The sequence below is a fragment of the Micromonospora sp. CNB394 genome, from assembly GCF_000374985.1.
Classification (GTDB): Bacteria; Actinomycetota; Actinomycetes; order Mycobacteriales; family Micromonosporaceae; genus Micromonospora; species Micromonospora marina.
This window is the reverse complement of record NZ_KB895834.1, coordinates 1-112,245: the sequence shown is the minus strand read 5'-3', so window position 1 is coordinate 112,245 and position 112,245 is coordinate 1. Positions and strand designations below refer to the sequence as shown.

Sequence of the window (112,245 nt, the reverse complement as noted above, 5' to 3'; positions counted from 1 at the left end):
CTGCGACGGTGGCGGGGCGGACCCGTCCTCAGCCGTCGACCGGCAACTCCACCTCGGGCAGGTGCCCGAGCGCCCGGACCGCGGTCACCGCCGCGTACCCGTCGGCCAGCCAGGCGATGTCGGTGCCGGGGACCGCGCGGACCGCGTTCTCCTCCACCGCCGTACGCACGAAGCCCTCACCGCGCTCGGCGACCGACACCTGTACCTGACCGAACGGCGCCAGGGTCGCCTGGCGCAGCCCGGCCACCTGATCGGCCGGCAGGTCGGGCACGTTGAGGTTGAGCACCGTTCCCGGGTCCGCGCCGGCCAGCCAGGGCAGCAGCGTCCCGGCCAGCTCGGCGGCCGTCGACCAGTGGCGGGACTCGTCGTCCACGCTGTCGAGCACCGCGATCGCCGCGCCACCGCTACCGACGCTCGCCTGCGCCGGGGTGAGCACGTCGAGCGACACGGCGAGCGCGCGGATGCCGTTGTTGCCGGCGGTCAGCGCCGCGCCGACGGTGCCGGAGTGCAGGACCGCGTGGCCCGCGTTGGCACCCCGGTTGATGCCGGACAGCAGCAGGTCCGGTACCGGCCCGAACACCCCGAGCCCGGCCAGGATCGCGATGTACGCCGGGGAGGCGGCCACCGCGTACGCGGGCACGCCGGGCAGCCCGTCCAGCTCGGTCCCGCGGAACACCAGCCGGCCGTCCTCGGTCACCGCGGACAGCGCCGCGCTCATCCCGCTCGCCTCGGCCTCCGGCGCCGCGACCACCACGTCCATGCCACGCTCGTACGCGGCCCGGGCCAGCGCGCGGATGCCGGGAGCGTGCACGCCGTCGTCGTTCGTCACCAGGATCCGGGGCGGCCGGTCAGCTGTCATCGTCGCCACCGTCCAGTCGGGTCAGCCGGACCCGGGCGGCCAGTTCCCGCACCGCCTCCGCCCGGCCGGTGCCCAGCCCGTGCCGGGTCACGTTCAGCGCGCCGGCGGCAGCGCCGATGTGCAGCGCCTCCCGCAGGTCACCGCCCCGGGCCAGCACCGCTGCCACCCCGGCGGTCATCGAGTCACCGGCGCCCCGATGGTCGGCCAGCTCCAGCGGCGGGGCGTGCACGAGCAACGGCTCGCCGTCCTCCGGCAGCGCCAGCGCGGGCTCCCCGGCGCGGCTGATCAGCACCGTGCGCGCGCCGCGTTCCTGGCATCGGCGGCCGGCGTCGCGCAGCGCCGCCACGCTGTCGTCCTTGGCCAGGCCGTCGTCGAGCAGCTCCTCGTGGCTGACCTTCAGCACTGCCACACCGCCGTCGAGTACCGCCTCCAGGTACGGCCCGGACAGGTCGGCCACCACCGTCCCGTCGTTGGCGCTCAGGTCGGCGGCGAGGCGGCGGTAGATATCCGGGTCCACCACGCACGGGTCGGCCGGCCCGCTGAGCACGCTGACCGGGGCGCGCAGCCCTTCGGTGAGCGCGACCGTGTACAGCTCGTCGATGTCGTGCCGCACCATCGGCGCGCCCGGGTGCTCGGCGATCTCGGTCCGCTCGCCGTCGCGCCGGTCGTGCACGTACCAGCCGGTGCCGGATTCCCGACGCACCACCCGGACCGTGACGTCCTCGTCATCGAGCAGCTTGCGGACCGCGTCGCCCACCTCGCCCCCGAGGCCCACGCACAGGGTCACCGGTACGCCGAGCGCGGCGATCATCCGGGTCTGCCACACCCCCTGCCCGCCCGGGTGCAGATGCAACTCGGTCGCCTCGCCCTGCTGCTCGATGGTCACCGTCAGCAGCGGGGCCGGGGCGAACACCATCACCTTGTGGTCCATTCGTCGGTGATGCCCGCTGACCGGCCCCGGTAATCCCCAGCTCAGCGCGGCCGCGCGGCGGTACGGCGGCGCCGCAGGTACGGCAGCGCGAACAGGTAGAGGCCGCTGATCAGGAGCAGGGCGAGCGGAAGCAGCGGCACGTAGGAGACCCACACGATCGGGTCCTTCCGGGCCAGCGCGACGAAGGTGATCACGACAGTCACGGTGAAGGCGACGGAGAACCAGCGGTGCAGCTGGCGGATGCGCGTGTCCATGGGTCGACGACCTTTCCCCGGTGGCCTCCCCGGCGGGGAGGCCCGTGCCGGAAACGCTAGGTCCGGGCGCCCGCCCGAGGCTTCTCGATTCCTGACCGGTCCGCGGGACGGTTTGCCGGGCAGCCCTACCCTGCCGATAACAGCAGCCGATGCCACGGGGGCAGGCATGCAGATCATCGAACACAGCATCGTCGGCACCCGCTCCGCCGTGCTCCGCCTACGCCGGCCCGGCAACCGGGTGGAGTTCCTGGTGTTCCCGATGCTCCACGTGGCGAGCCCGGGGTTCTACGCGGCGGTCACGAAACGGCTCCGCGAATGCGACCTGCTCGTCGTCGAGGGCGTCAGCGGCCGGTCGGCGGTCGGCTCGGCGTTGACACTCACCTACCGGATCATGCCGGCCAACCGGCGCTCCGGCCTGGTGACAGACCCCATTCCGTACGCGTCTCTCGGCGTCGAGGCGCTCAACCCGGACGTGTCGGCGCAGGAGTTCGCCCAGGGCTGGCGGGCGATGCCGCTGCGGTACCGCCTCCAGATGCGGCTGGTAATCCCGTTCGTGACGGTGATGCAGTTCTTCGGCGGCACCCAGCGCCTGCTCTCGCCCGAGGTCGAGGTGAACGACCTGCCGTCGGCCACCGACGAGCGGTACGCCGACCACGAGTTCACCGAGCACACCGAGCGCGCGCTCGGCGGCGAACGCGACGAGCGGCTGCTCGCCGCGTTGTCCGAGCTGATCCGTTCCCGGTCGGCGGAACGCATCGACGTGGCTGTCGTGTACGGCGCCGGGCACGTGCCGGCGATCGTGCGCGGGCTCTTCGAACTGCACGGATACCGTCCACGCGCCGCCGAATGGCTCACCGTGCTGGAGCGGTGACCGCGGCGCACAGGCGGAGTGCCCGCGCATGCGAACCTGATCAGTCAGCCGCCAGCTCGGGCCGGTGCTCCTTGATCCATTTCTGCACGTCCGACTTCAGCCAGACCTTGCCCTGCACCAGGTCAGCCACCGGCTCCGGGAAGTTGCGGTGACTGGTGATCACGTAGACGCGCTGCTTGCTGATGCCACCCAGCATCACGCGGATCTCGGCTGCGCCCACCAGCTCCATAGGTCGGACGCTAGACAGTTGCCCTGGCTCCTTGACTCAAGTCAACGCCTCGGTCACCGTATGGGTATGCCGACTCCCTCGCCGACCCAGGGCCGCCCACCCAGAGCGATCCGGCCGCACGTGGCGATCCGGCCGCTGTGGCTGTGCCGGGTCTGCGCCGGCCCGTGGCCGTGTCAGCCCGCGCGCCTGCTGTTGCTGCTGGAGTACCGCCGCGACCGGGTGGCGCTGTCGATCTACATGGCTGGCTGCCTGTTCGACGCCACCGCCGACCTGCTGAGACTCAACCTCGATCCGGGCCCTCGCCCCGACGAACTGTTCCACCGGTTCGTCGCGTGGACGAGACACCTCTGAGCGAGCAGGTCACTCCCGTCCCGCCGCGTCCGCGGACCAGTCGTCCACCCGCACCCGCCGGGACGCCGGGCTCACCGTGTCGGAGCGCCGGACGAACCCGGCGACGGCGAGCGCGCCGATCGTGGTGGCCGCCGCCGCGGCGAGCACCAGCAGGGTGGTCTCCACCTGCACCGTACGCATGTGTTCGCCGCCCCCGGCCGTGGCGGACGCGTAGCGGACGGCCGCGAGCGGGTTGAGCACCACCGCGGCGATGCCGGCGGTCCACGCCGCCGCCGGTAGCCGCTCGTCGCCTGGGCGCACGATCCGCCGGGCGGCCCACCGGCCGAGGGCCGCGAACGTGACGAGCAACGTGACCGGCAGCAGCCAGAGCACGGCGGGCAGCAGGTCACGCAGGGGCACCACGGCGTCGAGCAACTCCACCAGGAAACCGGAGCCGTCGTGGGTCACCAGGCCGATCCGGTGGCTGTAGGCCGCGAGCGCGACCACCGTGCAGCCGATGTGGACGAAGATCAGGGCGACCAGAGCGGACAGTGCGGCACGGCGGGCGGACACCGGCCCGAGGTTACCGCCCGCGCGCTCCGGCGGTGGGCCGACAGCGCCGGGACGGTCAGACGCTCAGGGCCAGTTCGGCCACCTCGGCGGCGCAACCCCAGGACAGCGTCACCCCGGCCCCGCCGTGTCCGTACGCGTGCACGAGCCGCCGGTCCGCCGGGTCCACCTCGACCCGGGGGCCGCCGTGCCGGGCGGGCCGCAGCCCGATCCGCTCCCCCAGCAGCGGCGCGTCCGCGAGCTGCGGCACCAGCGCCACACACCGGCGCCGGATCGCCGCCGCCTCCTCCAGGTCGGGGCGGGTGTGCCCGACTCCCGCCTGGTAGGTGCCGCCGAGCACGACGTCGTGCCGGCGCGGGTGCACATACGTGACGCCGGCCGGGTCGTCCTCGTCGCGCACCGACACGGTCAGGCCCGGGTTCGCCACCAGCAGGACGTGCCCGCGCGCCGGGAACACGGCCGGGTCGGCGGCGAGGCGGCCGGCGGCCAGTCCGGTCGCGTTCACCACGACCGGCGCGACCTCGTACGCCTCGGCGAGCGCGGCCAGCGCACGGCGCACGATCCGGCCCCCGCCCGCCTTTAGGCGCTGCCGCAGCCAGGCGAGGTAGCTGGACATCTCCACCGACGGGGCGGTGAACCGCAGCAGCGCGGTGTACGGCGGCTGGGCCGGCTCCGCCGTCAGGTCGCCGCAGGCGTCGGCCCACCAGGGCGGCCCGGCGTAGCGGTGGCGCAACCACATCCGGGTGGGCCGGTCGACCACCCCCGGCACGCCGTCGGCGGCCTGGCGGCGCAGCTCGGCGTGGGTGTCCCGGGCCCAGCGCAGCACCCGGGGATCCGCCTCGGTGTGGCTCGGGTACCAGACTGCGGCGGCCACCGTCGACACCGTGTCCGCCGGGTCGTGGGCGGTCAGCACTGTGACGTGTGCGCCCCGCCGCTGGAGCGTGAGCGCCGTCGTCAGGCCGACCACGCCGCCGCCGACCACCACCACGTCCGCCTTCGTCATGATCCGCTCCCGTCGCCCGTACCGTCGTCGTCCCGCCGATCGTCGCCGCCCGGCGTAGCCGTTGTCCAAGACGGGGCAGCACACGGGCTAGCCACGGCTGATGCGGCTCGGCTCCGAGGAGCTGACCGCGCACATCGTCACCGCCGTCAACGCGGCGATCGGCGGGCTGCGGGCTGCGGGCTGCGGGCTGCGGACCGACCCTGCCCCGCAGGTCGCGGACATGTCGCAGTTGCGGAACAGTTGCAGGAGGTACTCCCGCCGAGACGGACGCGTCATTCGGCCACCGACGCGGGCACCGCCGGTGCGGCGCGGTCCGCGCCGGTCAGGCCCGCGACGAGCAGCAGGTACGCGGCCAGCTCCACCACCGCCGTGAGGGCAGGTACGGGCTGCGGCAGCATCCGGGTGGGTGTGACTGCGTACCAGGCGAACAGGGCGGTGCTGTCGACCGGATAGGGCAGCGGCACCGCCCCGATGCCGGCGTCCAGCAGCGGCAGGGCGAGCACCGCCAGCAGTGCCGCGCCGGTCGCGGCGAGCCGCCGGCCCCGCCCGGCGAGCAGCACGGCGAGTGCCAGTGCGGCGAGTGCGAGCGCCAGCGGCGGCAGCACCGCGAGGACGAGCGCGGGCACGACATCGGCCTGGTCGTGCCCCGGGCCGCCCACCCGGGTCAGCGTGGTCCCGGTGCGGACCTCCACGACCCGGGTGCTCGCGGCGACGGCGGTGCCGATGTCGGTGACCCGGACTGCCGCGTACCCGACGACGGGGGCGGCGGCGACCGCCGCGGCGATCAGGTGCCGGCGCCGTCCGCGGCCACGGAACGCGACCAGCAGCACCGCCACCGCGGCCAGCGTCGCCCAGCTCCCGTCGAGCGCCGCGTCGAAGCCGGCCGTACGGTCGAAGGCGCTGTCGCCGCCGCCGTACACCACCCAGCCGAAATCCCCGGCGCCCGGCTCGGCCGGCATGGTGCGGACCGCGTCCACGATCAGCGGTACGAACCCCACCGGCACCGCCCAGCGCGGAGCCGGCAGTCCGGCGGCGACGGCGTACGCGAGCAGCAGCGCCAGGCTCAGCACCTCGGCACCGCGCCAGAGCGGGGCGGCCACCAGGACGCCGACGACGTGGGCGACGGCGGACACCGCCGCGAGGATCAGCAGCAGCGGAGCCCGACGCACCGGCGGATTCTTGCACGACACACCGGCCCGCCGCCGCCCCGTGATCGTCAGCTGCCGGCCGGCACCTGGTCCTTGACGTCGTCGTAGCCGACCGCACCCGGCGCCGGCGCCGGGGTGTAGATCACCCGGAGCACACCGCTCGGGTACGCCTCCGTCGCGGCCACCCGCAGGTGGTAGGGCGCGTCGCCCTCGTCGAACAGCCGGCGGCCCTTGCGGGCGGCCACCGGGTGCACCAGCAGCCGCAGCTCGTCCACCAGACCCGCGGCGAGCAGCTGCTGCACCACCGAGATCGAGCCGGGGATGAGGATGCCCTTGACGCCGCTGTCGGCCTTGAGCGCGCGCACGGCGTCCACCAGGTCGCCCTGGATCAGCTCCGAGTTGCGCCAGGAGAACTCCAGCGGCTGGCGCGAGACGACGACCTTGCGCATGTCGCCGAGCTGCTTGGCGAACGGCGCGTCCTCACCACCGGCGGCCTCCCGGTCCGGCCAGGCACCGGCGAAGCTGTCGTACGTCTCGCGCCCGATCAGCAGCACGTCCGAGGTGTCGTAGTCCTCGCCGACGGCGCGGCCCATGTTGTCGTCGAAGTACGGGAAGTGCCAGTCGGGGTCGATCTCGGCGACACCGTCGGCCGAGATGAACAGTGTGGAGATGACAGTGGCCATCGCGGTGCTCCTTCTGCGGTGAGGTTCGACGGGTTGACCGCCGTACCGGGTCGAACTCATCGGCCCGCTACGACGTCACCGGCTCCAGTCGGGCTCGGCGTCGACGTCGACGCCCTCCCACGGCGGCCCGTAACCCTCACCGGCCGTCGTCACGGCCAGCCAGTCCGCCTCGACCAGGGCCATGTGCGCGATCAGGCCGCCGGGTGTCATGGTGCTCGCGGCGGTCACCGTGCGCAGGTCCGTCGTCGAGCCCGTCGGTCTTCCAGGCGAAGGTCCGCCGGTTCCGTTCGAGAACGGCCAGCGGCGCCCCGGCCTCGGTCTCGGCGCTCGCGTCACCCATCGCCGAAGCATAGGCAGCCGGCGAGATCCGTGGGGGCGCGGCGGCCGGCGTCAGCCCGGGGTGAGGACGCAGAACTCGTTGCCCTCCGGGTCGGCGAGGACCGTCCACGGCACGTCGTCCTGACCCACGTCGGCGGGGGTGGCGCCGAGCGCGGTCAGGCGCGCGACCACCTCCGCGTGGTGCGCGGCCGAGGTGGTCGCGAGGTCGACGTGGACGCGATTCTTCGCCGTCTTCGGCTCGGAGGAGACGACGAGGTCGATGCAGACGGCGCGGGGGTCCGGGTACGTGAAGCCCTCGGGTTCGAGGTTCGTCACACCGGGTTCCTCGCTGGAGATCTCCCAGCCGAGCACCTTCGCCCAGAAGCCGCCGAGCGCCACCTCGTCGTGGGCCTTCATGTTGATCTGTACGAGCCGGGTCGCCATGGCGGCGATGGTAGGTGCCGCGCCGGATCGCCGTGGTCCCGGCAGGTGATCAGGAATCGAGAAGCGCACCGTCACCGCCGCGCCATAGCGTTGTCGTCAGGCGGTCGGCACCACGCGGACCGCGAGCCACGAGGGGGGATCGAGATGTCCGACGGTTTCAGCGCCGAGGAACGCGCCGCGATGAAGGAGCGTGCGGCCGAGCTGCGCTCCGAGGGCAGGAAGGGCACGAAGAAGGCCGACGACCTCCAGGCGGTCCTCGACCGGATCGCGCAGATGGCGCCGGAGGACCGGAATCTGGCCGAGCGCGTGCACGCCACGATCACCACCGCCGCGCCGGACCTGTCGGCGAAGACCTGGTACGGCATGCCCGCGTACGCCAACACGGCCGGCAAGATCGTCGTCTTCTTCCAGGACGCGGGGAAGTTCAAGTACCGCTACTCGACGCTGGGCTTCCAGGACGCGGCCAACCTCGACGACGGCGACATGTGGCCGGCGTCGTTCGCGCTGGTGAAGTGGAGCCCGGAGGTGGAGAAGAGGATCACCGAGCTGGTGCGCGCCGCCGTGTCCTGACCTCGTGCCGTCAGGCAGCGGCGTCAGGCGGCGTCGTCAGGCGCTCGGAGGGCGGGCGCCGCGGCGTCGCGGGCGCAGGACGACGACGTCCGGGCGTACGGTCATGGCGGGCTCCCGTCATGGGCCGGCTGTGGTCCGCCCATTTTGCCCGGTGGTCCCGCTTTCGTCTGCCCTAGCGCTGCCAGGATTCGAGGCCGCGGACCGCGGCCCGCGCGACGTCGTCGGCCAGGCCAGGGTCGTTGCTGCTGCCCTCCCAGCCCTGGTCGTGCACGACCGTGACGGCGTCCGCGACCCGGATCACGAGGATCTGGCTGGTGGCCCGCCCCTCGGCCGGGCTGCCGTCCAGGTTGGCCGCCGGTCGGCTCACCGTCACCAGCAGGGCCTCGTCACCGGTCCCGGCCATCGGCTCGGACCGGACGGTGACGGTGCCGCCCGAGGCCTGGAACGACCGGCAGTCCGCCACCGCACCGCTCACCCGGCGCAGGTAGTCGGCGGCGCCGGTGCCCTCGAAGGCGAAGACGGTCTGGTGCAGCGTGCCGTAGGGGACGTTCTCCGGCGGGTCCTTGGGCTGCTTGTAGGCGCTCGTCATCGCGGCGCTCGCGGTGACCGACCGCCCGCCGCTGCGGAACTCCTGGTCGCACAACCCGGGCAGCGCGTCGGTGACCTCCATCGGCTGCGCCTCGATCTTGCGCAACTCCGGCGGCAGGTCGGCGAAGGCCGACGTCGGAATCGTCACGCGCCCGCCGGACGAGGCCGACGCCGACGGCGTCGCGGCCGTCGAGCCGGCGGCCGGCGGCGAGGCGGTGCCCGCGGCGCCCCCGTCGTTCTCACCGCCGCCGCCACACGCGCCGGCCAGCAGCGCGGTGACGAGCAGGGGTACGCCAAGCATCCGCCTACCGCGGCTCGGTGTACTCACGTCGACCTCCGTCCGGTGCCCGTCCCGAGGACGTTCCCGATGCCACGTCCCGCGAAACGGCGCCTGCCTTCCCAACGCCCGCACCCCCTGCCGCGTTCCGGGGCGGAGGCTCCCCCGTTAATCAGCAGGCCATCTCGCACCACGTCGGCGTGCTGCGCCGCTGCGGCCTGGTCGAGCAGCGACGGGAGGGCACTCGGTGGCCGTGCCGGCTGCGCGTCGACCGGCTCACCGGGCTGCGCACGTGGATCGACGATGGGCCGTTCCGCTTCGCCTTCGACGACCTGTTCACGTTCCGGGACGGGCTGATCGCCCGCGTGGACTCCTACGTCGTACCTCTGCCTGGCGCGTGAGCACCGCCTGACGCCCCGGTGAAGGCCCGGCGGTACGCCGACGGCGAGGTCCGCATCGCGGCGGCGAAGTGGTGCCGGAACGTCACCGCCGTCTCGAACCCCACAGTCGCGGCGACCTCCCCGATCGGCGCCGTGGTGGTCTCCAGCAGCGGCAGGCTGGCCTGGACGCGCCGGTCGATCAGCCAGCGGATCGGGGTGGTGCCGGTGGCCCGCGCGAAGTGGCGCAGGTAGGTGCGGGCCGACATGTGCGCCCGCCGTGCCAGCCGGTCGACGGTGATCGGGGCGTCGAGGTTCGCCAGCGCCCAGGACATGCTGGCGGCGAGCCGGTCGTCCTCGGGGTCGCCGGGCACCGGCGCCTCGACGAACTGCGCCTGGCCGCCCGCGCGGTGCGGCGGCACGACCAGCCGGCGGGCGACCGCGTTGGCGATCGTCGGGCCGTGGTCGCGGCGGACCAGGTGGACGCAGAGGTCGAGACCGGCCGCGCTGCCGGCGCTGGTGAGGATGTCCCCGTCGTCGACGTAGAGCACGCCCGGGTCGACGCGTACCGCCGGGTGGCGCCGGGCGAGCAGGTCGGCGTACCGCCAGTGGGTGGTGGCGCGACGGCCGTCGAGCAGTCCCGCGCCGGCCAGCGCGAACGCGCCCGAGCAGATCGACACGATCCGGGCGCCGCGCCGGTGGGCCGCGCGGAGCGCGCCGGTGAGCGCCGGTGACGGGTCGGCGTGCACGTCGGCGACACCTGGCACGATCAGCGTGCCGGCGGCGGCGAACGCGTCGAGGCCGTGGCCGGTGTGCAGCGCCGCGCCGCCGACCAGCCGCACCGCGCCGGGGGTCTCCGCGCAGACGGTCAGCTCGTACCACTGCACGTCGAACTCGGGGCGGGGCAGGCCGAAGACCTCCGTGACGATCCCGGTCTCGAACACCGACATGCCCTCGTACGCGAGCACCGACACGGTGGCACGGTTCATGGCGAGATCTTAGCGAACGGTGTCGCTCACGCCACTGGAGCGGCCGGACGGCGGCCGACACGATGAGTGCCATGTCGAACGTCCTGCGCATCCCCGCCGCCCGCCCCGCCGACGCCCTCGCCCACTTCGCTGCCCGGCTCGCCTTCGAGGCCGACGCCAGCGATGTGCACGCCGATCTGGAGAAGGGCGTCCCGGGCCTGGTCGTGGTCGACTCGCGGTCCCTTCCGGCGTGGCGGCAGGGGCACATCCCCGGCGCCGTGCACCTGCCCACCGCCCAGATCGCCGGCCGGGCGAGCGAGCTGATCCCGGCGGACGCCACTGTGGTCACCTACTGCTGGGGCCCGGGCTGCAACGGCGCCACCCGCGCGGCGCTGGAGTTCGCCCGGCTCGGCCGGCCGGTCAAGGAGATGATCGGCGGGTACGAGTACTGGGTGCGGGAGGGCTTCCCGGTCCGGACCCGGGCAGGGCTGGTCCGGCGGCCCGCCGACGACCTCACCGCTCCGGCGGGCGCGTCGTGCGGCTGCTGAGGCGTGTCGGTTCCGTACAAGACAGCAGGCCGCGGCCGTTCCTAGCATGGCCGCATGCGTGATCTTGTCTACACCGGATTCATGTCGCTCGACGGCGTGGTGGACTCCCCCGGCGGCGGCCCGGGCGAGGAGCACCGCAGCGGCGGCTGGGTCGTCAAGGACGTCGAGTTCCTGCCGGAGGCGTTCTCGCTCAAGGGCGAGGAGCTGGCGCAGACCACGGCGCTGATGTTCGGGCGGCGCAGCTACGAGGCGTTCGCGCCGACCTGGCGCGACTCCGAGGACCACGCCGCCTACCGGGACCTGCCGAAGTACGTGGTGTCGTCCAGCCTGTCCGAGGACGCGCTGATCGACGGCTGGGGGCCGCTGACCGTCCTGCGGAGCACCGCCGACGTCGCCGCGCTCAAGCAGGGCGAGGGCGGTGACATCTTCGTCCACGGCAGCGCGGAACTCGCCCGTCGTCTCGCCGAGGCGGACCTGATCGACAGGTACCACCTGCTCGTCTTCCCGGTGCTGCTCGGCGCCGGCAAGGGCCTGTTCAGCCAGGCGGACCGGGACCGGCAGACGCTGCGGCTGCGCGACTGCGCCGCCTATCCCAACGGCGTCGTCAAGATGATCTACGACGTGACCCGCTGAGCCGGGTCCAGCGCTATCGCACCACCGGCGCCCGCGCGCAGCTCACCGGCCGTCCGCCCGACGTACCGGCGCAGCGCGCGGGCCAGGTGCGGTTCGTCCACGTACCCGAAGGTGGTGACCGCGTCGGCGGGCGGGCCGCCCGCGGCCAGCAGCACGGCGGCGCGGCGCGCACGGTCGATCTGCCGCACCGCGCCCCGGGTCAGCCCGGTCGCCGCCCGGAACCGGCGTTCGAGGGTACGCGGTGACGCCGATGGACGGCCGCCGCGCAACGTCTCGGTGACGAGCGGGTCGCGGACCACCACACCGGCCCGGACCAGCCGGTCCACCAGGGCCTCGGCGTCGTCCGGGCCAGGCGTCGCCCACCGGCCGCCGTCGAGGCGGAACGTCCGGCGGCTCACGTCGGGCAGCTCGGCGCCGCTGTCCACCAGCGCGGGCGTGGGTACGAGCCGCAGCGAGGTGCCCACCGCGAACTCGATGCCGACGAATGTCGCGCCCTCGGGCACCGGCGCGGTGCCGGTGGCGGTCTCCGGCCCGGAGACGGCCGCGTACGAGTGCCCGTCGCGCTGCCAGAACACGAGTCCCCAGCACGGCGTCGCCACCGAGGTCATCTCGTCGACCCGGTCGCTGGTGCACGTCCACACGGTGTCGATCCAGGCCGAGTCGGACGCCCGCGTGGTGAACCGCAGCTCCACGGCAGGAGCATACGGCGGTCCAGCTGGAGACCATTCGCTCACCGCCTCGCACGATCCTTCGCATCCCGGGAAGGATGGTCGAGATACGGAGGTGGAATAGACCGGTTGGGTAAGCGTTGCGCGCAGTGTGCCGAATCGCTAGCGTCGCGGGATGACCGACGAGCCACCGGTACGGGTCGCGCTGCGGGTCAGTGACGTAACGGCGGCCTCGACCTTGTATCAGAGTTTCGGTTTTGTCCCGGTGGGCACCGTGCCTGGCGCTGATGGCGGTCTCGCCATGGCAATCCTCCGGCGGGGTCCGTTGCAGTTGCTGGTCGACGCGCTGGTTGGCATCCCGTTCCCGGACAGCGCCCGGGAACGTCAGACGAAAACCGGCCCGCGCGGGCTCGGCGTTGTCATCGGGCTCGAGGTGGACGACATCGACGAGGCGGCCCTGCGGTGTGAAGCTGCTGGCTGCGTCATCAGTGCCGGTCCGGCGAACGCACCGTGGGGAGAGAGGTACGTCGAGTTCGAGGACCCGTTCGGCTATGCGTGGAAGTTCTTCCGGGTGACCGACTCGACGCACGACGGCTTGCAGTCTGTCCACGATCTGTGGTTCGGGCAGGCGGGCTCGTGATGCGCCCTCTTCCGTGCAGTACGAACACCGTACCGCCGTCACCGCTCTACCGGGCGCCGGACTCCTGCCCGTTCCGCTCGTCGTCCCGGGCGGGGTAGCCGAGGATCTCGGCGAGGTCACCGGCCGCCTTCGTGTACGCGGCGTAGATGTCGTCGTCGAAGTGGTTGCGCCAGTCGCCGGACGCGCCCTTGCGGTAGTGGGAGATCCGCCCGGGGGTCTCCTTCGACTTCTTCATCTTGGTGAAGCTGTAGCGCCCCAGCAGGGCCTCCAGCTCGGCCGGTGGCAGCGTGATGCCGCAGTGGCGCATGAGCTGGTCGACCTCGTCGGCCTGCCGCTCTCCGGTCAGGTCCTCGTAGCGGAACAGCCGGAACGTCTCGTCGCTCGGCGCGGCCGCCCAGGACCGCATCTGCCCGAACTGCTTCTTGTCGCGCAGGCGGTCGATGACATAGAGCATGCCCTCCTTCTTCGGCAGTTCCTGGAGGGCCTTGCGCGCCTGCGGGATGTCGCCCATCGGGGCGTGCGAGTTGCGCAGCGAGAAGTAGCTGGACACGACCACGTCGCGCGGATCGCGGATCACGAAGAACGCGCGGTAGCTGCCGGCCTTGGGCACCGCCTCGAACCGCCTGTGGGAGAGGAAGATCGCCAGGCCGATGCGGCCGGCCGGCACCGGCGCGGTCACGCCGCCGGAGTAGAAGCGCGGGTCGTAGGGCAGCAGCCCGCAGTGGCGGTAGACGGCCGGGTCGCTGAACAGCGCCTTGATCCACTGGCTGCCGGTCTTGCGGACGGTGCAGTGGAAGATGTTGGCGAACTCGCTGCGGGCCACCACCGGGACGGTGAGCCGCATGCGGGCGTTGCGCGCTTCCATCTGCGCCCGCCGGGCCTTGACGCGCAGAGAATTCGGCGAATTGTGCTTGGCGAATTCGACGGCCCGATTAATCATTTCCCAACCTCATCCGGACCCCGCGGAGCAGGGGCAGCACGAACATCTTCCCGCACGACACGGAGGTGAAGTCCGCAGACCTGGCCTGCTCCGCCCCGCGCCCCGACGCGCCGCTAGGAATATCCCCGACGGTCCGATTAATGTCAATCCCGGCCCCTGGGAGCCGGCTCTCGACCCGAGTTGACGCCTACCCGGCGTCGACCTCGGCCAGCACTGTCATCGCCTCGCGTTCGCGGACGGCCAGGTCGGCCAGGACCGCCGACGCGCGAGTCAGGTGGGTGGCGTCGCCGCTCCGCCCGGCGGTCGCGATGTGGTCGGCGACGGCGGTCCACAGCGGCACGATGCCGGCGTACATCAGCTCCGCCCGGCGCAGCCGCGCGTCCCCGGTGACGGTGGCGGCCTCGGCGAGGAAATCGCGGTACATGGCACGGAACAGCGCGCCGCCGGTGCCGCCGCGTTCCATCAGCGTCGCGGCGAGCGGAAGGTCACGTGCCGGGTCGGCGGCCCGCTCCAGCCAGTGCGTGACGCGGCGAGCCGCGGTGGCGATCCCCCGGTGACCGAGGTTGGCGATCGGCGGGTCGAGGAACGCCCCGGCGTTGGCGCGTACCGCCGCGCGGACGGCGGCGTCCAGGTCCGGCGGGCCGCCGGACACGGTGAGCGTGTACGACAGGTGGCGCGCGGTCATCGGCCCACGCGCGGCGCGGGCCCGAGCCAGGCTCTCCAGCGTGGTGGTCACCGCGCCGCCCTGCTGGGCGGTGTCGACCAGGTAGGCGCATGTGTCGTCGTAGCCGTACATCGCGACGGTGTGCCCGCCGAAGTGGACCTTGGTGGTGAAGTAGTCCAGGTGATACGAGTCCAGTTGCAGGCCGACCGGCTGCCCGGCGTCCAGCGCGTCGGTGACGTTCCGCCACGCCTTGGCCGCCGACGTCGTCTCCCGGACACGCAGGTCCAGGCCCAGGCGGCCGGCGGCGGCCCGGGTGACGCACAGCGGCTTGGTACGCCCGCCGAGGAACGGCACGTCCATGCTCTTGGCGTCCCAGTAGACGAAGCCGAGCCCTTCGCCGAGGCCGAACAGCATCGGCTCGGACAGGTCCAGCCCGGCGTGCCGCGTCAGCACGCCGAGCGTGGTGGTCTCGCAGTGCGCCCCGCCGGTCGGCGTCACGTCGTCGAGGATCACGTCGGCTCCTGTTCCGCCGTCACGGCGTTCGGGTCATGCGTCGCGACGACGGCGCTCGGGTCGTGGTCGGGGACCGGGGACAGCAGTGGGCGCAGCGGTCCGTCGCCGGGGACGCCGGGCATCCGGCGGGCCACCCCGGCGAGCAGGTCGGCGGCCTGGACGCGCGGGTCGTCGCGCGAATCGGTCATCACCAGCCCGGCCAGCGGTGACGGCCCGGCCGGGTCGCCCGGGGCCAGCGCCACCTGGAGCCGGCGCAGCCGGTCCTCGGTGAGCGCGCTCTGCTCGTCGTGGATGACCAGCACCCGTCGCCCGTCGCCGCTCCAGTGCAGGACGGTCTCGGCCAGCGCCGGCAGCAGTGGCTCCAACGGCGGCGGGATCGTCCGGTCGCCCGCGTACAACCGGGCCTGCACGGCGGCCACCCGGGCCGGGTCGAGCGCGTCGAGGACCGCGCCGGCCTGCGCGTCGCCGACGTGGCGTCGCAACTCGTCCCGGGCGGCGAAGAACCGTGCCACGCTCCGGTCGTCCGCCCGGTCCCGCCGCTTGGTGCGCAGCATCTCGACCACGGCGGCGAGGAAGACCGCAAAGCCGGGCCCGGCCGCCCGCCCGGCCCGGTGCAGCGCCGCCGCGGCCGGACGCCGGTCACCGGCGAGGCGGGTGCCCGCCGCGTACGACGGCTCGGCCAGCAGCAGGTCGACGACCCGGGTGGCGAGGAAGAACTCCTTGTCCACCAGGTGCACGTGCGCCCGGCCGCGCAGCGCCGACAGGAACCACTCCACCACCTCGGCGGCCTCGCGGCGGCGCAGGAACTGCCGGGACTTGACCTCGTCGGGCGAGAACCGGAACCCGGACCGCAGCGTACGGATCAGTTCGGCCGCCTCGTCGCGGCTCAGGTCGACGCTGGCGTGGACGATCACCGGGGTGGCCGGGTCGAGCAGGTTGGTGCCGGAGAAACCCGACTCGTCGCAGGCGATCTCCCGCACCGCGCCGGTCGTCACCTCGCCGGCTGGCAACCCGCCCTGGAGCGGCAGCCTCGCACCCGTCGACCCGGCCATGCCGACCATGCTCGCCCACCCGGCCCGCGGCGGACCAGCGGTCAACCCGGATCGGGCGGCGGTGACCGTCTCGCGTCCCGCGGCGCGACGCGCCCGCTCCACGATCACCCGGAACGTCTCCCGATCCACGGCAGGACCGTACGCCCACCCACCGACAAGCTGTCAGCGGCCGTGTCAGCGCCGTGTCAGGACCGTGGCGGTGCGGCCGCCCATGGTGGTCGCATGACGAGTTCAGCGATCGCGGTCTCCGGACTGCGCAAGGCGTACAAGGACCGGGTGGTGCTCGACGGCATCGACCTGGACGTCCCCGCCGGGACGATCTTCTCGCTGCTCGGCCCGAACGGGGCCGGCAAGACCACCACCGTCAACATCCTGACCACCCTGATCCGTGCGGACGCCGGGTCGGTGCGGGTGGCCGGGCACGACGCCGTCACCGAGGCCGAGGCGGTCCGCGCGGCGATCGGCGTGACCGGGCAGTTCGCGGCGGTGGACGAACTGCTCACCGGGCGGGAGAACCTGCAACTGATGGTCGACCTCGGCCCGCGCAACCGCGTGACCGGCAAGCGGGTCGTCGCCGAACTGCTGGAGCGGTTCGACCTGGTCGAGGCCGCCGACAAGCTGGTGGCGACGTACTCCGGGGGTATGCGCCGCAAGCTGGACCTGGCGATGACGCTGGTCGGCGAGCCGCGGATCATCTTCCTGGACGAGCCGACGACCGGGCTGGACCCGCGCAGCCGCCGCACCATGTGGTCGATCATCAGGGAACTGGTGGCCGGCGGCGTGACCGTCTTCCTCACCACCCAGTACCTCGACGAGGCCGACCGCCTCGCCGACCGGATCGCGGTGCTCGACCAGGGCCGGCTGGTCGCCCAGGGCACGCCGGAGGAACTCAAGCGCCGGATCCCCGGCACGCACGTGCGGTTGCGGTTCGGCACCGCCGCCGAACTCGACGCGGCGGCGCTGGTGCTGCCCGACGCCGTACGCGACGAGGAGGCGATGGCGCTGCGCGTGCCCTCCGGCGGCGGAACCGAGGCGCTGCGCGCCCTGCTCGACCGGCTCGACGCCCACGCGATCAGCGCCGACGACCTGTCCGTCCAGACCCCCGACCTCGACGACGTCTTCCTGGCCCTGACGGGCCGCGCCCCGGAGGTGACCGCCAAATGAGCAGGAACCACTCGGTCGTCATGCTGCGACGCAACCTGACGCACCTGCGCCGCAACCCGACCTCGGTGTTCAACGCGGTACTGATGCCGATCATCGTCATGCTGATGTTCGTGTACATGTTCGGCGACGCGTTCTCCGTCGGCGTCGACTACGTCGACTACGCGACGCCGGGCCTGATGCTGCTGGCCGTCTGCTACGGCCTCGGCGGCACCGCGACGTCGGTGAGCTCCGACATGACCAAGGGCATCATCAACCGGTTCAAGGTCATGCACGTCTCCCGGGGCGCGGTGCTGACCGGCCACGTCGTCGCCACCGTACTGACGAACGTCCTCGCGGTCGCGGCCCTGGTCGGGGTGGCGTTCCTGCTCGGCTTCCGGCCGGCCGCCGAGCCCCTGCACTGGCTCGGCACGGCCGGCATGGTGGTGCTGCTCAGCGTCGCCGTCAGCTGGTTCACAGTCGCGCTGGGCCTGTTCGCCAAGTCACCGGAATCGGCGGGCATGGCCGCCGTGCCGCTGGTCCTGCTGCCGTTCTTCAGCAGCGCGATCGTGCCCGCTGACAAGATGGGGCCGGGACTGCGGCAGTTCGCCGAGTACCAGCCGTTCACGCCGATCATCGAGACCCTGCGCGGCCTGCTGGGCGGCGCGCCGTCGGCCGGCGACGTCATTCCCGCGATCGCCTGGTGCGCCGGCATCGCCGTGGTCGGCTACCTGTGGGCGCGGTCCACGTTCACGAAGCGAGCGTGATCTCCACCAGCCGCTCCCAGCCGGTCTCCCGGCCCGCTGCGACCGCCTCGGCGAACCCCGCGTCGCCGAGGCGGTCGCGCGCCGCCGCCTCGATCCGGGGCACGTCCGGATGGGAGCGGTCGGGCAGCCCGCGTACCGCGGTGGCGGCGCCGAGCAGCCGCGCCGCCTGGTCGGGCCGGTCCAGCCGCACCGCCAGGTCCGCGACGCCGACGAGCACCTGCGCGATCAGCGGCGCGTAGCCGCCCTCGCGCGCCGCCCGGCACGCCGCCGCCCGATGGGCACGCGACTGCTCGACGTCCTCGGCCAGGTGACCCAGCAGGTCCTGGATCCCGGCCCGGACGCCGGCCAGGTCCGCCTCGTCGCCGAGCAACGCCGACACGGACCGCAGTTGCGCGTACGCCTCGCCCGCGTCGCCGTCGTGGCGGGCCAGGTACGCCTTCGTCAGCGCCAGCTCGGCCAGCGCACCGGGCCACGCGACCCCTGCGGCGAGCCGCTGCGCCTCGGCCACGGCGGCGGCACTCGCCGCCTCGTCGCCGGCCAGCCGGTACAGCCAGGCCAGCCGCGCCCGGATCCGGATCACGTCCTCGACCGCGCCGACCTCGGTGACCGCCGTGACGGCCTGCTCGTAGTAGTCGCAGGCGGCGCCGACATCACCGCGTACGGCGATCAGCTCGGCCAGCTCGCTGAGCGCGAACGAGATCCCGAACCGTTCGCCCACCGTGCGGAACTCGGCGAGCGCCTGCCGCAGACACGCTTCCGCCTGCGCCGCCTCGATGCCGAGGATGACCCGCAGCTTGCCCAGGTGCAGCCGGGCCAGCGCGCGTACCCACGGGTCCGTGTGGTCGAGCAGCGACTCCCAGGCGGGCAGCAGCCGGTCCGGTTCCCGGAGCATCCGCTCCAACGGCACGACCAGCGCCAGCTCCGGGTGACGGCCCCGGCCGTCCCCGCCCAACCGGTACGCCTTGTGGATCCACTCCGCCGCGTGCTGCGCGTCGCCCGGCCCGGAACTGAGGAACAGCACCACGAGCCCGTACACCACGGCGCGGATGTCGTCGGGTACCTCACCCGGCGCCTCGGCGGCCGCGATGATCAGTTCCATCCCCTCGGCCCGGTGGCCGCCGAGCCACCAGTACCAGCCGGCGCCGGCCGCCAGCCGCATCGCCTCGCACCCCTCACCCGCAGCGAGCGCGCCGCGCATCGCAGCGGTGACGTTGTCGTGCTCGGCTTCCAGCCGGGCGAGCCAGGTGAGCTGATCGGCGCGGCGCAGCCGCGGAGCCGCCGCCTCGGCGAGCCCGGTGAAGTACGCCAGGTGCGCGTGGCGCGCGCGGTCCGCCTCCCCCGCCTCGGCGAGCCGCTGCGCGGCGTACTCCTTGATCGTGCCGAGCATGCGGTAACGCGGCACGACGTCGCCGGCGGCGACCAGCAGCGACTTCTCGGTCAGCGTGGTGAGCAGGTCGAGCACTTCGCCCGGCTCGACGGCACCGCCGGCACAGACCCGCTCGGCCGCGTCCAGGCTCGCCCCGCCGGAGAACACCGACAGCCGGCGCAGGGTCGCGCGTTCGGCGTCGGTGAGCAGTTCCCAGCTCCAGTCGACCATCGCGCGCAGCGTCCGGTGCCGGGGCAGGGCGGTCCGGCTGCCGCCGGTGAGCAGCCGGAACCGGTCGTCGAGGCGGGTGGCGAGCTGGTCGGCGGACATGGTGCGCAGCCGCGCCGCGGCCAGCTCGATCGCCAGCGGCATACCGTCGAGCGCGCGGCAGATCCGCGCCATCGTCGCCGCCGTGCGGGCGTCCGGCGCGAGGTCCCGGCGGACCGCGGCGGCCCGGTCCCGCAGCAGGCGCACGGCGGGCGACGACTCGACGTCGGCGACAGCGGCGTCGCCGTCCGGCAGGCCCAGCGGCGCGACCGGCCACAACGCCTCCCCGGTGATGCCGAGCGGTTCCCGGCTCGTGGCCAGGATCCGCAGCCGCCGGCACTCGCCGAGCAGCCGGTGCGCCAGCGCCGCCGCCGGTTCGACGACGTGTTCGCAGTTGTCCAGGATCAGCAGCATCTCCCGGTCCCGGATCGCCGCGACGAGCCGGTCGGCCGGTTCCGCGCTGCCCGCGTCACCGAGCAGCGCGTCGCGCAGGCCGAGCCCGGAGACCGTCGCCTGCACCACGTCGCCGTCGGCGCTGACGGCGGCGAACTCCACCAGCCACACGCCGTCCGGCAGGTCGCCGGTCAGCCGGCGTCCGGCCTCCGTGGCCAGTCTGGTCTTCCCGGAGCCGCCCGGACCGGTGAGCGTGGTGAGCCGGTGCTCGGCCACCAGCGCGCCGACCGCGGCGAGGTCGGTGTCGCGGCCGACGAAGCTGGTCAGCTCGGCGCGCAGGTTGGTCCGGCGGGTGTCCTCCCGGCGTACCGTCTCGCCGCGCAGCAGGGCGACGTGCAGCGCCGACAGCTCCGGCGACGGATCGGCGCCCAGCGCGTCGGCGAGCGCGTCGGCCGTACGCTGGTAGACCAGCAGCGCCTCGGTGTCCCGGCCGGCGGCGACGAGCGCGCGCATCAGCGTCATGGCCAGCCGCTCGCGCACCGGATGGGCGGCCACCAGGTCGGTCAGCTCCGGGATCAGGTCCGCTTCCCGGCCGAGCCCGATCTCGGCGTCGAACCGGTCCTCCGTCGCGGTCAGGCGCAGCCGTTCCAGCCGGGTGGCCGCCGCGTCGAGCGCCGGACTGTCCGGCAGGCCGATGTCGCGCAGCGCGTCGCCGCGCCACAGGCCCAGCGCCTCGCGCAGCAGCCGTACCCGCTGCGGCCCGTCGCCGTCGCGGGCCCGGCGGACGAGACGTTCGAACCGTACGGCGTCGACGGCGTCGGGCTCGGCGGCGAGGCGGTAGCCGTCCGGCAGCCCGTCGACGGCGCCTGCCGGCAGCGCCTTGCGCAGCCGCGACACCAGCCGTTGCAGCGCGTTCGCGGCGTCGGCGGGCGGCTGTTCACCCCAGATCCAGTCGACGAGCGTCGCCTTGGGGACCACGCGGCCGGGCGCGAGGGCGAGGGCGGCCAGGAGTCCGCGCAGCCGCGCGCCCGGCACGTCGGCCGGTACGCCACCGTCCGTGATGACCTGGAACGGCCCGAGCAACCCGATCTGCACGCGCCGATCCTGCCACGCCCGGCGCCCCGGTCCGGTCCGCCGCCCCCGCCGGTCAGGTGGCCAGGCGCAGGTGCCGGCGCTGCCGCAGCCGCACCGCGGCGGCCGCCACGACCAGCACCGTGAGCGCGACACCGAAGACCAGCCCGTGGATGAGGCCGCGGGTGAGGTAGCCGCCGTCGGTGTGGTCGACGGCGTACGTGGCGAGCTCGCGGCTGAACCAGAACGGCAACGCCCGGGTGGCGCTGCCCGCGGGGTTCATCACCATCTGGAGACCGACCACCGTCAGCAGCACCAGCGTGCCCTCCAGCTCGCGCGGCAGCACGGCGCTCAGCAGCAGGCCGAACGGCACCGACACGAACACGGTCAGCACCATGATCAGGGCGATCGCGCCGTACCGGACGTCGCGCTGGTCGGCCAGGACGAGCAGGAAGTACGGGGTGGAGAGCAGCACGCCGACGGTCCACAGCGCGAGCAGCCGGCCGAGCACCAGGTGCCGGCTGCCGTAGCCGGACAGCCGCAGGCGCGGCTCGATGCCGCGCGCCGCGCTGCCCGCGAACAGCGCGGCGGTGCTGAGTGCCCAGGCCAGGCCGAGGCAGACGAAGCGGATCGACTGCCCGAGGTGGTCGCCGCGGCGGCTCAGGTAGAACGCCAGCGGCATCAGCAGCAGGATGACCAGCACGGTACGGCGGCGCAGCAGCTCGCGCAGGGCCGCCTCGGCCACCACGAGGGTCCGGCTCATGCCGCACGCTCCCCGGAAAGGTCGAGCACGACGTCGACGCGGTCGAGCTGGTTGAGCAGGTGGGTGACGACCACGACGGCCTTGCCGGCGTCGCGCCAGCGCCACACCTCGTGCCAGAAGTCGAGGTAGGTGCCCCTGTCGAACCCCTGGTAGGGCTCGTCGAGGAGCAGCACGTCCGGCTCGCCGAGCCGGGCCAGCACCAGGTTGAGCTTCTGCCGCGTGCCGCCGGAGAGGTGCCGGGCCTGGGTGCGTCGCGGCGGCGTCCACGCCAGCCCGGACGCCTCCGCGCGCCCGGTCCGGCGCGCCTCCGCGCGGCCCAGCCCTCGGCCGGCCCCGATCAGCACGAAGTGTTCGTCGGCGCTGAGGAACTCGGCGGTGCCGCCGTCCTGGGGGCAGTAGCCGAGCGTGCCGTGCACCTCGACGGTGCCCGCGTCCGGGCTCAGCAGGCCGGCGCAGATCCGCAGGAACGTGCTCTTGCCGGCGCCGTTGGCACCGACCACCGCCGCGATCTGACCCGCCCGGACGGTGAGGTCGACCCGGTCCAGGACGGTCCGCCCCCGGTAGCGCTTGGTGATGCCCCGCGCGGCGAGCCGTACCGGGCCGGGCCGGCGGCGCGGCGGCCGCACGTCGGGACCGCCGAGGCTGTCGACCACCGCCCGGGCGTACGTCTCCGGCGCGCCGAAGACCCGCAGCGGCGACTCCCCGCTGTCGAGCAGGTGGGTGGCCGCCTCGGCGACGACGTGACCGGTCAGGTCGGGCCCCACCCCGTGCCGGCGCAGCTCGCCGGTCAGGGCGGCGAGCCAGGGTTCGTGGTTCACCGCTTCGGCTCCTCGCGCAGTATCGTGCCCACGCTCGATGCGAAGGCGCTCCAGTCGACCGCGGCCGCCCGCAACGCCGCGCTGCCGGCCGGGCTGATCCGGTAGTACTTCCTCGCGGGCCCGGTCCCGCCCTCCCGCCAGTGCGCGGTGAGCAGGCCGGAGCGTTGCAACCGCAGCAGCACCGGGTAGAGGGTCCCGCCCTGCACCGCGCCCAGCCCGTGGGCGCGTAGCGCCTGGGACAGCTCGTAGCCGTAGGACTCGCCGCGGCTCAGCAGCGCGAGCACGCAGAGGTCGAGCACCCCGCGCAGCCACTGCGCCCGCCGTTCCTGGTTCATCCCGCTCCGCACTGTCCCGACCGGACGACATCCGGCGATGACGGTAGCGCCGCTATCTAGATAGCGCAACCACCTAGATACGGGCATCTCCGGCCCGTCGATCCTGATAATTGCGCGCTCCGCACGGGTTCGACGGGGGAGTGCGCATGTCCGACACGGGGGCCGGATCCGATCAGGGAGCGGCGGGGGACGCGGAACAGCGGAACGAGACCGCCTGGATGCCGCCGACCGGCGGGCCGTCCGGGGTTCCCGGGCCGCCACCAGCACCCGTCGCCGGGCCGGGTCACGGGCCGCCCGTTCCGGGTCACGGGCCGCCCACCGCTGGTCCGCCGTACGGTCCGGCCACGCCGCCTCCGCCGTACGGTCCGTACGCTCCGCCGGGCCGCCGTCGACCGGCCGCAACCGCGGTCTGGTCATCGCCGTCGCGGTGCTGAGCGTGCTGCTGCTGGGCGTGCTCGGGCCTGATCGGCGGCGCGTTCCTGCTGGGTTCCTCGCCGCGCGGGGCGGCCGAGCGGGAGCCGGCCGCCCCGCCGGTGGCGCCCTGGCGGTCGTCCGGCGCGACGCCCACGCCGGGAGCGACGGCGAGCGCGGAGCCCCCGACGCGCGGGCCGCAGCCGAGCGACTTCCCGGCGGCGCAGATCTCCGATCTCAACGACGTGTGCGACAGGGTCCTCTACTTGCCGCAGTCGCCGAAGCGCACCGGAGCGGCACCGCACCCGGTGGCGCTGCTCATCGGCACCGACCTGGGCGCGGGCAGCCGCCGCCACGACCGGGTCGACTACTACGACGAGGGCCTGTCGAAGCAGGTGGAGCGGACCTGGGCGTCGGAGAATCCAGAAGACCGTGCAGATGGTCGCCTGTCTGGACCGCACGAGCACCGGGTCGACCATCCGCAAGTGCAGGTACGACGACCCGAAGCCGGACACGCTGACGCTGCTGAAGGCGACCTACCGCCTGCGGGTGTACGAGGTGGCGACCGGTCGCAGACTGCTGGACAGGACCATGGGCGGGGACGGCCAGCAGTGCCCGTACGTGGTCCTGTACGGCTCGGACAAGAAGTTCTACGCCGAGGTCAGCCACCGGTCGCTGCTCTCCGCGCTGCGCAACCTCGTCAAGCGGTAGGCCACGCGCCCGGCCCGGATCGTCCGATCGCGGGCCGGGCACACGGTCAGCGGAAGGCCGGGTGACCGGTGAGCGTCTGCCCGATGATGAGCTGGTGCACCTCGGACGTGCCCTCGTAGGTGAGCACCGACTCCAGGTTGTTCGCGTGCCGCAGCACCGGATAGTCGAGGGTGATGCCGGCCGCGCCGAGGATCGTCCGGCACTCGCGGGCGATGGCAATGGCCTCTCGCACGCTGTTGAGCTTGCCCAGGCTGATCTGCCGGTGGTCGAGCGTGCCCGCGTCCTTCATCGCGCCGATCTGGATCGCCAGCAGCATTCCCTTGCCCAGTTCCAGCGCCATGTCGGCGAGCTTGAGCTGGGTGGCCTGGTACGCGGCGAGCGGCTTGTCGAAGATCTGCCGGCTGCGGGCGTACGCGACAGTGGTCTCCAGGCAGTCGTGCGCGGCGCCGAGCGCGCCGAAGACGATGCCGAAGCGGGCCTCGTTGAGGCAGTTCAGCGGCCCGGACAGCCCGGCCGCCTCGGGCAGCATCGCGTCGGCCGGCAGCCGCACGTCGTCGAGGACCAGCTCGGAGGTCACCGAGGCGCGCAGGGACAGCTTGCGGGTGATCTCCGGCGCGGTGAACCCGGGTGTGCCGGCCGGTACGACGAAGCCCCGGATGCCCTCGCCGGTGCGGGCCCACACCACGGCGACATCGGCGACCGAGCCGTTCGTGATCCACATCTTGGTGCCGTTGAGCACCCAGTCTCCGCCGTCGCGGCGGGCTCGGGTGCGCATGCCCGCCGGGTCGGAGCCGAAGTCCGGTTCGGTCAGACCGAAGCAGCCGATCGCCTCACCCGCGGCCATCCGGGGCAGCCACTCGCGCTTCTGCTCCTCGGAGCCGAACCGCCAGATGGCGTACATGGCCAGCGAGCCCTGTACCGAGACCAGGGAACGCAGGCCCGAGTCGCCCGCCTCCAGCTCGAAGCAGGCAAGGCCGTATGCGACGGCAGAGGTGCCGGCGCAGCCGTACCCCTGCAGGTGCATCCCGAGCACGCCGAGGTCGCCCAGCTCCCGGGCCAGTTCCCGCACGGGCAGCCGGCCCGTCTCGTACCAGCCGGCGACCTCCGGCCGGATCCGGCGGTCCACGAAGCCACGCACGGCGGCCTGCAGTTCCCGGGTGTCGTCGTCGACGAGCGTGTCCACACCGAAGTAGTCGAGGGCGGACGCGGGGACGGTCAGTGTCACGTGCGGGTTCCTTCCAGGTGGGCGAGGACGCCGCGCGCCACGGCGACGGCCATCGCGTCGAGCGCGTCGGTGGTCATCGCCGCCATGTGCGGAGTGGCGAGGACGCGGGGGTGGTGCAGCATCGCGTCGTCGGCGGCGGGGGGTTCGGGCGCGAAGACGTCCACCGCGTAGCCACGCAGCCGGCCGGCGTCGAGTGCGGCGAGGACCGCCGGGCCATCCACCACCCCGGCCCGCGCGGTGTTGACGAGCAGCGCGTGCGGACGCATCCGGGCCAGCGCGGCGGCGCCGATCAGGCCGGTGGTCTGCGGGGTCTGGGGCACGTGCAGGCTCACCACGTCCGATTCGGCGAGCAGCCGGTCCAGGTTGACCAGGTGGACGCCGTCCGGCGGCTCGGTGACCGCGACGTCGTACCCGAGGATCGTCATGCCCATCCCTCGGGCACGGGCGGCGACGCCCCGGCCGATCGCGCCGAGGCCGACCAGGCCGAGCGTGCGGCCGGTGAGCATGGTGCCGGTCAGTCCGGCGGCGACGACCGAGCCGGGCAGCGAACGTCCGGCCGGGAAGCCACCGGCGGCCAGCGTGACCACGGCGGCGCTGAGCTGCCGGGCGAGCGCGAGCGCGGCCAGGACGACGAACTCGGCCACCGACTCGGCGTTCGCGCCGGGCGTGCCGACCACGGAGATGCCCAGCCGCTTCGCGGCGGCCAGGTCGATGCCGTCGAGCCCGGCGCCGTGCCGGCCGATGACCCTGAGCCGGGGCGCGGCGTCGAGCATCATGGCGGTTACCGGGGAGGAGCGCACCACGAGCGCGTCTGCGGTGGCCAGCGGTCCGGCGGCGAGCGCCGCGGGGTCGGTGACGTTGGCGACGAGCACCTCACCGGCGGCGTGCAGCAGCCGCATCCCGGCGTCCGCGATGGGCTCGGTGAGCAGGATCTGAGGGGACATTGCCGTCCTTACCAGCCGGTGTAGCAGGTCACCGGCACGCTGTAGAAGTCGCGGGCGTAGCCGCCCTGCTCGCGTGGGCCGTGGTTGGAGGCCCCCGTGCCGCCGAACGGCAGGTGCAGCTCGGTGCCGGCGGTGGGCAGGTTGACGGTGACGATTCCGGCGCGGGCGTCGCGTTTGAACCGTTCGGCCGCCGACAGGGAAGTGGTGACGATTCCGGCGGACAATCCGAAGTCGGTGTCGTTGGCCAGGGCGATCGCCTCGTCGAGGTCGTCGGCGCGGATCACGCAGGACACCGGGCCGAAGATCTCCTCGCGGGCCACCCGCATGTCGTTGCGCGCGCCGACGAGCAGTGTGGCCCGCATGAACTGCCCGTCGTGCGTCCCGCCGGCCGCCACGATCGTCCCCTCGTCCCGGCCGATCCGGACGTAGGCGAGGTTCTGGTCGAGCTGGCCGGCGCTGACCACCGGGCCGAGCTGGCTGTCCGGGTCGAGCGGGTCACCGACCCGGAGTGCCCGCGTCGCCTCGGACAGCGCGGCCACGAACCGGTCGTGGATGCCGGCCGCCACGATCAGCCGGCTCGACGCGGTGCAACGCTGGCCGGTGCTGAAGAAGCTGCCGTCCAGAGCGCAGCGCACCGCCACGTCCAGGTCGGCGTCGTCGCAGACCACGAGCGGGTTCTTGCCGCCCATCTCCAGCTGGAATCGCTTGTTGCCGTGAGCGATGCAGCGCTGGGCGACGTGTGCGCCGGTGCGGGTGCCGCCGGTGAAGGAGATGCCGTCGAGGCCGTCGCTGGTGAGCAGTTCCTCCCCGACCACCGAGCCGGCTCCCATGACCAGGTTGAACACGCCGGGCGGGACATCTGCTCCGGCGATGATCCGGGCCAGTTCCCCGGCACTGGCGGGCACCAGCTCGGCGGGCTTGAGCACGACCGTGTTGCCGTACGCGAGTGCCGGCGCGACCTTCCACGCCGGGATCGCCAGCGGGTAGTTCCAGGGCGTGATGATCCCGACCGCCCCCAGCGGACGGCGGCGGACCTCGGCGTGCACGTCGGGCCGGGTGGAGGCGTAGACCTCGCCGGTGGGTTGCAGCAGCTGGTGGGCGTAGTAACGGAACGTCTGGCCGGCCCGGACTACCTCGCCGCGGGCCTCGGCGAGCAGCTTGCCCTCCTCGCGGCTGAGCAGCATGGCGAGTTCGTCGGCACGGTCCAGGATCGTGCCGCCGATCCGGTCCAGCATTCGCATCCGGTCGCCGACGGGCAGCTTCGCCCATCCCGGACCGGCCCGGCGGGCCGCCTCGATCGCCGCGCGGGTGGTGTCCCGGTCGGCGGCGGCGTACTCGCTGACGACCTCGCCAGGGCGGGCCGGGTTCAGGTTCGGCCGCCGTTCCCCGTCGATCCACTCACCGTCGACGAGATTGCGGTGGTACGGCACCGGCACGGCTACCGCCCCGCGCCGACGGCGGCGACCGGGTCGTCCTGCGGGCCGGCGTTCTCCGGGAAGTGGCAGGCGACCTGGTGACCGGCGCCGGTGAGCTTGGGGGTCTCGGCCGCGCAGATGTCCTGTGCCTTCCAGCAGCGGGTCCGGAACCGGCAGCCGGACGGCGGGTTCAGCGGGCTCGGCACGTCGCCGCTGAGGATCACCCGCCGGCGCTCGGTCTCGACGAGCGGGTCGGGAATCGGCACCGCCGACAGCAGGGCCTGGGTGTACGGGTGGCGCGGCCGGTCGTACATGTCCTCGCACTCCCCCACCTCCACGACGGAGCCGAGGTACATCACCGCGATGCGGTCGCAGAGGTGCCGCACGACTGCCAGGTCGTGGGCGATGAACATCATGGTCAGGCCCAGTTCCTCCTGGAGTTCCTCGAGCAGGTTGACGATCTGCGCCTGCACCGAGACGTCGAGCGCGGAGACCGGCTCGTCGGCGACGATGAACTGCGGGTTGCTGACCAGGGCGCGGGCGATGCCCACACGCTGGCGCTGGCCGCCGGAGAACTCGTGCGGATACCTGTCGTGCCACTTCTCGCTGAGCCCGACCAGTTGCATGGTCTGCAGCGCCTTGGCCCGGCGACCCGCCGCCGGCAGGTCGGAGTGCACGAGCAGCGGCTCCTCGATCAGCTCGCCGATGGTCATCCGGGGATTCAGCGAGGCGAACGGGTCCTGAAAGATCATCTGCATCTGCCGGCGCATGGCCCGCATCCGCCTGCGGTCCAGTGTGGTCAACTCGATACCGTCGAAGGTGACGGTGCCCTGGCTGGGCTTGAGCAGTTGGAGGATGGCCCGGCCGGTGGTGGACTTGCCGCAGCCGGACTCGCCGACCACGCCGATGATCTCGCCGGGCCGGATGTCCAGGTCCACGCCGGAGACCGCGCGCAGCCGGGCCGGCAGCAGCGAGCCGCGGACCGGAACCTTGAAGTCGACAACGAGGTCACGGACCCGCAGCAGGGGTTCGGGGACGGTCTCCGGGGTGGGCGGCATCAGCGCACCTCCGCGCTCTGGTCGGCGTAGCGGTCCTCGGTGGTCAGCCAGCCGCCCTGCTCTGCCGGGCGCATGCCCCAGCAGCGGGTGAGCTGGTCGCGGTCCGGCGCGCGCCGGACGGTGGTCAGGCCGGGCGCCTCGTCTCGGCAGACGCCACGGGCGTGGACGCAGCGCGGCGCGAACCGGCAGCCGGGCGGGATCTCCGACAGTTCCGGCGGGCGGCCGGCGATGGGGCGCAGCTTGCCGCCCCGGACCTGGTCGAGGCGGGGCACCGAGCCGAGCAGACCCCAGGTGTACGGCATCTGCGGCTGGTGGAACAGGTCGACGGTCCCGGCGCGCTCGACGATCTGGCCCGCGTACATGACGTTGACGCGCTCGGCCATGCCGGCGACCACGCCGAGGTCGTGGGTGATGAACAGGACCGCGGTGCGTGTCTCCAGGGCCAGTTCCCGGAGCAGGTCCAGCACCTGCGCCTGGATGGTGACGTCGAGCGCGGTGGTGATCTCGTCGGCGAGGATCAGCCGCGGCCGGCAGGAGAGCGCCATGGCGATCATGACGCGCTGCCGCATGCCGCCGGAGAGCTGGTGCGGATACGAGCTGAGCCGGGTGTCCGCCGCCGGGATCCGTACCATCTCCAGCAGCTCGACCGCCCGCTTGCGCGCGGCGCGGCGGTTCATCCCGAGGTGCAGTTGCAGCGGCTCGGTCATCTGCCGGCCCACGGTCAGCACCGGGTTCAGCGAGGTCATCGGATCCTGGAAGATCATCGAGATGCCCTTGCCGCGGACGGCTCTCAGGTCCCGCGCGGACAGCCGCAGCAGGTCCCGCCCCTCGAAGAGCACCTGACCGCCGGTCACCTGACCGGCCGGCGGCACGATCAGCCCCATGATGGACTGAGCGGTCGCCGACTTCCCGCAGCCGGACTCACCGACAAGGGCGACCATCTCCCCTGCGTCGACAGTGAACGACACCCCGTCCACCGCCGTCACCGAGCCCCGCGCGCCGCGGAATTCGGTACGCAGGTCACGGACCTCCAACAAGGCCATCGATCCCCCTGAGTTAGACTCCCGAACGCCACCATTCGTCATCCCGGAGTGTTGCACAGACGATGTTCGTCGTCTAGGCTCCCGGCAGCGACGAATTCCGTCACTAAGAGTTGGAGCGAGATGGCATCCAAGAGCTCGATCGAGAAAGATCGCAGCATCATCCGGGAGCTCGTTCAGGATCCGAGACAGACGAACGTCGCGCTGGCGGCGAAGGTCGGCCTCTCCGAGGGATCCGTACGACGCCGGGTGGAACGGCTTGTCACCGAGGGTCAGCTGCAGTTCGCCGCGATCCCCAGCGCCGCCTTCATGGGGCGGCCGGTGCACACCCTGTTCGAGATCCAGAGCGCTCCCGGTGCCACCGAAAGGCTCATCGACAAGCTCGCCGGAATGCCGGAGATCGCGTACGTCTACCACGTGACCGGCCAGTTCGACATCATCGCCGTCGGCTACTTCGCCTCCAGCAACGCCATGCGGCGGTTCTGGACCGAGCGGCTCGGCCACCTCGACGGGGTGATGGAGAGCCGGTCGGTGATGGTGCTACGGGTCGCCAAGCGCGCGCACGAGTGGGCGCGCGACATCGCCGTCACGGGGGGCGAGGAAGCCGGCTGGGACGCGAAGGCGGACCCCGGCACACCCGGCGCCGACACCTGACCGACCGGAGAAACCGCAATGCTGCGCATCACGTTGACCCGTCTCTTATCGGTTATTCCAGTCCTCTTCGGGATCTCGGTGATCTCATTCCTGGTCATCCGCATGATCCCCGGCGACGTGATCAGCTCGATCATGGGCCAGGACTTCGGCGACCCCGCGATCGAGGCGGAGATGCGCCGCTACTTCGGGCTCGACATGCCCGTGTACGAGCAGTTCCTGAGATGGTTGGGCGCCCTGGTCCAGGGCGACTTCGGCACCTCGATGCGCTCCGGCCAGCCGGTACTCGAAGAGATCATGCAGCGCCTTCCGTCCACACTCCTGCTGGCCGTGTCGGCGCTGCTGGTCTCGATCCTCATCTCGATTCCGCTCGGGGTGCTCAGCGCGACCAGGCGCAACGGGCTGCTGGACGCCACCACCCGGGTCGGCTCGCTGGTCGGGCTGTCGCTGCCGAACTTCTGGCTCGGCATCCTGCTGGTGTACGTCTTCTCGGTGTCGCTGGGCTGGCTGCCGTCTCAGGGCGCGGGCGAGGGCGGGGGCTTCGGGGAGACCCTGAAGCACCTCGTCCTCCCCGCCGTGACGCTGGGCTCCAGCCTCGCCGCGATCAGCATGCGGATGACCCGTTCCAGCATGCTGGAGGTGCTCAACCAGGACTACGTGCGCACCGCCCGCGCCAAGGGCCTGCACGAGCGGGTGGTCATGGCCCGGCACGCCCTGCGCAACTCGCTGATCCCGGTGGTGACGGTGCTCGGCATCCAGGCCGGCGCGCTGCTGGGCGGCACCGTCATCGTCGAGCAGGTGTTCGCCTGGCCGGGCCTGGGGACCATGGTCATCCGCGGCATCTCCCAGCGCGACTACCCGGTCGTCCAGGGCACCCTGCTCTTCCTGGCCTTCTTCTACGTCGTCGTCAACTTCCTCGTAGACCTCATCTACACCTACCTGGATCCGAGGTTGCGCAGTGGTCACTGATGTCGCTTCCGACCGCAGCCGCGCCGCGGCACCGGCCCGCAGGACCCACCGCAGCGTGGAGTTGCTGCGCCTGATCTGGCGTGACCGGGTGGGCGCGATCGGCCTGGTCATCGTGGTGCTGATGGGTGCCGCCGCGGCGCTAGCACCGCTCATCGCCCCGTACGACCCGACGGCCATGTCGAACCAGCGGCTCGCCCCGCCCGGCGGCGACTTCCTGCTCGGTGCCGACGAGGCCGGCCGGGACCTGCTCAGCCGGGCCCTCTACGGCGCACGCACCTCGCTGGCGGTCAGCCTGGTCGTGGTGACCTGCGCCGGCGCGGTCGGCGTCCTGCTCGGACTGCTCGCCGGCTTCTACCGGGGCTTCCTCGACGCAGTCATCACGCCCGCCACCGACATCATGTTCGCCTTCCCCACGCTGCTGCTGGCTCTGGCGGTCGTGGCCGCCCGGGGACCGGGCACGGAGAACCTGATCCTGGCCCTGATCCTCGTCTTCATCCCGAGCTTCGCCCGCATCGTGCGCGGCACGGCGATGTCGGTGCGCCGCGAACCGTATGTGGAGTCCGGTCAGGCGGTCGGGCTGAGCAACACCCGGCTGATCTTCAAGTACATCCTGCCCAACTCGGTCGCCCCGATCGCCGTGCAGTTCACCACGAGCCTCGCCACCGCGATCCTGGTCGAGGCGTCACTGGGCTACCTCGGGCTCGGCGTGCAGCCGCCCCAGCCGTCCTGGGGCTCGATGCTCTCCAGCGGCAAGGCGTTCATGGAGCTGTCGATCTGGCCGTCCGTGGTCCCCGGCGTCTGCATCATGATCGCGGTGCTGGGCTTCAACCTGCTGGGCGACACGCTCCGCGACGTCCTCGACCCGCGACTGCGCGGCCGGTCCAGCCGCTGATCCCTCGCACCCCTCGCCAAGGAGCAACGTGGAAAGCATCGACGAACACCTGGTTCGTCAACTGTCGGAATGGTCGGCGGGCCGTCCGGTGCCCGCGGAGCAGTCGCCGGACGCCGCCGTCGACGCCGGCTTGCTGCTGGACTACTTCGACGCCCAGATCCAGAGCCGCCACCTCGACCTCGCGCTGCGCTGGTTGCAGTCGAAGCGGGAGGGCTTCTACACGATCGGGTCCAGCGGCCACGAGAGCAACGCCGCTGTCGCGCTGGCCCTGCGCCCGACCGATCCGGCGCTGCTGCACTACCGGTCCGGGGGCTTCTACGCCGCCCGGGCCGGCCAGGTTCCCGGGTCCACTCCGATCGCCGACGTGCTGCACTCCGCTGCCGCGTCCCGGCGGGACCCGATCTCCGGCGGCCGGCACAAGGTCTTCGGGCACCGGGTGCTCAACGTCATCCCGCAGACCTCGACGATCGCCTCACACCTGCCCCGCGCGATGGGCATGGCGTTCGCCCTGGACCGGGGCGTCGGTGACACCGGCTATCCGGCTGACGCGGTGGTGGTGTGCAGCTTCGGCGACGCCTCGGCCAACCACTCCACCGCCGCGGGCGCGCTGAACGCCGCCGGCTGGGTCGCCCACCAGGGACTCGGGATGCCGGTGCTGTTCGTCTGCGAGGACAACGGCATCGGCATCAGCACCCGCTCCCCGCAGGGCTGGGTGGAGCGGATGCTGTCCGCGCTGCCGGGCCTCGACTACACCGCTGCCGACGGCACTGACCCCGCGCGGCTGCTCGCCATCGCCGCCGAGGTGGCCCATCGGGTACGCGCCGAACGCCGGCCCGCCGTGCTGCACCTGCGCACGGTCCGGTTCATGGGCCACGCCGGTTCCGACGCGGAGCTGGCGTACCGGTCCCGGTTGGAGATCCTCGCCGACTACGCCCGCGATCCGCTGCTGGCCACGGCGGCGGTGCTGGCCCGGCGCGGGATCCTCGGCCCGGCCGAGAGCCTGGCCCGCTACGAGCAGACGCGCAAGCTGGTCATGGACCAGGCCGAGGCGATGCTCGGGCGGGTCGAGCGGCTGCCCGACGCGGCGGCGGTGACCGCTCCGCTCACCGAGCGCCGGACCGACCGGGTCGCCGCGGCTGCCGGACGGGCCGGCGCCGGGCGGGAGAAGGTGTTCGGCGGCAGGCTCCCCGAGTCGCGCGGACCACTCACGCTCGCCCAGTCGGTGAACGCCGCCCTGCACGACGCGCTGCTCACCTGGCCGCAGGCCCAGGTCTTCGGCGAGGACGTGGCCCGCAAGGGCGGCGTCTACGGCGCCACCCGCGGGCTGCGCAAGGCGTTCGGCGCGAACCGCGTGTTCGATACGCTGCTGGACGAGCAGACCATCCTCGGGGTGGCGCTCGGCAGCGCGCTGGCCGGCACGCTGCCGATTCCGGAGATCCAGTACCTCGCCTACCTGCACAACGCCGAGGACCAGCTGCGCGGCGAGGCCGCCTCGCTGCGGTTCTTCTCCGCCGGGCAGTACGGCAACGGCATGGTGGTCCGGATCGCCGGGCTGGCGTACCAGAAGGGGTTCGGCGGGCACTTCCACAACGACAACTCGGTGGCCGTGCTGCGGGACATCCCCGGGCTGTCGCTCGCCGTCGCGTCCCACCCGGCCACCGCCCCGGCGCTGCTGCGGCAGTGTCTCGCGCTGGCCGAGCAGGAGAAGCGGGTCTGCGTGTTCCTCGAGCCGATCGCGCTCTATCACACGCGCGACCTGCACACCGACGGCGACGGCGGCTGGCTGGCCCGGTACGCCCCGCCGGACGAGTGGGCGGCCACCGAGGCGCCGCTCGGGCAGGTCCGCACCGTCCGCGACGGCGGCGACCTGGCGCTCGTCACGCTCGGCAACGGGGTGCCGATGAGCCTGCGGGTGGCCGGGACGCTCGCCGCCGAGCGGGGCGCCGGAACCCGTGTCGTGGACCTGCAGTGGCTCGCGCCGCTGCCGGCAGCGAGCCTGCTCGCCGCGCTCGACGGCGTACCCCGGGTGCTGGTGGTCGACGAGACGCGGGCCGGCGGCGGGGTGTCCGAGGCGGTGGTGGCCGCCCTGGTCGACGCCGGTTACCCGGGCCGGATCTCCCGCGTCAACAGCGTCGACAGCTACGTCCCGCTGGGCCCGGCGGCCGACCACGTCCTGCTCGGTGAGCACGACGTGCTGACGGCCGCCCGCGCGCTGCTCGACTGACGCACGGCACGACGAAGGCGGCCCACCGGATCATCCGGTGGGCCGCCTCCCGTTCGGCCGCCTCAGTACCCCAGATCGGGCTGCCGCTTCAGGCCGGCCAGCTGCTCGCCGGCCAGGTAACGCTCCAGGTTGACGCAGAAGTCGGTGTAGAGCCGCTGCAGGTTGCCGGTGCCGCGGAACGACGTGTGCGGGGTGATCGTCGTGTTCGGCAGGCCCCACAACCGGTGATCGGCCGGCAGCGGCTCCTCCTCGAACACGTCCAGCACCGCGCCGGCGATCCGGCCGGACCGCATCGCGTCGACCAGGGCGTCCTCCACCACGAGGGCGCCCCGCCCGACGTTCACCAGCACCGCCGACTCCTTCATCGCCGCGAAGTGCGCGGCGTCGAAGAAGTAGCGGTTCTCGCTGGTCAGCGGCATGGCCAGGACCACCGAGTCGGCCTCCGACAGCACGGCCGTGTGCTCGGCGTACGGGATCACCCGGTCGAAGCCCTCGGCCGGGATGCCGGAACGGTTCACGCCGATCACGTCGACCCCGAGGGCACGGGCCCGCCAGGCCACCTCGCCGCCGATGCCGCCGGTGCCGAAGATCAGCATCGTGCTGCCGATGAAGTCCCGGCCGGTGATCCGCACCCACTCCCGGCGCTCCTGTGCCTCCCGGTGTTCCGGGAACGCGCGGAAGCGCATCAGCACCGCGCCGACGGCGTACTCGGCGATCGGCACGTTGTAGGAGTTGGGCGACCGGGTGTAGAGCAGCCCGTCGGCGAGGCGGCGCTGCATCAGCTCGCCGCCCACCCAGTCGAACCCGGCCGCGGTGATCTGCACCCACCGCAGCCGGTCGCACTTGGCCAGCAGCTCGTCGAAGGTGTCCTCGTTCATCGCGCTGCGCAGGATCACCTCGGCGTCGAGCCACTCCTCGCGGACCGGCTCACCGTCGGGGACCGGGCTGAACCGGCACTGCGGGAACCGCTCCCGCAACTGCGGGAGCAGGTCCGACAGGTTGGGGGTGAGCAGGACGTGCGGTCCCGCCGCGGCGCCGGTCACGAGGACTCCTGCGCACGCTTCCGGTTGTTGTACGTCACGCCGCCCTTGGCCCAGTTGTCGTACGACACCTCGTAGAGCAGGACGTGGGTGTTCTCGCGCGGAGAGCCGTACTTGACCAGCACGTCGGTCAGGTCCGCGATCATCGCTTCCTTGGTGGCCTGATCCCGCTTGCCGATCTCGGCCCGGATGATTGCCATGTCAGTTCTCCCTGCTCGTGGTCGCAAAGTCCGGGTTGCGCTCGTACTCGGCCTTGACGGCCAGGTAGGCGAAGGCGTGCGTGACGCGGGTCTTCAGCACACCGTCGAAGACCTCGCGCGCCTTTCCGGCGTCGCCGTTGTAGTAGTGCCAGTTGCCGAGGCCGTACCCCTGGGTCACGGTCTTGAGGCTGTTGCCGTCGCACATCGCCCACAGCTCGTCCGGGCCGATCTGGCCGGTGTAAAGCCTCATCCGGCCCTCGTAGCCGACCAGGTGCGGTTCGTCGACCAGGTCGACCTGACGGAACCGGTCGAGCACCTCCTCGGCCTCGGCGGTGCGGCCGAGGCGCCGCAGCGCCATGTACTGCCAGTCCTGCGACGCCACCAGCCCCTCCTGGTGCCGGGACGCCTTCTCCGACTCGGCGAAGCTGGGCAGGCAGCCCTCCAGGTCACCGGCGAGGTACTGGGCGACGCCGAGGTGATACCAGACGGAGGCGTGCAGCGTGGTGTGGTACCGACCGAGGATCTCCGGGTCCGCGGCGGCGTCGGCGTCGCTGAGGTGCTGCGGGCGTACGTCCTCGGGCCGGCCGAGGATCAGGCTCACGACGTCCTTCTCCACCTCCGGCTGGTACATCTCGTACTCGTCCTCGACACCGGCGAGCTGGTCGGCGGCGGCGCGCAGGTCGGCGATCGCCCCGGCGTAGTCACTGATGGAGATCCGGCGGTGACCCCGGAAGCGCAGCAGGCGCGGGCTGTTCGGCTCCAGTTCGAGCGCCTCGGTCAGCAGGGCCACGGACTCCTCGTGCTTGCCGAGGTAGCCCTTCAGCCGGGCGGCGATGATGTAGCGGTGGGTAAGGGGTACGGACGTCATGGATTCCCTTTCGTCGCGGGTGCGGCGGAGGGGACGCCTTCGGGTGGCGTCCCCTCCGCGCTCGTCAGCGGTCCAGCCAGAGGTGCCGGTAGAAGCGGTACGTCGGCGTCGGGTCACCCCGGTAACCCATGACGTCCTTCTGCACCACGTCGAAGTCGGCGTTCAGGAACGTCATGGCCACCGGGCCGCGCTCGGCCAGGATCTTCTCGGCCTGCTGGTAGAGCTCGGCGCGCTTGTCCCGGTCCATCTCGGAGCGGGCCCTGACGACCAGGTCCTCGTACTCGGCGTCGGACCAGTTGCCGTAGTTCAGGCCGCCGCCCTTGAGGAAACTGGCGGTGAACCGCTCGTCCGGGTCGTAGGTGAGGCCGAAGCCAGACTGGTACATGTCGAAGTCACCGGACTTCGTCTTGGTGTCGGCGATGGTGGCCTCCACCGACTCCAGCGTCACCTTGATGCCGATCTTGGCGAGCTGCTGCTGCTCCACCTCGGCCGAGCGCACCTGGAACGCCGAGGTGGCGATCACCATCAGCTTGGCGTCGAAGCCGTTCGGGTAGCCCGCCTCGGCCAGCAGCGCCTTCGCCTTCTCGACGTCCGGCTTGCCGTACACCGGCTCCTTGAGCGCGCCGAACCGGTCCGACGGCAGGTAGCCGGCGTTGAGCGCGGTGCCGAAGCCGGAGTTGGCGACGTCCAGGATCTCCTGCCGGTCCAGCGCCGTGTAGATGGCCTGCCGGACCTTGACGTTGTCGTACGGCGCCTTCGAGGTGTTCAGCCGTAGGTGCAGCGACAGCGAGCCGGAGCCGCCGTACCACTTGAGCTTCTCGTCGCGCTTGAGCGCGTCGATGAACTCGGGCGCGGGCCGCCAGAGGAAGTCGACGGTGCCGCTGCGCACGGCGGCGGCGCGGGCGTTGTCGTCCGGGTTGAAGGTGAAGTCCAGGCCGTCGAGGTACGGGACGCCGGACTCCCAGTACTTGTCGTGCTTGTCCAGCTTGATGGCCTGGCCGGTGGTCCGGGCGGCCAGCTTGAACGGGCCGCTGCCGCCGTCGACGCTGCCGTTCAGGTCGCCCTGGGACTCGATCACCGTCTTGTCGACGATCGACGACGCGGCGGTGGACAGCAGGGTCAGGATGGCCGCATTGGGCTTGGCCAGCTTCATAACGACGGTACGCTCGTCGGTCGCCTCGACCGAGGTGATGCCCTCGTAGCTGCGCGCCCGCGGCGCCCGGGTGGCCGGGTCCTTGATCCGCTCGATCGAGTACTTCACGTCCGCGGCGGTCACCTTGCGGCCACTGTGGAAGTAAGCGTTGCCGCGCAGCTTGAACGTGACGGTCAGGCCGTCCGCGCTCTGCTCCCACGACTCGGCGATGGCCGGCTTGATCTCACCCCGGTACGACTGCACGAGCGACTCGTAGATCTGCTCGTTGATGACGAAGGCCGAGGTCTCCGACATCCGGTGCGGGTCGAGCTCGTTGGCGTCCAGGCGGATCATGATCCGCAGGCGGCCACCGGGCTTCGGCGTGCCGGCGGCCTGCGTCTCGTCCTCCAGCTTGACGTTGCCGGTGAGGCCGTCGCTGGCGTTACCACCGGACTTGCCCGACGGCGGCTCGCCGCCTCCGCAGCCGGCCGCGAGCGTCGCCACGACGCCCACCGCCAGCGCTCTCATCAGAATTCGGGTACGCATGAGTCTCCTTGGCAGTGTCACGATTAGTGATTCAGGCCGGCTTCCATGCCTCCCCATAGACCCGGAGCCAGTTGCCCCCGAGGATCTTGGTCACGTCCTCCGGCGAGAAGCCGCCGGTCAGAAGCGCCGCGGTGATGTTGGGGAAGTCCGCGGCGTCGTCCATGCCGATCGCCCGGCGCTCCGCCCAGCCGAAATCGCCCAGCAGGTTCCGGTGCTCCGTCGAGTTCGCCTGCGCGATGCTCTCGAGCTGCGCGATCCGCATCTCCTCGGTCCACGTCTCGTCGTAGTCGGTGGCGACGGCGACGTGGTCGACGCCGGTCACCTCCACCACACGGCAGACGTGCTCCACGAAGCGGTTCAGGTCCGGACGACGGGACGGGTCGTCCGGGTGGTACAGGAACCCCGACAGGGTGGTGATGCCCATGACGCCGCCCTGCTCGGCGAGGCACCGCAGGTAACCATCCGACTTGGCACGGATGTGCGGCGACAGCGCGTCGCAGAAGGCGTGCGTGACGACGACGGGCTTGCCGGAAGCGTCCATGGCGTCCAGGCCGGTGCGCTCACCGCAGTGTGAGACGTCGACCAGGATGCCCAGCTCGTTCATCTCTCGCACGAAGGCACGGCCCCGGTGCGTCAGTCCCGAGTCGGTGATCTCGCCGCAGCCCGCGCCGAGCAGGTTCTGCCGCTGGTAGGTCAGTTGGAGAATGCGGACGCCCAGGTCGTGGAACGTGCCGAGCAGATCGAGGTCCACCCCGATCATCTCGGTGTCCTGCGGGCCGAGGATGACGGCCTCCCTGCCCTCGGCCTTCGCCCGGTGGATGTCGTCCACCGTCAGGGCGAGCAGTACCTCGTCTTGGTGCGCGTCGATCCACCTGCGGCAGCGGTTGACTTCACGCAGGGCGGTGACGGTGTCCGCGTACGGCCGGGTGACCGTGTGGTTGACCGCGGTGACGCCGCCTCGCCGGATCCGGTCGAGATGGGCGTCGCTGAGCTCGATCACCGTACTGCCGTCCACCACTGTGGCGGCGGCGTGCAGATCGGTGGCGGTGCGAGCGGGATGGCCGGTGGCGGCAGTTTTCACGTCATCTCCAGATCGTCAGAAGATGTCGAGACTCTACGAGGCACGCCAGTTGTTGTCCATAAAAACTCATCAACTCGTCGCTAGAGAGCCTGGTTGCGACGAATTTCGTCGTTTCTGCGTTGGCAAATCGATCGAGGGTGGCCGGTCCGGCGCGAAGGGGTCGAAGCATCACCAAAAAGTCAAGGGAGACAAGTGGCCCTGCTGGCTGTCCGCCAGGGACGGCGCGGCGGCGCACGGAAATGACCGCGGCTCCCCCTCGCCCGGGAGCAGGCATGTTCGATAGGATCGAACATGCCGGGCGGATCCCCCGCCACCGCAACAGGAGGTCCTCGTGCGGTCCATGGACAGTCAGGCACCGTCGGAGCAGGCCACACCCGGTGGCGCTGCGGACGAGAGCACCCCGGCGGGCGTGGTCGGCGCCCGGATCCGGCGGTACCGCAAGGAGCGCGGGCTCACCCTGCGCGGCCTCGCCTCCCGCTCCGGCCTGTCGATCGGCTTCCTGTCCCAGGTCGAGCGCGGCATCTCCTCCATCGGGTTGACCGCGCTCGGCAGCGTCGCCAAGGCGCTCGACCGGTCGGTGGCCGACTTCTTCGACGCCGGCACCGCCGCGTCGGACAGCACTGTCTCCTCGCTCCCCCATCACTTCACGCTGACCAGGGCGGAGACGGCGGCCACGCAGTACGTGTCCGGGCAGCAGACCTACCGCATGCTCTCCGACCGCGGGCCGGACCTGGTGCTCGAACCGATGCTCGTGCACATAGCGCCGGGCGGGCGCCGGGAGAACGCGTACGGCCACCGGGGCGAGGAGTTCGCCTACGTCATCTCCGGTGAGCTGCTCTACGAGGTGGAGGGCGTCGAGCACCGGCTGCTCCCGGGTGACAGCGTGCACCTGCGCTCGTCGGCGCCGCACCAGATGTACAACGACACGGACTCGGTGACGACTGTGGTCTCGGTCGTCACGCCCCGCCTGTTCTGAGACACGCCGAACTCCACGCTTGTTCATGTCGGTGAACAAGCGTGGAGCAGGCACCGGGGTCAGCCGCCGATCGCGGTCATGGTGGCGTGCCAGATGTCAGCGCCGCTGTCGATGACGGCGAAGTGGTCCCCGGCCTGTTCGAGATACCGGACGTCGTCGCCCGCCTCGCGGGCGGCCATGGCGTACCGGCGGTTGCTGTCGACGAGGTCGAGGCTGTCCTCCGTCCCCTGCACCAGCAGTGTGGGCACCCCGGCCGGCAGGCGGCGCATCGGGTCGCTTTCGGCGTACCGGCGCGGAGCCGTCGCCGGTGAGCCGCCCAGCGCCGCGGCGACCGCGCCGTCGCCGAGGTAGCGCCGCTCGCCCTCGGTGAGGTCGAGCACCCCGGCCAGCGACACCGCGAGCGCCACACGCGGCCCGCTCGCGCGGCGGGCCAGGTCCGCCGCGGCGCGCAGCGCGAGCTGCCCGCCCGCCGAGTGGCCGAAGACGACGATCCGGTCCAGGTCCAGCGACCAATCGGCGGCGAGGTCCCGCAGCGCGGTGATGCCCGCCTCGACGTCCTGTGTGGTCGCGTCCCAGCCGTGCCGGTCCGGGCGCCGGTACTCCAGGTTCCAGGACGCGTACCCGCGCCGGGCCAGGTCGTCGGCGAGCGCGTCCATCAGGTCGGCGCCCCAGACGGACCGCCAGAACCCGCCGTGCAGCAGCACCGCGACCGGCGCGGGCCCGGTGGGCGAGGCGGACGGCAGCCGCAGGTCGCCCCACTGGTCCGGGTCCGGGCCGTAGGCGATCCGGGTGGCGGGTGCCCGGCGGCGGTGCACGGCGTGCCGGATCGCCCAGGCCAGGCCCGAGAGTCCCCGCCCGGCCAGGTGGACCGCGCCGGGCACCGGCGACTCGACGGTGAGGTCGTACCAGACCACGCCGGACGGCCGCGCGCCGATGAGGGCACGGGCCGGGGCGGTGGGTCCGGGCAGCACCACCACCGGTTGGTCCGTCGTGGCGAGCAACGAGCGGATCTCGTCGGCGGAGGCGGCGGCGACCGCCTCGCCGGTGACGTCCAGTTCGGCGCAGGTGGTGGCGACGAGGGACGACAGCAGCCCGGCGTCGGCCACCAGTCCGGGGCCGGTCACGACGGCGAGCCGCACCGCACTCACCTGCGCAGCAGCGGTAGGACGGCCGAGCCGAGCAGGTCCACGCCGCGCTCGTCGGTGAGGCCGTGCGGCGTGCCGAACTCGACCCGGCGGACGCCCACGTCGATGAGCGCCTGGGCCTGCGCGGCGACCTGCTCCGGGGTGCCGGAGAAGGCGAACCGGTCCAGCACGTCGTCCGGGATCAGCCGGCCCGCCGCCTCGTCCTCGCCCGCGTCGACCAGCTCGCCGACACGCTTGACCAGGTCGTCGGGCATCTCGACGGTCGGGTCCAGCTCGGCCACGACGGCCAGGTACATGGCGACCTCGGTGCGGGCCTTGGCGCGGGCCGCCTCGCCGTCGGTGTCGACCACTGTGACCGCGCCGAGCACGATGCCGACGTCCGCGACGTCGCGCCCGGCCTTCTCCGCGCCGGCCCGCAGCCGCTCGCGGATCACCGGGACCATGTCCGGGTTGGCGCTGCCGCCCACCTTGATCTCGTCGGCGATCCGCCCGGCCAGCGCCGCGCCCTGCGGGCCCCACGCGCCGAGCAGCAGCGGCGGGTCGGGGCGCTGCACGTCGTAGCGCAGGGCGGTGCCGGGAGCAAGCGAGAAGACCTTCCCGGTGAAGCCGCCGCGGTCGCCGCGCAAGAGGCGGTAGACGACCTGCACCGCCTCCTCGATCGTGGTCAGCGGGCGCGGCTGCGGCAGGCCGACAGCGCCCAGCCAGGTCCCGCGGGCCAGTCCCAGGTAGGCCCGCCCGTGTGAGGCCAGGTCCAGGGCGGCGAGCTGACCGGCGATCTCGTACGGCGCCATCGAGTAGGGGTTCAGGCAGGCCGCGCCGAGGCGTACCCGTCCGGTCGCCTGTGCCATCTCCAGCAGCGGGAAGATCGGCGGCTGGTACATCAGGTCGCCGAAGACGGTGAGCACGTCGAAGCCGTGCTCCTCGGCGGCGCGGGCCAGCCGGGCGTACGTGCCGGCCGGCTTGTCGCTCTGCAGGCCGAGTCCGATCTCGACGGTCACGTCAGGTCCGCCGAGTTCATCGTGCGGCGGCAGGTCCGTTCCACCCTCATGACGAGCCGCTCCTCCGGGTCGGGGCAGATGAAGTGGGAGTCCTGGGCCAGCCAGTCCCCCGGCGCCAGATCGCGCTGCTTGGCGGCGAGGAAGGGCAGCACCGAGGCGAGCGCGTACACGCAGAAGTGCTGTCCCTCGGGCAGCCGCAGGTGCGCGCTGTCGGTGAGTTCGAAGTGGTCGCCCACTGCCATGCCGCACACCGACCGGCCCTCGATCCGGTCGACTGTCACTTTGAGGTCGTAGATCTCCATGTCGCCGTCGGCGCTGTCGCTCACGGTCCCTCCCCCTCGTCGATCCGCACGATGATCTTGCCGGTGGTCCGGCGTTCGGCCAGTTCGGTGAGCGCCGCGGGCGCCTCGTCCAGCGACACGACGCGGCTGATCGGCGGCCGGACCGCGCCCGAGGCGCACATGTCGAACAACTCCCGGTACGCGGCCCCGACGGCGCTCGCCCGGCGCCACGGGTACTGCGAGCCCCAGGACAGCCCGACGAGCGTCGCGTTCGCCGCCATCAGCCGCAGCGGGTCGACAGGCGGCGGCGCGCCACCCGCGGCTCCCACCGCCACCAGGCGGCCCTCGAACGCCAGGCACTCCCAGGTGCGGGCGAACACGTCGCCGCCGACCGGGTCCACGACGGCGTCCACGCCCCGCCCGCCGGTGGCAGCCAGCACGGCGGGGACGAAGTCGTCAGTCGTGTAGTCGATCGCCACCTCGGCGCCCTGGTCGCGGCAGATCGCGGTCTTGGCCGGACCACCGGCGGTGGCGAGAACCCGCACGCCGCGGGCCACCGCGAGCTGGATCGCGGCGATGCCGACCCCGCCGGCGCCCGCGTGCACCAGCACCGTCTGCCCGGCCGTGAGACCGGCTCGTTCCAACGCGAACCAGGCGGTCTGGTAGGTGACCGGCAGCGCCGCCGCGATCACCGGGTCCATTGCGGACGGTAGCGGCACGACAACTGCGGCGTCCACCGTCACGGTGCTGCCGAGCGCGCCGCGCGGCAGCACCGGGCAGGCGAGCACCTCCTGACCCAGCAGGTGCCCGGCTCCGGCACCGGCGGCGACGACCCGGCCGGCCGCCTCCACGCCCGGCGTCATCGGTGGATCCGGCCGCACCGGGTACTCGCCCCGGCAGAGCATGACGTCCAGGAAGTTCAGCCCCACCGTACGGACGGCGAGCCGCACCTCACCGGGGCCGGGCGGCGGGTCGTCGGGCAACTCGGCGACCGACAGCACGTCCGCCGGTTCACCGGTCCGCCCGGCGGTCAACCGCCGGATCACGCCGCACCCACCGGCTGCCGGACCAACTCGGCGTGGTGGTGCACGATCACCCAGCGGCCGTCGATCCGGCGCACCACGTCGGTGACCCGGGTGATCTCCGGCTCGTCGTCCGGGCCGAGCCGCGCCACCAGCTCGTACCGGGCGACGCCGAAGTCGTCCCAGACGTCGATGCGCTTGTCCCGCGCGGCGAGCACCGCCAGCCGGGGCCGCTGCCCCGCGGCGTCACGCCGGGCGCGGTACTCGTCCAGCTCGGCGCGTGTCCGCAGCGGCCCGGGCAGGTGCGTCTCCCAGGTGGTCACGTCGGGGTCCAGATGCGTGTCGAACCGCTGCCGGTCCCCGGCGAGGAACGCGGCGTACATGTCGTCGATGCCGGCGGCTATCTCCGCCGCGCCCGCCTGCGCGAACGTCATCGCGTCGCCTCCTGGTTCCGGTCGTCGCGGGCGACCCGCCCGCCCTTCATGACCCACCGCACGGCCCGGAAGGCCGAGGTGTCGGCGAGCGGGTCGGCGTCGGTAGCGATCAGGTCGGCCAGCTTGCCGGCCTCGACGGTGCCGAGGTCGGACTCCGCGCCGAGCCACCGGATCGGCCCGAGGGTGCCGGCGTGGATGGCCCGCGCGGTGCCGATCCGCTCGGACATGTACTCCAGCTCCCGGACCGAGGCGCTGGTGCCCTCGAACCGCCAGAACGGGGGCATGTCGCTGCCGAGCAGCACCTCCACCCCGGCGGCGATCGCCATGTCGAAGCTCTCCAGGTGCCGGGGGCCGGCGCCGAGCGACCGGCACTGCATCCACTCCGGCACGCCGAGCTCGTCGAAGAACTCCTTGCAGCGGGTCACCAGCAGCGTCGGCACGAGCGCGGTGCCGCGCTCGGCCATCCGCACCGCGACCTGCGGGGTGAGCTGGTAGCCGTGCTCCACGCAGTCCAGTCCCAGCTCCACCGCCGCGCCGATCACCTCGGCCGGTCCGGCGTGCGCGGTCACCTTGCGGCCCCACGCGTGCGCGGTCTCGATCACCGCGCTCATCTCGTCGGCGAACAACTGGGGGGTGTGGATGCTCTCGTGCTCACCGGCGATGCCGCCCGAGATCATCACCTTGATCAGGTCCGCGCCGGCCTTGATCTGGCTGCGCACGCCCTGGCGGAAGCCCACCGGGCCGTCGCACTCCAGCGTGTCGTTGCTCTCGTGGCCGTGCCCGCCGGTGCAGACCAGCGCCCGACCGGCGGTGTAGATGCGCGGACCCGGCACCCGCCCGGCGTTGATCGCCCGCCGCAACGCGAAGTCGGCGTGGTCCTTCTCCGCCACGCAGCGCACGGTGGTCACCCCGGAGTGCAGCGTGCGCCGCGCCCCGTCGGCCATGTAGTGGGCCAGGTCGTACGAGCCCATCCCCTTGACGCCGTCGCCCCCGGAACCGGGCAGCGACAGGGAGAAATGGGTGTGCATGTTGACCAGCCCGGGCGTCAGGTACGCGCCGTCGAGGTCCAGCTCGGTCAGCGGGCCGGCGTCGCGTGCCTGCGCGGCCACCTCGGCGTACGGCCCGACGGCGGCGATCCGCTCACCCCGGATCCACACCCCGGCGCCGGTCACGGGCGCCATGCCGTCCACCACTCGGGCATCGAGCACTGTGCAGTTGCCGAGCAGCAGGCTCGGCTGCTCGGGCGAATAGGCGGCACTCACGCGATCACTCCATAAACGTCTCGGGCGGCCCGGGCGGAGACGTAGCCCTCGGCCACGTCCCGTCGTACCGCCTCCGGATCCCGACTCCCCGGGTCGCCGTGCCCGCCGCCGCCGGCGGTCAGCAAGGTCACCCGATCCCCCACCACCACCGCGGTCCGCCGTGTGCTCACCCGGTGCTCCCGGTCCGTACCCGGAAACACCACCACCTGGTTCGGCTCGGGCTGCTCGCCGCCGGCCAGCGCCCACGGCGCGCTCCTGGTCTTCTTGATCACCGTCAGGAACTCGCCCGGCGTCACGAACCGGATGTCCCGCCGCAGGCCGCAGCCGCCCCGGAACCGGCCGGCACCACCGGAGTCGGTACGGATCTCCAGGCGCTCGAAGAACATCCCGGTCCTCGACTCCAGCACCTCGACCGGCGTGTTGCGCGCCTGGGTCTGGCACAGGTGGTTCGCCGGTCCGATGCCGTCGTGCCGGGGCGTGCCACCCCACCCGACCGGGTCGTTGTTGCTGACCGCGAACAGGTCGCCGGTGTCCGGGTGCCGGCCCACCATCATGAACCCGGGCACGTCGCCCCCGGAGGAGGCGGCCAGCCGGTCCGGCATGCCCTGCGCCAGCGCCTTGAGGATCAGCTCCAGCGCGACGGTGCCGGTCCACTGGGTGAACGTGGCAGCCGGGTACCGGGCATGGAACAGCGTGCCGGGCTCGGCGCGTACCCGCAGGGGCGCGAAGTGCCCGGCGTTCGTCTGCTCGCCGGGCGTGGTGACGCCCTTGAACGCGACCCGGCAGGTGGCGATGGTGGCGCCCAGCGGCAGGTTCACCGGCCCGGGCACCGCCGCTGACGAGCCAGCGAAGTCCACGGTGAACTCGCCGTCGGCGACGGTGACGGTGACCCGCATCCGGATCGGGTCGTCGCTGACGCCGTCGTCGTCGAGCCAGTCCTCCGCGGTCCAGCTGCCCTGCGGCAGCGCGGCCACCGCATCCCGGGCGCGTTGCGCGGCGACGTCGATCACCCGGTCGACGACCGCGTCGACCACCGCCGGGCCGTAGTCGCGGTACAGCTCGGTCACCCGCCGCTCGCCGGTACGCAGCGCGGCGATCTGCGCGTTGAGGTCGCCGAGGACGAGTTCCGGCATCCGGGAGTTGAAGCGGATCAACTCGTGGATCTCCGGCACCGGCTCGCCGCGGGAGTACACCTTCGTGCCGGGGAAGATGATTCCCTCCTGGTGCATGTCCGTGGAGTCGAGCACGTAACCGGGATCCTTGGCGCCCAGGTCCATCCAGTGCGCCCGGATGCACAGGAACCCGATCAGCTCCTCGCTGTCGGGCAGCACGACCGGCGCGAACATCGTCGCGTCGTACGTGTGCGCGGCGTTCCAGTACGGGTAGTTGAGCAGCACCACGTCGCCGCGGTGCAGGTTCTCCCGGCCGACGTACTCCACGCCCTTGCGCAGCGAGTAGTCGTTGGCGCCGAGGAAGCGGGACAACCCCGTGGACTCGGCGACCAGCCGCAACCGCCGGTCGTAGACGGAGATGCCGAAGTCGTACACCTCGTAGATCACCGGGTTGAACGCGGTGCGCACCAACGCGGCCCGCATCTCCTCGGCGGCCGAGACGAGGTGGCTGCGGACGACCTCGACCGTCGCCCCGTCGACCGCCGGCTCACCCATCGACGTCCACTCCGTAGACGTCCCGGGCGGCCTCCCGGGAGACGTAGCCCTCGGCCACGTCCCGCCGGACCGCCTCCGGGTCGCGGCGGCGCGGGTCGCCGTGCCCGCCGCCACCGGCGGTGAGCAGCGTGACCCGGTCGCCCGCCGCCACGACAGTACGCTTGGTGCTCACCCGGTGCTCGCGGTCGGTGCCCGGGAACACCACCACCTGGTTCGGCTCCGGCTGCTCGCCGCCGTCGAGCGCCCACGGCGCGCTCTTCGTCTTCTTGATGACGGTCAGGAACTCCCCCGGGGTCCGGAACCGGATGTCCCGTCGCAGGCCGCAGCCACCGCGGAAGCGGCCCGCGCCGCCGGAGTCGGCGCGGATCTCCCAGCGCTCGAAGAACATCCCGGTCTTGGCCTCCATGACCTCGATCGGGGTGCCCCGGCCGGTGCTGCCGGAGACGTGGGTGGCGGCGTCCATCCCGTCGTGCCGTGCGGTGCCGCCCCAGCCCACCAGGTCGTTGTTGCTGACCGCGAACATCTTCCCGGTGTCCGGGTGCAGGCCGACCATCATGAAGCCGGGCACGTCGCCGCCGGAGGACGCGGGCAGCCGGTCCGGCATGCCCTGGGCCAGCGCCTTGAGGATCAGCTCCACCGCGACGATGCCGGTCCAGAGCGTGAAGGTGGGCTGCGGGTAGACGGCGTGGAACAGCGTACCCGGCTCGGCCCACACCTCCAGCGGCGCCACGGTGCCTGCGTTTGACGGCTCGTCGCGGGAGGTGAGCGCCTTCAGCACGACCTTGCAGATCGCCTCGGTCGCGCCGAACGGCATGTTGATCGGGCCGCGGGTGGCCGGGGCCGAACCGGCGAAGTCGACGACGAAGCGCCCGTCAGCGATGGTCACCGTGACACGCATCTTCACCGGGTCGTCGGTGATGCCGTCGTCGTCCACCCAGTCCTCGGCGGTCCAGCTGCCCTGCGGCAGCGTCGCCAGCGCCGCGCGGGCGCGGGCCTCGCCGTCGGCGATGATGTGGTCGACCGCCTCGTCCACGATGTCCCGGCCGAACTTCTCGATGATCTCCAGCATCCGGCGCTCGCCGGTGCGCAGCGCGGCGATCTGCGCGTGCAGATCACCCAGCACCGCGTCCGGCATCCGCGAGTTGAAGCGGATCAGCTCGTGGATCTCGCGTACCGGCTCGCCCCGGGAGACGACCTTGGTGCCCGGGAAGATCAGTCCCTCCTGGTGCATGTCGGTCGAGTCCAGCACGTAGCCGGGATCCTTGGCGCCCAGGTCCATCCAGTGCGCGCGGACGCAGAGGAACCCGACCAGGTCTCCGTCCGCGTCGGGGTCGGCCTCGTCCGGCCGGAACACCGGCGCGAACAGCGTCGCGTCGTACGCGTGCGCGGCGTTCCAGTACGGGTAGTTGAGCAGCACCACGTCGCCGCGGTGCAGGTTCTCCCGGCCCACGTACTCCACGCCCTTGCGCAGCGAGAAGTCGTTCGCGCCGAGGAAGAACGTCAGGCCGGTGGCCTCGGCGACCAGCCGCAGGTCGGCGTCGTACATCGACAGGCCGAAGTCGTGCACCTCGTAGATGACCGGGTTGAAGGAGGTACGGATGAGGGTGGCCCGCATCTCCTCCGCGGCGGACAGCAGATAGCTGCGGACGACCTCGACCTGGGCTCCGTCCAGCGTGCTCATGCGGCTTCCTCCAGGGTGACGAGCAGGTACCCGTGGTCGTCGACGGTGACCCGCTGACCGCTGGGCACCACTGAGGTGGAGGTACCCTCGTCGATCAGTGCCGGTCCGTCGAATGTGTCGCCCGGCTCCAGGCGGGCCCGGTCGTAGACCGCGAACGGCACCACCGCGTGCCGCCCGAAGTCGTAGGCGTCACGGTGGGTCAGCAACGCCTGCGACGGGTCGCCGTCCCCGCGCGGCCGGGTCTCCAGGTCGGGCCGGTCGGTGCGGCCGATGCCGCGCACCCGCAGGTTGAGGATCTGCAGCGGGTTGCCCATGGTGTGGCCGTACCGGGTGCGGTGCGTCTCGTCGAACGCGGCGCGGACGGCGTCGCGGTCCAGCTCACGCCCGACGGTGACCATCAGGCTGTGCTCTTGGCCGAGGTAGCGCAGCTCGAACTGCCGCTCCAGCACCGCCTCGCCGGCCGGCACACCCTGCGCCACCAGCGACGCGACCGCCTCGGCCTCGACCGTCTCGAACAGCTGCTCCAGCTCCGCCAGGTCGGCGTCGTCGAGGGTGGCCATCACGGTACGGCTGAGATCGTTCACGATGTCGGCCGAGAGCATGCCCCAGGCGGAGAAGCCCGACGGCGCGAACGGCACGATCACCTCGCCGATGCCCATCTCCCGGGCCAGCAGCGGCGCCAGCAGCGGGCCGGCCCCGCCGAACGCGAGCAGCGCGAACTGCCGTGGGTCGTGCCCCCGCTCGACGGTGATCTGCCGGACCGCGCCGACGGTGCGGGCCAGCAGCACGTCGAACACGCCCGCCGCCGCGTTCACCACGGTCAGGCCCAGCGGCTCGGCGAGCTGCTCCTGGACGGCCGCGCGCGCCTCGGCGTCGCGCAGCCCCATGGTGCCGGCGAGGAACCGGTCCGGGTCCATGTAGCCGAGCACCACCGCCGCGTCGGTGACCGTGGGCTTCGTGCCGCCCCGGCCGTAGCAGACCGGGCCGGGGTCGGCGCCGGCGCTCTGCGGGCCGACCTTGAGCAGGCCGTGGTCCAGCCAGGCGATCGAGCCGCCACCGGCGCCGATGGTACGGATGTCGTATGTCGGGATGAGCAGCGGGAAGTGCTCCAGCTGGGCCTCGTACGCGGCGACCGGGTTGCCGCGCTCGATCACGCAGGCGTCCAGCGAGGTGCCGCCGATGTCGAACGTGAGCACGTTGTCCCGGCCCAGCTCGGAGGCGACGTAGGCGGCGCCGACGATGCCGCCGGCCGGGCCGGACAGCACTGTGTGCGTGGGCGCGGTCTTGGCGACCGCGCTTGTCATCGAGCCGCCACCGGACCGCATGATCAGGAAGCGCCCGTCGAAGCCGCGCTCGGCGAGGCCCGCCTCCAGCTCGTCCACGTACCGCTCGAAGATCGGCCGGATGTACGCCTCCAGCACCGTGGTGCTGGTCCGCTCGTACTCCCGGTACTCGCGCACGATGTCGGTCGACAGCGACAGGCTGACCTCGGGGAACTCCTCGTGGATCAGGCGCGCGGCCGCTCGCTCGTGGCTCGGGTCGAGGAACGAGTGCAGGAAGCAGATGGCGATGGAGGTGACCTGCTGGTCCACCACGAGCGCGCGGGCGGCCGCCCGTACGCTGTCCGGGTCCAGCGGCTCCACCACGCGGCCCCGGTAGTCGAGCCGGCCCCGCACGCCGGCGGTGAAGCGTCGCTGCACCAGGCTCTCCGGCCGCTGGTACTGGAAGTCGTACATGTGGTCGGACGGCACGTTGCCGCGACCGATCAGGAAGATGTCCCGGAAGCCCTCGTTGGTGATGATGCCGGTACGGCCGCCCCGGCGTTCCAGCACCGCGTTGAGGCCGAGGGTGGTGCCGTGGATGAACAGCTCCACCTCGGACAGGTCGGTGCCGAGCGCGGTGATCGCGGCGAGGACACCGTCCGCGGGCCGGGCCGGGGTCGTCGCCGCCTTGCGGAAACGGACCCGGTTGGTGCGCGTGTCCAGCTCCATGGCGTCCACGAAGGTCCCGCCGATGTCGACGGCGAGCCGGATGGGGCGACGGGTCATGGCGTGACAGCCTGCCTTCCGATGAGGGCGGGAAGCTCGGGAACGCGCCAGCAGGCGGCCCGGCTCTCGCCGTACGACTGAAGCTCCTGCTGTTCCGTGCGGCACCGGCCGGTGGCGAACGGGCACCGGGCGGCCAGCGGGCACCCGGTCGCGGCGTCGGCTTCCTCCAGGTCCTTGACCAGCTCGACGGCCTCGCCGTCGGACCCGGTCGTCGGGCCGAGGCGGGGGGCGCTGCCCAGCAACGCCCGGGTGTACGGGTGCCGGGGCGTGTCGAAGACGACGTCCACCGGCCCCTCCTCGACGACCCGGCCGAGGTAGAGCACCACGACCCGGTCGGCGAACCCGCGCACCGTAGCCAGGTCGTGGGAGATGAACACCGAGGCGCGGTCGGCGTCGGCCGCCACGTCGGCGATCACGTCGAGGATCTGTGCCTGGACGGTGACGTCCAGCGCAGAGGTCGGCTCGTCGAAGACGATCAGGTCCGGCTCGCCCACCAGCGCGCGGGCGATGCCGACGCGTTGCGCCTGCCCGCCGGACAGCTCGTGCGGGTAGCGCTTGAGGATCGACCGGTCCAGCTCCATCCGGTCGAGCACGGCGGTGACGCGCTCCTCCCGTTGCGCCGGGGACAGGCCCGCGGCGCGCAGCGGCTCGGCGATGGAGTCACCGACGGTGCGGCGCGGGCTCAGCGAGCCGATCGGGTCCTGGAACACGAGCTGGGCGCGGGTCCGGGCCCGGCGCAGCGCCCGGCCTCGCGGGCGGGGGCGGCCCGGCTGCCCGACCAGCGCCCGCCCGGCGACGGTTACCGTCCCGGACGTGGGCGCGACCAGGCCCATCACGAGTTTCGCGAGCGTGCTCTTGCCGCAGCCGCTCTCCCCCACCACACCCAGCGTCTCACCCGGGGCGAGCCGCAGCGTGACGCCGCGCAGCGCGTGGTGCCCGCCGGATCCGAACCGGCTCCGGTAGACGACGTGCGCGTCCTCGACCTCCAGCACGGCCGGCTTCGGGTTCGCACCGGTTTCCGCGCCCTTCTCCTCGGCGGCCGGTGGCGGCGGCGTACCGGCGTCCAGCGGCCGGGTCTGCGGGTGGAAGCAGGCGAGCGACCATTCGCCGCCACCGGGCACCGGCGCGGTAAGCGGGCGCCGGGTCGAGCAGGTGCGGTCGGCGTGCGCGCACCGGGCGACGAACGGGCAGTTGTCCGGCTCCTGCGTCAGCAGCGGCATGGCGCCGGGGGTGGCCACGACCGGCCGGCCGCCGACGTCCGGCACCGAGCGCAGCAGCGCCCGGGTGTACGGGTGCGCAGGCTCCCGCAGCACCTGCGCGGCCGGTCCGCTCTCCACCACGGTGCCGGCGTAGAGCACGACGACCCGGTCGCAGACCTCCGCGATGGACGCCAGGTCGTGCGAGATCAGCAGGACGCCCCGGCCGTCGGTGTCGGCGGCGTGCCGGAACTGGCGCAGGATCTCCCGGGTCAGCGTCACGTCCAGGCCGGTGGTCGGCTCGTCGGCGATCAGCAGTTCCGGGGCGCAGCCGGTGGCCAGCGAGATCATCACGCGCTGGGCCATGCCGCCGGACAGCTCGTGGGCGTACGCGTCGAGCCGCCGCTGCGCGCTGCGGATGCCGACCGTCTCGAACAGCTCGCGCGCCGCCTCCCGGGCCCGGTCGCCGGACATGTCCTGGTGGGTGGCGAGCCGGTCGACGAGCTGCTTGCCGATGGTGCGGGTGGGGCTGAGCGCGCCGCGCGGGTTCTGGAAGCAGATCGCCACCCCCCGCCCGCGGTGGGCGGCGAGCGCGGCGTCGTCCATGCGCAGCACGTCCGAGTCGCCGAGGCGCACCCGGCCGGTGGCGTGCGAGCCGCCGGGCAGCAGCCCGACGACGGCGCGGGCCACCATGCTCTTGCCGCCGCCGCTCTCACCGACCAGGCCGACGACCTCGCCGGGTCGTACGGCGAAGCTGACGCCGCTGAGCGCTGCCACCTGCCGGCCGGGCCGGCGGATCGTCACGGAGAGGTTCTCGATCGACAGCACGGTCACCGCCGCTTCGCGTTGGCGCGGTCCTGCAGGCCTTCGCCGAGCAGGCTGAAACCCAGGACGCAGACGAACAGGGCCAGGCCGGGCGGGACCGAGGTCCACCACCGGCCGCCGACCACGTCCGCGGCGCCCAGGCTGATCATGGCGCCCCACTCCGCCTCGGGGATGCTCACGCCCAGGCCGAGGAAGGAGAGCCCGGCCAGGGTGAGCATGGCCCAGCCGCAGTTCAGCGGCGCGATCACCCGGACCGGGGTGAGGCTGTTGGGCAGCAGGTGCCGCCAGAGCACGCCGGCCGGCGATGCCCCGGAGGTGATCGCGGCGTCCACGAACGGCAGTTCCCGCAGCGACCGCACCTCGGCGCGGACCAGCCGGGCGTACGCCGGCGCGTTCACCGCCGCGATGGTGACGATCAGGTTGATCGTGCCGTTGCCGAGCAGCGCGGCCACGGCCAGCGCCAGGATGAAGGTGGGGAACGACTGGAAGATGTCGACCACCCGCATCAGCACGTCGTCCAGCCAGCCGCCGAAGTAGCCGGCGACCAGACCGAGCAGCGTGCCGACGACCACCGCGAGCGCGACCGCGGCCAGGGCGATGCCCAGGTCGAGCCGGGCGGCGTAGAGCACCCGGCTCCAGATGTCCATGCCGTTGCCGTCTGTGCCGAGCAGGTGGCTGCCGCCCGGCGCGACGAGTGTGTTGGCCGCGTCGATCTCGGTCTCACCCCACTGGCTCAGCAGCGGCGCGAACACCGCCGCCAGCGCGACCACCGACAGGATGCTCGCCCCGGCGATGATCATGCGGCTGGCGAACCGGCCGTCCCGGTCACCGCCGGGCACGACCACCGGCGCGGCGGCGGGACCGCCGGGGACGGTGCGCAGCTCGGCCATCAGAGCCTCACTCTCGGGTCGAGGATCGCGTGGACCACGTCGGCGATGAGGAACACCAGCACGTAGCACAGCGCGATGACCAGCACCGACGCCTGCACCACCGGGTAGTCCCGGTAGAGCAGGCCGCGCAGGGCCCACTGGCCGAAGCCCTGCCACGAGAACACGTACTCGACGAGCACGGTGGAGCCGATCGCGGTACCGAAGACCAGCGCGGCCAGCGACGGCAGCCGGACCAGCGTCGCCCGCAGCAGGTAGCCGTGGTGCAGCGTCCGGTCCCGCAGCCCGTGTGCCTTCGCCGCGGCGTACGACTCCGAGTGCAGCACCTCCAGTGCGGAGGCCCGGACGCTGCGCAGCAGCGGGGCGACCACGCCGACCACGAGGGTCAGCACCGGCAGCACCAGGTAGGCAGCGGCCGAGGCGGTCGCCGGCCCGTTTGCGGTGAGGACGGCGTCGACGAGGTCGGCGCCGGTGAGCGGGGTCAGGCCGGTGTCCGGGTCGACGCGGCCGTTCGGCGCCGGGAACCAGCCGAGGATGCTGTAGCCGACGAGCACCAGCACCAGGCCGAGCCAGAACTCCGGTACGGAGTTGCCGACCAGCGCGAAGATCCGGATGCTGTGGTCACTGGCCCGGTTGGCCCGCTTGGCCGACCAGATGCCGAGCACCGTCGCCACCACCAGCGCGAAGGTCACCGAGATGACCACGAGTTCCAGGGTCGGCCCCACCCGCAGCGCCATCTCCGAGCCCACGGAGCCGCCGCTCTGGATCGACGTCCCGAAGTCACCGGTCAGCAGCCCGCCGAGGTAGTCGAGGAACTGGTGCCACAGGGACTGGTCCAGCCCGAAGCGGGCCCGGGCCGCGGCGGCGTCCTCCTCGGTGGCGTTCTGCCCGAGGATGCTGCGGACCGGGTCGCCCGGCAGCACCCGGACCAGGAGGAAGGCCAGGACGACCACTCCGAGCAGGACGGGGACCAGCTGGAGTAGTCGCCTGACGACGAACCGGAGGATACGCATGGGTGGGTTGATCCCTAGGCCGAAGCGCTCAGGTAGCGCAGGCGGGCGAGACCGTCCATCGGCTGCACCCAGCCGGCGACTGATTCCCGGACGGGCAGGTTGAAGTTGGGCTGGCAGATGACCACCCACGGCACGTCGGCGGCGAGGATCTCCTGGACCCGCTTCCACAGCGCGTTGCGGGCGCCGGCCTCGACGGTGGTGTGCGACTTCTCGTAGATCTGCTCGATCTCCGCGTTGCTGTAGTTCGAGTAGTTGAGATTGGCGCCCTTGACGAAGCTGGTCGCCAGCATGTATTCGACGTCGTCTACCCAGAGCTGCCCGGAGGTGATCTGGAGCGGGATGTTCTTCTTGGTCCGCCGCTCGCCAAGGGTCGCCGGGTCCAGCGGGGTCAGCTTGAGCCGGATGCCGGCCTTTGCCGCCTCGCCCTGCACCTGGACGGCGATCTTCTGCTGCTCCTCGTTGTCGGCCTCGAAGACCAGCTCGGAGTCGAGCGACGCCCGGCCGGCGGCGGCCATTGCGGCCTTCGCCTTGTCCAGGTCGTGGGTGAACGGGTAGCCGCTTTCGTCGTACCCGGGCATGTCCAGCGGGACCGGGCTCTTGGCCGCGCGGGCGTCACCGCCGTACACGTTGGTGATGATCTGCTCGTAGGGCACCGCGTAGGCGAGCGCCCTGCGCACGTTCACGTCGTTGAACGGCGCTGCCGTCACCGACATCTGGATGGCGACCTGGCGGTTGCTGGCCGCCGAGATGACCTTGATGCCCGGCGCCTTCTTCAGGTCCTGGATGTCACGCTGGCTGATGCCCAGGGCGATGTCGATGTCACCGGCCTGGAGCTGGAGCCGCTGGTTGGAGGCGGCCGGCACCACGGAGATCCGGATGGTCGGCGTCCTGGCCGGGTCCGGGCCCGGGTAACCGGTGTTCGCGCTCAGCTCGATCTCCTGGCCCTGGGTGGCCTTGGCGACGTTGAAGTAGCCGCCGGTCGGCGGGTTCTTCGCGAACCACTCCTTGGCCCAGGGGTCGCTGCCGCTGGCGTGCTTCTTGGCCTCGACGGAGTCGAAGACGTAGAGCGAGATCGCCTGGATCTGCCGGGTCAGCGCGCTCGGGAACGCCTGGTGGAACTCCACCGTGTAGTCGTCGACGACCTTGACCTGGTCGGCGCTGGTCAGGCCGATGGTGCGGTAGATCCCGGCCACGTTGGCCTGGGCGGCGAACGCGCGGTCCTTCGACCACTTCACGTCGGCGGCCTTCATCTCGTTGCCGCTGGCGAACTTCACGCCGCGACGCAGCTTGAGCGTCCACACCTTCTGCTCGGCGTCCGGCTCGAACGACTCGGCGAACGTCGGGGTGATGTTCCCGGTGTCGAGGATCTGGCTGCCGTCGGCGTTGGTGACCCCGTAGTCGATCAGGTACGGGAAGACGTTCTTGTAGAGCATCAACGCGGTCAGGTCGAAGCCGACGAAGTCCTGGTCCCAGCTCGACAGGTAGCTGGAGACGGCGATGCGCAGCGTCTTGGCGGAGGCGCCACCCGACTTTCCGTCGGTGGACTTGCTGCCGCTGTCCGCGGCGCAGGCTCCGGTCGCGAACAGGAGCGCGACGCTACCGCCCAACTGCAGGACGCCGCGGCGGGAGAGCGCGGGCGAGGAGGCGCCCGGACGGGGTGAACGAGCCATGAGAAGTCCTCCTAGAAGCACGAGGCAGATGGCCCTAGCTGCGGACCTACCTGGTGTTCTACCGGATTAGGCACAGGTGAACAAGGGGGTGAACGCCGTTCACCGAACACGAACGCATCACGAAACTGCAGCCTCCCGAAGTGCGGGATTTCCCGGGAGTATGCGTTCACAAAAGTTCACTGGAATGGCCTGAGACGACCTCGGCCGGGTCCGGAAACGCCGAGAACCCCGGGAGGTACACCCGGGGTCGTCGTTGGCGCGGTCAGGGGCGGCCGGTCTCCTCGGACCCGCCGTGCGGGCCGGAGCCGGCCTCGTCGGTCAGAACGGCCCGCGGTAGCCGATGTCGCGGGACACGGCGCGGGCCGCCTCGACCACCGCCGCGCCATGCCGCAGTGTCTGTTCGGCGAGCCGCTCCCGCGGACCGCACAGCGACACCGCGCCCACCACGTCTCCGGAGGCACTGCGGATGGCCGCCGCGACGCTGGCCGAGCCGGCCTGCCGCTCGCCGAAGCTCACCGCGTATCCCCGCTCCCGGACACCGGTGATGTCGTCCCGCAGCGCGTCGGCCGAGGTGAGCGTCCGCGGGGTGAGGCTGGCGTGCCGGTGCTGGGTGAGGAACTCCTCGATCATCTCGTCCGGCAGCGCGGCGAGGATCGCCTTGGAGGACGACCCGGCGTGCAGCGGGTACATCCGGCCCAGGGCCACCGACATCCGCACCTCGTGCGGGGAGAGCACCTGGTCGACGTACACCCGCTGCCAGCCCTGCCGGATGGACAGCGTGGCGGTCTCCCCGCTGAGCTCCACGAGCCGCTCGAGATAGGGACGGGCGGTCTTCGGCACGTCCAGGGTCCGCAGCGCGGCCAGCCCGACAGTCAGCGCGCCCGGACCGAGCTGGTACTGCTTGGTCCCCTCGTCGAACGCGAGGAACGCGTCGGTCACCAGTTCCTTGAGGATCCGGTGCGCGACCGCCTTGGGAATGCGGAGGTCGCGTGCGATCGCCGACACGCCCAGCGCCTCGGGCGCCCGGGATGCCAGCAGATTGATGATCGCGAAGGTCCGGGCCAGTCCGGAGCGGGCCCGGCCGTCGTCCCCGTCCGGCTGCTCCGTGCCGCCCGGCTCCGGTCGCCGAACGGGCCGGGACTGAACGATGATCTCCGCGCCGGCCGGACCGGTATCCACTGGGGCCATGCCGAAGGCTCCTTAAAGAACAGTTGGCGTCTATGGTGCCGGAGAATGCCGCGGACTCATTATCCGCCGAGCCGGACCACCCGCATCAAAGCCTCGACATCTGTCGCGGGCAGCGCGACCGCGCCGTCGACCAGCCGTTCCACGGAGGCCTCCGGCCACCTGCCGGCCAGCAGCCGCCGCACCTTGCCCGCGACCCGGTCGAATTCGAGGGGGTTGCCCGCGTGCCCGCTCGCGGCGAGCACCTCGGCGGTCGCCTGCCGGCCGTCCCGGGCCACCAACTGGATCCGGGCGCCGAGGTGCCGGGGCGGCATCCGGTCGAGCCGGTCGTCGACGGCCAGCCGGGTCACCGACTGGAGGCGCGCGAGTTCCGGGTCCGCGATCCGGCCCGGATCCAGATGGGACAGATCGAACCCGCCGTCGCGGACTCCGCAGGCGACCACGTACGGGGTGCTCATGCTCGCGGCCAGCGCCGTCGACGGATGGGCCCGGCCGAGCACGTCGACCATCTCGCGGAAGCCCCAGCCGTTGATCTCCACGATCTCGGCGGCATCGCGACCCAGTTCGGCACGGGCGGTCATCGCCGCCTCCAACGCGGCATGCGTCGCGCCCGAGGAGGGGTACAGCTTCTGGCCCGCCAGCATCAGCATCGGTTCGCCGCCCAGCCCTTCGGTGAGGCTGTCGAGGTCGACCTCATCGGAGGCGGCGGCCAGGTAGCCCCGGTCGGCCGCCAGCGGCTCGTCGGTGGCGCGCAGGCCGGCGTGCGCGGCGAGACCGGCGAGCAGTCCCTCCCGGGACGCCTGCCCGGACAGGGCGTACCAGGCGTCGGAGAAGTACGCCGCGCCGACCACGCCCGCCGCCGCGTTGACGGCCAGGCCGATCGCCGCCTGGTAGACCTCGGCCCGCTGCTCGCCGCCCACCTTCAGGCTCGCCACAGCGGCAGCCGCCGCGTTGCACCCGCCCCGCGGGTGCCAGCCCCGGTCGAACGCCGACCGGCCGAGAGCGGTGCCGATCCGCATGGTGACCTCGTATCCGACCACCGCTGCCTCGACGAGTGCCCGGCCGGAGGCACGTACCTCCTCGCCGCGCGCCAGCAGCGCCGGGAACGTGCCGACACCCGGATGCCCGAGCGAGCCGTGCCAGACGTCGTCGAGGTTGGGGCCGGACGAGCCCGCGACGCCGTTGAGGAACGCCGCCCGGTCGGGTGCCACGCGCAGGGCGGTCCCGACGACGGTGCTCAGGCCGGGCTCACCGCCGCCCATGCGCAGTTCGGTGGAGACCCAGCGCCGGTGGTGGTCGCGGGTGCTGCCGAGCACCGCCACCCCGAGGTGGTCGAGCAGCAGTCCGCGTACCCGCCCGACCAGGTCGGCGGAGAGGTCGTCGTACCGCAGGTCGGCGGCCCAGCGCGCCAGCGCGGCGGTCGGATTCATCTCAGCCCTGCTTCCAGCGGGTCGCCCAGCGCTCCAACGTGATGATCAGTTGGGAGAGGACGACCGACACGCATGCCACGAGCGCGACGCCGGCCAGCACGCCGGTGGTGTTGAAGAAGGCGGCGGCGTTGGCGATGATGTAGCCCACGCCCTGGTTGGACGAGATCAGCTCACCGACGACCGCGCCGATCACGGCCTGCGGCACGGCGATGCGCAGACCGGTCATCACCCACACCGCGGCTGACGGCATGACGACCCGGCGGTAGATGGTCAGCCGGTTGGCCCCCATGATCCGCAGCGAGTCGATGAACAGCGGGTCGACGTCACGCGCGCCGGTGAACGTGTTGTAGAAGACCAGGAAGAAGGAGATCAGTCCGACCAGCACGATCTTCGAGCCGAACCCGATGCCGAACCAGAGCACGAACAGCGGGGCCAGGGCGAGCTTCGGCATGCTGTAGACGACCGTGACGAACGGGTTGAGCACCGCCGCGGTGGTCGGCAACCGCCCCAGGGTGAAGCCGACGAGCACGCCGGCCACACTGCCGATCGCCAGGCCGGCGCCGAACTCCTGCAACGTGATGAGCAGGTGCGGCCAGATCGAACCGGTGCGGAACCACTCCAGCAACTGCTGCCCGATCGCGCTGGGCGAGCTGGTGAAGAACGGGTCGACCACCCGGCCGGACATCCACTGCCACGAACCGAGCCAGACGACCACCACGGCGATCTGCCCGAGTGCGATCTTGATCTTCGGATTGAGCTTGCGGGGCGGCCTGGCGGTGTCCGGCCCGGCGTCCGGCGCGGTGACCGCGCTGCGGCTGACCGTCTCGGTGTCACTCATGGCTTCGCCATCTCCTTCTCGCCTGCGTGGATCTCCCGCCCGAGGTTGTGCCAGACGCGGCGGCGTACCTCCTGGTACTCCGCGGTGAACTGAAGCTGTTCCAGGTCCCGCGGGCGGGGCAGGTCGACCTCGATCACGTCGACGATGCGGGCCGGGCGGGCGCTCATCACCACGACCCGGTCGGCCAGCGTGATCGCCTCGTCCATGTCGTGGGTCACGAACAGCACCGCCGCGCCGAGCTTCTCCGTCAGCGAGAGCAACTCGGCCTGCATGCGCAGGCGCAGGATCGCGTCGAGTGCGCCGAACGGCTCGTCGAGCAGGAGCGTCTCCGGCTCGTACACCAGCGCCTGGGCCAGGCCCACCCGCTTGCGCATGCCTCCGGACAGGCCGGCCGGGTACGTGTTCTCGAATCCCCTGAGGCCCACCATCTCGATGTAGGTGGCGACCTTCTCGCGGCGCTCCCGTGCCGGGACCCGGCGGATCTGGAGCGGCAGCTCGATGTTCTCGGAGACCGTACGCCAGGGCAGGATCGAGTCCCGCTGGGTCATGTAGCCGATGCTGGTGTTCGGGCCGTCGATCGGCGTCCCGCGGTAGGTCAGCGACCCGCTGGTCGGCATGATCAGCCCGGAGACCATGTTGAGCAGCGTCGACTTGCCGCAGCCGGACGGGCCCAGCAGCGCGACGAACTCCCCCTCCCACAGGTTGAAGTCCACACGGGAAAGGGCGTTCACGGGACCACGGCGTCCGTGGTAGGTCATGGACACGGCCTGCGCCGAGACGACGGCGTTGCGGGCGGTTCCCGAATTCTCAGAAGGCATCCGACTTCTCCCGTGTCGCTGTCAGGCCGGCTGGAGCATGGAGCGGTCGACCTCGGCCAGACTCGATCGCCCGAGCAGGGCGAGCGACTTGACCATCTCCGCCGCGACCATCTCGAGGGCCCGCCGTACGCCGTCGCGGCCGCCGGCGCACAGCCCCATCGCCGCGAGCCGGCCCACCACCACCAGGTCGGCGCCGAGGGCGAGCGCCTTCAGCACGTCGGTGCCGCGCCGGATGCCGCCGTCGACGGCGACGCTGATCCGGCCGCCGACCGCCTCCACCACCTCGGGCAGTTGCCGGAGCGTGGCCGGGGTGCAGTCGAGCTGCCGTCCGCCGTGGTTGCTGACGATCACCCCGGCCGCGCCGATGTCGGCGGAGAGCACCGCGTCCTCGCCGGTCATCACACCCTTGATCACCACCGGTAGCGAGGTCTCGCCGAGCGCCTCGGCCAGGTAGTCGAACGTCCACACCGGCTGGCTCATGGCGCGGAACTCGCCGAACATCTCCTCGGCGTGGTCCGTCTCGCCCTGGTAGTTGCCGCGCATGACGTCCTCGTAGACGAACTGGTTGGCGAGGTTGCGGTCGCGGTAACCGGCGGTCGGGCAGTCGGCGGTGATCACGAGGCCGCGGTATCCGGCCGACTCGGCCCGGCGGACCAGCCGCCGGAAGTTGGCCAGGTTGCCGACCGGGTGGAGCTGGAACATCAGCGCCGACTCGGGTGCCACCTCGCGGATCCTCTCCAGCGGGTGGGTGGAGACGTGCGGTGCCAGGGCCAGCGCACCGACGTCCTGCGCCGCGCCGGCCACGGCGAGCTGGCCGTCCGGGTGGAACAGTCCGTCCGCGCCGAACGGCGCGGTGGCCACCGGCATCCTCAGCGGCCAGCCCAGGTAGGTCGTCTCCAGCGACGGCGGCTTGCTGCCGGTGAGGATCCGGGGCCGGAACGTCCAGCGGTCGAACTCGTCGAGGTTGGCGGCGACGCTGCGCTCGGCGCCCGCGCCGCCCTCCAGGAAGTCCCATACGGCCTGCCGCGCCCCGCTGCGGGCAGCGGCCTTGAGGTCTCCGAAGTTCTTGATGTGGGTGGAGCTCACCCCTGGTACCGAAGTCACGATCGTCTTCCCAACGTCTAGGAGCCGGCCCCGCCGGCGATGGGCAGCGCAGCTCAGTAGGACGTGCCGACCTTGTCGAAGGCCTGCTGGGCGATGGTGGCGTTCCAGGTGTCGTCGAAGCCGATCTTCTCGGCCGCGGCCGCCTCGCTGACGCTGCCGTTGATCTCGAAGGCGGTGACCACGAACTCGTTGGCCTGCTTGAACTGTTCCGGGGTCAGGACGATGCTCTTGCCGTAGATCGGGTAGTTCGACTCGAACGCCGTCTTGAAGACCTCGGGCTTGATGTCGGTGAAGATGCCGGCGAGCAGGTCGCGGAACTCGTCCTTCTCCGCCTGGATGAAGTTGAGCGACCGCTGGATCGCCCGGCAGTACGAGGCGATGGCTTCGGGGTTCTTCTCCAGGAAGTCCTCCTTGCAGGAGGCCACGATGTAGGGGAAGCCGACGAGCGGCTGGACCGGGTCCTTGGACATGTCGAAGAGGTACTTCATGCCGAGGTCGGAGATCGCCTGGTCGGAGATCGGCGACGAGATCGCCATGCCGTCGATCTGCTTGTTCTTCACCGCCGCGAGCATCGCCGACCCGCCGCCCTGGATCGGCACGATCTTCAGGTCCTTGTTCGGGTCGAGCTTGCCCAGGTTGCTGGCGGCGTACCGGATCAGCAGGTCCGGGGTGCTGGCGACGCCGGTGGAGGCGAGCTGCATGCCGCGCATGGCCGCGCCCCGCTGCTCGGGGGTGCTGGAGTCGCTCAGGCCGGCCTTCTCGAACGCCTCGGCGCTGATCACGATGTTCGTGGCCAGGGTGGTCACCATGCCGCAGAAGCTGATCAGCGGCTGGCCCACCGCCGTGGACTTCATGGTGTCCATCGGCGAGCCGACGACGAAATCGGCGTCACCGGCGAGAACGATGTTGGCCACCACTCCCTGCCCGGCGACCTTGCCGTTCTGCTGCAGCCCTTCCTCGGCGAAGTAGCCCTTCTTCTCGGCGACGAGGAACGGCGCCCAGATGAAGGAGGTCGCGGTCGACCGGATGGTGGTGTACGGGCCGCCGGCGTTGCCGCCGCCGGAGGCGGCGGGGGCGCCGTCCGGGCGGGAACACGCGGCCAGCAGGCCACCGGCACCGGCCAGGGCGCCGAGTCGGAGCAGGTCACGACGGGACAAAGCAGACATTGTTACTCCCGGGGGAACGAGTAAGAAAGACGAGGTGGCGCGCTCAGTGCCGGCCGAGGGTGCCGAATGCCGCCGGCGAGTCGCCGAGACCGGCCGCCCGGAAGGCGGCCCAGATACTTGCCTGGTTGGCCGTGACGACGGGGATGGAAAGGTCGTTCTCCAGCTCGGCGACCACGCCGAGGGTGGAGAGGTTCGTGCAGCTGATGAACAGCGCCTCGGCGTCCGGGTGGGCGGCGGCCCGAGCGAGGCGGTAGACGACCTCCTCGGACTGCTGCGCGATGGCCGAGACCGGTGTGCGGGCGAGCGGGAAGTGCGCGACGCGCTCCCGCAGGCCGAGACCGACCAGGTTGACCACGTCGAGACCGTGCGCGGTGAAGAATTCGCGCAGCCGCCGGTTGAGGGTGTCGTCGTAGGGGGTGGCGACGGCGACCCGGGTGACGCCCAGCGCGCGGAGCGCCTGCACGCCGGCACCCGACGTGGACAACGTCGGGCAGCCGACGCGCTCGGCGATCCGCCCTACCAGGTCGGTCTCGTACTCGTGACCGCCGACGAAGCTGCCGGATGTGCAGCCGAAGACCACGACGTCGGCGTCGAGCTCGGACAACTGCTCAGCGGCGCGCAGGGCGTCGTCGGCCATGGTGACCAGACCGGCGGGGTCGAGCCGGGGAATCACCATCCGGGCCGCGTGTGCGGATGCGCCGCGGGGCAGTACGGAGGAGATCTCCGGCTCCATAGTCATGTTGACGTGCGGGACGATCAAGCCGATTCGGGCTCGCCAGCCGTGCATCGTCGTCACCTCCTGGCGGCCCGGTGCCGGGGCGTAGGTTTAGTGGTGAAGCGGAATCGTTCGCCTGAGTGGAACGCCGGTCCGCTATGTATGCCGGGACGCTAATGGCTCGTCCCGAGCCCCGTCAAGGGTGGAAAAGCAGCCGGAACAAAACGTCCGGCCGGCTCACCGCCAGCGGCCGACCAGATCGTTGACCAGGCACGACGACGAAACCTCCGACCGACCGAGGCGACGCAGGGCGCGATACGCCGCGGCCACCGACGAGGAGAGCACCGGCACGCCGAGCTCGTCGCCGACCGCGGCGACGGCCTCGACCGTCGGCATGCCGGTGCCGCTGAGCAGCACCACCGTGCCCGGGTCGGGCCGCAGCCCACGCAGCAGGGCGGTGACCTCGGCGGGCGTGATCGCGTAGATGCCGTTCGGCGCCGGCGCCTTCGCCACGCCGGCCACCGTGAGCCCGGCGGAGGTCCAGTACCCGACCGCCAGGTCGGTGAGCCAGTCCGGGTACGGCGAGACGACCAGCACCCGCGTGCGGCCGAGTTCGGCGAGCGTCTCCAGGATCGCCCGGGCCGCGGTCAGCCCCCGTCCGGCGCCCGCCGCCTCGATCGCCTCGTGCAGCCGCGCGTCGCCGTCCGTTCCCACCAGGTAGGACGAGCCGGTGCAGGCGAAGTAGGTGACCCCGGGCCGGGCCGGGAGCAGCGTGCCCGTGGTGGAGGTGAGCGCGTCGTTGTAGCCGAGCAGCCGCTCCTTCAGGGTGCCCGGCAGCTGCGGCAGCGGCGCGATCCGGACGTCGACCGCAGCGGGCAGCAGGGCACGCAGCTCGGTCGCCACCGTCGGGTTCTCCGGCGGCACCAGTGCCGCGACCCCATCACCGCCGCTCCCGCCGGTCGACGCGTCGATCCGGTTCGGCTCCTCACCCATGACAGCCACCGCCTTCCAGTTCGCTGATCGTTCCGAGACTCGGCCCGAACCGTTGACAGGCCGGGCCGTGGCACGACAGTATCCACCTTGTTCCGCCTGGGAAACCATCGTTCGTTTGACAGGAACAACTCTTATCTCGGATGGGCGCCCCAGGAACCCCGAGGCAAAGGTGTGCAGACTGACATGTGGAATCGCCCTGACGTCGACTTCGTCTCGACCCAAGACCTGCCCTGGGCCCCGGTCCCGGGCGGTCAGTTCGGCTCCGGCCACGGCGGCGGCCTGCGCAAGACGCTCTCCGTCGACGAGGAGGACGGCGCCCGCACCGAGCTGCTCGCCTTCACCAACCGGCAGCAGGGGGTGCTGAGCGCCCAGGCCGACATCTTCGTCATCGCCGGCCGCGGCACCGTCAACGACGAGCCGTACGCCCCGGGCACGTACCTGCACGCCCAGGCGATGACCGAGCTCGACTGGGTGCCCGGCGTCGGTGAGACGGTGCTGTACTTCGGCCCGCACAGCACGCCGGACTTCGCCGCCGGACCGGGGGCGGGAGCACTCACCGTGCTGCACGAGACCCGCGACGAGTGGGTGTCGATGGGCTGGCGGGGCGACGAGCCGCAACCGGCCGACGTGCGGATCCGCTGGCTGCGCCGCGACGAGGCCGGCATCGTCTTCCTCGTCGGCATGCTCCCCGGATACACGGCGGTCAACGAGGAGAAGCACCCGGTCTACGAGGAGTCCTTCAAGATCGCCGGGGATCTGATGCTGGGACGCCGCGGTGTGGTCAAGCCCGGTGGCTACTTCTTCCGCAGCCCGCAGACCTGGCACGGCCCGCTCTACAGCCGCACCGGCAACCTCTCCCTGATCCGCAAGAACGACTTCGGCAGCACCGACTACCGCGACCCGCTGCCGGGACACGACCTGGGCAGCCTCGTCCCCGCCTTCTACGACCGCGACGCCTCGTTGACGCCGAGCCTCGGGCCGTCGCAGCGATGAGTGAGCCCGGCCAGCTCGCCGCGATCCGGGCCGAGCGCGGCTACCTGCTGTCGTACCACGAGGTGTACGCCCGCACGGAGCCCGGCTTCCTGGACGCGTACACCCGGCTCTACCGCCGGTTCACCCTCGACGAGCGGCACCTGCCGGCCCGCGAGCGGGAGCTGGTCTGGGTCGGTCTGCTCGTCGCCGACGAGGAGGCGGTGGGCTCGCTGCACGTCGAGCGCGGGTACGCCGCGGGGCTGACCACCGACGAGATGGCGCAGGCGACAGCGGTGGCCGGGGCGGCGGCCGCGTGGCGGCCGATCTTCTTCGCCGCGCGGGCCTGGGCGACCACGCTGCCGATGGACGGCTTCACCCGCTACCACGCCCTGCTCGCCGCCGCCGCGCCGGACCTGTCCGACCGCGAGACCGACCTGATCGCCGTCGTGGTGCACGCGGTGCACCAGCAGGAGGAGGCGTTCCTGCACCACCTCGACCGGCTGTACGCCGCCGGGGTGCGGGAGCGGGACGTCGCCGAGGCGATCAGCTACCTGCTGCTGCCGCGCGGCGCCAACGCGCTGCTCTGGGCCACCGACCAGTGGCTGAGCGCCGTGGAGTCCGGCCGCGTCACCCCCACCGGCGAGCTGACCGGCGTCAACACCCGGACCCGCCGCTCATGACCTCGCTGGTGGTCGGCGGACGTGGGGCGATCGGCTCCGCCGTGGTCGACGCCCTGCGCCGCGACGGGGAGACGGTCCACGTACTGGACCGGACCGACGGCGTGGACGCCGCCGACCCGCGCCAGGTACGCCAGTTCCTGGACGCGCTCCCCGAGGCCCCGACCCGGGTGGCACACCTGGCCGGATCGGTCGGGCACGGCGGACTGCTCGACGTCTCGCCCGAACAATGGCGGCAGGTGCTGGACGACAGCCTGACCAGCGCCTATGTCGTGGTCCGGGCGGTGCTGCCGGCCATGCTCGCGGCCGGTGCCGGCGCCATCGTGCTGATGAGTTCGGTCAACGGCCGGCACGGCGGGAACGCGCTGTCCGGGCCGGCCTACGCGGCGGCGAAGGCCGGGGTGCTGGCACTGACCCGCAACATCGCCAAGGAGTTCGGCGGCCGGGGCGTACGGGCCAACGCGGTGGCACCCGGACCGGTGCGGTCGGTGATGACCGAGCGCCTGTCCACCCGGGAGCTGTCGGACCTCGTCAGTCAGGTGCCGCTGCGCCGGCCCGCCGAGCCGGCGGAGGTCGCGGAGACGATCGCCTTCCTGCTCGGGGAACGCGCGAGCTACGTCAACGGCGCCACCGTCGACGTCAACGGCGGGATGTGGACGGGATGACCGGGACCGTACGAGTAAGGAGGTACCAGCGGTGACCGAACGGGAGAACCGGACGGACGGGCACGGCCCGCTGCGCGGCATCCGGGTGCTGGACGTCTCGACCATTCTGGCCGGGCCGCTCTGCTGTCAACTGCTCGGCGACTACGGCGCCGACGTCGTCAAGATCGAGCACCCCGTCGCCGGGGACAGCATGCGCGGCCACGGCGAGGCCAAGGACGGCGTGCCGCTGTGGTGGAAGGAGATCTCGCGCAACAAGCGGACCGTCGGGCTCAGCCTCTCCGACCCCGACGGCGCCGACATCTTCCTCCGGCTCGCCGCCACCGCCGACGTCGTGGTGGAGAACTTCCGCCCCGGCACGCTCGAGCGGTGGGGCGTCGGCCCGGACCGCCTGCACGAGGTCAACCCCGGGCTGGTGATCGTCCGGATCACCGGCTTCGGTCAGACCGGCCCCTACGCCGCCCGCCCCGGCTTCGGCACGCTGGCCGAGGCGATGAGCGGGTTCGCCCACCTGACCGGCGAGGCGGACGGCCCGCCGACGCTGCCCGCGTTCGGCCTGGCCGACAGCATCTGCGGCATCGCCGCGTCCTCGGCCGCGGTGATGGCCCTCTACGCCCGCGACGCCCGGGGCGGCCGGGGCCAGGTCGTCGACCTGAGTCTGCTGGAACCCATCATGGCCGCCGTCGGCCCCGGCCCGATCGCGTACGACCAGCTCGGCGTCGTCGGGCAGCGGCACGGCAACCGCTCGACCAACAACGCCCCGCGCAACACCTACCGCACCCGGGACGGGCGCTGGGTCGCCGTGTCCACCAGCGCGCAGGCGATCGCCGAGCGGGTCCTGCGCCTGGTCGGTCACCCCGAGGTCGTCGACGAGCCGTGGTTCCGCTCCGGCCGGGAGCGGGCCGCGCACGCCGACCTCCTCGACGCGTACGTGGGCGGCTGGATCGCCGAACGTACCCGTGACGAGGTGCTGCGCGAGTTCAGCGCGGCCGGCGCGGCCGTCGGCCCCGTCTACGACGCGCGGGATCTGGTGGAGGACGAACACGTCCGGGACACCGAGATGATCACGACGGTGGAGGACGACGACCTCGGCCCGATGCGCATGCACAACGTGATGTGGCGGATGTCGGACACGCCGGGCCGGATCCGGTTCACCGGACGCGCCCTGGGCGCCGACACCGACGATCTGCTCGGCAACGAGCTGGGCTGCACGCCCGAGGTCCTGGCCGAGCTGCGCGCGCGCAAGGTCGTCGCCTGACCACCCCCGCGGTCGGTCGACCGATTCCGAAAGATGAGGAACAACCCGTGACACCCCCAAGCCAAGCCACCGTCGCCGATCCGCTGCTCGCGGCCGTCCGTGGCGGAGTGACCGTCTACGACCTCGGCCGCCGGCTCTCCGTCGGCATGCCCCAGTCCCCCAACCACCCCGCCTACTGGCACTCCCTGCCCCGCCGGCACGGGGACATGGTCCGCTCCGACGGCGGCTCCGCGGCGAACGACATGATCACCATGGGTACGCACGTGGGCACGCACATCGACGCGCTCGCGCACGTCTCGCACCAGGGCCTGCTCCACGGCGGCGCGGACGCGGTCGAGGCGGGCCGGGGCGGCCGGTACGTGGAACTGGGTGCGCACACGATCGCCCCGATGGTGCGCCGTGGCGTGCTGCTCGACGTACCTCGCGCGATCGGCGCCGGGGACGGCTGCCCGGCCGGTTACGAGATCACGCCGGACGACCTCGCGGCCACCGAGGCAGCACAGGCCACGCCCGTCGGCGCGCACGACGTGGTCCTGGTGCGCAGCGGCTGGGGCCGGTTCTTCGAGCACGAGGACCGCAACGTCTACATGGGCCTGGAGTCCGGGGTACCGGGCGTCGGCGAGGCCGGGGCGGTGTGGCTCGCCGACCGCGCGGTGCACGCGGTCGGGGCGGACACCATCGCCTTCGAGCGGCTGCGCCCGGGCGCGGCGCACAGCGTGCTGCCGGCGCACCGGGTGCTCCTGGTGGAACGCGGGATCTACATCATCGAGGCGATGGCGCTGGAGGAACTGGCCGCCGTCGGAGTGCACGAGTTCACCCTGATCCTGGCACCGCTGCCGCTGTTCGGCGCGACCGGATCGCCGGTGCGCCCGCTGGCGGTGGTCGGGCATGGCTGAGCTCACGCTGGCCGAGCGGCTCGCCGCGTTCGCCGCGGCGACCACGCACACCGGCCTGCCCGACGACGTACGGCACAGCGTCCGTCAGCGGGTGCTCGACGTGCTGGGCCTCTGCGTCGCCGCGTACCGGCTGCCGACGAGCACCGCGGCGGCCGGGTTCGTGGCCGACCAGGGCGGCCGGCCCGAGGCGCACGCCGTCGGCCTGCCCGAGGCGGTGCCGGCCGCGCAGGCCGCCTTCGCCAACGGGGTGCTCGCCCACTCCCTCGACTACGACGACACACACCTGCCCTCGGTGCTGCACCCCAGCGCCGGCGTCGTGCCGGCCGCACTGGCCGCCGCCCAGGCTGCGGGGGCCGGCGGCGGGCAGTTGACGGCGGCCGTCGCGGTCGGCCTGGAGGTCGCCGTCCGTCTCGGCATGGCCGGGTACGACCGCAAGCTGGGCAACTCGGTCTTCTTCGAGCACGGACAGCACGCCACGTCGATCTGCGGGGCGATGGGCGGTGCCGCCTCGGCGGCGCTGCTGTTCGGCCTCGGCGCCGAAGGGGTCGCCAACGCCCTCGGCGTCACCGCCTCCTTCTCCGCCGGCATCATCGAGGCCAATCGCACCGGCGGCACCGTGAAGCGACTGCACTGCGGGTGGGCGGCGCACTCGGCGGTCACCGCCGCACAGCTCGTCAAGCGCGGTTTCACCGGCCCGCCGACCGTCCTGGAGGGCAGGTTCGGCTTCTTCCGCGCCTTTCTGCGGGACGAGGTCGACCTGGACCAGGTCACCGGCGGGCTGGGCGAGGACTGGTCGGTGCCGGGGATCTTCTTCAAGCCGTACCCGGCCAACCACTTCACCCACGCCGCGATCGACGCCGGGCTGCGGCTGCGCGAGCGCGGCGTGCCGCTGGACCGGATCACCCGAATCGAGCTGCGGGTGCCGGCCGCGGTGATCCGCACGATCGGCCAGCCGATCGAGGTCAAGCGGGCTCCGGAGACCGGCTACCAGGCGCAGTTCTCCGGCCCGTACGCGGTCGTCGCGGGCCTGCTCGGCGGATCCGGGCTCGGCGTCGGGCTGACCGACTACACCGACGAACTGGCCCGCGATCCCCGCCGCCGCGCGCTGATGGCCACCGTGGACGTGCTCCCCGACGGCCGCTGCGACTCGATCTTCCCCAACCAGTTCCCGGCGATCGTGACGGTCCACACCGACGACGGCCGGGAGTGCACCGAGGAGGTGCTGGCCAACCGCGGCGGCCCGCAGCGTCCGCTCAGCGACGAGGAACTCGCGGTGAAGTTTCGGGAGAACGTCGCCGGCCGGCTCACCGACGAGGCCGCGCGCCGGGTCGAGGACCTGGTACTGCGCCTCGACGACCTCGACGCCATCGACGAGATCCCCCGGACCCTGGCTCGCCTGGAGGCCGGCTCACCCACCTCAAGGAGGAACCCATGACGTCCTTTGACACACTTGTGACGAACGTCCGCGTCGTACGGCACGAGTGGACGAAGCCGCAGCAGGTGGACATCGCCGTCCGCGACGGCCGCGTCGTGCAGGTCGCCGCCGGCATCGACCCGGCGTCGGCCCGGACCGTGGTCGACGGTGGCGGCAAGCTCGCCTTCCCCGGCGTGGTCGACGCGCACCAGCACTGGGGGATCTACAACCCGCTGGACCAGGACGCCGCCTCGGAGAGCCGGGCCTGTGCCCAGGGCGGGGTGACCTCCGCCATCACCTACATGCGCACCGGGCAGTACTACCTGAACCGGGGTGGCGCGTACGCCGACTTCTTCCCCGAGGTGCTCGCCACCACCGCCGACCGGTCGCACGTGGACTACGCGTTCCACCTCGCGCCGATGTCGAAGCAGCACATCGGTGAGATCCCCGACCTGGTCGAGCGGCACGGGGTGACCTCGTTCAAGGTGTTCATGTTCTACGGAAGCCACGGCCTGCACGGCCGGTCGACCGACCAGAGCAGCTTCCTGATGATCCCGAAGGACGAGCGGTACGACTACGCGCACTTCGAGTTCGTCATGCGCGGCGTCCAGGCGGCCCGGGAGCGGTTCCCCGAGCTGGCCGACGAGATCTCGCTGTCGCTGCACTGCGAGACCGCCGAGATCATGAACGCGTACACCCGGATGGTGGAGGAGGAGGGGACGCTGTCCGGGCTGGCCGCGTACCACGCCTCCCGGCCGCCGCACTCCGAGGGCCTGGCCGTCAGTATCGCCTCGTACCTGGCCCACGAGACCGGCCTGCCGACGATCAACCTGCTGCACCTGACGTCCCGCAAGGCGGTCGACGCCGCCCTGCGGATGTCGCAGGCGTTCCCGCACATCGACTTCCGCCGCGAGGTCACGGTCGGGCACCTGCTCGCCGACATCGACACCGCGAACCTGGGCGCCAAGGTGAACCCGCCGATCCGGCCGCGCGAGGACGTCGAGGCACTGTGGGAGTACGTCCTGGCCGGCAAGATCGACTGGGTGGTGAGCGACCACGCCTGCTGCCGCGACGAGGTCAAGTTCGGTGCGCCCCGGGACGACGTGTTCGTGGCGAAGTCGGGCTTCGGCGGCGCCGAGTACCTGCTGCCCGGCCTGATCTCCGAGGGCAACCGCCGGGGCCTGCCGTACCACCGGATCGCCGAGATGACCGCGTGGAACCCGGCCCGGCGCTTCGGGCTGCGCACCAAGGGCGACATCGCCGAGGGCTTCGACGCCGACTTCTGCCTGGTCGACGACGACCACACCTGGACTGTGCGGGCTGCCGACTCGGAATCGGTGCAGGAGTACACCCCGTTCGAGGGCTTCGAGCTGAGCGCCCGGGTCACCGACACGTTCCTGCGCGGCGAGCGGATCCTGGAGGCGGGTGCCGTGGTCGGCACCCCCCGCGGGCGCTACCTGGCCCGGCCGGCGTGACCAGTACACCGCGCAGCTACCTGTACGCGCCGGGCAACGAGCCGCGAAAGCTGGCCCGGGCCGCCTCGGCCGACGCCGACGCCGTGATCTGCGACCTGGAGGACGCGGTCCCACCGGCGGCCAAGTCCGAGGCCAGGCGCAACGTCGCCGCTTTCCTGGCCGACCCGCCGAAGCCGGGTGGTGAGTGGTGGGTGCGGATCAACGCCGGCTCGGCCACGGACGACGTGGCGGCGGTGGCGTGCCCGGCGCTGCGCGGCGTCGTGGTGCCCAAGGCCGAGCCGGAGTTACTCGACGAGGTAGCCGAGGCGCTGGCCCGGGCCGAGTCGGCGTGCGGACTGCCGCCCGGCACGCTGCTGGTGTTGCCGCTGCTGGAGACCCCGCGCGGCGTGCTCACCCTGGACCGGGTGGCCGCCGCGCCGCGGGTCCTGCGGCTGGGTCTCGGCGAGGCGGACCTCGCCGCCGAGCTGGGCCTGCGGCCGGGACCCGACAAGGAGGAGCTGTGGCCGCTGCGCACGGCCGTGGTGCTCCACTCGGCGGCGGCCGGTCTGGTGCCGCCGGTGGGTCCGGTCGAGACGGCGGTGCGCGACATCGAGCGCCTCGACCGGAGCACCCGGATTCTGCTGCGGCAGGGGTTCCGGGCCCGCACCGCGATCCATCCCGCACAGGGACCGGTGATCAACGACGTGTTCACCCCGTCGGCCGAGGAGGTGGCCGACGCGCGGGACGTGGTGGCACGTCTCGCCGCGGTCACCGAGCACGGGCACGGTGTCGCCGTCACGGCGGACGGCCGGATGATCGACGCCGCGGTGGCCCGAGCGGCCCACGACGTCCTCGCCCGGACGGTATGAGGACGGGCTACGGCCAGCCGGTGTCTGCCGCCACCTGGTACCGCCGGGAGGACGACCGCGGCCCGGTGAACATGGTCGAGGGCCGCCGCCGGCCGGCGCACCTGCGCAGCGATCCCCGGGTCTCCCTGACCGGCTGACCACCGCCCCCACGATGTCCGACCCGTACGGCAGAGTGTCGGGCATGACCGAACCGGAGGACCCGAAGGCCGCACTGCACCGCTACCTGCGCGGGCTACGGGAGGACCTGATCTGGAAGCTCGACGGGCTGAGCGAACGCGACGCCCGGCTTCCGCGCACCGCGAGCGGCAACAACTTCCTGGGCCTGCTCAAGCACTGCCTGAACGCCGAGGCCGGCTACTTCGGGTCCACGTTCGGCCGCGAGTTCCCCACTCCGGAGGAACTGGTCCCGTCCGAGGCGGTCGACGCGGACCCGCAGTCGGACTGGTACGCCCGGGAGGACGAGAGCAAGGACGGTCTGATCGACCTGTACCGCCGGGTGGGGGCGTTCGCGGACCAGACGATCGAGGCGCTGCCGCTGGACGCGCCGGGGCGGGTGCCGTGGTGGCAGCCCGGCCGGCAGGACGTGACGCTGCACCAGGTCATCGTGCACGTCTGCGTCGACCTGGCCCGGCACGCCGGGCACGCGGACATCATGCGCGAGCAGCACGACGCGGCGATCGGGCTGCGCCGGGACAACACGAACATCCCCGGCGGCTACGACTGGCCGGCGTACGTCAGTAAGCTGTCGGCGCTCGCGGACCGGTTCGCGTAGCCGGCTTTCCGGTACTCCGGCCGGAAAGTTCCAACCACATTTCGGACAGCGAATCGACAGGACCAGCAGCATCGTGAAGCATCTATCCCATGAAGATCCGGCCCGCCGTCGCCCCGCCGACCGCTGAGGACACCGGTCCCGCACAGGCCCTCGCCGACCGGCCCTCGGACGACCGCCCCTCCGACGAGCGTCCCTCGGACGGCGGGCCCCGGCGGCGGCCGAACCCGGAGTGGACGCTGGCGATCCTGGGCAGCCTGCTGCTGGCGGTGGTGCTGACCTGGCCGACGATGCGGCACCCGGCGACCACGATCCCCGGCGACCTCGGCGACCCGACGTTGCAGGCGTGGCAGGTCGCCTGGTCGGGGCACGCCCTGCTCAACGATCCGGCCAACCTCTGGAACTCGAACACGTTCTATCCGGAGCGCTACACCTACGCCTACAGCGACACGCTGCTCGGGTACGCGCCGTTCGGGATGATCGGCTCCGGCTTCGAGGCCGCGGTGATCCGCTACAACGTGCTCTACGTGCTGCTGCACGCGCTGGCGTTCCTCGGGGCGTACGCGCTGGCCCGGCAGCTCGGCGCGAACCGCTGGGGCGGGGCGGTCGCCGGGGTGGCGTGGGCGTACGCGCCCTGGCGGCTGGCGCACTCCGGCCACCTGAACATCCTGTCCAGCGGTGGGATCGCGCTGGCGCTGGCGATGCTGGCGCGCGGCCACGGCTGGTCGCTGCGCCACGGCTACCGGCCGGAGCGCCGCAAGCCCGGCTGGGCGGTGGCCGGATGGCTCGTCGCGGCCTGGCAGGTCACGCTCGGCTTCGGCATCGGGCTGCCGCTCGTCTACTTCCTGCTGGCCGCCGTGCTGGTGGCAGCCGGCTGCTACGGCTGGTCCTGGTGGCGCAGACGGGAGCGGCCCCCGTTCGGCCGGCGGCTGCTCGTCGCCGACCTGGCCGGCGGCGCCGTGTTCGGCACCGTGACGCTGCTGCTCGGGCTGGTCTACCTGCGCGTGGTCGACCTCAACCCGCAGGCGGTCCGGTCGCTGGACTGGACCAAGATGTTCTCCCCGCCGCTGATCGGGTTCGTCGCCGCGCCGGGCGACTCGTGGTTGTGGGGGGAACGGCACGCCGCCGCCCGCGAGCAGCTGACCTGGCCGCCGGAGATGGCGTTGTTACCCGGCATGACGCTGATCGGGCTGGCCGCGGCGGGGTTGTTCGTCTCGGCGTACCCGGTGCGGCACCGCGTGGCGCTGGGCCTCGGCGTGGCCGGGACCGTGCTGCTGGGCCTGGGCGCCACGCTCGGCGGGGACGGCGACCCGGGCTACCTGACGTTGTCCACGCTGCTGCCCGGCTGGGACGCGTTGCGCACCCCGGGCCGGATGATGCACTGGACCAGCCTGCTGCTGGCGGTGCTGGCGGCCGGGCTGGTGACCGCGCTGGCGGAGTCGTGGCGCCGGCCCACGGCCGCGCGCGCGTCCCGGGCCGTGGCGACGCTGGTCTTGCTGGTGCCGCTCGCCCTGGTCACGCTGGAGGGCGTCAACCGCACGCCGCATCCGGCAGTGCCGACGCCACCGGCCGCGATGCGGACCGCGCCGGAGCCGATGCTGGTGCTGCCCGCCGGTGGGGTGGGCGACCTGAACTACATGCTGTGGTCGACCGACGGATTCCCCCGGATCACCAACGGGCTCGGCGGTTTCGAGCCGGTCACCCAGGCCCAGACGCGGGTCGCCGTGGCGACGTTCCCCGACGCGGGCAGCGTGGCCTACCTCCGCGGGATCGGCGTGCGGTCGGTCGTCGCGGTGCCGAGCCGCGCGGCGGGCATGCCGTGGGAGGGCATCGAGACCCGGCCGGTCGACGGGCTGGGCATCACCCGGGAGGATGTCGATGGCACGCTTGTCTACCGCCTCTGACAGCTCTACCGCCTCTGACAGCGCGGGCGCACGATGCGTGGGCCCGGGCCGGGCGGGGTGAGCGCCGTGCGGTTGTCGGTGGTGGTGCCCTGCTTCAACGAGGAAGCCTCGGTGGAGCGGCTGCACGAGATGCTCAGCACCGCGCTCGCCGAGCTGTCCGACGTGGACGTCGAGGTGGTGTACGTCGACGACGGCAGCGAGGACGGCACGCTGGCGGCCCTGCGCCGGCTCGCCGCTGCCGATCCGGCCGTCTGTTACACGTCGCTGAGCCGCAACTTCGGCAAGGAGGCGGCCATGCTCGCCGGCCTGCGCCGGGCCACCGGCGACGCGGTCGTCCTCATGGACGCCGACCTGCAGCACCCGCCGCGCCTGCTGCCCGAGATGGTGATGCTCTATCGCCAGGGGTTCGACCAGGTGATCGCCCGCCGGGACCGCCGTGGCGACCGGTTCATCCGGATGGTCGCCTCGCGCTCCTTCTACCGCCTGGTCAACTGGTGGATAGACGTACGCCTGCTCGACGGCGCCGGTGACTTCCGGCTGCTGTCCCGGCTCGCGGTGAACGCGATCCTGGCGATGCCGGAATACAACCGCTTCTCCAAGGGCCTGTTCTCGTGGATCGGTTTCCGCACCGCGGTGGTGGCGCACCGCAACGAGACCCGGCAGGCCGGGCGGAGCCGCTGGACGTTCGGCAAGCTGTTCAACTACGCGTTCGACGGCCTGCTGTCGTTCAACAACCGGCCGCTGCGCCTGGCCATCTACGGCGGCCTGTTCCTGACGCTCATCGCGGTGGGCTACATGGCCTGGGTGGTCGCGGACGCCGTGGAGAAGGGCATCGACGTGCCCGGCTACACCACCATCATCGTCAGCGTGATCGGACTCGGCGGCATCCAGATGATGATCCTCGGGGTGATCGGTGAGTACATCGGCCGGATCTACTACGAGACCAAGCGCCGTCCGCACTATCTGGTGCAGGAGACCGAGCACATCGTCGACACCCCCGGCCGGGTGTCCCGGATTCCGGAGCAGCGTACGGCCACCGGTGAGTCGATGGCCGGCGATACCGGCTGAGCGGCTCGGTGAGCTGCGGTTGCCAGGCGCGGTTGTGCCACTGGCCGTCGACGTCGTGCGTCGGTACGCCGTCGGCGGTCAGCCCGGTCACGGCGACGTCGTCCAGCCAGGTACGTAGCTGACCGGCGGAGCCGTCCACCATGAACTCCAGGCACGCCCAGCGGTTGGTGGGCAGCGGCACGCTCTGCTCCACCCCCGCGGGGCTCTGCTCGGGCAGCATCGCGGTGTCGGACATGGTGATCATCGTTCGCCGCCCTTCCGGTAGGAGAGCATGGAACGACGCGCCACGGGTGATCCGTGCACCACCGCGGCGTACAGGTACCACAACCCGAACCGGACGCTCAGGGCCTGCCCGATGGCCGCGGTCACCACGAAGATGCGAGCTTCGTCTTATTCGCCGTTTCGTGCCGCTCTTGCCGCTTATCACGCACAATCGAGAGGACGCGCGTGAGCACGCACGAGAGGCCGGGACGGGAAACGGCGATGGCCACTTTCGAGTACCGCTGCCGGCAGGACGGCAGCTTCGACGTCACGCTGCCGGTCGGCGCCGCCGGCCCGTCGACGGCCTGCCCCCGATGCGAGGGCCCGGCGACTCGGGTGTACTCCGCGCCCCGGCTGGGCCGCATGCCGGCGGCGCTGCGCGAGGCCATGGACCGGACCGAACGCAGCGCGGAACAGCCGGAGGTGGTCGGGCGGGTGCCCGGCCGTCGCCCGGTACGCCGCTCGACGAACCCGGCCCACGCCCGCCTGCCCCGATGGTGACCACGAGAAGGGCTCCACGCCGTGCCTGAACTGCTGTTCTCCCTCGACTCCGCCAAGAGGTTCACCGACCAGGAGAAGGTCGGGCACAACCGCTGGCACCCCGACATCCCGCCCGTGGCGACGGTCCGGCCCGGACAGTCGTTCCGCGTCCACTGCCGCGAGTGGTTCGACGGCGCGATCCACAACGACGACTCCGCCGAGGACATCCGGGACGCCCCGCTGACCCGGGTCCACGCCCTCAGCGGGCCGTTCGCGATCGAGGGCGCCGAGCCGGGCGACCTGCTCATGGTCGACATCCTCGACCTGGGCCCCATCCCGCAGGAGTCCGGTCCGCTGGCCGGCCAGGGCTGGGGTTACACGGGCATCTTCCCCACCGGCAACGGCGGCGGTTTCCTCACCGAGCAGTTCCCCGACGCGTACAAGGCGGTCTGGGACTTCACCGGCCGCAAGGCCACCTCCCGGCACATCCCCGGGGTCTCGTTCACCGGGATCGCCCACCCGGGGCTGATGGGCACCGCCCCGTCCGCGTCGCTGCTGGCCACCTGGAACCAGCGGGAGGGCGCGCTGATCGCCACCGCGCCCGACCGGGTGCCGCCCCTGGCCCTGCCGCCGGAGCCGCAGGACGCGATCCTCGGCGGCCTCACCGGCCCCGACTTCGACCGGGTGGCCGCGGAGGCGGCGCGGACCGCTCCGCCCCGGGAGAACGGCGGGAACCAGGACATCAAGAACTTCACAGTCGGCAGCCGGGTCTTCTACCCGGTGTACGTGCCGGGAGCCAACCTGTCCCTCGGCGACCTGCACTTCTCCCAGGGCGACGGGGAGATCACCTTCTGCGGCGCCATCGAGATGGGCGGCTTCGTCGACCTGCACGTGGACCTGATCAAGAACGGCATGCAGACGTACGGCATCACCGAGAACACCATCTTCGTCCCGGGCGACACCCCGCCGCAGTACTCCCGGTGGCTGGCCTTCTCCGGGCTCTCCGTCACCCTCGACGGCGAACAGCGGTACCTCGACTCGCAGCTGGCCTACCAGCGCGCCTGCCTGCACGCCATCGACTACCTGACCCGCTTCGGCTACCAGCCGGAACAGGCGTACCTGCTGCTCGGTGCCGCACCGATCGAGGGCCGGCTCTCCGGCGTGGTGGACATCCCCAACTCCTGCGCGACCGTCTACCTGCCCACCGAGATCTTCGACTTCGACATCCGCCCCTCGGCGTCCGGTCCGACCCGGATCGACCCGGGCCGGGGCGCCCCGAAGGCCACAATGAGCTGAGCGCCTGACCGCACCACCTTTGACATGGCCGTCATCCGACGGCCGCGAGGAAATCCGAGTAGAACAGGCCCAGACCGGCCGCGACGCAGACGCCGGCCACGATCCAGAACCGGACCACGATTGTCGACTCGCTCCAGCCGGCCAGTTCGAAGTGGTGGTGCAACGGCACCATCCGGAAGACGCGTCGCCCGGTGGTCCGGTACGAGACGATCTGGATCACCCAGGTGGTGGTGATGATGACGAACAGCCCGCCGATCAGGATCGAGAGCAGCGTCGTACGGGTCACCACCGCGAGCCCGCCGATCAGGCCGCCCAGCCCGAGCGCGCCCACGTCACCCATGAAGATCCGCGCCGGTGAGGTGTTCCACCACAGGAAGCCCACGCAGGCGCCGGCCGCCGCTGCCGCGATCATCGCGATCTCCAGCGGATCGCGGACCTGGTAGCAGTACTCGTCCACGCGGGCGTACCCGTCGTCGGCGCACCAGTGCCGGTACTGCCAGAAGCCGATCAGCGAGTACGCGCCGAGCACCAGGATCGACGCGCCGGTGGCCAGGCCGTCGAGGCCGTCGGTGAGGTTCACCCCGTTCGACATCGCCGTGATCACGAAGATGAAGACCAGGACCGCGCCGACCTTGCCGACGTCCAGCCAGCTGATGTCGCGGATGAGCGAGATGTGCTCGCTGGCCACGGTCTGACCGTTGGTGCTGGGCACATACAGCGCGGCCACGCCGAACCCGCCGCCGACGAGGGCCTGGCCGAGCAGCTTGCCCTTGGCGGACAGCCCGTCGGAGTTGCGCTTGCGCACCTTGAGGAAGTCGTCGAAGAAGCCGACCGCGCCGCAGAAGACGAACAGCCCGAGCAGCACCAGGGCCGTCATCGTGGGCCCCTCCTGCGCGATCTGCCGCTCCGGCAGGGTGGTCAGGGCGAGGTGCCCGGCGACGTACGCCAGGACCGTCGCCACGATGAAGACGACGCCGCCCATCGTGGGCGTGCCCACCTTGTGCTCGTTGCTGGCCAGCCCGATGGACCGGATCGGCTGACCGGCCTTCAGCGCGCTGAAGACGCGGACCGCCACCGGCGTGCCGAACAGGGAGACGACGAACGCGACAGCGGCCGCGACGATGACCGCCCTCATCGGCCGGCCTCCACGAGACCCGGAATCTCATCGATCACGACACGTGAGCTTGCCATCCGGCGGCGGACGGAGCAGCCCCTGAGCCTCACCACGCCGAAGCTGGCGCGTACGCCGTAGCATCGACGGCATGAGGACGATTGTGGTGTCGCTCGCGGTGGCCGCGGTGCTGTTTGTCGCGCTCGTCGCCTTCGTCGCCCGGCGGGACCGGACGAGACGCCCGCCGGACGAGGACTCGGCTGTCGTCCGCCGGGCCGCCGCCGACCAGCACCGGCACGACGCGCAGCGGCAGGCCGCGTCGGGGATCGCGGAGCGGCACCGCAACCCGCCGAGCACGTAGGCACGACCGGGAGGCCCGCCGAACTTCCCGTACGCGTGCAGCCAGTCGGCTTACTCGGTGGCGGTCCGGCCCGCTGTGACCTCGACCTGCTCGCGGTGCTCACCGACGAGCCGGACGAGAAGCTCCTCGACGTACTCGCCGAACTGCACGCGGACCTCGACCGGCGGCACCCGCGGTGGGCCGGCCGGGTCGAGGTGGAATGCGTGTCACTGCACGCGGTGCGCTCCGGCGCCGGCGGCACCATCTCGTCGTACGCCGGCCGTCAGCTCTGTCGGCCGGTCGGGCGCCGCCGCGAAGGTGACCGGCGCACCGAACGCGGCCCGCCGGGCGGCGCGGCGCAACGCGGCGAGGACGGCCGGACCGGCGAGGACGATCGCCACGGCGGTGGTGATCGCCCGGCCGGTGTCCCAGCCGAAGGTGGAGGTGACGGCGGTGAACAGGGCGAGGCGGTGCAGGTTCTCCAGTACGGGCGCACCGGCGACGTACGACAACTGGGTGTCCGCGCCGACGCTGAACGGCCAGAACCACAGGTTCATCAGCAGGCCGTAGCCGTAGGCGGCGAGCGCGCCGTAGCCGGCCAGGACGGCGGTCTCGGCCCGGCCGCGCAGCCGGGCCGGGAGCAGGCCGGCGCCGAGGCCGATCCAGGAGGCGCAGAGCATCTGGAACGGCAGCCACGGTCCGACGCCCGCGGTGAGCAGGGCGGACGCGAACAGCGACGTGGAGCCGAGCAGGAACCCGAAGCCGGGTCCGAAGACCCGGCCGGCGAGGACGAGCAGGAAGAACACCGTTTCGATGCCCGCGGTTCCCGCGCCCAAAGGGCGCAGGGCGGCGTTGACGGCAGCGAGCACGCCGAGCATCGCGAGGGCTTTGCTGTCGATACCGCCGGAGGTGAGTTCGGCGAGGGTGAGCGCCACGAGTACCGGCAGCATGACGAGGAAGACCAGCGGCGCCTCGGCGGTTCGGGCGGTGCTCTCCGGGTGCGCCGGGACGAAGAAGGGCCAGGTGAAGGTGGCCAGCGCGGCGGCCGAGGCGAGGGTCAGCACCACTGCGGTGCGCGGGGCTACCCGCAGCACGCTCACGCCGGCGCCCTGGTCGCGCTGATCGCGGCGGCGACCTGTTCCACTGTCAACCACGGTGCGGGGGCGAGGACCTTGGCCACCTGCGGCGCGAACGCCGGGGAGGCGAGCATGACCTCCGCGGTGGTGCCGTCGGCGACCGTCTCCCCCTCGGCCATCACGATCACCCGGTCGGCGAGGGTCGCGACGAGTTCGACGTCGTGGGTGGCGACCACCACGGCGCGGCCGTCGCCGGCCAGCATCCGGACGATGGCGCTGAACTGCCGCTTCGCGTGGTAGTCCAGTCCGCGGGTCGGCTCGTCGAGCAGGACCACCGGCGGCGCGGCCGTGAGCTGTACGGCAAGCGCGAGGGCGAGCCGCTGTCCCTCGGACAGGTCCCGGGGGTGCCGGTCGCCGGGCAGGCCGGGGGTGATCCGGTCCAGCAGGGCCCGGCAGGCGCCGTCCGCCGCGCCGGTCTCCCGGTCGGCCTGGGCGCACTCCGCGTCGACGGTTTCCAGGTAGAGCAGGTCGCCGGAGTTCTGCGGGACGAGGCCGACGTACCGGCGGGCCTGCCCGGCCCGCAGGGCCTCGGGGTCGGCGGTGCCCCGGGGCCCGGTCACGGCGACGGTGCCGCCGTGGCGGGGGCCGCTGCCCTGTACCGCCCACAGCAGGCTGGACTTGCCGGATCCGTTGCGGCCCATCAACGCGACGATCTCGCCCGGTCGCAGATCGAGGTCGACGCCGGCCACCGCGACGGTTCCCGGGTACCGTACGACGATCTTCCGGGCGGTCAGCGTGGGGCAGGTGTCCGCGGCCACCGGAGCCGGTGGCGGCTCCGCGCCGGCGAGCCGGTGCCGCAGGTCGGAGGCCCGCCGGCGGGCGTCGCGGACCGACAACGGCAGCGGTGTCCAGCCGGCGAGGCGACCCAGCTCGATCAGGGGCGGTGCGATGTCGATGTGGGTCAGCGCCGTCGCGGGCGTGCCGTCGTGCACGTGGCCGTCGCCGGGCAGGTACAGCAGCCGGTCGGCGTACTGGAGCACGCGCTCCAGCCGGTGCTCGGCCAGAACCACTGTCACGCCGAGGTCGTGCACCAGCCGGGTGACTGTGGCGAGCACGTCCTCCGCTGCGGTGGGGTCCAGCGCGGAGGTGGGTTCGTCGAGCACCAGCACCCGGGGGTGCGCGGTGAGCACCGCGCCGATGGCGACGCGCTGCTGCTGTCCGCCGGACAGCGTCCGCAGAGGCCGGTCCCGCAGGTCGGCGATGCCGAGCAGGTCCAGGGTCTCCTCCACCCGCTTGCGCATCACGGCCGGCGGCAGGGCGAGCTGTTCCATCCCGTACGCCAGTTCCTCCTCGACGGTGTCGGTGACGAAGCCGGCCAGCGGGTCCTGGCCGACGACGCCGACGACGTCGGCGAGGTCGCGCGGCGGGTGCGTTCGGGTGTCCCTGCCGTCGACGGTGACGGCACCGTGCAGGGTGCCGCCGGTGAAGTGCGGGACGAGGCCGTTGATCGCCCGCAGCAGCGTCGACTTTCCGGCGCCGGTACGGCCCGCGACCAGGCAGAGTTCACCCTCGTCGATGTGCAGCGTCACGTCCCGCAGCGGCGGCGGGCCGCCCTCGGCGTACTGGACCGTGACCCGGTCGAAAGTGATCATGGGCGGTCCCCCGGTGAGGTTGTCGTCGGCACGGGGACGGGCGGGTCCGCCACCGGCGGGCGGTGGACCCGCACCACGGGCGGTGGTGGTGCCAGCCAGGCCGGCGCCGCGGCGACGCCGACGGCGAGAAGCATCAGCGGGGTCAGCTGGGGCCAGGTGAGCGGGCTGACCGGAGGGTAGAGCAGCTGCGGGTCCACCGTCCCGGCGAGCATGGTCAGTGCCGCGGCGGCCACCCCGCAGCCCGCCACGAGCAGTTCGGCCGGGAGCCAGCGGTCCGGTCGGTAACGGCTGCGGCGGACCCGGCGCCCGGCCAGCAGCATGCCGGTCACGGCGGCTGTCAGTCCAGCCAGAAGCATCGGCAGCCCCAGATAGCCGGGTGCGGCGCTGTCGAGCAGCCCGTAGGTGCCGGCGCACACGCCGACCAGCCCGCCGAGGACGAGCCCTCCGGTGATGGTCCGCTGCCCGGCGGGCACCGCGCCGGTGCGGCCGTAACCGCGGGAGTCCATCGCCGCCGCGAGCGCCAGGGACCGGTCCAGCGCGTCAGCCAGCACCGGCAGTGCGATCCCGCGCAACGCCCGTACCCCCCGCCCGGTCGCGCCCCGCAGCCGCCGGGCCCGGCGGACCCGGAGCACGCTCTCCACCAGCTGCGGGGCGACCGACAGCGCGACCACGACGGCGGTGCCGACCGCGTACAGGGCACCGGGTACGGCCTTGAGCAGCCGCTTCGGATTCGCCAGGGCGTTCGCCGCGCCGAGGCAGATCAGCATCGTCGCCAGCCGCAGCCCGTCGTAGAAGCCGCCGAGGATCTGCTCGACGGCGACCGGCCCGAACAGGCGGATACCCGCCGCCCACTCCGGCAGCGGGATCTCCGGCAACCGGACCAGCACGTGCTCGCCCTGACCGCCGCCGAACACGATCCGGAACACCACCCGCATCGCGACGATCACCACGCCGAGCCAGACGTACATGCGGAACGCCAGCGCCCACGGCGCGTCGCCGCGCCGGCGTACCACCACCAGCGCGGCGACGGCGACGAGCAGTGCGAGCGGCAGCGGGTTCGTGGTGTGGCTGGCCGCGGTGGCCAGGCCGAGCGCCCACAGCCACCACGCGCCCGGGTGCAGCCCCCGGGGCAGCCACCATGCGGACCAGCGAGCCGGCCGGCGACCGGCGTCAGCGGTCGTGCCCGCGTCAGTCATCCGGGTCGGCGGCACGGCGCCGTCGCGCGGCGACCAGCGCGCCGGCGGCGAGCACGACCAGCAGCAGCACCCCGGCGATCGTGCCCAGCGGCAGATTGTCGTCCGCGCGGGACGCGGCGACGTCGGTCACCACGGGCTCGTCGGAGGAGCCCTCCGGTGCCCCGGTGGTGGCAGCGCCCGGTGTCGCGCTGGGGCCGGCGCCCGGTGTCGCGCTGGTGGCAGCGCCCGGTGTCGCAGCCGAGGCCGGGCCGCCCGGCGTGCCGGCCGACGGTGACGTGCCGGCGGGAGTCGACGGGCCGGACGTGCCGGCCGGCCGGCCGGGTTCACCAGGTCGGCCGCCGCCGGCCGGCGGCGGTACGACGGGTCCTCCCGCCGGTGGTGGCACCGCCGGTCCGCCGCCTGCCGGTGGCGGTGGAGGCGGTGGCGGTGGCGGGGGCGGAGGGGGCGGTGGTGGTGGGGCGGGTCGTTTCGGCGCCACCCCCGGGCGCGGCGCGTCGTTGGCGTCACGGTTGAGGGAGAACGACCAGCCCTCGAAGCTGCCGGCCGGTGGCTTGCGGTTGAGCACGCCCTTGTCGCTGTACGTCCAGCTGCCGCCGTTCGGGGCGTACCAGTACGACCAGTAGGCGCTGGCCGGCGGCGTGTCGACGCACTTCTCCGCCGCAGCCGACGGCTTGCCCTCGATCCGGCAGATGAACCCCTCGCCCCAGCGCAGGGTGCCGGTGATCTGGAAGCCCGCGTTCTTCAGCGCCGCCAGGCCGGTGGCCTGGGTGCCCCGAGCGCAGCGCACGACAGTCCCGCCGCCGAGTTCGTTGAAGTCCACCACGACGGTGACCCCGGAGGAGTCCGGGCAGTAGCCGGCCGACCCGGCGGCCACCGCCGGGCTACCCGGCCCGATCACCGTGGCGGCGGTGACCAGGGCGGCGACCAGCCCGCTCCGGGCGACCCGGAGGCTCATCCCGCCCGCCGCCGGCCGAGCACGAGCAGCGTCACTCCGCCACCGACCAGCAGTAGGGCGACCAGCAGGTAGCTGGTGATCGCCGCGCCGGTGGTCGGCAGCCCACCCAGTCCTGGCGCGGCCGGCGTCGTGCTCGGCGGAGCGGCGGCGGTCGGCACCGCGGCGGTGGTCGGCACTGCAGTGGTGGTCGGTGCCGCGGTGGTGGTCGGTGCCGCGGTGGGGGGCGAGGGCGGCTGCGACGGGCTTGTCACGGTGGCGCTCGGCGTCGGCGATCCGGTGGCGGTGGGGGATGCGGTGGGTGAGGCCGTGCCGGAGGGGGTGGGGGTGGGCTCCGGGGACGTGGGCGGTGGGTCGAGGCCGATCCGGCCCAGCGGGACCTGGGCCAGCCCGAGCAGGGCCTGCGCGGTGGCCCGGCGCCACTGGTCCCGGTCGGTTTCGGTGATCCCCTTCGCCTTCGCCGCCGTGAGTCCGTCGGTGTTGTAGGCGATCGCACCGGCGTCGGCGGAGGCTGTCCCGCCGTTGTCCGCGGTGAGCTGCAGCGCGGCGAGGGCCTTCGCGGCGCGGGCGGCGTCGTCGTCGCGCCCGGCGGCGGCGAGGGCCTGCCCGGCCAGGCCGGTGCTGTTGGAGTTCGCGCCGGTGGTCGGTCCCGAGCCGCCGAAGGAGCCGTCGGCATGCTGCTGGGTCACCAGCCAGCCGGCGCCCTTGCGCGCGGCGTCACCGGCGCCGATGGCGCCGTCCTCGGCGGCGGCCAGCAGCGCCTGCACGGCCATCGCGGTCGAGTCGACGTCGAGGGTGGCGCCGGGCTGCTCGTCACAGGAGGGAGACGGCCCGTCGGCGGTGTCCGGGTAGAGCCGGAAGCCACCGGCCGCGCACTGCTGCCGGACGAGGAAGTCCACCGTGTCCTGCGGCAGGTCACCGCTGCGGGCCAGGCCCAGCACGGCGAACGACTGGTCGAAGGTGTTACTGGCGTCCGGGCCGCTGTCGGCGGTGGTACGGCTGGTGATCCGTCCCCGCTGGTGACCGGCGTCCGCTCCGGCGATCAGCGACAGCGTCTCCTTCCGCAGGTCGTAGCCGCCGAAGTCGGTGGGGTCGGCGCCGGCGGCGGAGGCGGCGTAGAGCAGCTTGGCGGTGGCACCGCCGTCGGTGAAGCCCTCGAATCCCCAGTCGTCGTAGCTGTTGTAGGAGCGCACGTGCTTGGCGACCTGCGCGGTCGCCGCCGTCCGGGTGGGCGCGTCGACGCCGGTGGCGGACAGTGCGACCAGGCCGTCGACGGTCAGCCCCCAGTCCTCGGGGGTGAACGGGCCGGGCAGCGAGCCGTCGGTGAACTCGCCGGCCAGCCAGGACGCGGCGTCGCGGGCGGCCGTGACGTGGGCCGGGGTGGGTGCCGCGACCACTGTCAGCGGAGCGCCGGTGATCATGGCAAGGGTCGCCACCGTGGCTGTACCGAGACCGGTGGTGAGACGCCGGGACAGGGGCATCAGGGGTGCCTTTCGCAGAGCGGTCGGTGAAAGCTCCGGAAAGCACCCCGAGAAACGGACACCCCGCTCCGCGTGCTGCGGTGGGCGGGGTGGGCCGGACCTCGGTGGCCCGGACTTCACCGTGTAGACCTCGACAGTGGAAGCCGCTCGTCCCGGGCGGGGCATTCCGGCTCGCGAAAAGGGGACTCTCGCTCACGGTTGCGGGTCAGCGCCGGCTTCGCACCGGCTTCCCCCCGCACGGGACGTATGCAGTTGTGTGCCCGGCGTGCACCGGGTGCCGACACCGTACCGCTCGGGCGCGCGACGACGCCAGAGCGCAGACCGGCACCCGGTGCGCCGCTTGTCACACCGCTGCCGCGGCTCAGGGTGCGGCGATACCCGGCGGGGCGCCCGCCCCGAAGGACCAGCCCTCGACACTGCCCGGCGCGGGGTTGTAGCTGGTCGCTCCCGAGGTGCTGTAGGACCAGGAGCCGCCGCTGGGTGCGTGCCAGTACGACCAGTACGCGGTGACCGGCGGGGTGTTGACGCACGGCTCGGTCGCGGCGGTGGGCTTGCCGTTGATCCGGCAGACGAAGGCCAGACCCCAGCGGGCGGTACCGGTGACGGTGAAGCCGGCGGCCTGCAGCGCGGCCAGGCCCGTGGCCGGGTCACCGGGGGCACAGCCGACCTGGACACCGCCGCCGAGCGCGGCGAAGTCGACGACCACTGTGACTCCCGAGGTGCCGACGCAGGCGGCGGCGTGCGCCGCCCGGGGCGTGGGTTCGACGGCGGTCAGCGCGACGCCCGCCACGACGGCGGCCAGCAGACCGGCCAGCCAGTTGCGGACTGTGGAACGGGGACGGAACACGGATCCTCCTGTGATCGGGTGAGCGGCGAGAGGGTTCACGGGCAGGTAGGCGCCGGTGCGCCGGAATCGGCGCCGGTGGCCGACAAGCGGGCGTACCCGGTCCCGGTGAGGCCGAGGACGGCCTGCGCGGTGGCCCGGGGTGCGGTGGCCGGGTCGAAGCCGCCGCCGTCGAAGTCGACCGCGCCCCGGTCCGCCGGTGCGGCGGCGCAGCCGAGCTGGAGACCGGCGAGGAAACCCCGGGCGCGCGCCCAGGCCAGCGGCCGGTGGCCGTCGCGCAGGGCCTGCGCGGCGAGGCCGGTGCTGTTGGCGTTGGGCGTGCCGGCGACGTTGGTGAAGCCGCCGTCGGCGCCCTGGACGGACACCAGCCAGCGCACCCCTGCGGCGGCGTCGGCCGGACGCCCCGCGGCGCGCAGCGCCTGCGTCGCGAGCGCCGTGGCGTCCACGTCGGACGAGCAGACCGGCTGCGCGGGCAGCAGCGGGTAGCCGCCGTCCGGGCACCGGGTGCCGGCCAGCCAGGCAGCCGCCGCAGGAGGCGCACCCAGCGCGGTGCGGTCCAAGGCGAGGATCGCGAAGGACTGGCTGAACGCGTTGCTGTAGTCGCCGTACGCGGAGCGGTCGCTGAACCGGCCGTCCGGCGTCTGGAGCGAACGCAGCCGGGCGATCAGGTCCACCCCGCCGACGTCGGCCGGGTCGCCGCCGCGCACCTGCACGGCGAGCGCGAGCTTGGCTGTCGCACCCGCGTACGCCTCGGAGACACCGTCGCCGAGGTAGCCGTCGCGGACGTCCGGCCGGGTGACCCAGGCCAGCGCGTCGGCGCCGTAGTCGTCGGCGGCGCCCGCCGCGGCGAAGGCGAACACGGCGTCGAGGGTCAGCCCCTGGTCGGGGTAGGCGACACCGTCGAAGACCACCTCGAAGCGTTCGCCGTCGACGAGTTGCCGGGCGAGCCAGCCGGCGGCGGCCTCCGGGCGGGTGACTCCGGCGCGCTCGGGTGCGGCGACGGCTGGTGTGGTGAGGGTGAGGGCGGCGAGCACGCCGCAGAGGAGCGCGAGCAGGCGGTGCCGGCTTCGGCGGACGACCATCGGAAGCGCCTTTCCGGCCCGGCGGTCGTCGAAAGCCCTACCGACGCGGCAACGCCGGGTCGGTAGGGACTCCGACCCGTGGGCCACGACGGGTGGGGAGCGGATGCACGCGTACGACGGGTATTCGGGCTCGCCGCCCAGAGTCCACTGGACGGCCTACCGTTGCGGGCCAGCGCCGGATTTCGACCGGTCTTCCCCCGCACGTACGCGCGTTGGTTCAGTTGTCGCGACAGTCTTATGTGGCCGCTGCTCCGATGTCAATGCGCCAGGAGCCGGACACGCGCCGTGACGGGTGGTCGGAGTCGGCGTTCTCACGTCCGCCGCCGTCGGAGAGGGTCGTGGCAGCCCTTCCGATCGAACTGGCGGAATCGTCGCCCCGGCCGGCGTCCGTCACCCGGGCGATTGAGCAGGTCACGGCCGGGGTAGTGGCCCTCCTCGCGGAAGATCAATCGGCGGCCCGTCCCGGTCCGCCCGGCGAGAGGGGTACCACCGGTGCGGACCTGGGTACGCGACGCCGCCGCGCGGTTGCGCGGCGAGGCGATGACGGTGGTCGAGCTGACCGCCGCCGCTGTGGTCGCGTGGATCGTGGCGGCGGTGGTGATCCGTCATCCGGACCCGTTCTTCGCACCGACCGCCGCGCTCGTGGTGCTCGGCGAGTCCCGCGGCCGGCGGCTGCGGCAGACCGTCGAGATCCTGCTCGCCGTGGCAGCCGCGGTGCTCGTCGCGGAGCTGCTGGTGTACGCGCTGGGCCCGGGCACCGGGACGGTCCTGCTGGTGCTGCTGCTGACCACCACCACGCTCGTGGCGATCGGGGCCCGTCGTGCGCTGGTCGTGCAGGCCACCGTCTCGGCGATGTACCTGGTGGTGGTCTCCGCGCCGAACGGGACGCTGATGCCGTTCCGCTTCGTCGACGCGCTCATCGGCGGCGTGGTGGCGCTCGCCGCCAGTCAGCTGATGGCCGCCCGCGACCCGCTGGCGCCACTGGTGGCGCAGGCCCGGCGCAGCTACACCGACCTGGCCGACCTGCTCGACCGGGTCAACGCGGCACTGCGGGGCTGCGACGAGGACGCCGCCCGCGCCGCGCTGGACCGGGCGCGGCAGGTGGACGACTGTGTCGCCGAGATGCAGGCCGCGGTGCTCGCCACCGGCGAGACGCTGCGGCTCGGACTGCGCCGCCGGCACCTGGGCAAGCTCGCCGAGGTGGAGGCCACGTTGCGGCAGCTCGACTACGCCGCCCGCAACATCCGGGTGCTGGCCCGGGCCGGCGTTACCCTGACCCGCCGGCACACCGCCACACCGCCGGAGCTGGCCGCCGCGATCGGCGCGCTGACCTCCGCCGTACGGTCGGCTGGTGAGGCCATGGCCCGCGACCTCACCGGCGCCGACGCCGACCGGCACGCGCAGCGGGCCGACGCCGCGGCCCTGGAGGCGGTGCGGCTCGCCGCGGGCCTGCTGCGGACCGACTCGCCGCTGCCGGTCACCATGATCGTCGGGCAGATCCGGGCGACCGCGATCGACCTGCTGCGCGGCGTCGGCCACGACGACGTGACGGTGCTGGACCGGGTGGACGAGGCGCTCGGCCTGAGCCGGGCGTGACACCCGTCGGCCGCCGGAGCCGACTCGCCAGCGGCTGACAGGACGCTACGTCGTGAAGTAGGCGGCGCTCTCCGCGTCGGCCGGGTAGTAGGACTCGATCGCGATCTCGTCGACCGTGATGTCCATCGGGGTGCCGAACGTGGTGATGGTCGAGAACAGCCGCAGCTCCCGTCCGCCGACGCGAAGGATCATCGGTAGCACGACGTCCGTCTCGATCCGGTGACCCGGCGTATCGTCCGGCTCGGGCGCCAGCAGCTCTTCGTAGAGCGCGGTGAGTTCAGGGTCGGGAGCAGTGGCGAGCTGGCGGGAGATCCGGGCGCGGAACACCGCGCGCACGTCGGCCAGATTGACGACCATGCGCGCGAGACCGCGCGGGTCCAGTCCCAGCCGCACCAGGTTGACCGGCGGCCGCAGCAGGTCCGGAGCCACCTGTGCGAAGAACGGGTCGACGGCGCGGTTGGTCATCACGATGTTCCACCGGCGATCGAAGACCACCGCCGGGTAGGGCTCGTGGGCGCGGAGGACCCTCCGGACGGCGTCGTGGACGGCTGACAGCGCGTTGTGGTCGAGCGACCGCTCGGCGTACCGGGGTGCGAAGCCCCCGGCGAGCAGCAGCCGGTTGCGATCACGCAGCGGCACCTGGAGCTGATCCGCGAGTCGAAGGATCATGTCGGGGCTCGGCTTGGACCTGCCGGTCTCGACCAGGCTGACGTGACGAGCCGAGACGTCCGCAGCTATCGCGAGGTCCGGTTGGCTGAGTCCCCGGTGCTGCCGCCACTGCCGCAGGAGTTCCCCGACCGTGTGCACGCTGATGGAGCGTACTCATCGTTGCGCCGGACGCCATGAAATCCGAGTTCATCGACAGCCGGGGCGGCCACGCGAACACTGCATCCATGACCACGGCGAACAAGAGCATCGTCCAACGGGCGCTGGCGGGACTGATCGAGACGGGCGACGTCGATGCGCTCGCCCGGTTCCTGAGTGACGACTTCGTCCACCACAGGCCGGGTTCCACCACGTCGACGAAGGTGGAGTGGCTCGCCGCCGTCCGCGACGCGCTGGTACCGCTCGCCGGTGTGCAGGTCGAGATCCATCAGGTGCTGGCCGACGGCGATCACGTCGTGATGTACTCGCGGCGCCGGCTTCCCGGCGCAGGGCCGGAGATCGCGGTCGTCGACATCTGGCGGATCGACGACGGGCTGATCGCCGAGGCGTGGGAGGTCATCGAGCCGGTGGCCCAGGTGGCCGCCAACCGCACGTGGTGGGAACCTGCTCAGCGCTGACCACGCGTAAGCCACCTGCGATGCCGGATCGGGGCAGCGGTGTGACGATGGGCCGCCGATCCTTTCGCGCTGATCGCCGACTGGGACCGCCCCGCACCGGACACCAGACGACACCGCCGGGTGCCCGAGCCGACCCGCCCTCGTCCCGAACCCCGTCGCCACCCGCTGGGGCGGCCGAGGCGTGCGGGACGCTCTCTTCCGGGACGATCCGCCGGCCTGACCCGCACCGTGCCTGACCACCTGCACCGGCCCTCAGGCATCGGCGAGCAGCCGGTTGGCCAGGGCCCGCACCTCGTCCTTGAGTTCGTCCGGCCGGTCGATCGTGAATCGCCAGCCGAGCCCGGCGAGCATCTGTGCCGCGCCGTCGAGCCGTTCGGCCCGGGCGGTGAGGCGCACCCCGCCGGGCACCTCGGTGAGCGTGCCGACCGACTGCGGGATCCGCCGCTGCGCCTGCTCCAGGCCGGTGTGCAGGACGACGGAGATGTCGTGCGTGTACGGCACGGCTGCCAGACCAGCGAGCACCTGCGTGGTGGGATCGAAGCCGGCCGGGATGTCGAACCTGCCCTGGGTGGGACGGGCTGTCCCGATGCGGTCGAGCCGGAACGTCCGTACGGCCCGGCGGTGGTGGTCGTGACCGGTGACGTACCAGCGGCCGGCGTGGAAGACCAGCCCGTACGGGTCGAGCCGGCGCTCGCCGGACCGGCCGCGCCAACTGGTGTAGGTGATGATCACCGGTTGCTGACGCCGGGCCGCTTCGGCGAGCACCAGCAGCACCTCGGTGCCGGGCGGGGCGGGCCTGCGGACCGGTGCGGTGAAGTCCACGGTGCCCAGCAGCGAATCGATGCGCCGGGCGAGGACGGCCGGCAGCACCCGGCGGATCTTCGCGGTGGCGCTCTCGGCGGCTGCTCCTTCGGCGGTGACGAGCCCCGCCCGGGTGGCGGCGACGAGCCCGAGCATGACGGCGACCGCCTCCTCGTCGGTGAGCATGAGTGGCGGCAGCTTGTATCCGGGCGCGAGCCGGTAGCCGCCGTAGCGACCGCGCCGGGCCTCGACGGGGATGCCGAGGTCGGCGAGGTGTACGGCGTAGCGGCGGACCGTGCGTTCGTCGACGTCCAGCCGCCCGGCCAGGTCAGCGACGGTGAAGCCGCCACCGGCCTGGAGGATCTCCAGCAACGCCAGGACGCGCGCAGTGGGTCGTGCCAAGAATCCGACTCCTCATCCGGGCGGAATCTGTCCGGTATTGATCGTAGCGTGTGATGCATGACGACATTCGTACTGGTCCCCGGGTTCTGGCTCGGCGCGTGGGCCTGGCGCCCGGTCACCGCTGCCCTGCGTGAGCACGGCCACGAGGTGTACCCGTTGAGCCTGACCGGCCTGGGCGAGCGCGCCCACCTGGCCCGCCCGGACACCGACCTCGACGTCCACGTCACCGACGTGGTCAACCTGCTGCGCTACGAGGACCTGCACGACGTGGTCCTCGTCGGGCACAGCTACGCCGGCGCGGTCGTGACGACAGCCGTTGCCGACCGGATGACCGACCGCATCGCCCAGCTGGTCTTCGTCGACACCGGCCCACTGCCCGACGGGGCGGCGAACGACGACTTCAGCCCGCCGCAGGAGCGGGCACGAAACGCGGCGGTGGTCGCCGAACACGGCGACGGCTGGCGGCTGCCACCCCCGCAGTGGGCCGACCTGGCGGCGACAGCACCGGATGTGGACGAGTCGGTCGTCGCGCTGCTCGATGAGCGGTCGGTGGCCCAACCGTGGGCGACCGCCACCACCCCGGTGCGGCTCACCGGGGCGTGGGAGAAGCTGCCCCGCCTCGGCGTCCTGTCGAGCTTCACCGCCGAGCAGACACGCGAGATGGCCGCCACCGTGCCGCTGTGCCGGCACATGGCCGGTGACTCGTGGCGGTACGAGGAACTGCCGACGTGGCACTGGCCGATGCTCAGCCGGCCGGCCGAGCTGGCCCGGATCCTGCACGAAGCCGGGCCGACGGCACAGCCCGCGGTGCCCGGGCGACCCGCCTGAGCTACTCGCCGGTCGGGCCGCCTGCCAGTTCCGCCACGATGTCCAGGTGCCCGAGGTGGCGGGCGTACTCCTGCACGAGGTGGAACAGCACCCGCTCCAGCGACGCCGGGTCGGCGCCGTCCCAACGCTCACCGGGCGCGCCGACCGCGTCGAGGTCACTGCCCTCCACCACCGCCCGCGTGTGCCGGCCCTGGGCGCGCAGCGCGGCCAGCAGGTCGGTCCGGGTCTCCTCCGGCCCGACGCACCACCGGTCGTCGCGCCGGTCACCCCACGGGTCGCCGACGTCGCGCCCCTGGAACCCCCACTCGATCCAGCGCAGCTCCACGTACCGCAGGTGCTTGACCAGTTCCAGCGGCGTCCACCCGGACGGCAGCGCGCTGCGGCGTACGTCGTCCTCGGACAACGCGAACACCTTCGCCACCACCGTTTCCCGGAAGTAGTCGAGGTAGCGCAGGAACACTTCCGTACGTCCGGCGGCCGGAACGGTTGGCGAAGGAAACTCGATGGTCACCCGACCAGTATCCGCAGGCCCAAGTGGGCCGCGCACCACACGAGCCAGTGTCGCAGGTGGTTGCGGCGGACCTCGGACGGCCTCTCCGCCAACGGTTCCTACACTCGGCTGGTGCCGGAACCGCGCTTCGAGATGGTGATCGCCCACGTCTTCGACGTCACGGGCCGCCCAGTGATCGTGTCCGGGTCGGATCAGGCTTGATATGAGGTCAGACGGGCTGATCACGCGCTGCCCGGCTCGGTTCGGCTGGCACGGATGCTGTACGTCGCTGCTGTACTGCCGGCATGGGCTGGTCGGCCGCCCTGGTCCAACCGAGGAAGCGACAGTGCAGCACCCCCGCCGGCGTCCAGGGCATGTCCTCGGTGGCCTGGACGAGGTAGGCACCGAGGTAGAGGGCCAGCGACACCGGCGCATCCTCGTACTCCGCGCGCAGTTCGCGCTTGCGGGTCGGACACGGCCAGGGCAGATCACAGCCGCCACAGCTCCAAACCGGCATGACCGGGCCGTGGGTGGTCACCGCACACCCTCCAGGAACCGCGCGGTGGTCGCCCGCGCCTGCCGACTCGTCGCCCATTCCACCTGCCAGCACGGGTACGGAGTCAGCCGCGCCCACCACGCCCGGCACCCGGCACACATGCCGTCGAGCCCTCGTACATGAACCGCGACGATCGACTGTTCCTGCCCGCCGGTCACTGCTCACCCTCCCGCGGCCAGTGGCCCCGATTGATCGGTATTCGATGCCGGGCGCGGCACGGAAGGTCGGACCCACAGCGGCAGATGCGCCGCCAGAGCCGCCACGACCACACCGGCCGATGCCTGCGAGCAAGAGTCAGCGCGGCGGCAGAAAGGTATTCGTCATACGAGACGCACCGCACGGACCCTCCCCTGGTTCTGAGGGGGACGCGGCGACCAGGCGATATCCGCACCGCCCGCCGCATCCCGTGAGCAGGACGCTACGGTCGGTCGCGGAGCGGAATGGGTAAGGTTTCTACCCCTGGATCACGAGAGGAGCCCGACCTTGACCGCTAGGTCACGGGCGTCGTCACGGCTGGAGCGTGGACCGTTGAGCAGGTCCAAGGTGATCTGGCGGGCGTACCCGTTGAAGCGGATCGTCTCCGGGGCCGACTCGTACGCCTGCCGCAGCGTCGTCACGGCCGCTTCCTTGTCGTCCTTGCCGTAGTGCGCCCGAGCCACCTCGATGAGATGGCGTGCCCGGCGCGGCCTCGACGGGATGGCCGCCGAGTCGTGGCGGCGCGCCTGCCGTACCGCCTCACCGGCCTTCTGCAACTCCACCGCCACTGTCACCGCGTGGGCGCCCATGATGACCCGGGAGAACGACGTCTGCGGCTGATAGAAACTCTCCGGCAGACGCTGCGCCACCCGGTCCGCCCGATCCCAGTACCGCCAGGCCCGGCCTTCCTCGCCGGCACGTGCGGCGGTGTACGCGGCCTCGAAGTTGAGTGCGCCCCACAGGGCCAGCAGGTTCGTGCCCGCGTCGGCCGCCCTCGGCTCCAGAGCCGACAGGACGTCGTGGGTCACCGCCAGGGCGGTGTCCCAGTCCCCGGCATCCCGATGCACCTGGCACAGGAACCATGCCGCGAGGGCCACCGCCTCCGGGTCACCGGAATCCTGCGCTGCCACCATCGCCCGGTCCGCGACCCGCCACAACAATTCGGCAGCCGGTTGGTACGCAAGGAACATCTGCGTCAACCCGAACGTCTCCGCCAGCAGCGACTGCGCCTGCCGACGCTCAACGCCCTCGCACACCAGCGCGGCGCGCTGCACGTCGTGCAGGAGTCTCGGCAGGAGCCCACCCAGCACCGTCCGGTGATCGGACGCCTGATGACGCGCCCGCCACGCCACCGCAAGCCGCTCCCTCAAGCCGGCCAACGACTCCACAGCGGCCCCGTCGGAGAGCACGACACGGTTAACGGCGTCCCGCACCGACGCCAGCGCCGGATGCTCAGGCCCATTTACCACCGCGGACCGGTCGCTCAGCTCGCCGGCCAAGGCGGACACGTCGACCTTCAGTGCCCGCGCGATGCGATCCAGCATGTGGATGCGCGGCGGTAGGATCCGGTCGGTCTCGACCGCCTTGACCCACTCGGCGCTGCGCCCCACCAACCCACCAAGCACCGCGCGAGTCTTTCCGGACCGCTCCCGGTAGACCTTCAAGCGCTGCCCGAAGGTCAGCTCCGGCAAGGATTCCATCCCGACCCTCCTCGTAGCGCGGGATGCGCCATCGACCGCCGCGGCATCAACGCTACCGGCGTGCCTACGGCCGCATAACCCCGAGCACACCGGCATGCTGTTCGGTGTCCTCGTGCTGACGCACACCGGCCGATCAGGAGTCGGGCAAGTCCACCACCGTCCGCACTTACCTGGTCACCCAGGCGAGGTGGATCGGTTGATGGTTGACACTGCGACCTCGGTTGATGTTCGACGCGTCGAGGGGGTGCAACAGCGGATGGCACTTACAGATGGCACGGACCGACAGCATCGACCCGTCGCCCTGGTGACCGGTGCCGGGCGCAACGCCGGCATCGCTGCACCGGTGGTCCTGATGCTGGCTCGGACCGGCTGGGATGTCGGCTTCACCTACTGGACCCCGTACGACGAGCGGATGCCCTGGGGAGCCGACCCCGAGGCCAGGCACCCGGCACGTGAGAGCTGACAATCGCCTGCTGCTGATGCCGTCACTGTTCGCGTGGCCGAACGTCTTCGTCGAGGTCGTCAGTCGAGCGTGAGCCGCAGGTCGGCATCGTCCCAGCCGTCCGAGGCGCACCAGCCTCGCAACCGGCAGCGGTGTGTCCGGGTGCCCTCGGCAGCCTCCGCGTACGCCTGCTCGGGGATCGTCGGGATCCCGGCCCGGGTCAGGTCCTGCAGGGGCGGTGCGCTCACCGGTTGATCGGCGGCCACGATGAAGGAGCCGTCCAGGGTGCGTACCAGTTGCGCGAGGGCACGGGACAATGGCTCCACCGCACCGACGTCCGGCCGGTGGTGGGGATCGACACCGCAGCGCACCAGCAGCAGTGCCCCGTCGAGCACGGTCACCGCGGCGGAGGCGGATCTGCCGCATGTGCCGGCGTGGAAGTAGTGCAGTACCGGAAACGCCAGATGTCGTTCACCAAGCCGGACGAGTTCCGGGGTCAGGCTGGTGAGGTGCTGAGTGAACATGGGGGCGAACTGCCCGTCCGCCCAGCCGCGGCGGACGATGTCGGCCGGATCGGCGCCCAGGGCGGTGATGTGACCGGCGATCGTACGCTTGTCGACCACGGCGGGCACCACCTGCATCAGGTACGTGATGCCCAGGGTGACCAGGAACAGACCGGTGAGCACGGCGACGTTCGTCGCGAGCTGAGCAGCCGCGTTTCCCGGCGTGTAGTCACCGACACCGAGGGTGAAGATCGAGAATCCGGTGTAGTAGAACCTGGACCAACCGTCGGCGGGACGGCCGAACTGGTCGAGCACCGCATCCGGGGTGGCACTGAAGACCAGGAGCCAGCCGAGCCACAGCCCGGTCACCCAGGCCGCGAATGTGACCACCAGCACGCTGGTGCCGGACCAGCGCAGCAGTCGGTGCCGGCGAGGGCCACGGCCGGCGAGCCTGCGAATCAGACGCCAGACGCCCTGCGACACGCGCCGGGTGAGCCAACCGGCCCCGCCCGCCAGGGACAGTGTCGTCAACGCCGCGTCCAGCAGGATCGCCCCCACCACCAGCAGACCGGCCGAAACCAACAGCACACTCATCGCTTCACCCCATTTCGCCCGGCGTCTCGGCTCGCAGAACGCTCCGTACCGGATCAACCTCAGGCACAGCGGCGGCCGGCGCAACTTGCAGGCCGGTGATGCGCGGGGCGGAGGCTAACGACGGCCACCGAGAAAGGCGTGGGTGACGACGCCGGCGACGGCGATGGTGGCGGCGGAGACGGCGGCTGAGGTGGTGCCCGCCGGTTGCAGCATCCAGGTCAGGACCTCCTGGTACGTGTGCCCGCTCGCCGGTCCGGACAGCACCACCACCAGCGTCCACCCGACCGGGAGGAGCCAGGCCCACTGCGCACCCCAGGCGGCTCCGATGGCGAGGAGCCCAGCGAGCCCGGCGGTGTCCCGGATCATCAGCGCCGTCTTCGCCAGCGGTTCGCCGGTCAGCACCGGCGCCGCGGAGATGAGGGCCGCGGTGGCCATCACCGCCAGGAGGTGCGCGGCACGACGGGGCCGCCAGGCGAGGGAAGCCGTCCGCTCCAGCTCGGGATCGGCGCCGGTGAGCCCGGGCCCGAACGCGACGGTGGCGACGAGCGCGGACAACGACGCGACCGCGAGCCTGAGCCGCGGCTCATCGGTCGCCTGTCCCAGCCACCACGACACGAGTACGCCGGCCGCTGCCGCCCCGGCGGCGGCAACGACCCCCCGGCATCGCAGGTACAGCGTGAGCCATCTCATCTGTCGTCACCGGTCAGGATGTCGAGCAGGTTCACCTCGGTGCAGGCCAACGCCGCCTTGCGCAGCGCGGCGACCCGGTCCCGCTGTTCGGCCGCCGGGAGCGCGCCGAGCGCCTGCCACGTCTGGAGTGCCGCGTCGCGGTCCGGGCCCGCCGGTGGTGCGCCGTCGGTCAGCCAGGCGGCCGCGGCCAGCCGCGCGACGCGGTTCGCCCGCGCCGCGTCGGGGTTTCCGAGGGTGTACGCACACGGCCGGGTGCCCGCCCCGTCCAGGAGACGCCACCGCAGCTCGTCCGGACCTGCCTTGGCGCCACCCCATGGAGCGAGCTCGAGTTCCACGAGCAGCACGTCCTGCGGTTGCGGGGCGGGCGGAACCTCATACCAGGATTCGGGTGTCTCGTGCACCGCGGTCGGTGCCTGCGGGAGCTTCGCCGACAGCGTCGCGAGCGCCTGCCGCGCCGGGTCCCGCAGATCGGTCAGTGCGCCGGCATGGACCCTGGTGACACACACGGCGGGCTCCGGCTCGGAGTCGCAGACAAGCGCGGCGGCCGCCGTGTCGGGCACCGGCAGCCGCTGCCGGCCGGCGGGGAGTATGGCCAGGGCCACCACTGCCGCGGCCACGGCCGGCAGGACCGCCGCCGTCCGGGTGGTCCGGGTGGAGCACAGGAAGCCGGCGAGCGCACTCACCGCCAGGCCGACCAGCCACACGGTGTGTGCGACGCTGACTCTGCCCAGCACCGTCACGAAGTCGCCCCAGAAGCCGAACGGTGACGGGGTCAGCAGGTGGACGGCCTTCGGCACGTGGGCGTACCCCCGATCGGTGATGGCGACGAGCGCCACTGTGGCGCCGACGACGGCGGTGACCGGCGGAGTCAGCCGTGCCGGCGCGAGCGCCCCGACGGTCATGCCGAGCCAGACGCCGGACACCATCCAGAGGACACCGACACCGGCTATCACGATGGACTGGCCCGGCAGGTAGCTCGCGTACGCCGCGACCTGGACCGCACCGCCGGCGTACATCAGGCAGTAGCCTGCGGCCCCGCAGAGCGCCATGGCCACGGCCGCCGGCAGCACCCGCTGCCACCGCGGACGGGCGGTCGCCGCGACCAGTTCCCCGGTGCGGCTACGACGGTCGCGCCCTGCCTGCCACGCGCCCAGGCCGAGCGCCATCGGCCAGAGGATGAACAGGTACTCCCGCTGCCAGAGCGCCAGCAACATCCACCGTCCGCCCCAACCGTCCACGGCGAGATACAGCAGGGGCGTACCGAGCAGTGCGGCGCCCAGGGCCAACCAGAGCGCCGACGAGCGACGGATCTCGATACGGAGGATCCGGCCGATCATGCGGTGCCCCCTGCCGCGGCGCGGTGCCGGCGCAACAGTTCCGTGTACCCGCGCTCGGCCGAACTGTCACCGACCCCCTCGCGGCCCAGCTCCACGAGATCCGTCGGCACACCCTGGAACACCAGCCGGCCGGCATCCATCAGCACCACGTTCGTGCAGGCGGCAACCACGTCCTCCACAAGGTGGGTGGAGACGACGACGCAGCTCTGCCCGCCCAGCTCGCGCAGCAGCGAGCGGAAAGCCATCCGCTGCTCGGGGTCGAGACCGACCGTCGGCTCGTCCAGCAGCAGGATCTCCGGGTCGTTGACGATCGCCTGCGCGATGCCGGCTCGCCGCACCATCCCACCGGACAGTGCCTTCATGCGAGAGCCGGCACGCTCGGCCAGGCCCACCCGTTCCAGCGCACGCTGGACCGCATCCGGGATGTCGTGCCCCGGCACCTCCTTCAGCCAGGCGAGGTATTCGACGAACTCCCGCACGGTGAACCGGCCGTAGAACCCGAATTCCTGCGGCAGGTAGCCGATCGACCGACGCAGCGCCCGCAGGTCGGGTCGTGCGTGCACGGCATGACCGAGTAGTTCGAGGTCACCGCCGGCCGGGCGTGCCACGGTCGCGAGCGCCCGCATCAGTGTCGTCTTGCCGGCACCGTTGGGGCCGAGCAGCCCGTGCACACCGCTGCCCAATGACAGGTCGAGACCATCGACGGCAAAGTGCCTGCCCGCTCGCACCCGAAGCCCCGCCGCCCGGATCGCCCATGCGTACGTCGTCGGTGCCAGGAGGGCGGCACCGATCACCTTCCTCATTCCGTATCTCCTGCTCATCGAAGCTCCGCATAACCACTGCGTCGAGACGCGAGGACGACAGCCACCACCGCGGTCAGCGCCGCCCAGCCGGGCAGGGCGGCCTCGGTCAGCAGCACCGGTAGCCGGGCGGTGACGATGCTCGGGCCGACGACCACCATGGCCCACAGCAGCGCCAGGCCCCCCGCGGCTCTGGGTAGGCCGACCATCTTGCCGAGCGCCAGCGCACACGCCGTGAAGGCCAGGCAGGGCATCAACCAGCGGGCCGGGGATGCGCCGACCGACCAACCGGCCACCGTCAGCACCGGAATCACCACGACGAGCACGACGAGGGTTCGTCGCAGCACCATCCCGAGGCCGGCCCGCGCGGTCGCCACGACCAGTTCGTGGGCCGCGTCGAGCCGCCGGGTCCAGGCGGTGGCGACCCCGAGGAGCGGCGCGACCGGCGCCAGGAGCACCACCAGCGACGGCAGCGCCGCACCACGGCCGGCGACGGCCAGGTCGAACCCGAGCGCGACCAGCACCATCAGCACCGTCGTCGCGAGCCACGGAACGAACACCGGCGTCACCCACCGGCCGGACGGCGCAGGCATCCACCGACGCCGGACCGTTGCCGGCGCGGCGGCGGAGATCGCCGCGTCCACCCGCACCCGGACGGAAGCCAACAACGCCACCGCGTCACCGTCGATGACGTGCGTCAGCCGACTCCGGCAGGCGGCACACCGCTCCAGATGTGTCTCCATCGCCCACAGGACGTCCGGCGCGACAGCCGGATCACCAGCGGCGTAGCGACCCAACGCCCTGGCGGAGATGTGTGCGTTCACGACAACGCCTCCCGGAGTGCCAGTCGCGCACGACGGGCGCGAGTCTTCACGGTTCCCTCCGGAAGACCGAGCATGATCGCGGTCTCCCGGACCGAGAGTCCGTCCAGCACCAGGGCGTGCAGCACCTGGCGCAGTTCCGGTGCCAGCCGGCGCAGCGCGTCACCGATGTCGTCGCCGATCGCGCCGGCGAGCACCACATCCTCCGCCGCCGGTGGATTCTCCGAGGCCAGCGGCAGCGGCACCGCCTGGGAATCCCTCGCTCGCCGCCGGAATCCGTCGACGAGCCGCCGCGCGGCGATCGACCACAGCCAGCCGACCGCGCTACCGGCACTCACGCCCGCGTAGGAGCCGGCGGCCTGCCACACCGCGAGGTACGTCTCCTGGAGGACGTCAGCGATCAGGTCGTCGTCGGCGCAGCGACGGCGGAGACGAACGAGCAACCACGGGGACGTGCGACGATACAGCTCGTCGAACGCCGCGCCGTCGCCACGCGCGATCCGCCGCAGCAACTCCCCTTCGTCTTCCCTCACGCCCATACAGACGCCCAACCCCCAAGATCAGGTTCTCTCCGGTACGACCAGCTCTCCGATCACCGCCCCGGCTCGGCTCGGGCACACCGCACCTGCTCGTCGGCACGGTTGCGGTGCTGCTCCGGCCCGCCTCACCCCACCGTCCCCACCACTCTCCGGCCATCCTCGTCTGCGAGGCGAGCGCCTTGACCGGGTGTGGGTCGACAGGTACGGGCTAGTGGGCGGGGTTGGAACGGCTGCACCTCGTTCACGCCCTGGTGGGTGTCCTGGGGGTGCTGCTGGCCTTCTGGTCCAGTTCGATCCGCCGGGCACCGGTTCTATCTGACCCACAGCGAGGGCGAGCGGGCCCGGGATCCCCGGTTGTGGGCGGCCGGGAGCCTCGTGATGGCGGCGAGCACGGTGGTGCACGGCGTCACCGCCACGCCCGGTCGCCGCTGGTATGCCAAGCGGTCGCCGGAGTCCGCCGGCTGAGGGCGCTCGGTGCGCCCGCCGCCGGCATCATTCTCGGTCGGCCGGGGCGGTGGCCGTTCTGGGCGGCTGCGACGAGTGGACGGTGATGTCCTGCGTCACCGATGCCACGCGTATGCCGTTGTCTGCGAGACGGTCGAGCACCCGGCGGGTGACCTGGTCCTTGACCTGCCGGGCGGCGCGTACCGGCACCACGAACCGGGCGGACAACTCGACCCAGTTCGGGGTGGCGCGGACGAAGACGCGGACGTCGACCTCCGCCTCGGCGACCGGGTAGCGGTGGCGCATCTGCTCGATGGCGCGTCGCGCCTCGGCGGTCGAGGAGATGTCCCGTGCCTCCTCGCACAGGATGCGCTCCGCCAGGTGCCAGTCCGCCTCGTAGGGGATGGGCAGCGTCAACTCCTCCCACAGGTGATCCAGTACGGTGCTGCTGTTGAACACCGGCGCGGTGAACACGAAGCGGTTCGACAGCGACACCACCCGTCCGGTGTACTGACGGCCGCGGATCCACGAGTCCGGGTCGGAGGAGGAGCCGCTCTCCAGGATCCGGGTCCGCAGCGGGGTGATGTCCAGGACGTCTCCGCGTACCCCGCACATCTGGATCCGGTCACCGACGCGGAACTGCCGCCCGGTGAGGATGCTGATCCACCCCGCGAACGCCCCGATGACCTCCTGCATGGCCAACGCGAGACCGGCGGCGGCCAAGCCCAGGACCACGCCGATCCGCCCGGCGAACGGCCGCCACAGCACCGCCAGCGTGATCAGCAACGCCACGACGGTCAGGTAGTGCACCGCCTTGCGCAGGTAGTAACGATTACTGGTGTCCTCCACCCGCATCGTGGCCACCCGACCGGCGAGTACGGCGATGAGAACAGCCAGCACGACCAGCACAGCGCTTGTCACGAAACGACCGCTCACGCTGCTGCTGTCCCAGACAGCCTCCAGGAACCGCTCCATGCCGCCTACCCACCGTTCTCGGCGCTGGTCCCAGCCTAGGCAACCGTCGGCGGGGGATCTCGGGAACGCCTCCATCGGTAGGGCCCGGTGAGGTGGTGCGGGGGGTGCGTCGGCGTGTCCTACGGGAGCGCCGGCCGGCCGTACCGGTCGCTGCGCTACTCCGGGCCGGCCTGACCGTCGCCGGGACCGTCGCGGCGGGCGGCACGGTCGCCGGAGCCGGGCTCGGCCGTCTCCGGCGGCGTCCCCGCAGACCGCCCGACCCGCCGCCGGATCCGGCGCACCACCCCGTGCCAGGCGGGCGTCTCGCGGTCCTCGTCGAAGGCCCGCGCGACCACGACGTCGGTCGAGGAGTGCGCCAGGATCGAGATGACGATGGTCAGCGCCACCAGGTGGAACACCTCGTCGCCGGCGGCGATGCCGGACTCGAGTACCAGCAGCCCGTAGACCACCGAGGCGAAGCCCTTCGGTCCGAACCACATCGCGGCGGCCTGCTCCCGCAGGCCCAGACCCGAGCGCAAGAAGGAAACCCACAGTGCCACCGGCCGGGCCACCACGATCGCCAGGACGGCGAAGACCCAGCCGGCCCAGGAGATCTCCCCGAGGAACTCCACCGAGATCAGCGCCCCGAACACCAGCAGCGCGGCCAGTTTCAACAGCTCGGCGACGTTCTCCCCGAAGTGCTCGAACGCCACCCGCTGCCGCGGCCCGAAGGTCGCCACGGTGATCCCGGCGGCGAACGCGGCGAGGAACAGGTTGCCGTGGGTCGCCTTACCCAGCGCCAGCACCAGCAGCCCGATCGCCACCCCGTTGAGCGGCTCGTACGCCGCCGAGGCGGCGAACCAGCGGGTCCGCTCCAGCGCGATCGCGGCCAACGGCACCAGCACACCGATCAGCAGCCCGACCGCCAGCTCGGTGCCCAACTCGCCGAGGTGCAGATCCTCCGAGCCGGCCGCGATCGCGAGCAGCACCACGACGAACGGCAGCGCCAGGCCGTCGTTGACACCCGACTCGACGTTGAGGAGATGCCGCAGCCGGGCGGGAACCTTGTCGTTGCCGACCAGCGCGGCGGCGAAGACCGGGTCGGTCGGGGCGAGGACCGCCCCGACCAGCAGCGCCTCCGGCCAGTCCAGTCCGGCGACCCAGTGGGCGAGCGCCGCAGTGACGAGCAGGGTGAGCGGCAGTCCCCATCCCAGGGCGCGCCCGGGCAGCCGCCACGCCGAGCGCAGGTCGGCCCAGCCGACCCGCATCCCATCGGTGAACAGCACCGCGAACAGCGCCAGCTCCGCCAGTTGCGCGACAATCGGGGAGTCGGCCCGTAGGTGCAGCACCCCGGTGGTGTCCTCACCGAGCACGAACCCGGCAGCCAGGAACAGCGCAGCGGTCGACAGGATGGTGCGTTTGGCCAGCGCAGACACGAGGACGGCGGCCAGGAGGACAGCGGCGAAGCACAGGAGCAGCACAGGACGCCTTCCGGACATGGGTCGTCACACTGCCGGCCAGACTCCGCTGCCTTCCCGAGCGTGACATGCCGCGTCACGGTAACCCGCGCTCGCCCTGGTAGCACGGGGAGGTCGGGGACGGCCGCTCTCCCCCGCCACCGGCCGTCCCGCGCAGCGACCTGCCCCCTCGTGCGGTTTCCGAGTGACGATCACCGCGTCACGAACAACCGCCGATACCGTCTTCGATGCAGGGGTGGCACTTCGTTCGGGACAGCGACGACACCAAGACGGAGAAGTCGCGACCGATGCTCGCCCCTCCCAGCGGTGCGTCATCGCGCTGCGGCCACACCGCGAGCGGCAGAGCCGCGGTCAGGTTGAGGCCGGGAAGGACTGGCAAGCTCTCGGCCTGTTGCATCAGCTGTGCGCGTTGAGGAAGCCGATCAGCGTCGCGGTCCACCAGCCGAGCTGGGAGGTGAGGGCCGGCCGAGGGCCACCCCGTTGACGCCGACCACGAGCACCGCGAGCAGCTTGACCCGTACCAGCGCGGAGGAGGTGTCCGGTCCCAGCGCGGCGCCGCTGACGACGAGACCGGCCAGGCCCAGCCAGATGAGCGGGTGCGTTCCGCGTGCCGCGTTGAGCACAGCGTCGAGTGGTTCGCGGCGCAGCAGCCAGCGCAGGCTGAACCACTCACCGTCAACACCGCGCCGAAGCCCATCACCAGGCACGTGAGGTAGCAGAAGAGGGCGAGCATCCGCCCACCAGGGGAGAGACTGACGTGCGGCGCGGCGAGGATCGCGAGCAGCCACCCGAGACTCACCAGCACCGTCGCGGTGACGCGCGTGGCGCGGCCGGCGGCGCGGCGATGACCACCGCGCCAACCCGCCGCCGGCCCGGTCGTGGCGTCTCCGCCCGTCGGCACCGGCGTCCCGGCATGTCGCGCCGATCGCCTGGCGCTCGTTCCGTGAGCACCCGTCGCGGCGCGACGGGTGGCGGGTGACACCCGGCGCGGGCCCGGCACGGTGCCGTAGAGGTCAGTTGTCCGCATCGCCGGTCGCGCCGGGCCGACCCGCCAGAGCGCTCAGCTCGGCAGCTCGTGTCGCCTCGATTCGTCCGGCGAGCGCCCTGACCTCCGGGCTGCCCCCGGCGGTCTGCTCCCCCCGACACAGCACGACGGACTGCTCGAGGTGCGCCCGCAGCAGACCGACGGCCCGGGACGGCACCTCGGCATCGGGGGTGGCGCGCAGGTCGGCGAGGCGCTCGTCCGTGACCATGCCAGGCATCTGATGCCCCTCGTGGATGTTGTTCTCCGGAACGTTGCCTGCGGCCAGCAGACCCCGCAGCTCCACCACCTCGGCCCGGTGCGTCGTCCGGATCTCGCCGAGGACGGCGCGCAGCGCGGGATCGGTGGTCGACGGACGGGTGTCGAGGTGGTCGATCAGCGCGAGGGCCCCGTCGTCCATCGGCAGCAGCAGTTGGATGAAGGCGTCGTCGGTGCCGTTGAGCACCACCGGTGCAGTGGGCGCGGCAGCGACCGACCCGGGCGCGGCGGGCTGGTCGGCACGGTCCGTCTGCCGGGTCAGGGCGACGGCCAGCGTCGTCGCGGCAAGTGTCACGACGACGCCGGTGATCCGCCAGGCAGACGCCCTGCGCGCGGGACCGACCATCAGCGCGCGGCCTGGAACGCTCGACCGATCGCCGTCGCGCTGGTGCCGTCGCTGAACAACCCCGACTTGTCCTTGTCGCTGGCGGACAGACCGAACCAGGCGTACCGCTGCACGTAGGGGAGCTGGCCGAGCATGGCGGTGGCCGCGGTGAGGAAGGCCGCCTGTTGCCCCTGACCGGGGAAGATCTGACGCCCGCCGTCGTAGCGGATCAGCGCGAACTCGGTCAGCCAGATCGGTTTCTTGTAGCGCTGGTAGACGGCTTGCAGGTACTGCCGTAGCTGGTTGACCGCCGCGGCCGTCGTGAAGTCGGCGCCGTACCAGTGCAGGGCGATGAAGTCGACCCGGTGGCCCCGGGCCTCGGCGCCGGCCATGAACCTGTCCAGCCAACCCTCGGGGTCCGCGCCACCCCAGGCGACCGCCGGGCTACTCAGTTTGTTGCCGGTCGCCATCAGTTGCGGCCACAGGTCAAGTGCCTGGTCGACGGTCATGTTCGCTTGCTCGGGCAGGTCCGGCTCGTTGAAGCCGAGCAGGTAGGGCCCGGCCGCCCGGGCCCGGGCCAGGTCCGCGGCGTTGACGTTCTCCGCGCTACGGATCATGGGCACGAAGGTCGCGCCCCGCGGAGTGCTGACACCCGGGTGCTGGGTGCCCCAGGTGTAGTACCAACCGGCCTTCGAGTTGACCAACGCCTGGCTCACGCCGGCGAAGTTCCACACTCCGACGCCCTTGCGGGCGGAACTCACCGCCGGCACTACCGGCGCCTTCGGAAGCGATGGCCGCACGCTCGGCGACGGCGCCCTGGTCGGGGCGGCGACGACTGTGGGCGCGGCCGGTGGCGCGCCGGCCCAGGAGGGCGCGGCCTGGGGCGCGGCACCCGGATCGGCCGGCCGGAGCACCACCACCGCGGTGATCACGGCGGCCGCCACCACCGTCGCGGCGAGGGATAGCATCAGGCCCCGGCGCGTATACACCGCCAGGTCGACGGCCGTCGACGGTGGCCCGACGGCCGGCGGGGCCGCCGGAGGCACGGCCGGGTGCGGGATGTGGGCGCTGAGGCCAGGCGGAAGAGGCAGCAGCGACATCCCCGCGAGCAGCCGGTCGATCGGGAGGAAAGCGGCACCCAGGCGCCCACAGAACGCGCAGTCGCGGACGTGCCGGGCCAGCCGTTTGCGCCACAGCGGGCTGGGCCTGCCGTCCCACTCGGCCGTCAGGGTGTGCAGGTCCGGGCACCCGGGCCGGGCGTGCAGCGCGCGGACGACTCCTCGGGCGCCCTGGATCTGCTCCTTTATCCGATGGATGCGTACGGCGGCGTGCCCTGGTGACAGACTCGCCGCCTCGGCGACCTCGGTACGCGTCAGCTCGCCGGTCTCCTCCAACCACCACAGCGAGAGCAGTTCCTGGTCGTCCGGATCGAGCCAGCGGGTCGCTTCGGCGACCTCACGTCGCTGGTCGGTGAGGCCGAGCCGGAGGATCGTCAGTCCGGCGAAGTCGGAGGCGGGGTCGGGCACGTTGTCGACCGCGTCCAGACCGGCGTCCCGGTTGTGGGCGGCCCGTCGGCGCTGCTCCCAGTCGCGCACCTGCCGGATGCTGATCGCCACCAGCCAGGACCGGTATGCCGTCGGGTCGTTGAGGGTGGGCAGGTGCCGGATCACCCGTACCAGGGTCTCCTGGACCACGTCGTCGACGTCGGCGTGGCCGCGGAGCGCGCGCCCGACGATGTTGTAGACCAGCGGGAGCGACGCCGCCACGACCTCGTCGAGAGCGCGCCGGTCGCCCTGTCGGGCCGCGACGACCAATCCGGGATCGGGTACCGCCCGAACGGCTGACGACATGGGTTCTACTCCTTGTTCGATCGACTCGAACAGCGCCCGTGGGCGCTGACCGCCTCCTGATCGGAGACGATCGGTGGCAGGTCAGATTACGGTTTTCCGCGGGGACGCGTTACTGCTGGCTGCGGTGGGACTGTGCTGGTCACCGGCCCGGCGCAGAGGCATCGGCGCGGCCAGCACGCCAGGACTCGCCCGCATGGGCTCGCGGATCGCGGTGAACGGTCGGGCCGCCGCAGCTGTCGAGCGCGCGACGGAGGAACAGCGGAACGAGGTCTCCCGACGCGGTGGGCGCCGAGTCGGGCGCGGACGGGTCGAGAGCGCTCCGTGCCGGCGTGCCGCGCGGGCTCGCCGCCCGTCCTGGCGGGCATGCCATCCGAATTAATGAAAACTTCAGGAAACGAGGATCAAAAAGTGTTATCCAAGGCGGGCCCGGCGGCCACCAGGGTACTTGTCCGCGGCCCTCCTTAATTCTTTTTCCGCACGTTGCCGCAGGTCTGGGACGTGCACATACTTCACGCGACAGGAGCGTTATCGCCGACTCGAAGGAATCCTTGGCAATGCGGACTCCCCCCGCGCATGTCGCACCGCCGGGCCGGGCGCAGAAGCGCCGCCGCCTCGCTCGTATCACGCTCGCCTCCGCGGTCGCCGCCGCCCTGGCCGGCAGCGGCATCTACATCGCCGGCGCCCAGGCCGAAGAGGTCGCGGTGCCCGGCCGCATCCAGGCGGAGGCCTTCGCCGCGCAGTCCGGCGCGCAGACCGAGAACACTGGCGACGCCGACGGCGGCCGGAACGTCGGCTGGCTCGCCAACGGTGACTGGCTGCGGTACGACGGCGTTTCGATCATCGGCACCGACCTGAAGGCCCGGGTCGCCGCGGACAACACCGACGGCGGCATCGTGGAGCTGCGCCTCGGCACGCAGACCGGTGCCCTGCTGGCCAGCTTTCCGATCACCCACACCGGCGGCTGGCAGAAGTGGACGACGGCGACCGGCACGGCGTCCAGTGTGCCGGCCGGCCCGCAGACCGTCTTCGCCGTCATGAAGAGCACATCCCGGTCGGACTTCGTGAACCTGAACTGGTTCACGTTCGGCTCCGCGACCGGCACGGTGCCGAGCGCGTCGCCCACCACGAGCGCCAGCCCGGCGACGCCGAAACCGACCACCCCGGCGACGCCGACCACCCCGACGACGTCGGCGGCCGGCTGGGTTCCCGTTGACCAGGGCAGGTGGAACCAGGAACTGGCTGCCTTCAACGCGATCAAGCCGAAGCCGGTGACGCCGGGAACCACCCGCGTTCCCGAGTTCCACACCGACTGCGAGCTCGCCAACTCGGCGCCGGACGACCCGATCGTCGTCCCCGGCCTTCCGGGCGCCTCGCACATGCACACCTTCTTCGGCCCGAAGGTCGACGCCTTCACCACGACCGACAAGCTGCTCTCCTCGAAGACCACCTGCAACGCCCCCGGTGACCTGAGCGCCTACTGGACTCCGGAGCTGCGCAAGGACGGCAAGCCCGTACCGATGAAGAGTTTCCGGGTCTACTACGGCTCGCGGGTTAAGGATCCGTCGACCGTCAAGCCCTTCCCGCCCGGCCTGCGGGTGGTCGAGGGCGACGCCAAGAAGCAGGTCGACACGCCGAAGAACGCCGGTAGCGACCACTTCTGGTGTGCCGGCAGCGCCGAGACGGGCCGCAGCGCCGACGGTAACTGGCCGGTCTGCGCCCAGGGCGGCAATCTCATCTTCCAGCTTGTCTTCAAGGACTGTTGGGACGGCAAGCACATCGACTCACCCGACCACAAGTCGCACATGGGTGACCCGGTCAACGGCGTCTGCACCGGCAAGTACCCGGTGGCGGTGCCGAACCTGTCCTTCATGGTCAACTTCCAGTCGCTGGGCGGGAACGGTCTCAGCCTCTCCTCCGGCAAACCGTCATCCATGCACGGCGACTTCATGAACGCCTGGGACCCGGCCCACATCGGACCGCTGGTCAAGTCCTGCCTGAACCAGAGCGCCAAGTGCGGCACGGAGGTGACCTTCGCCGGCGGCTGACCCCGGACATACCCCAACCACGGACGGCCCCCACGCCCAGGCGAGGGGCCGTCCGGCGCGCAGACTGCCGATTCAGGACCGGATCGATGATCGCCTGGTCGGGCAACCGCGGTGCGCAGCCCGACAGGAGCCGCCACACCAGTAGACCTAAGTCCTCGCGTCGCCGTTGGCGTATCGGGCTGTCGCGAACTCCGGGCGCACCCGATGTCTCTCCCGGCCGTTAAACAGGAGCAGGCGGTTCGGTAACTCGCCACACGAGACCCAGAGCCTGGCCAGGGCCCGACCGGAGGAGCCGAGGTGGTACGACAGGGTTACCTCGCGACGCTGGTTGTGATGGGCGTGCTAATCGCCGGATGCAGCAGGCAGAGCCACCCGGAGCGCGCGAATCCGCAGCCGAGCGGGCCTCTGGCGCCGTTGACGCCGGCGTCACTGATCGGTTCTTGGACGATCGCCGACGTTGCCGACCCCGGCGCGGGCACGATCCTGCGTCTCGCTGACCGTAATCTGGACCTGGTCGGCAGCCGCTGCGGCACCCTGGGCGGATCCTGGCGGGCCAGCAGCGACGGCGCCTTCCTCGCGGACATCTTCACGGCTACCGCCACCGCGGTCGAAGGCATCCCCGGCTGCGCGAAGGCCAGTCAAGAAACCCCCGAATGGCTGCGCCGCGTCACCGCCTACCAGTTCGACGGAGCAGGACTACCCGTGCTCCTAGACGCACGAGCGCAACCAGTCGCCCGACTGATCCCCGGGGCCACACCGACCCCCGAACCCGACAAGGCCGACAACGTACTGGAACCGCCGGTCATCACCGACGAGGCCCGCCGGGCCCTTACACCAGCGGTCGCCCTACCGGCGAAGCTAGTTCCGGTGGACCGACACCGGCTGGCGGGTCGCTGGATACCCCTGACGGGACTGTCAATCCCCTGGAATCGTGGAGGGTTCGGTTATGCGGCCTGGTCCTCCAGGACACGGATAGCCGATCGCTCGTAGTCGATCGGTGAGCGTCCGCCGCAGACGGAATGGCGGCGGCGACGGTTGTAGAAGGCGGTGATCCAGGTGGCGATCTTGAGCCGGGCCTCGGTGCGGGTGCGGAACTGGTGGCGGTGGACGTACTCGACCTTGAGGGTGGAGAAGGTGGCCTCGGCCACGGCGTTGTCGTAGCACGAGCCGACCCGGCCCATCGACTGACGCACCTTCCAGCGGGCGCACGCCCTGGCGAAGTCGGCCGAGCAGTATTCGCTACCCCTGTCGCTGTGGAAGATCACTCCGGCAACATCGCCGCCGCGGGTGACCGCGGCCATGTTCAGCGCGGCGACGACCAGGCCGGCGTCGTGGTGCTCGCCCATGGCGTAGCCGAGGATGCGTCGGGAGTACAGGTCGATGACGGTGGCGAGGTAGAGCTTGCCCTCACCGGTGACGATCTCCGTCATGTCGCCGCACCAGGCCACGTCAGGCGCGGACGCGGTGAACCGGCGCTTGACCAGGTCCGGGGCGGCTGGCCGCTTGCCCTGCCGGGTCAGCCCACGCCGGCGCCGCTTCGCTCTGGCGACCAGGCCCAGCTCGGCCATAAGCTCGGCGACCGTGTTGTCCGACACCCGCCAGCCCTGTTCGCGTAACTCGTCGCCGACGCGAGGACGGCCGTAGGTGCCACCCGAGGCGTCGTCGAAGACACGCCGGACCGCGTCCGCCAGCCTGCTCCTACTACGGCAGCCGCCATTTGCTAGCCTCGGTCTTTCACTTGAGCATGGATCCATAGCTTGTTATCGATGAGGTTGATTCGCGCTGGTTTTGCCGCTTTGTTGGCATGCTGAGGGCCCGGCGCTGGGCCGGGTTCCTCCGTGTTGCGGGTTGGAGCGTGAGCCTTGACGTCAGCCGGTGGGCCGGGGTAGTGCGGCGAGCTTGTTGAATGCGCTGGTCAGGGCGTTGGCCCAGGGCCAGTTGGCGGCGATGGCGAGTCGTGTCCTGCGGGCGGTGCGGGTGATCCGGGCGGCGACGTGTAGCAGCCGGTAACGCAGCTT

Annotated in this window: 114 protein-coding genes, 2 pseudogenes and 2 riboswitches; of the genes and pseudogenes, 35 read left to right on the top strand and 81 right to left on the bottom strand. The window is 72.2% G+C overall.

Going from position 1 to position 112,245, the window contains the following annotated elements:
• Nucleotides 1–28: 28 nt before the first annotated feature.
• From surE to C569_RS0114330, 3 genes are read right to left on the bottom strand one after another with little or no spacing between them, the layout of a single operon-like run.
• A complete protein-coding gene (surE, locus tag C569_RS0114340) occupies nt 29–859 on the bottom strand; it encodes a 5'/3'-nucleotidase SurE (protein ID WP_018786473.1) in 831 nt (276 codons plus the stop codon).
• On the bottom strand, nt 849–1,775 hold the full coding sequence (locus C569_RS0114335; RefSeq protein WP_036345869.1) for a 1-phosphofructokinase family hexose kinase: 927 nt from the start codon (nt 1,773–1,775) through the stop codon (nt 849–851). Before C569_RS0114335 ends, surE begins: the two co-directional genes overlap by 11 nt.
• 56 nt (nt 1,776–1,831) lie before the next feature.
• Complete coding sequence (locus tag C569_RS0114330) at nt 1,832–2,044, bottom strand: hypothetical protein (protein WP_018786471.1); 213 nt, start codon at nt 2,042–2,044, stop codon at nt 1,832–1,834.
• Nucleotides 2,045–2,210: 166 nt separating this feature from the next.
• Between C569_RS0114330 and C569_RS0114325 the strand changes: the two genes are divergently transcribed.
• Entirely contained in the window at nt 2,211–2,915 is a 705-nt protein-coding gene (locus C569_RS0114325; RefSeq protein ID WP_018786470.1) for a hypothetical protein, read from the top strand.
• Nucleotides 2,916–2,955: 40 nt separating this feature from the next.
• Here C569_RS0114325 and C569_RS0114320 read toward each other — a convergent pair whose 3' ends face one another.
• Nucleotides 2,956–3,144 carry a hypothetical protein gene (locus C569_RS0114320; protein ID WP_018786469.1) on the bottom strand — a complete coding sequence of 63 codons (189 nt, stop codon included), beginning with the start codon at nt 3,142–3,144 and terminating at the stop codon, nt 2,956–2,958.
• 66 nt (nt 3,145–3,210) lie between these two features.
• Between C569_RS0114320 and C569_RS0114315 the strand changes: the two genes are divergently transcribed.
• Nucleotides 3,211–3,495, top strand: a complete 285-nt coding sequence (locus C569_RS0114315; protein WP_196806728.1) for a hypothetical protein — start codon at nt 3,211–3,213, stop codon at nt 3,493–3,495.
• 9 nt (nt 3,496–3,504) lie between these two features.
• Here C569_RS0114315 and C569_RS0114310 read toward each other — a convergent pair whose 3' ends face one another.
• The 7 genes and pseudogenes from C569_RS0114310 to C569_RS30305 all read right to left on the bottom strand — a co-directional run.
• A complete protein-coding gene (locus C569_RS0114310; protein WP_018786467.1) occupies nt 3,505–4,047 on the bottom strand; it encodes a hypothetical protein in 543 nt (180 codons plus the stop codon).
• A gap of 55 nt (nt 4,048–4,102) precedes the next feature.
• Nucleotides 4,103–5,047, bottom strand: coding sequence for an FAD-dependent oxidoreductase (locus C569_RS0114305; protein WP_018786466.1), 945 nt, complete (start codon nt 5,045–5,047; stop codon nt 4,103–4,105).
• Nucleotides 5,048–5,134: 87 nt separating this feature from the next.
• The gene (locus C569_RS33170) at nt 5,135–5,323 is read right to left on the bottom strand and encodes a hypothetical protein (protein ID WP_018786465.1); all 189 of its coding nucleotides are present in this window, start codon (nt 5,321–5,323) and stop codon (nt 5,135–5,137) included.
• A complete protein-coding gene (locus tag C569_RS0114295) occupies nt 5,320–6,216 on the bottom strand; it encodes a hypothetical protein (RefSeq protein WP_036345866.1) in 897 nt (298 codons plus the stop codon). Before C569_RS0114295 ends, C569_RS33170 begins: the two co-directional genes overlap by 4 nt.
• A 47-nt stretch (nt 6,217–6,263) precedes the next feature.
• Nucleotides 6,264–6,878, bottom strand: a complete 615-nt coding sequence (locus tag C569_RS0114290) for a dihydrofolate reductase family protein (protein WP_018786463.1) — start codon at nt 6,876–6,878, stop codon at nt 6,264–6,266.
• 75 nt (nt 6,879–6,953) lie between these two features.
• Nucleotides 6,954–7,106 carry a DUF664 domain-containing protein gene (locus C569_RS34280; RefSeq protein WP_018786462.1) on the bottom strand — a complete coding sequence of 51 codons (153 nt, stop codon included), beginning with the start codon at nt 7,104–7,106 and terminating at the stop codon, nt 6,954–6,956.
• A 174-nt stretch (nt 7,107–7,280) separates the two neighbouring features.
• Nucleotides 7,281–7,640 (bottom strand): annotated as a pseudogene (locus C569_RS30305) (VOC family protein); the annotation flags it as partial.
• Between the two features lie 144 nt (nt 7,641–7,784).
• Between C569_RS30305 and C569_RS0114275 the strand changes: the two are divergent.
• Entirely contained in the window at nt 7,785–8,210 is a 426-nt protein-coding gene (locus C569_RS0114275) for an iron chaperone (protein ID WP_018786460.1), read from the top strand.
• A gap of 172 nt (nt 8,211–8,382) precedes the next feature.
• Here C569_RS0114275 and C569_RS0114270 read toward each other — a convergent pair whose 3' ends face one another.
• Complete coding sequence (locus C569_RS0114270) at nt 8,383–9,126, bottom strand: hypothetical protein (protein WP_231394793.1); 744 nt, start codon at nt 9,124–9,126, stop codon at nt 8,383–8,385.
• Between the two features lie 149 nt (nt 9,127–9,275).
• Here C569_RS0114270 and C569_RS33725 point away from each other — a divergent pair, with 149 nt between their 5' ends.
• Complete coding sequence (locus C569_RS33725; protein ID WP_018786458.1) at nt 9,276–9,476, top strand: hypothetical protein; 201 nt, start codon at nt 9,276–9,278, stop codon at nt 9,474–9,476.
• On the opposite strand, the gene C569_RS0114260 is transcribed toward C569_RS33725, so the two are convergent.
• A complete protein-coding gene (locus C569_RS0114260; protein ID WP_018786457.1) occupies nt 9,449–10,441 on the bottom strand; it encodes a helix-turn-helix domain-containing protein in 993 nt (330 codons plus the stop codon). The two genes, C569_RS33725 and C569_RS0114260, sit on opposite strands and share 28 nt — an antisense overlap.
• Before the next feature lie 62 nt (nt 10,442–10,503).
• Between C569_RS0114260 and C569_RS0114255 the strand changes: the two genes are divergently transcribed.
• Together C569_RS0114255 and C569_RS0114250 are read left to right on the top strand one after the other, a co-directional pair.
• A complete protein-coding gene (locus C569_RS0114255) occupies nt 10,504–10,968 on the top strand; it encodes a rhodanese-like domain-containing protein (RefSeq protein WP_026268138.1) in 465 nt (154 codons plus the stop codon).
• Nucleotides 10,969–11,022: 54 nt separating this feature from the next.
• Nucleotides 11,023–11,601, top strand: coding sequence for a dihydrofolate reductase family protein (locus tag C569_RS0114250; protein WP_026268137.1), 579 nt, complete (start codon nt 11,023–11,025; stop codon nt 11,599–11,601).
• Here the strand turns inward: C569_RS0114250 and C569_RS0114245 are convergent.
• Complete coding sequence (locus C569_RS0114245; protein WP_018786454.1) at nt 11,583–12,293, bottom strand: helix-turn-helix domain-containing protein; 711 nt, start codon at nt 12,291–12,293, stop codon at nt 11,583–11,585. The two genes, C569_RS0114250 and C569_RS0114245, sit on opposite strands and share 19 nt — an antisense overlap.
• Nucleotides 12,294–12,444: 151 nt before the next feature.
• Here C569_RS0114245 and C569_RS0114240 point away from each other — a divergent pair, with 151 nt between their 5' ends.
• Nucleotides 12,445–12,909: a glyoxalase/bleomycin resistance/extradiol dioxygenase family protein gene (locus C569_RS0114240; RefSeq protein WP_018786453.1), complete on the top strand. Its 465-nt coding sequence runs from the start codon at nt 12,445–12,447 to the stop codon at nt 12,907–12,909.
• A 46-nt stretch (nt 12,910–12,955) separates the two neighbouring features.
• Here C569_RS0114240 and C569_RS0114235 read toward each other — a convergent pair whose 3' ends face one another.
• The 3 genes from C569_RS0114235 to C569_RS0114225 all read right to left on the bottom strand — a co-directional run bounded on the left by C569_RS0114235 (nt 12,956) and on the right by C569_RS0114225 (nt 16,207).
• On the bottom strand, nt 12,956–13,849 hold the full coding sequence (locus tag C569_RS0114235) for a sulfotransferase domain-containing protein (protein ID WP_026268136.1): 894 nt from the start codon (nt 13,847–13,849) through the stop codon (nt 12,956–12,958).
• A gap of 187 nt (nt 13,850–14,036) precedes the next feature.
• Nucleotides 14,037–15,026: a BtrH N-terminal domain-containing protein gene (locus C569_RS0114230; protein ID WP_018786451.1), complete on the bottom strand. Its 990-nt coding sequence runs from the start codon at nt 15,024–15,026 to the stop codon at nt 14,037–14,039.
• Complete coding sequence (locus tag C569_RS0114225) at nt 15,023–16,207, bottom strand: DUF3800 domain-containing protein (RefSeq protein WP_018786450.1); 1,185 nt, start codon at nt 16,205–16,207, stop codon at nt 15,023–15,025. The genes C569_RS0114230 and C569_RS0114225 overlap by 4 nt, the downstream gene beginning before the upstream one ends.
• A gap of 93 nt (nt 16,208–16,300) precedes the next feature.
• Between C569_RS0114225 and C569_RS0114220 the strand changes: the two genes are divergently transcribed.
• Together C569_RS0114220 and C569_RS0114215 are read left to right on the top strand one after the other, a co-directional pair.
• The gene (locus C569_RS0114220; protein ID WP_018786449.1) at nt 16,301–17,242 is read left to right on the top strand and encodes a daunorubicin resistance protein DrrA family ABC transporter ATP-binding protein; all 942 of its coding nucleotides are present in this window, start codon (nt 16,301–16,303) and stop codon (nt 17,240–17,242) included.
• Nucleotides 17,239–17,985, top strand: a complete 747-nt coding sequence (locus C569_RS0114215; protein WP_018786448.1) for an ABC transporter permease — start codon at nt 17,239–17,241, stop codon at nt 17,983–17,985. Before C569_RS0114220 ends, C569_RS0114215 begins: the two co-directional genes overlap by 4 nt.
• Here the strand turns inward: C569_RS0114215 and C569_RS0114210 are convergent.
• The 4 genes from C569_RS0114210 to C569_RS0114195 are packed head-to-tail and all read right to left on the bottom strand — an operon-like array spanning nt 17,969 to nt 22,998.
• Nucleotides 17,969–21,106, bottom strand: coding sequence for a BTAD domain-containing putative transcriptional regulator (locus C569_RS0114210; RefSeq protein WP_018786447.1), 3,138 nt, complete (start codon nt 21,104–21,106; stop codon nt 17,969–17,971). The two genes, C569_RS0114215 and C569_RS0114210, sit on opposite strands and share 17 nt — an antisense overlap.
• Nucleotides 21,107–21,158: 52 nt before the next feature.
• Nucleotides 21,159–21,845, bottom strand: a complete 687-nt coding sequence (locus C569_RS0114205) for a hypothetical protein (RefSeq protein ID WP_018786446.1) — start codon at nt 21,843–21,845, stop codon at nt 21,159–21,161.
• Entirely contained in the window at nt 21,842–22,663 is an 822-nt protein-coding gene (locus tag C569_RS0114200) for an ATP-binding cassette domain-containing protein (RefSeq protein WP_018786445.1), read from the bottom strand. The genes C569_RS0114205 and C569_RS0114200 overlap by 4 nt, the downstream gene beginning before the upstream one ends.
• Complete coding sequence (locus C569_RS0114195; RefSeq protein WP_018786444.1) at nt 22,660–22,998, bottom strand: PadR family transcriptional regulator; 339 nt, start codon at nt 22,996–22,998, stop codon at nt 22,660–22,662. Before C569_RS0114195 ends, C569_RS0114200 begins: the two co-directional genes overlap by 4 nt.
• An 843-nt stretch (nt 22,999–23,841) precedes the next feature.
• Between C569_RS0114195 and C569_RS34275 the strand changes: the two genes are divergently transcribed.
• A complete protein-coding gene (locus tag C569_RS34275; RefSeq protein WP_018786442.1) occupies nt 23,842–24,120 on the top strand; it encodes a hypothetical protein in 279 nt (92 codons plus the stop codon).
• A gap of 46 nt (nt 24,121–24,166) precedes the next feature.
• Here C569_RS34275 and C569_RS0114180 read toward each other — a convergent pair whose 3' ends face one another.
• From C569_RS0114180 to C569_RS30290, 5 genes are read right to left on the bottom strand one after another with little or no spacing between them, the layout of a single operon-like run.
• Nucleotides 24,167–25,303: an acyl-CoA dehydrogenase family protein gene (locus tag C569_RS0114180; protein ID WP_369753504.1), complete on the bottom strand. Its 1,137-nt coding sequence runs from the start codon at nt 25,301–25,303 to the stop codon at nt 24,167–24,169.
• Between the two features lie 38 nt (nt 25,304–25,341).
• Nucleotides 25,342–26,289 carry an NAD(P)-dependent oxidoreductase gene (locus C569_RS0114175; protein WP_018786440.1) on the bottom strand — a complete coding sequence of 316 codons (948 nt, stop codon included), beginning with the start codon at nt 26,287–26,289 and terminating at the stop codon, nt 25,342–25,344.
• A gap of 8 nt (nt 26,290–26,297) precedes the next feature.
• Complete coding sequence (locus C569_RS0114170; RefSeq protein ID WP_018786439.1) at nt 26,298–27,725, bottom strand: aldehyde dehydrogenase family protein; 1,428 nt, start codon at nt 27,723–27,725, stop codon at nt 26,298–26,300.
• A 2-nt stretch (nt 27,726–27,727) separates the two neighbouring features.
• Complete coding sequence (locus C569_RS0114165; protein ID WP_018786438.1) at nt 27,728–28,762, bottom strand: ABC transporter ATP-binding protein; 1,035 nt, start codon at nt 28,760–28,762, stop codon at nt 27,728–27,730.
• The gene (locus tag C569_RS30290) at nt 28,762–29,805 is read right to left on the bottom strand and encodes an ABC transporter ATP-binding protein (RefSeq protein WP_036345830.1); all 1,044 of its coding nucleotides are present in this window, start codon (nt 29,803–29,805) and stop codon (nt 28,762–28,764) included. Before C569_RS30290 ends, C569_RS0114165 begins: the two co-directional genes overlap by 1 nt.
• A gap of 120 nt (nt 29,806–29,925) precedes the next feature.
• On the opposite strand from C569_RS30290, the gene C569_RS0114155 reads away from it, so the two are divergent.
• From C569_RS0114155 to C569_RS0114140, 4 genes are read left to right on the top strand one after another with little or no spacing between them, the layout of a single operon-like run.
• On the top strand, nt 29,926–30,456 hold the full coding sequence (locus tag C569_RS0114155; RefSeq protein WP_018786436.1) for an Lrp/AsnC family transcriptional regulator: 531 nt from the start codon (nt 29,926–29,928) through the stop codon (nt 30,454–30,456).
• Between the two features lie 18 nt (nt 30,457–30,474).
• Entirely contained in the window at nt 30,475–31,422 is a 948-nt protein-coding gene (gene nikB / locus C569_RS0114150) for a nickel ABC transporter permease (protein ID WP_026268134.1), read from the top strand.
• Nucleotides 31,412–32,314: an ABC transporter permease gene (locus C569_RS0114145; protein ID WP_051090489.1), complete on the top strand. Its 903-nt coding sequence runs from the start codon at nt 31,412–31,414 to the stop codon at nt 32,312–32,314. Before nikB ends, C569_RS0114145 begins: the two co-directional genes overlap by 11 nt.
• Nucleotides 32,315–32,363: 49 nt before the next feature.
• Nucleotides 32,364–34,538: a thiamine pyrophosphate-dependent enzyme gene (locus tag C569_RS0114140; protein ID WP_369753502.1), complete on the top strand. Its 2,175-nt coding sequence runs from the start codon at nt 32,364–32,366 to the stop codon at nt 34,536–34,538.
• Nucleotides 34,539–34,600: 62 nt separating this feature from the next.
• Here C569_RS0114140 and C569_RS30285 read toward each other — a convergent pair whose 3' ends face one another.
• From C569_RS30285 to C569_RS30280, 5 genes are all read right to left on the bottom strand, one after another.
• Nucleotides 34,601–35,581, bottom strand: a complete 981-nt coding sequence (locus C569_RS30285; RefSeq protein ID WP_018786432.1) for a D-2-hydroxyacid dehydrogenase — start codon at nt 35,579–35,581, stop codon at nt 34,601–34,603.
• Nucleotides 35,578–35,778 (bottom strand): tautomerase family protein, encoded by a 201-nt coding sequence (locus C569_RS0114130; RefSeq protein WP_018786431.1) that lies wholly within the window; start codon nt 35,776–35,778, stop codon nt 35,578–35,580. Before C569_RS0114130 ends, C569_RS30285 begins: the two co-directional genes overlap by 4 nt.
• A 1-nt stretch (nt 35,779) precedes the next feature.
• Nucleotides 35,780–36,646: a hypothetical protein gene (locus C569_RS0114125; RefSeq protein WP_018786430.1), complete on the bottom strand. Its 867-nt coding sequence runs from the start codon at nt 36,644–36,646 to the stop codon at nt 35,780–35,782.
• A 64-nt stretch (nt 36,647–36,710) separates the two neighbouring features.
• Complete coding sequence (locus tag C569_RS0114120) at nt 36,711–38,324, bottom strand: ABC transporter substrate-binding protein (protein WP_196806727.1); 1,614 nt, start codon at nt 38,322–38,324, stop codon at nt 36,711–36,713.
• Nucleotides 38,325–38,355: 31 nt separating this feature from the next.
• Nucleotides 38,356–39,405, bottom strand: coding sequence for a dipeptidase (locus C569_RS30280; RefSeq protein WP_018786428.1), 1,050 nt, complete (start codon nt 39,403–39,405; stop codon nt 38,356–38,358).
• A 340-nt stretch (nt 39,406–39,745) separates the two neighbouring features.
• Between C569_RS30280 and C569_RS0114110 the strand changes: the two genes are divergently transcribed.
• On the top strand, nt 39,746–40,381 hold the full coding sequence (locus C569_RS0114110) for a helix-turn-helix domain-containing protein (protein ID WP_018786427.1): 636 nt from the start codon (nt 39,746–39,748) through the stop codon (nt 40,379–40,381).
• 59 nt (nt 40,382–40,440) lie between these two features.
• On the opposite strand, the gene C569_RS0114105 is transcribed toward C569_RS0114110, so the two are convergent.
• The 21 genes from C569_RS0114105 to C569_RS0114005 all read right to left on the bottom strand — a co-directional run bounded on the left by C569_RS0114105 (nt 40,441) and on the right by C569_RS0114005 (nt 64,759).
• Nucleotides 40,441–41,520, bottom strand: coding sequence for an alpha/beta hydrolase (locus C569_RS0114105; RefSeq protein ID WP_231394792.1), 1,080 nt, complete (start codon nt 41,518–41,520; stop codon nt 40,441–40,443).
• A 5-nt stretch (nt 41,521–41,525) separates the two neighbouring features.
• Nucleotides 41,526–42,524: an LLM class flavin-dependent oxidoreductase gene (locus C569_RS0114100; RefSeq protein ID WP_018786425.1), complete on the bottom strand. Its 999-nt coding sequence runs from the start codon at nt 42,522–42,524 to the stop codon at nt 41,526–41,528.
• On the bottom strand, nt 42,521–42,850 hold the full coding sequence (locus C569_RS0114095; RefSeq protein WP_018786424.1) for a TIGR04076 family protein: 330 nt from the start codon (nt 42,848–42,850) through the stop codon (nt 42,521–42,523). Before C569_RS0114095 ends, C569_RS0114100 begins: the two co-directional genes overlap by 4 nt.
• Complete coding sequence (locus C569_RS0114090; RefSeq protein WP_018786423.1) at nt 42,847–43,851, bottom strand: zinc-binding dehydrogenase; 1,005 nt, start codon at nt 43,849–43,851, stop codon at nt 42,847–42,849. The genes C569_RS0114095 and C569_RS0114090 overlap by 4 nt, the downstream gene beginning before the upstream one ends.
• Nucleotides 43,848–44,261, bottom strand: coding sequence for a nuclear transport factor 2 family protein (locus tag C569_RS0114085; protein WP_018786422.1), 414 nt, complete (start codon nt 44,259–44,261; stop codon nt 43,848–43,850). The genes C569_RS0114090 and C569_RS0114085 overlap by 4 nt, the downstream gene beginning before the upstream one ends.
• Nucleotides 44,258–45,523 carry an amidohydrolase family protein gene (locus C569_RS0114080; protein ID WP_018786421.1) on the bottom strand — a complete coding sequence of 422 codons (1,266 nt, stop codon included), beginning with the start codon at nt 45,521–45,523 and terminating at the stop codon, nt 44,258–44,260. The genes C569_RS0114085 and C569_RS0114080 overlap by 4 nt, the downstream gene beginning before the upstream one ends.
• Nucleotides 45,520–47,190 (bottom strand): hydantoinase B/oxoprolinase family protein, encoded by a 1,671-nt coding sequence (locus C569_RS0114075; protein ID WP_018786420.1) that lies wholly within the window; start codon nt 47,188–47,190, stop codon nt 45,520–45,522. Before C569_RS0114075 ends, C569_RS0114080 begins: the two co-directional genes overlap by 4 nt.
• A complete protein-coding gene (locus C569_RS0114070) occupies nt 47,183–48,871 on the bottom strand; it encodes a hydantoinase B/oxoprolinase family protein (protein WP_018786419.1) in 1,689 nt (562 codons plus the stop codon). The genes C569_RS0114075 and C569_RS0114070 overlap by 8 nt, the downstream gene beginning before the upstream one ends.
• A complete protein-coding gene (locus C569_RS0114065; RefSeq protein WP_018786418.1) occupies nt 48,868–50,919 on the bottom strand; it encodes a hydantoinase/oxoprolinase family protein in 2,052 nt (683 codons plus the stop codon). The genes C569_RS0114070 and C569_RS0114065 overlap by 4 nt, the downstream gene beginning before the upstream one ends.
• Nucleotides 50,916–52,949, bottom strand: a complete 2,034-nt coding sequence (locus C569_RS0114060; RefSeq protein WP_018786417.1) for a dipeptide ABC transporter ATP-binding protein — start codon at nt 52,947–52,949, stop codon at nt 50,916–50,918. Before C569_RS0114060 ends, C569_RS0114065 begins: the two co-directional genes overlap by 4 nt.
• Nucleotides 52,946–53,830 carry an ABC transporter permease gene (locus C569_RS0114055; RefSeq protein WP_018786416.1) on the bottom strand — a complete coding sequence of 295 codons (885 nt, stop codon included), beginning with the start codon at nt 53,828–53,830 and terminating at the stop codon, nt 52,946–52,948. The genes C569_RS0114060 and C569_RS0114055 overlap by 4 nt, the downstream gene beginning before the upstream one ends.
• On the bottom strand, nt 53,830–54,840 hold the full coding sequence (locus tag C569_RS0114050) for an ABC transporter permease (protein ID WP_018786415.1): 1,011 nt from the start codon (nt 54,838–54,840) through the stop codon (nt 53,830–53,832). The genes C569_RS0114055 and C569_RS0114050 overlap by 1 nt, the downstream gene beginning before the upstream one ends.
• 14 nt (nt 54,841–54,854) lie before the next feature.
• Nucleotides 54,855–56,510, bottom strand: coding sequence for an ABC transporter substrate-binding protein (locus tag C569_RS0114045; protein ID WP_026268131.1), 1,656 nt, complete (start codon nt 56,508–56,510; stop codon nt 54,855–54,857).
• A 318-nt stretch (nt 56,511–56,828) separates the two neighbouring features.
• Entirely contained in the window at nt 56,829–57,698 is an 870-nt protein-coding gene (locus C569_RS0114040) for an IclR family transcriptional regulator (RefSeq protein ID WP_081635954.1), read from the bottom strand.
• A gap of 59 nt (nt 57,699–57,757) precedes the next feature.
• Nucleotides 57,758–59,125: an MmgE/PrpD family protein gene (locus C569_RS0114035; protein WP_018786412.1), complete on the bottom strand. Its 1,368-nt coding sequence runs from the start codon at nt 59,123–59,125 to the stop codon at nt 57,758–57,760.
• 1 nt (nt 59,126) lies between these two features.
• Nucleotides 59,127–59,963 (bottom strand): ABC transporter permease, encoded by an 837-nt coding sequence (locus C569_RS0114030; RefSeq protein ID WP_018786411.1) that lies wholly within the window; start codon nt 59,961–59,963, stop codon nt 59,127–59,129.
• Nucleotides 59,960–60,781: an ABC transporter ATP-binding protein gene (locus C569_RS0114025; protein ID WP_026268130.1), complete on the bottom strand. Its 822-nt coding sequence runs from the start codon at nt 60,779–60,781 to the stop codon at nt 59,960–59,962. The genes C569_RS0114030 and C569_RS0114025 overlap by 4 nt, the downstream gene beginning before the upstream one ends.
• A gap of 21 nt (nt 60,782–60,802) precedes the next feature.
• Nucleotides 60,803–61,867, bottom strand: a complete 1,065-nt coding sequence (locus C569_RS0114020) for an alpha-hydroxy acid oxidase (RefSeq protein ID WP_018786409.1) — start codon at nt 61,865–61,867, stop codon at nt 60,803–60,805.
• Between the two features lie 71 nt (nt 61,868–61,938).
• The gene (locus tag C569_RS0114015) at nt 61,939–63,051 is read right to left on the bottom strand and encodes an ABC transporter substrate-binding protein (RefSeq protein ID WP_081635953.1); all 1,113 of its coding nucleotides are present in this window, start codon (nt 63,049–63,051) and stop codon (nt 61,939–61,941) included.
• Between the two features lie 43 nt (nt 63,052–63,094).
• Nucleotides 63,095–63,790, bottom strand: a complete 696-nt coding sequence (locus C569_RS30275; protein WP_196806726.1) for an aspartate/glutamate racemase family protein — start codon at nt 63,788–63,790, stop codon at nt 63,095–63,097.
• Nucleotides 63,791–64,003: 213 nt separating this feature from the next.
• Nucleotides 64,004–64,759, bottom strand: a complete 756-nt coding sequence (locus tag C569_RS0114005; protein ID WP_018786406.1) for a hypothetical protein — start codon at nt 64,757–64,759, stop codon at nt 64,004–64,006.
• A gap of 183 nt (nt 64,760–64,942) precedes the next feature.
• Here C569_RS0114005 and C569_RS0114000 point away from each other — a divergent pair, with 183 nt between their 5' ends.
• From C569_RS0114000 to C569_RS0113945, 11 genes are all read left to right on the top strand, one after another.
• Nucleotides 64,943–65,752 (top strand): hypothetical protein, encoded by an 810-nt coding sequence (locus C569_RS0114000; RefSeq protein WP_018786405.1) that lies wholly within the window; start codon nt 64,943–64,945, stop codon nt 65,750–65,752.
• Nucleotides 65,749–66,411: a carboxymuconolactone decarboxylase family protein gene (locus C569_RS0113995; protein WP_018786404.1), complete on the top strand. Its 663-nt coding sequence runs from the start codon at nt 65,749–65,751 to the stop codon at nt 66,409–66,411. The genes C569_RS0114000 and C569_RS0113995 overlap by 4 nt, the downstream gene beginning before the upstream one ends.
• Nucleotides 66,408–67,073, top strand: a complete 666-nt coding sequence (locus tag C569_RS0113990; RefSeq protein WP_018786403.1) for an SDR family NAD(P)-dependent oxidoreductase — start codon at nt 66,408–66,410, stop codon at nt 67,071–67,073. The genes C569_RS0113995 and C569_RS0113990 overlap by 4 nt, the downstream gene beginning before the upstream one ends.
• A 31-nt stretch (nt 67,074–67,104) precedes the next feature.
• Nucleotides 67,105–68,328 (top strand): CaiB/BaiF CoA-transferase family protein, encoded by a 1,224-nt coding sequence (locus tag C569_RS0113985; protein ID WP_018786402.1) that lies wholly within the window; start codon nt 67,105–67,107, stop codon nt 68,326–68,328.
• Nucleotides 68,329–68,375: 47 nt separating this feature from the next.
• Nucleotides 68,376–69,224, top strand: a complete 849-nt coding sequence (locus C569_RS0113980) for a cyclase family protein (protein ID WP_018786401.1) — start codon at nt 68,376–68,378, stop codon at nt 69,222–69,224.
• On the top strand, nt 69,217–70,659 hold the full coding sequence (locus tag C569_RS0113975; protein ID WP_018786400.1) for an MmgE/PrpD family protein: 1,443 nt from the start codon (nt 69,217–69,219) through the stop codon (nt 70,657–70,659). Before C569_RS0113980 ends, C569_RS0113975 begins: the two co-directional genes overlap by 8 nt.
• The gene (locus C569_RS0113970; RefSeq protein ID WP_026268129.1) at nt 70,656–72,113 is read left to right on the top strand and encodes a dihydroorotase family protein; all 1,458 of its coding nucleotides are present in this window, start codon (nt 70,656–70,658) and stop codon (nt 72,111–72,113) included. The genes C569_RS0113975 and C569_RS0113970 overlap by 4 nt, the downstream gene beginning before the upstream one ends.
• A complete protein-coding gene (locus tag C569_RS0113965) occupies nt 72,110–72,961 on the top strand; it encodes a CoA ester lyase (protein ID WP_018786398.1) in 852 nt (283 codons plus the stop codon). Before C569_RS0113970 ends, C569_RS0113965 begins: the two co-directional genes overlap by 4 nt.
• Before the next feature lie 181 nt (nt 72,962–73,142).
• Nucleotides 73,143–73,733: a DinB family protein gene (locus tag C569_RS0113955; protein ID WP_026268128.1), complete on the top strand. Its 591-nt coding sequence runs from the start codon at nt 73,143–73,145 to the stop codon at nt 73,731–73,733.
• A gap of 89 nt (nt 73,734–73,822) precedes the next feature.
• Nucleotides 73,823–75,634 carry a hypothetical protein gene (locus C569_RS0113950; RefSeq protein WP_018786395.1) on the top strand — a complete coding sequence of 604 codons (1,812 nt, stop codon included), beginning with the start codon at nt 73,823–73,825 and terminating at the stop codon, nt 75,632–75,634.
• 33 nt (nt 75,635–75,667) lie between these two features.
• Nucleotides 75,668–76,702, top strand: coding sequence for a glycosyltransferase family 2 protein (locus tag C569_RS0113945; RefSeq protein ID WP_026268127.1), 1,035 nt, complete (start codon nt 75,668–75,670; stop codon nt 76,700–76,702).
• A 16-nt stretch (nt 76,703–76,718) separates the two neighbouring features.
• Here the strand turns inward: C569_RS0113945 and C569_RS35050 are convergent.
• Together C569_RS35050 and C569_RS34740 are read right to left on the bottom strand one after the other, a co-directional pair.
• Nucleotides 76,719–76,937 (bottom strand): annotated as a pseudogene (locus C569_RS35050) (cellulose-binding protein); the annotation flags it as partial.
• Nucleotides 76,938–76,942: 5 nt separating this feature from the next.
• Complete coding sequence (locus C569_RS34740; protein WP_255327270.1) at nt 76,943–77,071, bottom strand: hypothetical protein; 129 nt, start codon at nt 77,069–77,071, stop codon at nt 76,943–76,945.
• Between the two features lie 114 nt (nt 77,072–77,185).
• Between C569_RS34740 and C569_RS0113935 the strand changes: the two genes are divergently transcribed.
• Nucleotides 77,186–77,464, top strand: coding sequence for a zinc ribbon domain-containing protein (locus tag C569_RS0113935; protein ID WP_018786392.1), 279 nt, complete (start codon nt 77,186–77,188; stop codon nt 77,462–77,464).
• Between the two features lie 21 nt (nt 77,465–77,485).
• The gene (gene fmdA, locus C569_RS0113930) at nt 77,486–78,739 is read left to right on the top strand and encodes a formamidase (protein ID WP_018786391.1); all 1,254 of its coding nucleotides are present in this window, start codon (nt 77,486–77,488) and stop codon (nt 78,737–78,739) included.
• A 31-nt stretch (nt 78,740–78,770) separates the two neighbouring features.
• Here fmdA and mraY read toward each other — a convergent pair whose 3' ends face one another.
• Nucleotides 78,771–79,874: a phospho-N-acetylmuramoyl-pentapeptide-transferase gene (gene mraY, locus C569_RS0113925; protein WP_018786390.1), complete on the bottom strand. Its 1,104-nt coding sequence runs from the start codon at nt 79,872–79,874 to the stop codon at nt 78,771–78,773.
• A 127-nt stretch (nt 79,875–80,001) separates the two neighbouring features.
• On the opposite strand from mraY, the gene C569_RS0113920 reads away from it, so the two are divergent.
• Nucleotides 80,002–80,211, top strand: a complete 210-nt coding sequence (locus C569_RS0113920) for a hypothetical protein (RefSeq protein WP_036345821.1) — start codon at nt 80,002–80,004, stop codon at nt 80,209–80,211.
• Between the two features lie 206 nt (nt 80,212–80,417).
• Here C569_RS0113920 and C569_RS30265 read toward each other — a convergent pair whose 3' ends face one another.
• The 7 genes from C569_RS30265 to C569_RS0113880 form a co-directional block, all read right to left on the bottom strand.
• Nucleotides 80,418–81,290: an ECF transporter S component gene (locus C569_RS30265; RefSeq protein WP_018786387.1), complete on the bottom strand. Its 873-nt coding sequence runs from the start codon at nt 81,288–81,290 to the stop codon at nt 80,418–80,420.
• Nucleotides 81,287–82,918 (bottom strand): ABC transporter ATP-binding protein, encoded by a 1,632-nt coding sequence (locus tag C569_RS0113905; RefSeq protein WP_018786386.1) that lies wholly within the window; start codon nt 82,916–82,918, stop codon nt 81,287–81,289. The genes C569_RS30265 and C569_RS0113905 overlap by 4 nt, the downstream gene beginning before the upstream one ends.
• Entirely contained in the window at nt 82,915–84,114 is a 1,200-nt protein-coding gene (locus tag C569_RS0113900; protein WP_026268126.1) for a CbiQ family ECF transporter T component, read from the bottom strand. Before C569_RS0113900 ends, C569_RS0113905 begins: the two co-directional genes overlap by 4 nt.
• Nucleotides 84,107–85,069 (bottom strand): hypothetical protein, encoded by a 963-nt coding sequence (locus C569_RS0113895; RefSeq protein WP_018786384.1) that lies wholly within the window; start codon nt 85,067–85,069, stop codon nt 84,107–84,109. Before C569_RS0113895 ends, C569_RS0113900 begins: the two co-directional genes overlap by 8 nt.
• Entirely contained in the window at nt 85,066–86,547 is a 1,482-nt protein-coding gene (locus C569_RS0113890; protein ID WP_018786383.1) for a terpene cyclase/mutase family protein, read from the bottom strand. Before C569_RS0113890 ends, C569_RS0113895 begins: the two co-directional genes overlap by 4 nt.
• Nucleotides 86,548–86,684: 137 nt before the next feature.
• A riboswitch (cobalamin riboswitch) is annotated at nt 86,685–86,826 on the bottom strand.
• Nucleotides 86,827–86,908: 82 nt separating this feature from the next.
• Nucleotides 86,909–87,394 carry a hypothetical protein gene (locus tag C569_RS0113885; protein ID WP_018786382.1) on the bottom strand — a complete coding sequence of 162 codons (486 nt, stop codon included), beginning with the start codon at nt 87,392–87,394 and terminating at the stop codon, nt 86,909–86,911.
• 35 nt (nt 87,395–87,429) lie between these two features.
• Nucleotides 87,430–88,473 carry a prenyltransferase/squalene oxidase repeat-containing protein gene (locus tag C569_RS0113880; protein WP_018786381.1) on the bottom strand — a complete coding sequence of 348 codons (1,044 nt, stop codon included), beginning with the start codon at nt 88,471–88,473 and terminating at the stop codon, nt 87,430–87,432.
• A 97-nt stretch (nt 88,474–88,570) separates the two neighbouring features.
• Nucleotides 88,571–88,717, bottom strand: a riboswitch (cobalamin riboswitch).
• Nucleotides 88,718–88,965: 248 nt separating this feature from the next.
• Here C569_RS0113880 and C569_RS0113875 point away from each other — a divergent pair.
• Nucleotides 88,966–90,069, top strand: a complete 1,104-nt coding sequence (locus tag C569_RS0113875; RefSeq protein WP_018786380.1) for an FUSC family protein — start codon at nt 88,966–88,968, stop codon at nt 90,067–90,069.
• Nucleotides 90,070–90,114: 45 nt separating this feature from the next.
• On the opposite strand, the gene C569_RS0113870 is transcribed toward C569_RS0113875, so the two are convergent.
• Entirely contained in the window at nt 90,115–90,876 is a 762-nt protein-coding gene (locus C569_RS0113870; RefSeq protein ID WP_018786379.1) for a helix-turn-helix transcriptional regulator, read from the bottom strand.
• 86 nt (nt 90,877–90,962) lie between these two features.
• On the opposite strand from C569_RS0113870, the gene C569_RS0113865 reads away from it, so the two are divergent.
• Complete coding sequence (locus tag C569_RS0113865; RefSeq protein ID WP_026268125.1) at nt 90,963–91,352, top strand: nuclear transport factor 2 family protein; 390 nt, start codon at nt 90,963–90,965, stop codon at nt 91,350–91,352.
• A gap of 252 nt (nt 91,353–91,604) precedes the next feature.
• Here C569_RS0113865 and C569_RS0113860 read toward each other — a convergent pair whose 3' ends face one another.
• A complete protein-coding gene (locus C569_RS0113860; protein WP_026268124.1) occupies nt 91,605–92,555 on the bottom strand; it encodes a YafY family protein in 951 nt (316 codons plus the stop codon).
• A 57-nt stretch (nt 92,556–92,612) separates the two neighbouring features.
• Between C569_RS0113860 and C569_RS0113855 the strand changes: the two genes are divergently transcribed.
• Complete coding sequence (locus C569_RS0113855) at nt 92,613–93,383, top strand: alpha/beta fold hydrolase (protein ID WP_018786376.1); 771 nt, start codon at nt 92,613–92,615, stop codon at nt 93,381–93,383.
• Between the two features lies 1 nt (nt 93,384).
• Here C569_RS0113855 and C569_RS0113850 read toward each other — a convergent pair whose 3' ends face one another.
• The 4 genes from C569_RS0113850 to C569_RS0113840 all read right to left on the bottom strand — a co-directional run bounded on the left by C569_RS0113850 (nt 93,385) and on the right by C569_RS0113840 (nt 96,105).
• Complete coding sequence (locus C569_RS0113850) at nt 93,385–93,894, bottom strand: DinB family protein (RefSeq protein ID WP_026268123.1); 510 nt, start codon at nt 93,892–93,894, stop codon at nt 93,385–93,387.
• 208 nt (nt 93,895–94,102) lie between these two features.
• A complete protein-coding gene (locus C569_RS30260; RefSeq protein ID WP_036345817.1) occupies nt 94,103–94,411 on the bottom strand; it encodes a hypothetical protein in 309 nt (102 codons plus the stop codon).
• On the bottom strand, nt 94,408–94,587 hold the full coding sequence (locus C569_RS34270; protein WP_081635951.1) for a hypothetical protein: 180 nt from the start codon (nt 94,585–94,587) through the stop codon (nt 94,408–94,410). Before C569_RS34270 ends, C569_RS30260 begins: the two co-directional genes overlap by 4 nt.
• Nucleotides 94,588–94,893: 306 nt before the next feature.
• Nucleotides 94,894–96,105, bottom strand: a complete 1,212-nt coding sequence (locus tag C569_RS0113840; RefSeq protein WP_018786373.1) for a helix-turn-helix transcriptional regulator — start codon at nt 96,103–96,105, stop codon at nt 94,894–94,896.
• A 256-nt stretch (nt 96,106–96,361) separates the two neighbouring features.
• Here C569_RS0113840 and C569_RS32325 point away from each other — a divergent pair, with 256 nt between their 5' ends.
• Complete coding sequence (locus C569_RS32325) at nt 96,362–96,568, top strand: hypothetical protein (RefSeq protein WP_231394791.1); 207 nt, start codon at nt 96,362–96,364, stop codon at nt 96,566–96,568.
• A 59-nt stretch (nt 96,569–96,627) separates the two neighbouring features.
• On the opposite strand, the gene C569_RS0113830 is transcribed toward C569_RS32325, so the two are convergent.
• The 11 genes from C569_RS0113830 to C569_RS0113780 all read right to left on the bottom strand — a co-directional run bounded on the left by C569_RS0113830 (nt 96,628) and on the right by C569_RS0113780 (nt 108,182).
• On the bottom strand, nt 96,628–97,644 hold the full coding sequence (locus tag C569_RS0113830; protein WP_036345814.1) for a potassium channel family protein: 1,017 nt from the start codon (nt 97,642–97,644) through the stop codon (nt 96,628–96,630).
• Nucleotides 97,645–97,758: 114 nt separating this feature from the next.
• Nucleotides 97,759–98,334, bottom strand: a complete 576-nt coding sequence (locus C569_RS0113825) for a hypothetical protein (protein ID WP_018786370.1) — start codon at nt 98,332–98,334, stop codon at nt 97,759–97,761.
• Nucleotides 98,331–99,671, bottom strand: coding sequence for a hypothetical protein (locus C569_RS0113820; protein ID WP_018786369.1), 1,341 nt, complete (start codon nt 99,669–99,671; stop codon nt 98,331–98,333). The genes C569_RS0113825 and C569_RS0113820 overlap by 4 nt, the downstream gene beginning before the upstream one ends.
• Nucleotides 99,668–100,474, bottom strand: coding sequence for an ABC transporter ATP-binding protein (locus tag C569_RS0113815; RefSeq protein ID WP_026268122.1), 807 nt, complete (start codon nt 100,472–100,474; stop codon nt 99,668–99,670). Before C569_RS0113815 ends, C569_RS0113820 begins: the two co-directional genes overlap by 4 nt.
• A gap of 14 nt (nt 100,475–100,488) precedes the next feature.
• Nucleotides 100,489–101,295 (bottom strand): hypothetical protein, encoded by an 807-nt coding sequence (locus C569_RS0113810; protein ID WP_026268121.1) that lies wholly within the window; start codon nt 101,293–101,295, stop codon nt 100,489–100,491.
• A complete protein-coding gene (locus tag C569_RS0113805) occupies nt 101,292–101,831 on the bottom strand; it encodes an RNA polymerase sigma factor (RefSeq protein WP_026268120.1) in 540 nt (179 codons plus the stop codon). The genes C569_RS0113810 and C569_RS0113805 overlap by 4 nt, the downstream gene beginning before the upstream one ends.
• Nucleotides 101,832–102,323: 492 nt before the next feature.
• Nucleotides 102,324–103,196 carry a mechanosensitive ion channel family protein gene (locus tag C569_RS30255; protein WP_196806725.1) on the bottom strand — a complete coding sequence of 291 codons (873 nt, stop codon included), beginning with the start codon at nt 103,194–103,196 and terminating at the stop codon, nt 102,324–102,326.
• A 209-nt stretch (nt 103,197–103,405) separates the two neighbouring features.
• Nucleotides 103,406–104,728: a cation:proton antiporter gene (locus C569_RS30250; protein ID WP_081635948.1), complete on the bottom strand. Its 1,323-nt coding sequence runs from the start codon at nt 104,726–104,728 to the stop codon at nt 103,406–103,408.
• A 401-nt stretch (nt 104,729–105,129) separates the two neighbouring features.
• Nucleotides 105,130–105,414 carry a hypothetical protein gene (locus C569_RS30245; RefSeq protein ID WP_051090488.1) on the bottom strand — a complete coding sequence of 95 codons (285 nt, stop codon included), beginning with the start codon at nt 105,412–105,414 and terminating at the stop codon, nt 105,130–105,132.
• A 306-nt stretch (nt 105,415–105,720) separates the two neighbouring features.
• Complete coding sequence (locus C569_RS0113785; protein ID WP_231394790.1) at nt 105,721–106,302, bottom strand: DUF305 domain-containing protein; 582 nt, start codon at nt 106,300–106,302, stop codon at nt 105,721–105,723.
• A gap of 50 nt (nt 106,303–106,352) precedes the next feature.
• A complete protein-coding gene (locus C569_RS0113780; protein WP_026268119.1) occupies nt 106,353–108,182 on the bottom strand; it encodes a sigma-70 family RNA polymerase sigma factor in 1,830 nt (609 codons plus the stop codon).
• 281 nt (nt 108,183–108,463) lie between these two features.
• Here C569_RS0113780 and C569_RS0113775 point away from each other — a divergent pair, with 281 nt between their 5' ends.
• Both C569_RS0113775 and C569_RS33160 read left to right on the top strand, forming a co-directional pair.
• Nucleotides 108,464–110,227, top strand: coding sequence for a DUF1996 domain-containing protein (locus C569_RS0113775; protein ID WP_231394789.1), 1,764 nt, complete (start codon nt 108,464–108,466; stop codon nt 110,225–110,227).
• Nucleotides 110,228–110,524: 297 nt separating this feature from the next.
• Nucleotides 110,525–111,217, top strand: coding sequence for a hypothetical protein (locus tag C569_RS33160; RefSeq protein WP_155945540.1), 693 nt, complete (start codon nt 110,525–110,527; stop codon nt 111,215–111,217).
• Here C569_RS33160 and C569_RS0113770 read toward each other — a convergent pair.
• Together C569_RS0113770 and C569_RS33155 are read right to left on the bottom strand one after the other, a co-directional pair.
• Entirely contained in the window at nt 111,172–111,981 is an 810-nt protein-coding gene (locus tag C569_RS0113770; RefSeq protein ID WP_155945539.1) for an IS3 family transposase, read from the bottom strand. The genes C569_RS33160 and C569_RS0113770 overlap by 46 nt on opposite strands.
• Nucleotides 111,982–112,095: 114 nt before the next feature.
• On the bottom strand, nt 112,096–112,245 hold a 150-nt coding region (locus C569_RS33155), incomplete at its 5' end, for a transposase (protein ID WP_018786358.1).

Excerpts from the sequence above, each read along its gene's own strand:
- C569_RS0114330 (WP_018786471.1), bottom strand. The coding sequence starts at position 2,044 with ATGGACACGCGCATCCGCCAGCTGCACCGCTGGTTCTCCGTCGCCTTC.
- C569_RS0113880 (WP_018786381.1), bottom strand. The coding sequence starts at position 88,473 with ATGGTCGTCCGCCGAAGCCGGCACCGCCTGCTCGCGCTCCTCTGCGGC.
- C569_RS0114315 (WP_196806728.1), top strand. The coding sequence starts at position 3,211 with ATGCCGACTCCCTCGCCGACCCAGGGCCGCCCACCCAGAGCGATCCGG.
- C569_RS0114205 (WP_018786446.1), bottom strand. The coding sequence starts at position 21,845 with ATGAGCCGGACCCTCGTGGTGGCCGAGGCGGCCCTGCGCGAGCTGCTG.
- C569_RS0114215 (WP_018786448.1), top strand. The coding sequence starts at position 17,239 with ATGAGCAGGAACCACTCGGTCGTCATGCTGCGACGCAACCTGACGCAC.
- C569_RS0114070 (WP_018786419.1), bottom strand. The coding sequence starts at position 48,871 with ATGAGCACGCTGGACGGAGCCCAGGTCGAGGTCGTCCGCAGCTATCTG.
- C569_RS0114035 (WP_018786412.1), bottom strand. The coding sequence starts at position 59,125 with ATGAATCCGACCGCCGCGCTGGCGCGCTGGGCCGCCGACCTGCGGTAC.
- C569_RS0114250 (WP_026268137.1), top strand. The coding sequence starts at position 11,023 with ATGCGTGATCTTGTCTACACCGGATTCATGTCGCTCGACGGCGTGGTG.
- C569_RS0113990 (WP_018786403.1), top strand. The coding sequence starts at position 66,408 with ATGACCTCGCTGGTGGTCGGCGGACGTGGGGCGATCGGCTCCGCCGTG.
- C569_RS0113825 (WP_018786370.1), bottom strand. The coding sequence starts at position 98,334 with ATGAGATGGCTCACGCTGTACCTGCGATGCCGGGGGGTCGTTGCCGCC.
- mraY (WP_018786390.1), bottom strand. The coding sequence starts at position 79,874 with ATGAGGGCGGTCATCGTCGCGGCCGCTGTCGCGTTCGTCGTCTCCCTG.
- C569_RS0114045 (WP_026268131.1), bottom strand. The coding sequence starts at position 56,510 with ATGGCTCGTTCACCCCGTCCGGGCGCCTCCTCGCCCGCGCTCTCCCGC.
- C569_RS0113890 (WP_018786383.1), bottom strand. The coding sequence starts at position 86,547 with ATGCCCCTGTCCCGGCGTCTCACCACCGGTCTCGGTACAGCCACGGTG.
- C569_RS0114320 (WP_018786469.1), bottom strand. The coding sequence starts at position 3,144 with ATGGAGCTGGTGGGCGCAGCCGAGATCCGCGTGATGCTGGGTGGCATC.
- C569_RS0114065 (WP_018786418.1), bottom strand. The coding sequence starts at position 50,919 with ATGACCCGTCGCCCCATCCGGCTCGCCGTCGACATCGGCGGGACCTTC.
- C569_RS0114325 (WP_018786470.1), top strand. The coding sequence starts at position 2,211 with ATGCAGATCATCGAACACAGCATCGTCGGCACCCGCTCCGCCGTGCTC.
- C569_RS0113840 (WP_018786373.1), bottom strand. The coding sequence starts at position 96,105 with ATGGAATCCTTGCCGGAGCTGACCTTCGGGCAGCGCTTGAAGGTCTAC.
- C569_RS0113855 (WP_018786376.1), top strand. The coding sequence starts at position 92,613 with ATGACGACATTCGTACTGGTCCCCGGGTTCTGGCTCGGCGCGTGGGCC.
- C569_RS0113935 (WP_018786392.1), top strand. The coding sequence starts at position 77,186 with ATGGCCACTTTCGAGTACCGCTGCCGGCAGGACGGCAGCTTCGACGTC.
- C569_RS0114055 (WP_018786416.1), bottom strand. The coding sequence starts at position 53,830 with ATGGCCGAGCTGCGCACCGTCCCCGGCGGTCCCGCCGCCGCGCCGGTG.
- C569_RS0114030 (WP_018786411.1), bottom strand. The coding sequence starts at position 59,963 with ATGAGTGACACCGAGACGGTCAGCCGCAGCGCGGTCACCGCGCCGGAC.
- C569_RS0113905 (WP_018786386.1), bottom strand. The coding sequence starts at position 82,918 with ATGATCACTTTCGACCGGGTCACGGTCCAGTACGCCGAGGGCGGCCCG.
- C569_RS0114000 (WP_018786405.1), top strand. The coding sequence starts at position 64,943 with ATGTGGAATCGCCCTGACGTCGACTTCGTCTCGACCCAAGACCTGCCC.
- C569_RS0113865 (WP_026268125.1), top strand. The coding sequence starts at position 90,963 with ATGACCACGGCGAACAAGAGCATCGTCCAACGGGCGCTGGCGGGACTG.
- C569_RS33170 (WP_018786465.1), bottom strand. The coding sequence starts at position 5,323 with ATGACGCGTCCGTCTCGGCGGGAGTACCTCCTGCAACTGTTCCGCAAC.
- C569_RS0114235 (WP_026268136.1), bottom strand. The coding sequence starts at position 13,849 with ATGATTAATCGGGCCGTCGAATTCGCCAAGCACAATTCGCCGAATTCT.
- C569_RS30290 (WP_036345830.1), bottom strand. The coding sequence starts at position 29,805 with ATGGCCTTGTTGGAGGTCCGTGACCTGCGTACCGAATTCCGCGGCGCG.
- C569_RS0114260 (WP_018786457.1), bottom strand. The coding sequence starts at position 10,441 with ATGAACCGTGCCACCGTGTCGGTGCTCGCGTACGAGGGCATGTCGGTG.
- C569_RS0113895 (WP_018786384.1), bottom strand. The coding sequence starts at position 85,069 with ATGAGCCTCCGGGTCGCCCGGAGCGGGCTGGTCGCCGCCCTGGTCACC.
- C569_RS0114085 (WP_018786422.1), bottom strand. The coding sequence starts at position 44,261 with ATGACGTTCGCGCAGGCGGGCGCGGCGGAGATAGCCGCCGGCATCGAC.
- C569_RS0114075 (WP_018786420.1), bottom strand. The coding sequence starts at position 47,190 with ATGGGTGAGCCGGCGGTCGACGGGGCGACGGTCGAGGTCGTCCGCAGC.
- C569_RS0114110 (WP_018786427.1), top strand. The coding sequence starts at position 39,746 with ATGGACAGTCAGGCACCGTCGGAGCAGGCCACACCCGGTGGCGCTGCG.
- C569_RS0113945 (WP_026268127.1), top strand. The coding sequence starts at position 75,668 with ATGCGTGGGCCCGGGCCGGGCGGGGTGAGCGCCGTGCGGTTGTCGGTG.
- C569_RS30275 (WP_196806726.1), bottom strand. The coding sequence starts at position 63,790 with ATGACTATGGAGCCGGAGATCTCCTCCGTACTGCCCCGCGGCGCATCC.
- C569_RS0113830 (WP_036345814.1), bottom strand. The coding sequence starts at position 97,644 with ATGAGTGTGCTGTTGGTTTCGGCCGGTCTGCTGGTGGTGGGGGCGATC.
- C569_RS0113970 (WP_026268129.1), top strand. The coding sequence starts at position 70,656 with ATGACGTCCTTTGACACACTTGTGACGAACGTCCGCGTCGTACGGCAC.
- C569_RS0113820 (WP_018786369.1), bottom strand. The coding sequence starts at position 99,671 with ATGATCGGCCGGATCCTCCGTATCGAGATCCGTCGCTCGTCGGCGCTC.
- C569_RS0114005 (WP_018786406.1), bottom strand. The coding sequence starts at position 64,759 with ATGGGTGAGGAGCCGAACCGGATCGACGCGTCGACCGGCGGGAGCGGC.
- surE (WP_018786473.1), bottom strand. The coding sequence starts at position 859 with ATGACAGCTGACCGGCCGCCCCGGATCCTGGTGACGAACGACGACGGC.
- C569_RS0114290 (WP_018786463.1), bottom strand. The coding sequence starts at position 6,878 with ATGGCCACTGTCATCTCCACACTGTTCATCTCGGCCGACGGTGTCGCC.
- C569_RS0114125 (WP_018786430.1), bottom strand. The coding sequence starts at position 36,646 with ATGACGTCCGTACCCCTTACCCACCGCTACATCATCGCCGCCCGGCTG.
- C569_RS0114255 (WP_026268138.1), top strand. The coding sequence starts at position 10,504 with ATGAGTGCCATGTCGAACGTCCTGCGCATCCCCGCCGCCCGCCCCGCC.
- C569_RS0114305 (WP_018786466.1), bottom strand. The coding sequence starts at position 5,047 with ATGACGAAGGCGGACGTGGTGGTGGTCGGCGGCGGCGTGGTCGGCCTG.
- C569_RS32325 (WP_231394791.1), top strand. The coding sequence starts at position 96,362 with ATGGCACTTACAGATGGCACGGACCGACAGCATCGACCCGTCGCCCTG.
- C569_RS0114335 (WP_036345869.1), bottom strand. The coding sequence starts at position 1,775 with ATGGTGTTCGCCCCGGCCCCGCTGCTGACGGTGACCATCGAGCAGCAG.
- C569_RS0113770 (WP_155945539.1), bottom strand. The coding sequence starts at position 111,981 with ATGGATCCATGCTCAAGTGAAAGACCGAGGCTAGCAAATGGCGGCTGC.
- C569_RS0114130 (WP_018786431.1), bottom strand. The coding sequence starts at position 35,778 with ATGGCAATCATCCGGGCCGAGATCGGCAAGCGGGATCAGGCCACCAAG.
- C569_RS0113780 (WP_026268119.1), bottom strand. The coding sequence starts at position 108,182 with ATGTCGTCAGCCGTTCGGGCGGTACCCGATCCCGGATTGGTCGTCGCG.
- C569_RS0113955 (WP_026268128.1), top strand. The coding sequence starts at position 73,143 with ATGACCGAACCGGAGGACCCGAAGGCCGCACTGCACCGCTACCTGCGC.
- C569_RS0114220 (WP_018786449.1), top strand. The coding sequence starts at position 16,301 with ATGACGAGTTCAGCGATCGCGGTCTCCGGACTGCGCAAGGCGTACAAG.
- C569_RS0114240 (WP_018786453.1), top strand. The coding sequence starts at position 12,445 with ATGACCGACGAGCCACCGGTACGGGTCGCGCTGCGGGTCAGTGACGTA.
- C569_RS0113805 (WP_026268120.1), bottom strand. The coding sequence starts at position 101,831 with ATGGGCGTGAGGGAAGACGAAGGGGAGTTGCTGCGGCGGATCGCGCGT.
- C569_RS0114155 (WP_018786436.1), top strand. The coding sequence starts at position 29,926 with ATGGCATCCAAGAGCTCGATCGAGAAAGATCGCAGCATCATCCGGGAG.
- C569_RS0114015 (WP_081635953.1), bottom strand. The coding sequence starts at position 63,051 with ATGTCTGCTTTGTCCCGTCGTGACCTGCTCCGACTCGGCGCCCTGGCC.
- C569_RS0113920 (WP_036345821.1), top strand. The coding sequence starts at position 80,002 with ATGAGGACGATTGTGGTGTCGCTCGCGGTGGCCGCGGTGCTGTTTGTC.
- C569_RS0113995 (WP_018786404.1), top strand. The coding sequence starts at position 65,749 with ATGAGTGAGCCCGGCCAGCTCGCCGCGATCCGGGCCGAGCGCGGCTAC.
- C569_RS0114050 (WP_018786415.1), bottom strand. The coding sequence starts at position 54,840 with ATGCGTATCCTCCGGTTCGTCGTCAGGCGACTACTCCAGCTGGTCCCC.
- C569_RS0113975 (WP_018786400.1), top strand. The coding sequence starts at position 69,217 with ATGGCTGAGCTCACGCTGGCCGAGCGGCTCGCCGCGTTCGCCGCGGCG.
- C569_RS0114195 (WP_018786444.1), bottom strand. The coding sequence starts at position 22,998 with ATGAACCAGGAACGGCGGGCGCAGTGGCTGCGCGGGGTGCTCGACCTC.
- C569_RS0114120 (WP_196806727.1), bottom strand. The coding sequence starts at position 38,324 with ATGCGTACCCGAATTCTGATGAGAGCGCTGGCGGTGGGCGTCGTGGCG.
- C569_RS0113900 (WP_026268126.1), bottom strand. The coding sequence starts at position 84,114 with ATGACTGACGCGGGCACGACCGCTGACGCCGGTCGCCGGCCGGCTCGC.
- C569_RS0114040 (WP_081635954.1), bottom strand. The coding sequence starts at position 57,698 with ATGGCCCCAGTGGATACCGGTCCGGCCGGCGCGGAGATCATCGTTCAG.
- C569_RS0113950 (WP_018786395.1), top strand. The coding sequence starts at position 73,823 with ATGAAGATCCGGCCCGCCGTCGCCCCGCCGACCGCTGAGGACACCGGT.
- C569_RS0114025 (WP_026268130.1), bottom strand. The coding sequence starts at position 60,781 with ATGCCTTCTGAGAATTCGGGAACCGCCCGCAACGCCGTCGTCTCGGCG.
- C569_RS30250 (WP_081635948.1), bottom strand. The coding sequence starts at position 104,728 with ATGTCCGGAAGGCGTCCTGTGCTGCTCCTGTGCTTCGCCGCTGTCCTC.
- C569_RS0114175 (WP_018786440.1), bottom strand. The coding sequence starts at position 26,289 with ATGTCCCCTCAGATCCTGCTCACCGAGCCCATCGCGGACGCCGGGATG.
- C569_RS0113815 (WP_026268122.1), bottom strand. The coding sequence starts at position 100,474 with ATGAGGAAGGTGATCGGTGCCGCCCTCCTGGCACCGACGACGTACGCA.
- nikB (WP_026268134.1), top strand. The coding sequence starts at position 30,475 with ATGCTGCGCATCACGTTGACCCGTCTCTTATCGGTTATTCCAGTCCTC.
- C569_RS0114275 (WP_018786460.1), top strand. The coding sequence starts at position 7,785 with ATGTCCGACGGTTTCAGCGCCGAGGAACGCGCCGCGATGAAGGAGCGT.
- C569_RS0114165 (WP_018786438.1), bottom strand. The coding sequence starts at position 28,762 with ATGCCGCCCACCCCGGAGACCGTCCCCGAACCCCTGCTGCGGGTCCGT.